This is a genomic window from Gordonia alkaliphila (assembly GCF_039542465.1).
GTDB classification, from domain to species: domain Bacteria; phylum Actinomycetota; class Actinomycetes; order Mycobacteriales; family Mycobacteriaceae; genus Gordonia; species Gordonia alkaliphila.
Map to the genome: position 1 here is coordinate 1 of NZ_BAABIE010000007.1, position 114,367 is coordinate 114,367.

Annotated in this window: 103 protein-coding genes, 1 tRNA gene and 2 pseudogenes (1 of these 106 cut by a window edge); 41 read left to right on the forward strand and 65 right to left on the reverse strand. The window is 70.1% G+C overall.

The features are described from left to right. The first annotated feature begins 508 nt into the window (after positions 1-508). Complete coding sequence (gene mftM / locus ABD989_RS08750; RefSeq protein WP_345313200.1) at positions 509-1,387, forward strand: mycofactocin oligosaccharide methyltransferase MftM; 879 nt, start codon at positions 509-511, stop codon at positions 1,385-1,387. Between the two features lie 70 nt (positions 1,388-1,457). Here the strand turns inward: mftM and ABD989_RS08755 are convergent, their stop codons facing one another. The 7 genes from ABD989_RS08755 to murA form a co-directional block, all read right to left on the reverse strand. Then, on the reverse strand, positions 1,458-2,129 hold the full coding sequence (locus tag ABD989_RS08755; RefSeq protein WP_246995069.1) for a MadR family response regulator transcription factor: 672 nt from the start codon (positions 2,127-2,129) through the stop codon (positions 1,458-1,460). Beyond that, positions 2,126-3,514 carry a MadS family sensor histidine kinase gene (locus ABD989_RS08760; RefSeq protein WP_246995067.1) on the reverse strand — a complete coding sequence of 463 codons (1,389 nt, stop codon included), beginning with the start codon at positions 3,512-3,514 and terminating at the stop codon, positions 2,126-2,128. Before ABD989_RS08760 ends, ABD989_RS08755 begins: the two co-directional genes overlap by 4 nt. Before the next feature lie 2 nt (positions 3,515-3,516). Continuing rightward, positions 3,517-4,695 (reverse strand): iron-containing alcohol dehydrogenase, encoded by a 1,179-nt coding sequence (locus ABD989_RS08765; protein ID WP_345313201.1) that lies wholly within the window; start codon positions 4,693-4,695, stop codon positions 3,517-3,519. Between the two features lie 58 nt (positions 4,696-4,753). After that, positions 4,754-6,286, reverse strand: coding sequence for a MadC family VWA domain-containing protein (gene madC / locus ABD989_RS08770; protein WP_345313202.1), 1,533 nt, complete (start codon positions 6,284-6,286; stop codon positions 4,754-4,756). 1 nt (position 6,287) lies between these two features. After that, positions 6,288-7,325, reverse strand: a complete 1,038-nt coding sequence (locus ABD989_RS08775; protein ID WP_246995061.1) for a MadB family AAA-type ATPase — start codon at positions 7,323-7,325, stop codon at positions 6,288-6,290. 115 nt (positions 7,326-7,440) lie between these two features. After that, complete coding sequence (gene mdo, locus ABD989_RS08780; protein ID WP_246995059.1) at positions 7,441-8,712, reverse strand: NDMA-dependent methanol dehydrogenase; 1,272 nt, start codon at positions 8,710-8,712, stop codon at positions 7,441-7,443. A 165-nt stretch (positions 8,713-8,877) separates the two neighbouring features. Next, complete coding sequence (murA, locus tag ABD989_RS08785; RefSeq protein ID WP_345313203.1) at positions 8,878-10,134, reverse strand: UDP-N-acetylglucosamine 1-carboxyvinyltransferase; 1,257 nt, start codon at positions 10,132-10,134, stop codon at positions 8,878-8,880. Positions 10,135-10,275: 141 nt separating this feature from the next. Here murA and ABD989_RS08790 point away from each other — a divergent pair, with 141 nt between their 5' ends. Further along, positions 10,276-10,866, forward strand: coding sequence for a cob(I)yrinic acid a,c-diamide adenosyltransferase (locus tag ABD989_RS08790; RefSeq protein WP_246995056.1), 591 nt, complete (start codon positions 10,276-10,278; stop codon positions 10,864-10,866). A 15-nt stretch (positions 10,867-10,881) separates the two neighbouring features. On the opposite strand, the gene ABD989_RS08795 is transcribed toward ABD989_RS08790, so the two are convergent. The 16 genes from ABD989_RS08795 to rpmE form a co-directional block, all read right to left on the reverse strand. Further along, positions 10,882-11,331 carry a DUF2550 domain-containing protein gene (locus ABD989_RS08795; protein WP_345313204.1) on the reverse strand — a complete coding sequence of 150 codons (450 nt, stop codon included), beginning with the start codon at positions 11,329-11,331 and terminating at the stop codon, positions 10,882-10,884. An 87-nt stretch (positions 11,332-11,418) separates the two neighbouring features. Continuing rightward, complete coding sequence (gene atpC, locus ABD989_RS08800) at positions 11,419-11,796, reverse strand: ATP synthase F1 subunit epsilon (RefSeq protein ID WP_246995052.1); 378 nt, start codon at positions 11,794-11,796, stop codon at positions 11,419-11,421. 9 nt (positions 11,797-11,805) lie between these two features. Then, positions 11,806-13,251 (reverse strand): F0F1 ATP synthase subunit beta, encoded by a 1,446-nt coding sequence (atpD, locus tag ABD989_RS08805; protein ID WP_246995050.1) that lies wholly within the window; start codon positions 13,249-13,251, stop codon positions 11,806-11,808. 29 nt (positions 13,252-13,280) lie between these two features. Next, positions 13,281-14,243 (reverse strand): F0F1 ATP synthase subunit gamma, encoded by a 963-nt coding sequence (locus ABD989_RS08810; RefSeq protein WP_345313205.1) that lies wholly within the window; start codon positions 14,241-14,243, stop codon positions 13,281-13,283. 2 nt (positions 14,244-14,245) lie between these two features. Continuing rightward, a complete protein-coding gene (gene atpA, locus ABD989_RS08815) occupies positions 14,246-15,880 on the reverse strand; it encodes a F0F1 ATP synthase subunit alpha (RefSeq protein ID WP_345313206.1) in 1,635 nt (544 codons plus the stop codon). 61 nt (positions 15,881-15,941) lie between these two features. After that, entirely contained in the window at positions 15,942-16,757 is an 816-nt protein-coding gene (locus tag ABD989_RS08820) for a F0F1 ATP synthase subunit delta (RefSeq protein ID WP_246995044.1), read from the reverse strand. 102 nt (positions 16,758-16,859) lie between these two features. After that, entirely contained in the window at positions 16,860-17,423 is a 564-nt protein-coding gene (locus tag ABD989_RS08825) for a F0F1 ATP synthase subunit B (protein WP_246995042.1), read from the reverse strand. A gap of 14 nt (positions 17,424-17,437) precedes the next feature. Next, a complete protein-coding gene (locus tag ABD989_RS08830) occupies positions 17,438-17,686 on the reverse strand; it encodes an ATP synthase F0 subunit C (RefSeq protein WP_005937765.1) in 249 nt (82 codons plus the stop codon). 106 nt (positions 17,687-17,792) lie between these two features. After that, positions 17,793-18,611, reverse strand: coding sequence for a F0F1 ATP synthase subunit A (gene atpB / locus ABD989_RS08835; RefSeq protein ID WP_246997005.1), 819 nt, complete (start codon positions 18,609-18,611; stop codon positions 17,793-17,795). A gap of 253 nt (positions 18,612-18,864) precedes the next feature. Next, the gene (locus tag ABD989_RS08840) at positions 18,865-19,371 is read right to left on the reverse strand and encodes a Cg1360 family ATP-synthase-associated protein (protein ID WP_345313207.1); all 507 of its coding nucleotides are present in this window, start codon (positions 19,369-19,371) and stop codon (positions 18,865-18,867) included. Positions 19,372-19,380: 9 nt separating this feature from the next. Next, a complete protein-coding gene (locus ABD989_RS08845) occupies positions 19,381-20,559 on the reverse strand; it encodes a glycosyltransferase family 4 protein (protein WP_425556505.1) in 1,179 nt (392 codons plus the stop codon). 10 nt (positions 20,560-20,569) lie between these two features. Further along, positions 20,570-21,820: a serine hydroxymethyltransferase gene (locus ABD989_RS08850; protein ID WP_246995036.1), complete on the reverse strand. Its 1,251-nt coding sequence runs from the start codon at positions 21,818-21,820 to the stop codon at positions 20,570-20,572. After that, on the reverse strand, positions 21,817-22,476 hold the full coding sequence (locus ABD989_RS08855; protein WP_345313208.1) for an L-threonylcarbamoyladenylate synthase: 660 nt from the start codon (positions 22,474-22,476) through the stop codon (positions 21,817-21,819). Before ABD989_RS08855 ends, ABD989_RS08850 begins: the two co-directional genes overlap by 4 nt. Continuing rightward, positions 22,473-23,348, reverse strand: a complete 876-nt coding sequence (prmC, locus tag ABD989_RS08860; protein WP_246997003.1) for a peptide chain release factor N(5)-glutamine methyltransferase — start codon at positions 23,346-23,348, stop codon at positions 22,473-22,475. The genes ABD989_RS08855 and prmC overlap by 4 nt, the downstream gene beginning before the upstream one ends. 89 nt (positions 23,349-23,437) lie before the next feature. Continuing rightward, complete coding sequence (gene prfA, locus ABD989_RS08865; RefSeq protein ID WP_345313209.1) at positions 23,438-24,511, reverse strand: peptide chain release factor 1; 1,074 nt, start codon at positions 24,509-24,511, stop codon at positions 23,438-23,440. Positions 24,512-24,656: 145 nt separating this feature from the next. Beyond that, positions 24,657-24,869 (reverse strand): 50S ribosomal protein L31, encoded by a 213-nt coding sequence (rpmE, locus tag ABD989_RS08870; RefSeq protein WP_246995030.1) that lies wholly within the window; start codon positions 24,867-24,869, stop codon positions 24,657-24,659. A gap of 202 nt (positions 24,870-25,071) precedes the next feature. On the opposite strand from rpmE, the gene ABD989_RS08875 reads away from it, so the two are divergent. Beyond that, positions 25,072-26,247: a diflavin oxidoreductase gene (locus tag ABD989_RS08875; protein WP_345313210.1), complete on the forward strand. Its 1,176-nt coding sequence runs from the start codon at positions 25,072-25,074 to the stop codon at positions 26,245-26,247. A 28-nt stretch (positions 26,248-26,275) separates the two neighbouring features. On the opposite strand, the gene rho is transcribed toward ABD989_RS08875, so the two are convergent. From rho to ABD989_RS08910, 7 genes are all read right to left on the reverse strand, one after another. Beyond that, positions 26,276-28,201, reverse strand: coding sequence for a transcription termination factor Rho (gene rho, locus ABD989_RS08880; RefSeq protein ID WP_425556506.1), 1,926 nt, complete (start codon positions 28,199-28,201; stop codon positions 26,276-26,278). Between the two features lie 213 nt (positions 28,202-28,414). After that, complete coding sequence (gene thrB, locus ABD989_RS08885; RefSeq protein WP_246995026.1) at positions 28,415-29,371, reverse strand: homoserine kinase; 957 nt, start codon at positions 29,369-29,371, stop codon at positions 28,415-28,417. Between the two features lie 9 nt (positions 29,372-29,380). Continuing rightward, positions 29,381-30,466, reverse strand: a complete 1,086-nt coding sequence (gene thrC / locus ABD989_RS08890; protein ID WP_345313211.1) for a threonine synthase — start codon at positions 30,464-30,466, stop codon at positions 29,381-29,383. Beyond that, the gene (locus tag ABD989_RS08895) at positions 30,459-31,772 is read right to left on the reverse strand and encodes a homoserine dehydrogenase (RefSeq protein WP_345313212.1); all 1,314 of its coding nucleotides are present in this window, start codon (positions 31,770-31,772) and stop codon (positions 30,459-30,461) included. Before ABD989_RS08895 ends, thrC begins: the two co-directional genes overlap by 8 nt. Continuing rightward, entirely contained in the window at positions 31,765-33,186 is a 1,422-nt protein-coding gene (gene lysA, locus ABD989_RS08900; protein ID WP_246995021.1) for a diaminopimelate decarboxylase, read from the reverse strand. Before lysA ends, ABD989_RS08895 begins: the two co-directional genes overlap by 8 nt. 9 nt (positions 33,187-33,195) lie before the next feature. Further along, on the reverse strand, positions 33,196-34,848 hold the full coding sequence (gene argS, locus ABD989_RS08905; protein WP_246995019.1) for an arginine--tRNA ligase: 1,653 nt from the start codon (positions 34,846-34,848) through the stop codon (positions 33,196-33,198). Positions 34,849-34,899: 51 nt separating this feature from the next. Next, the gene (locus tag ABD989_RS08910) at positions 34,900-35,742 is read right to left on the reverse strand and encodes a shikimate 5-dehydrogenase (protein ID WP_345313213.1); all 843 of its coding nucleotides are present in this window, start codon (positions 35,740-35,742) and stop codon (positions 34,900-34,902) included. 38 nt (positions 35,743-35,780) lie between these two features. Between ABD989_RS08910 and ABD989_RS08915 the strand changes: the two genes are divergently transcribed. Genes ABD989_RS08915 through ABD989_RS08925 form a run of 3 tightly spaced genes read left to right on the forward strand, consistent with a single transcriptional unit; the run spans position 35,781 to position 37,493 of the window. After that, a complete protein-coding gene (locus tag ABD989_RS08915) occupies positions 35,781-36,038 on the forward strand; it encodes a hypothetical protein (protein ID WP_246995015.1) in 258 nt (85 codons plus the stop codon). Between the two features lie 4 nt (positions 36,039-36,042). Next, a complete protein-coding gene (locus ABD989_RS08920) occupies positions 36,043-37,068 on the forward strand; it encodes a hypothetical protein (protein WP_345313214.1) in 1,026 nt (341 codons plus the stop codon). A 29-nt stretch (positions 37,069-37,097) separates the two neighbouring features. After that, the gene (locus ABD989_RS08925; protein ID WP_345313215.1) at positions 37,098-37,493 is read left to right on the forward strand and encodes a hypothetical protein; all 396 of its coding nucleotides are present in this window, start codon (positions 37,098-37,100) and stop codon (positions 37,491-37,493) included. A gap of 37 nt (positions 37,494-37,530) precedes the next feature. On the opposite strand, the gene ABD989_RS08930 is transcribed toward ABD989_RS08925, so the two are convergent. After that, complete coding sequence (locus ABD989_RS08930; RefSeq protein WP_345313216.1) at positions 37,531-38,118, reverse strand: hypothetical protein; 588 nt, start codon at positions 38,116-38,118, stop codon at positions 37,531-37,533. Positions 38,119-38,267: 149 nt separating this feature from the next. Beyond that, positions 38,268-39,830 carry an HNH endonuclease signature motif containing protein gene (locus ABD989_RS08935; protein ID WP_345313217.1) on the reverse strand — a complete coding sequence of 521 codons (1,563 nt, stop codon included), beginning with the start codon at positions 39,828-39,830 and terminating at the stop codon, positions 38,268-38,270. A gap of 524 nt (positions 39,831-40,354) precedes the next feature. On the opposite strand from ABD989_RS08935, the gene ABD989_RS08940 reads away from it, so the two are divergent. From ABD989_RS08940 to ABD989_RS08950, 3 genes are read left to right on the forward strand one after another with little or no spacing between them, the layout of a single operon-like run. After that, on the forward strand, positions 40,355-40,771 hold the full coding sequence (locus tag ABD989_RS08940) for an MFS transporter (protein ID WP_345313218.1): 417 nt from the start codon (positions 40,355-40,357) through the stop codon (positions 40,769-40,771). Beyond that, positions 40,768-41,466: a HemK2/MTQ2 family protein methyltransferase gene (locus ABD989_RS08945; protein WP_345313219.1), complete on the forward strand. Its 699-nt coding sequence runs from the start codon at positions 40,768-40,770 to the stop codon at positions 41,464-41,466. Before ABD989_RS08940 ends, ABD989_RS08945 begins: the two co-directional genes overlap by 4 nt. After that, entirely contained in the window at positions 41,466-41,669 is a 204-nt protein-coding gene (locus ABD989_RS08950) for a CDGSH iron-sulfur domain-containing protein (protein WP_345313220.1), read from the forward strand. Before ABD989_RS08945 ends, ABD989_RS08950 begins: the two co-directional genes overlap by 1 nt. A 39-nt stretch (positions 41,670-41,708) precedes the next feature. Here the strand turns inward: ABD989_RS08950 and ABD989_RS08955 are convergent, their stop codons facing one another. After that, positions 41,709-42,749 carry an iron-containing redox enzyme family protein gene (locus tag ABD989_RS08955; RefSeq protein WP_425556507.1) on the reverse strand — a complete coding sequence of 347 codons (1,041 nt, stop codon included), beginning with the start codon at positions 42,747-42,749 and terminating at the stop codon, positions 41,709-41,711. 131 nt (positions 42,750-42,880) lie between these two features. Between ABD989_RS08955 and ABD989_RS08960 the strand changes: the two genes are divergently transcribed. After that, positions 42,881-43,492: a hypothetical protein gene (locus ABD989_RS08960; RefSeq protein WP_345313222.1), complete on the forward strand. Its 612-nt coding sequence runs from the start codon at positions 42,881-42,883 to the stop codon at positions 43,490-43,492. 91 nt (positions 43,493-43,583) lie between these two features. Here ABD989_RS08960 and ABD989_RS08965 read toward each other — a convergent pair whose 3' ends face one another. The 6 genes from ABD989_RS08965 to ABD989_RS08990 form a co-directional block, all read right to left on the reverse strand. Then, entirely contained in the window at positions 43,584-44,363 is a 780-nt protein-coding gene (locus tag ABD989_RS08965; protein ID WP_345313223.1) for a PAS and ANTAR domain-containing protein, read from the reverse strand. A 64-nt stretch (positions 44,364-44,427) separates the two neighbouring features. Next, positions 44,428-45,246 carry a SigB/SigF/SigG family RNA polymerase sigma factor gene (locus ABD989_RS08970; protein ID WP_345313224.1) on the reverse strand — a complete coding sequence of 273 codons (819 nt, stop codon included), beginning with the start codon at positions 45,244-45,246 and terminating at the stop codon, positions 44,428-44,430. Between the two features lie 241 nt (positions 45,247-45,487). After that, on the reverse strand, positions 45,488-46,375 hold the full coding sequence (locus ABD989_RS08975; RefSeq protein ID WP_345313225.1) for an SDR family oxidoreductase: 888 nt from the start codon (positions 46,373-46,375) through the stop codon (positions 45,488-45,490). Positions 46,376-46,503: 128 nt separating this feature from the next. Further along, a tRNA-Arg gene (locus tag ABD989_RS08980) sits at positions 46,504-46,576 on the reverse strand. Between the two features lie 80 nt (positions 46,577-46,656). Continuing rightward, positions 46,657-49,254 (reverse strand): AAA family ATPase, encoded by a 2,598-nt coding sequence (locus tag ABD989_RS08985; RefSeq protein WP_345313226.1) that lies wholly within the window; start codon positions 49,252-49,254, stop codon positions 46,657-46,659. Beyond that, positions 49,251-50,495 carry a metallophosphoesterase family protein gene (locus ABD989_RS08990; RefSeq protein ID WP_345313227.1) on the reverse strand — a complete coding sequence of 415 codons (1,245 nt, stop codon included), beginning with the start codon at positions 50,493-50,495 and terminating at the stop codon, positions 49,251-49,253. Before ABD989_RS08990 ends, ABD989_RS08985 begins: the two co-directional genes overlap by 4 nt. Before the next feature lie 273 nt (positions 50,496-50,768). On the opposite strand from ABD989_RS08990, the gene ABD989_RS08995 reads away from it, so the two are divergent. From ABD989_RS08995 to ABD989_RS09005, 4 genes and pseudogenes are all read left to right on the forward strand, one after another. Continuing rightward, positions 50,769-51,551, forward strand: a complete 783-nt coding sequence (locus tag ABD989_RS08995; RefSeq protein WP_425556508.1) for a hypothetical protein — start codon at positions 50,769-50,771, stop codon at positions 51,549-51,551. 98 nt (positions 51,552-51,649) lie between these two features. Then, positions 51,650-54,997: pseudogene (locus ABD989_RS09000) on the forward strand (ABC transporter ATP-binding protein); the annotation flags it as partial. Between the two features lie 129 nt (positions 54,998-55,126). Further along, a pseudogene (locus ABD989_RS17735) lies at positions 55,127-55,309 on the forward strand (hypothetical protein); the annotation flags it as partial. A gap of 168 nt (positions 55,310-55,477) precedes the next feature. Continuing rightward, on the forward strand, positions 55,478-59,233 hold the full coding sequence (locus ABD989_RS09005) for a multifunctional oxoglutarate decarboxylase/oxoglutarate dehydrogenase thiamine pyrophosphate-binding subunit/dihydrolipoyllysine-residue succinyltransferase subunit (RefSeq protein WP_345313229.1): 3,756 nt from the start codon (positions 55,478-55,480) through the stop codon (positions 59,231-59,233). A 74-nt stretch (positions 59,234-59,307) separates the two neighbouring features. Here the strand turns inward: ABD989_RS09005 and ABD989_RS09010 are convergent, their stop codons facing one another. Further along, positions 59,308-59,940 carry a TetR/AcrR family transcriptional regulator gene (locus ABD989_RS09010; RefSeq protein ID WP_246994993.1) on the reverse strand — a complete coding sequence of 211 codons (633 nt, stop codon included), beginning with the start codon at positions 59,938-59,940 and terminating at the stop codon, positions 59,308-59,310. A gap of 99 nt (positions 59,941-60,039) precedes the next feature. Here ABD989_RS09010 and ABD989_RS09015 point away from each other — a divergent pair, with 99 nt between their 5' ends. Continuing rightward, positions 60,040-61,566 carry a flavin-containing monooxygenase gene (locus tag ABD989_RS09015; protein WP_246994991.1) on the forward strand — a complete coding sequence of 509 codons (1,527 nt, stop codon included), beginning with the start codon at positions 60,040-60,042 and terminating at the stop codon, positions 61,564-61,566. Between the two features lie 31 nt (positions 61,567-61,597). Further along, entirely contained in the window at positions 61,598-62,428 is an 831-nt protein-coding gene (locus tag ABD989_RS09020; protein ID WP_246994989.1) for an SDR family NAD(P)-dependent oxidoreductase, read from the forward strand. A gap of 18 nt (positions 62,429-62,446) precedes the next feature. Here ABD989_RS09020 and ABD989_RS09025 read toward each other — a convergent pair whose 3' ends face one another. Further along, positions 62,447-63,322, reverse strand: coding sequence for a glycine betaine ABC transporter substrate-binding protein (locus tag ABD989_RS09025; RefSeq protein ID WP_345313230.1), 876 nt, complete (start codon positions 63,320-63,322; stop codon positions 62,447-62,449). A 67-nt stretch (positions 63,323-63,389) separates the two neighbouring features. On the opposite strand from ABD989_RS09025, the gene ABD989_RS09030 reads away from it, so the two are divergent. Then, positions 63,390-64,505 carry a magnesium and cobalt transport protein CorA gene (locus ABD989_RS09030; RefSeq protein ID WP_246994986.1) on the forward strand — a complete coding sequence of 372 codons (1,116 nt, stop codon included), beginning with the start codon at positions 63,390-63,392 and terminating at the stop codon, positions 64,503-64,505. Between the two features lie 21 nt (positions 64,506-64,526). Here ABD989_RS09030 and ABD989_RS09035 read toward each other — a convergent pair whose 3' ends face one another. The 6 genes from ABD989_RS09035 to ABD989_RS09060 all read right to left on the reverse strand — a co-directional run bounded on the left by ABD989_RS09035 (position 64,527) and on the right by ABD989_RS09060 (position 70,722). Next, positions 64,527-65,111 carry a suppressor of fused domain protein gene (locus ABD989_RS09035; RefSeq protein WP_345313231.1) on the reverse strand — a complete coding sequence of 195 codons (585 nt, stop codon included), beginning with the start codon at positions 65,109-65,111 and terminating at the stop codon, positions 64,527-64,529. Next, entirely contained in the window at positions 65,108-66,280 is a 1,173-nt protein-coding gene (locus ABD989_RS09040) for an ABC transporter ATP-binding protein (protein WP_345313232.1), read from the reverse strand. Before ABD989_RS09040 ends, ABD989_RS09035 begins: the two co-directional genes overlap by 4 nt. 3 nt (positions 66,281-66,283) lie before the next feature. Then, positions 66,284-67,315: a carbohydrate ABC transporter permease gene (locus ABD989_RS09045; protein WP_345313233.1), complete on the reverse strand. Its 1,032-nt coding sequence runs from the start codon at positions 67,313-67,315 to the stop codon at positions 66,284-66,286. A 3-nt stretch (positions 67,316-67,318) separates the two neighbouring features. After that, positions 67,319-68,557, reverse strand: coding sequence for a carbohydrate ABC transporter permease (locus tag ABD989_RS09050; RefSeq protein WP_345313234.1), 1,239 nt, complete (start codon positions 68,555-68,557; stop codon positions 67,319-67,321). Next, positions 68,554-70,095, reverse strand: a complete 1,542-nt coding sequence (locus tag ABD989_RS09055; RefSeq protein WP_345313235.1) for an extracellular solute-binding protein — start codon at positions 70,093-70,095, stop codon at positions 68,554-68,556. Before ABD989_RS09055 ends, ABD989_RS09050 begins: the two co-directional genes overlap by 4 nt. A gap of 144 nt (positions 70,096-70,239) precedes the next feature. Further along, the gene (locus ABD989_RS09060; RefSeq protein WP_246994975.1) at positions 70,240-70,722 is read right to left on the reverse strand and encodes a YflT domain-containing protein; all 483 of its coding nucleotides are present in this window, start codon (positions 70,720-70,722) and stop codon (positions 70,240-70,242) included. A 62-nt stretch (positions 70,723-70,784) separates the two neighbouring features. Between ABD989_RS09060 and ABD989_RS09065 the strand changes: the two genes are divergently transcribed. The 4 genes from ABD989_RS09065 to ABD989_RS09080 all read left to right on the forward strand — a co-directional run bounded on the left by ABD989_RS09065 (position 70,785) and on the right by ABD989_RS09080 (position 75,006). Next, entirely contained in the window at positions 70,785-72,068 is a 1,284-nt protein-coding gene (locus tag ABD989_RS09065; RefSeq protein ID WP_345313236.1) for a magnesium transporter MgtE N-terminal domain-containing protein, read from the forward strand. Beyond that, positions 72,065-72,592 (forward strand): DUF1003 domain-containing protein, encoded by a 528-nt coding sequence (locus ABD989_RS09070; protein WP_246994971.1) that lies wholly within the window; start codon positions 72,065-72,067, stop codon positions 72,590-72,592. Before ABD989_RS09065 ends, ABD989_RS09070 begins: the two co-directional genes overlap by 4 nt. Positions 72,593-72,716: 124 nt before the next feature. Then, the gene (locus tag ABD989_RS09075) at positions 72,717-73,829 is read left to right on the forward strand and encodes a lytic transglycosylase domain-containing protein (RefSeq protein ID WP_425556509.1); all 1,113 of its coding nucleotides are present in this window, start codon (positions 72,717-72,719) and stop codon (positions 73,827-73,829) included. 34 nt (positions 73,830-73,863) lie between these two features. After that, complete coding sequence (locus ABD989_RS09080) at positions 73,864-75,006, forward strand: Mrp/NBP35 family ATP-binding protein (RefSeq protein WP_246994969.1); 1,143 nt, start codon at positions 73,864-73,866, stop codon at positions 75,004-75,006. 129 nt (positions 75,007-75,135) lie between these two features. Here ABD989_RS09080 and tatB read toward each other — a convergent pair whose 3' ends face one another. The 4 genes from tatB to sigE all read right to left on the reverse strand — a co-directional run bounded on the left by tatB (position 75,136) and on the right by sigE (position 78,309). Further along, positions 75,136-75,615, reverse strand: coding sequence for a Sec-independent protein translocase protein TatB (tatB, locus tag ABD989_RS09085; RefSeq protein ID WP_345313238.1), 480 nt, complete (start codon positions 75,613-75,615; stop codon positions 75,136-75,138). 11 nt (positions 75,616-75,626) lie between these two features. Further along, positions 75,627-77,093, reverse strand: coding sequence for a S1C family serine protease (locus ABD989_RS09090; RefSeq protein WP_246994965.1), 1,467 nt, complete (start codon positions 77,091-77,093; stop codon positions 75,627-75,629). 3 nt (positions 77,094-77,096) lie between these two features. Then, positions 77,097-77,447, reverse strand: a complete 351-nt coding sequence (locus tag ABD989_RS09095; protein WP_345313239.1) for a zf-HC2 domain-containing protein — start codon at positions 77,445-77,447, stop codon at positions 77,097-77,099. Between the two features lie 208 nt (positions 77,448-77,655). Beyond that, the gene (gene sigE, locus ABD989_RS09100) at positions 77,656-78,309 is read right to left on the reverse strand and encodes an RNA polymerase sigma factor SigE (protein WP_281499825.1); all 654 of its coding nucleotides are present in this window, start codon (positions 78,307-78,309) and stop codon (positions 77,656-77,658) included. Positions 78,310-78,494: 185 nt separating this feature from the next. Here sigE and ABD989_RS09105 point away from each other — a divergent pair, with 185 nt between their 5' ends. After that, positions 78,495-79,148, forward strand: coding sequence for an O-methyltransferase (locus ABD989_RS09105; RefSeq protein WP_246994961.1), 654 nt, complete (start codon positions 78,495-78,497; stop codon positions 79,146-79,148). Between the two features lie 9 nt (positions 79,149-79,157). On the opposite strand, the gene manB is transcribed toward ABD989_RS09105, so the two are convergent. Genes manB through rfbD form a run of 3 tightly spaced genes read right to left on the reverse strand, consistent with a single transcriptional unit; the run spans position 79,158 to position 82,053 of the window. Further along, positions 79,158-80,231, reverse strand: coding sequence for a mannose-1-phosphate guanylyltransferase (manB, locus tag ABD989_RS09110; RefSeq protein WP_246994959.1), 1,074 nt, complete (start codon positions 80,229-80,231; stop codon positions 79,158-79,160). Positions 80,232-80,236: 5 nt separating this feature from the next. Then, positions 80,237-81,142, reverse strand: a complete 906-nt coding sequence (locus ABD989_RS09115) for a glycosyltransferase (RefSeq protein WP_345313240.1) — start codon at positions 81,140-81,142, stop codon at positions 80,237-80,239. After that, positions 81,139-82,053 carry a dTDP-4-dehydrorhamnose reductase gene (gene rfbD, locus ABD989_RS09120; RefSeq protein WP_425556510.1) on the reverse strand — a complete coding sequence of 305 codons (915 nt, stop codon included), beginning with the start codon at positions 82,051-82,053 and terminating at the stop codon, positions 81,139-81,141. Before rfbD ends, ABD989_RS09115 begins: the two co-directional genes overlap by 4 nt. 145 nt (positions 82,054-82,198) lie before the next feature. Between rfbD and ABD989_RS09125 the strand changes: the two genes are divergently transcribed. Next, the gene (locus ABD989_RS09125; RefSeq protein ID WP_425556511.1) at positions 82,199-83,926 is read left to right on the forward strand and encodes an LCP family protein; all 1,728 of its coding nucleotides are present in this window, start codon (positions 82,199-82,201) and stop codon (positions 83,924-83,926) included. 1 nt (position 83,927) lies between these two features. Then, positions 83,928-84,635 carry a TIGR03089 family protein gene (locus tag ABD989_RS09130; protein ID WP_345313242.1) on the forward strand — a complete coding sequence of 236 codons (708 nt, stop codon included), beginning with the start codon at positions 83,928-83,930 and terminating at the stop codon, positions 84,633-84,635. 67 nt (positions 84,636-84,702) lie between these two features. On the opposite strand, the gene ABD989_RS09135 is transcribed toward ABD989_RS09130, so the two are convergent. Both ABD989_RS09135 and ABD989_RS09140 read right to left on the reverse strand, forming a co-directional pair. After that, entirely contained in the window at positions 84,703-85,866 is a 1,164-nt protein-coding gene (locus ABD989_RS09135) for an acyl-CoA dehydrogenase (protein WP_246994952.1), read from the reverse strand. A 78-nt stretch (positions 85,867-85,944) separates the two neighbouring features. Continuing rightward, a complete protein-coding gene (locus tag ABD989_RS09140; RefSeq protein ID WP_246994950.1) occupies positions 85,945-86,532 on the reverse strand; it encodes a TetR/AcrR family transcriptional regulator in 588 nt (195 codons plus the stop codon). 57 nt (positions 86,533-86,589) lie between these two features. Between ABD989_RS09140 and ABD989_RS09145 the strand changes: the two genes are divergently transcribed. The 5 genes from ABD989_RS09145 to ABD989_RS09165 are packed head-to-tail and all read left to right on the forward strand — an operon-like array spanning position 86,590 to position 90,199. Next, on the forward strand, positions 86,590-87,222 hold the full coding sequence (locus ABD989_RS09145; protein WP_345313243.1) for a Type 1 glutamine amidotransferase-like domain-containing protein: 633 nt from the start codon (positions 86,590-86,592) through the stop codon (positions 87,220-87,222). 17 nt (positions 87,223-87,239) lie between these two features. Beyond that, entirely contained in the window at positions 87,240-87,620 is a 381-nt protein-coding gene (locus tag ABD989_RS09150) for a nitroreductase family deazaflavin-dependent oxidoreductase (RefSeq protein ID WP_246994946.1), read from the forward strand. Beyond that, positions 87,617-88,438 (forward strand): dienelactone hydrolase family protein, encoded by an 822-nt coding sequence (locus ABD989_RS09155; protein ID WP_345313244.1) that lies wholly within the window; start codon positions 87,617-87,619, stop codon positions 88,436-88,438. Before ABD989_RS09150 ends, ABD989_RS09155 begins: the two co-directional genes overlap by 4 nt. Further along, positions 88,435-89,145 (forward strand): GNAT family N-acetyltransferase, encoded by a 711-nt coding sequence (locus ABD989_RS09160; protein ID WP_345313245.1) that lies wholly within the window; start codon positions 88,435-88,437, stop codon positions 89,143-89,145. The genes ABD989_RS09155 and ABD989_RS09160 overlap by 4 nt, the downstream gene beginning before the upstream one ends. Positions 89,146-89,155: 10 nt before the next feature. Beyond that, positions 89,156-90,199, forward strand: coding sequence for a nitronate monooxygenase (locus ABD989_RS09165; RefSeq protein ID WP_345313246.1), 1,044 nt, complete (start codon positions 89,156-89,158; stop codon positions 90,197-90,199). Positions 90,200-90,215: 16 nt separating this feature from the next. On the opposite strand, the gene ABD989_RS09170 is transcribed toward ABD989_RS09165, so the two are convergent. After that, on the reverse strand, positions 90,216-90,884 hold the full coding sequence (locus ABD989_RS09170) for a FadR/GntR family transcriptional regulator (protein WP_345313247.1): 669 nt from the start codon (positions 90,882-90,884) through the stop codon (positions 90,216-90,218). Between the two features lie 189 nt (positions 90,885-91,073). Here ABD989_RS09170 and ABD989_RS09175 point away from each other — a divergent pair, with 189 nt between their 5' ends. After that, positions 91,074-92,846: a 2-isopropylmalate synthase gene (locus ABD989_RS09175; RefSeq protein ID WP_345313248.1), complete on the forward strand. Its 1,773-nt coding sequence runs from the start codon at positions 91,074-91,076 to the stop codon at positions 92,844-92,846. A 125-nt stretch (positions 92,847-92,971) separates the two neighbouring features. On the opposite strand, the gene ABD989_RS09180 is transcribed toward ABD989_RS09175, so the two are convergent. Genes ABD989_RS09180 through ABD989_RS09190 form a run of 3 tightly spaced genes read right to left on the reverse strand, consistent with a single transcriptional unit; the run spans position 92,972 to position 95,212 of the window. After that, positions 92,972-93,475, reverse strand: coding sequence for a mycothiol transferase (locus ABD989_RS09180; protein ID WP_345313249.1), 504 nt, complete (start codon positions 93,473-93,475; stop codon positions 92,972-92,974). 2 nt (positions 93,476-93,477) lie between these two features. Beyond that, positions 93,478-94,002 (reverse strand): 5-(carboxyamino)imidazole ribonucleotide mutase, encoded by a 525-nt coding sequence (purE, locus tag ABD989_RS09185; RefSeq protein ID WP_246994935.1) that lies wholly within the window; start codon positions 94,000-94,002, stop codon positions 93,478-93,480. Between the two features lies 1 nt (position 94,003). Then, positions 94,004-95,212, reverse strand: coding sequence for a 5-(carboxyamino)imidazole ribonucleotide synthase (locus ABD989_RS09190; RefSeq protein ID WP_345313309.1), 1,209 nt, complete (start codon positions 95,210-95,212; stop codon positions 94,004-94,006). Positions 95,213-95,422: 210 nt separating this feature from the next. Here ABD989_RS09190 and ABD989_RS09195 point away from each other — a divergent pair, with 210 nt between their 5' ends. Beyond that, a complete protein-coding gene (locus ABD989_RS09195) occupies positions 95,423-95,983 on the forward strand; it encodes a GtrA family protein (protein WP_246994931.1) in 561 nt (186 codons plus the stop codon). Here the strand turns inward: ABD989_RS09195 and ABD989_RS09200 are convergent. The 3 genes from ABD989_RS09200 to ABD989_RS09210 are packed head-to-tail and all read right to left on the reverse strand — an operon-like array spanning position 95,955 to position 98,476. Beyond that, entirely contained in the window at positions 95,955-97,247 is a 1,293-nt protein-coding gene (locus tag ABD989_RS09200; RefSeq protein WP_345313250.1) for an ATP-binding protein, read from the reverse strand. The genes ABD989_RS09195 and ABD989_RS09200 overlap by 29 nt on opposite strands. Positions 97,248-97,274: 27 nt before the next feature. Next, a complete protein-coding gene (locus tag ABD989_RS09205; protein WP_345313251.1) occupies positions 97,275-97,961 on the reverse strand; it encodes a response regulator transcription factor in 687 nt (228 codons plus the stop codon). Next, complete coding sequence (locus ABD989_RS09210; protein ID WP_246994925.1) at positions 97,958-98,476, reverse strand: PH domain-containing protein; 519 nt, start codon at positions 98,474-98,476, stop codon at positions 97,958-97,960. Before ABD989_RS09210 ends, ABD989_RS09205 begins: the two co-directional genes overlap by 4 nt. 105 nt (positions 98,477-98,581) lie before the next feature. Here ABD989_RS09210 and ABD989_RS09215 point away from each other — a divergent pair, with 105 nt between their 5' ends. Further along, positions 98,582-99,184 (forward strand): DUF6069 family protein, encoded by a 603-nt coding sequence (locus tag ABD989_RS09215; RefSeq protein WP_246994923.1) that lies wholly within the window; start codon positions 98,582-98,584, stop codon positions 99,182-99,184. A gap of 42 nt (positions 99,185-99,226) precedes the next feature. Here ABD989_RS09215 and ABD989_RS09220 read toward each other — a convergent pair whose 3' ends face one another. After that, on the reverse strand, positions 99,227-100,048 hold the full coding sequence (locus ABD989_RS09220; protein ID WP_345313252.1) for a biotin--[acetyl-CoA-carboxylase] ligase: 822 nt from the start codon (positions 100,046-100,048) through the stop codon (positions 99,227-99,229). A 112-nt stretch (positions 100,049-100,160) separates the two neighbouring features. Between ABD989_RS09220 and ABD989_RS09225 the strand changes: the two genes are divergently transcribed. The 9 genes from ABD989_RS09225 (at position 100,161) to ABD989_RS09265 (ending at position 113,698) form a co-directional block, all read left to right on the forward strand. Next, the gene (locus ABD989_RS09225; RefSeq protein ID WP_345313253.1) at positions 100,161-101,786 is read left to right on the forward strand and encodes an acyl-CoA carboxylase subunit beta; all 1,626 of its coding nucleotides are present in this window, start codon (positions 100,161-100,163) and stop codon (positions 101,784-101,786) included. A 29-nt stretch (positions 101,787-101,815) separates the two neighbouring features. After that, positions 101,816-102,028: an acyl-CoA carboxylase subunit epsilon gene (locus ABD989_RS09230; protein WP_345313254.1), complete on the forward strand. Its 213-nt coding sequence runs from the start codon at positions 101,816-101,818 to the stop codon at positions 102,026-102,028. 1 nt (position 102,029) lies between these two features. Further along, positions 102,030-102,680, forward strand: a complete 651-nt coding sequence (locus ABD989_RS09235; protein WP_246994914.1) for a Maf family protein — start codon at positions 102,030-102,032, stop codon at positions 102,678-102,680. A 116-nt stretch (positions 102,681-102,796) separates the two neighbouring features. Beyond that, positions 102,797-103,687, forward strand: a complete 891-nt coding sequence (locus tag ABD989_RS09240) for a sulfurtransferase (RefSeq protein WP_246994912.1) — start codon at positions 102,797-102,799, stop codon at positions 103,685-103,687. Between the two features lie 10 nt (positions 103,688-103,697). Next, complete coding sequence (locus ABD989_RS09245) at positions 103,698-104,129, forward strand: SufE family protein (RefSeq protein ID WP_246994910.1); 432 nt, start codon at positions 103,698-103,700, stop codon at positions 104,127-104,129. A gap of 27 nt (positions 104,130-104,156) precedes the next feature. Then, the gene (locus tag ABD989_RS09250) at positions 104,157-105,563 is read left to right on the forward strand and encodes a condensation domain-containing protein (protein WP_345313255.1); all 1,407 of its coding nucleotides are present in this window, start codon (positions 104,157-104,159) and stop codon (positions 105,561-105,563) included. Positions 105,564-105,818: 255 nt separating this feature from the next. After that, positions 105,819-107,618, forward strand: coding sequence for an acetyl/propionyl/methylcrotonyl-CoA carboxylase subunit alpha (locus tag ABD989_RS09255; protein ID WP_345313256.1), 1,800 nt, complete (start codon positions 105,819-105,821; stop codon positions 107,616-107,618). A gap of 29 nt (positions 107,619-107,647) precedes the next feature. After that, a complete protein-coding gene (locus ABD989_RS09260; RefSeq protein ID WP_246994904.1) occupies positions 107,648-108,034 on the forward strand; it encodes a hypothetical protein in 387 nt (128 codons plus the stop codon). A gap of 204 nt (positions 108,035-108,238) precedes the next feature. After that, a complete protein-coding gene (locus tag ABD989_RS09265; RefSeq protein ID WP_345313257.1) occupies positions 108,239-113,698 on the forward strand; it encodes an ATP-binding protein in 5,460 nt (1,819 codons plus the stop codon). Positions 113,699-113,789: 91 nt separating this feature from the next. Here ABD989_RS09265 and ABD989_RS09270 read toward each other — a convergent pair whose 3' ends face one another. Continuing rightward, positions 113,790-114,367: the 3' portion of a hypothetical protein gene (locus ABD989_RS09270; RefSeq protein WP_345313258.1), read on the reverse strand. 10 nt of this gene lie beyond the right edge of the window; the window shows 578 of its 588 coding nt (coding positions 11-588); its start codon lies beyond the right edge, outside the window; the stop codon is at positions 113,790-113,792.

Genomic DNA, 114,367 nt, shown 5'->3' on the forward strand with positions numbered 1-114,367 from the left:
GCATCAAAAAACAATCAAAAACAAAAACAAAATTCTTGTCCAAAAAATCCTCGACACCAGCCAAAACATAACTGGCACAAGAAAATTTCTCTTACACACTATCGAGTTCTCAAAAAACACACACCCACCAACACCACACAACAACTTTCGCTGTGCGAACTTCAATGAGCAGAGCCTGTTGTCCGTCTCGCGGGCAACTGTTCCAGACTACATCCGGAACCCGTCCCGGTCAACTCGCTGTGGTCAGCCTCACCAGTAGGCCGGCACCAGACTTTCTGACCGGCAGGATCACTACTGTAAACAAGCTTGATCCTGTTTGTCAACCTGCGATACCGAATTTCTGGAAGAAACTTGGTCGCTGACGACTTGGACTAAGTTACACAGGGCCGAACGGGAACACAACTCGACTGGTCAGGGCGGTTTCGGTGGCATGACCTGTCCTATCGGTCAGTCACCGCGCCTGATCGGACAGTTCCCGACCGCCCTGCCCTGGACTTAGCGTTTGTGCATGAACGGACCGACTCCGACCAGCACCGCGCTCACCGAGGCCGACGTGTCGCCGGTGACGGACTCCGAGCTCGTGCACAGCCGCGACGTGGTGCGGCGGTACGGCGCCGAACGCGACGTCCAGGTGCACACGGGTGCCGACCGCTTCCGTGTCCGCTCCACGCCCGAGTCGCTGCGCCTGCATCACCCACTCACTGCGGACACGATCAGCGACCAGACGGTGGTCGCCGGCCTGTGCGGTCTCGTCGACGAGGGTCTGATCGTCGGACAGGACGAGTTCGAGCAGGTCTTCACCGAGGTGGTGCAGTCGTGCCACGTCGATCCGGCCGCGGCGTGGCGGCACTTCTACCGCAATTCGGTGCGGGAACTGCGCGGTACGGACGGTGCGTTCAGTCCCGTGCACCGACGCGCACGCTCGCTGCTGGTCGGCGACTCCGTGCTCGAGGTGGGTTCCTGCTTCGGACTGCTCGCGTTGCAGTGCGCCCAGGACGGCTTTCGGGTGAGTGCCTGCGACATCTGCCCGGGTGCGCTGGAGCTGCTCGACGCGGCCGCGGCCGACTTCGGGGTTCCGCTGGCGACGTCGCTCGCCGACGCCCGGTCGCTGCCGTATGCCACCGACTCGTCGGACACTGTGACGCTGATCCACCTGTTGGAGCACCTCGACGGCCCCGATGTGACGCGCGCGATCGACGAAGCGGTACGGGTGGCGCGTCGACGCGTAGTGATCGCGGTGCCCTACGAGGAGGTGCCGAACGAGCACTTCGGACACCGGCAGCGGTTGACCGAGGCCGACCTGCACCGATGGGCTGCCGACCGGCCGGACTGCTCGGTCGAGATCTTCGACGACCACGGCGGCTGGCTGGTCCTGGAACCGCGCTGACGGAGTCGCCCGGGATTGAAGCCCCCGGCCAGGAGCCCTCGACGCGAACCGCCTCTCGGGCTCGAGGCCCTCAGATGAGGCCGCGCTTGCTGGCGACGTAGACCGCGTCGGTGCGCTTGGAGACGCCGAGCTTCCGGATCAGGTTCCGGATGTGGAACTTCACCGTCGACTCGGAGATGTAGAGCCGGCGCCCGATCGCCGGGTTCGACAAGCCGTCGGCCATCAGCCGCAGCACTTCGCGTTCGCGGTCGGTGAGTTCGGCGGCCACCTCGCGCTCCCCTGCCATCGCGCGCATCACGCTCAGCGAGCTCCGCGGGTCGAAGGCGCTGCCGCCGTCGGCGAGGGCCCGGATCGCGCGCACGAGTTCGGTAGTGTCGACGTCCTTGACCACGTACCCACGCGCACCGGCGCGGACCGCGCGGACCACCAGGTCGTCGTCGAGGAAGGTGGTCAGCACCAGGATCGACAGGTCCGGGTTCCACCGGTGCAGTTCGGCGATCAGGCGCATGCCCTCGTAGTCGGTGCCCGCGGTGAGTTTCAGATCGACCACCACGACGTCCGGGCGCGCATGCGCCACCTCGGTGAGGGCGCCGTCGTAGGTGCCGGCCTCCCCGACCACGGCGATGCCGTCGTGTCGGTCGAGCAGCGCGCGCAGACCCTCGCGGAGGACGGCGTGATCGTCGACCAACACGGTGCGGATCGTCGGTGCCCCGGCCACAGCCTCGGTTCCGTCTTCGGTCATGCCGATCCCCTTTCCCCGATATCCCTGGCCCCGATCTCACTGACCCCTATCCCGGTGTCCCCGAGCGGGATCTCCACCGCGATGCGGATGCCGCCGGCCCGGGATCGGCGGATACGCAGCGAGCCGCCCAGTTCGCCCGCCCGCGAGGCCATGTTGGCCAGGCCCCGACGACGACCGCCGGCGACGTCCCCGGCCGAGGCCGCACGCAGCAGGCTGCGCAACCGGCCCGGATCCCCGATGCCGTCGTCGTCCACCGCCAGCAGAATCCGATCGTCGGTGTACCCGAGGCTCACCGTGACGTGACCGGCATCCGCGTGCACGGCGGCGTTGAACAGCGATTCGCCCGCGATGCGCAGCACCGCGTGCTGGATCTCGCCGGGCAGTTCCCGCGGCCGGCCGCGCACCGTCACGGTGGCCGCGGTCTGCGCGGGCATGTGCAGCTCGCACAGTCGATCCAGGGCCTCGGCGATGCTGGCCGACGGGTCGCTCGCGTCGTTGAGCGTGTAGATCACGTTGCGGAGCTGACCGACCGCTTCCCGCGAGAGCAGCATCGCCTTGTCCAGGTGGTCGGCCACCTCGGCGTCGACGTGCCCGCGGCACAGCTCGATCTGCAGGCCCGCCGACAGCACCGACTGCCCCACCGAGTCGTGCAGTTCCCGGGCGATCCGGCTGCGCTCGGTGTTCAGCAGCGCGGTGCGCTGGACCGCCGACAACTCGCGCTGGGTGCGCTCGAGTTCGGCGTTGCGGTCGGCGAGCTCGGTGGCGCGTCGCCGCGTCTCGAAGAAGAGTTCGGCGTTCACCATCGCCACCGCCGTCTGGCGCGCGAGGATCTGCAGGACCTGCAGGTCGGCCTGGTCCACCTGCCGCTCGGGCGGCGTCCAGGCCGACAGCCCGCCGACGAGTCGGCCGCGATAGGCGATCGGGACGTGCAGGTGGTGGTCGTCGACGATCGGTGCGGCGAGCACGGCCCGTTCGCCGCGCAGCAGGTCGATCAGTCGGTTGAGCACCTCGACCGGCAGTTCGGTCGGTGCATGCGCGATGCTCACGCCTTCGAAGGCCAGGATGCCCCGCTCCGGGGCGGCGATGAGGTGGCGCGGCGCCGCCTGTTCCAGCTGGCCGTCGGCCAGGGCGAAGACCACCCACTGCGCGGTGAGGTGCTCCCGGACCGTCTCGACCACGTCGACGACGAGGCGTTCGGGCCCCTGATCGGTCTGCGCCAGCGCCCCCGAGATGCCTTCGAGCGCCGCCATCACGCGGTGCAGGCGCGCCTCGCTGCCGCGGTACTGGGCGTAGTGCCCGCCCTTGACGCTGCTCAGCCCGACCAGGCTGGCGAGGTCGTCGCCGGGGGCGGTCTCGTCGCGGGGTGCGGGGCGCGGAATGTTCACGTCTACAGCGCCGCCCGGTAGACGTCCAGGATGCCGACCGCCTCGGGGCGGCGCGGGTTGGTCATCATGCAGGAATCGGCCAACGCGCGCTCGGTGAGCAGCTCCAGGTCACCTGCCCGCACACCGAGCGGACTCAGCGTCGACGGCATCCCCACCCGCTCGGCGAGGCCACCGATCTCGTCGGCCAGTCGGTCGGCCACGGTGCGGTCGCCCCCGGTGTCGGAGAGTCCGACGGCGCCGGCCAGGACCGCGAAGTCGTCGGCGCACACCTCGGCGTTGTACCGGACCACGTGCGGCAGCAGCACCGAGTTGACCGTGCCGTGCGGCGCATCGCAGTAGCCGCCCACCGGGTGGCTCATCGCATGCGCGGCACCGAGGATCGCATTGGTGAAGGCCATGCCGGCCCGCGTCGCCGCCAGCGACATCTCCGAGGCGGCGTCGGCGTCGTCCGGGCTCTGCACGAGGCGTTCCAGATTGGTCCACACCCCGGTGAGCGCATCCACGGCGAGCGCGTCGGTGAGCCGCCCGCGGGCAAGCGAGACAAACGCCTCCACGCAGTGGGTGAGCGCGTCCATCCCGGCCTGCGCGATCACCTCAGGCGGTGCGGTGGACACCAGTTCCGGGTCGATCACCGCCACGTTCGGCACCAGGGTGCGACCGACGATGGTCACCTTGGTGCGTCGCTCGGTGTCGTTGATGATGCAGAACTGCGAGACATCGGCGCCGCTGCCGGCCGTCGACGGGATCGCGACCAGCGGCGGCAGCGACACCGCGGCCTTATCGATCCCCTCATACTCCAGAATGTCGCCGCCGTTGGCGGCCAGCACGGCGACGCCCTTGGCGGTATCGATCACCGAACCGCCGCCGAGCGCCACCAGCCCGTCCGCGCCGTGGTCGGCGTAGGCCTCGCGACCGGCGATCACCTCGCTCGACCGCGGGTTGGGCGTCACATCCAGGTAGGTGGCCGGCTGCAGGCCGCGGCGGCGCAGATCGTCGAGCAGCCGTTCGAGCCACGGCGTCCGGGCAAGATTTCGATCGGCGACGACCAGCGGCCGTTCGACGCCGAGCGCGGCGACCGCGTTCGCGGCCTGCGCCAGCGCCCCGGGACCGAAGAGGATCTCCGGGGTCTGGAACTTGGTCAACCGGTGCAGCCCCTGCCCGCGCGGCGGGATAGACAACATCGACGTGCACCTCCTGTGCGCTGGTCCCCGAGCGATCACCGCCGGGGCCGCCGAAGTCTCATCGCAGCGCGGCCCCGAGTTCGTCGCAGCGCTCCAGGACCTCGGCCCCGTCGCGTGCACTCACCACTGCCGCACATTGTTCCGCGTAATCGCCCAACGCACACCCGGTCTGGGACCAATAGCGTTCCGGTTCCGGTGTCAGCCACGCGACGCGGTAGGCGCGGCGGGCTACTTCGTCGAACAGGTCCGTCCGCGGATCGAAGGCGTTGTGCCGCGCGTCGCCGACCACCAGCACGCTGGTCCGCGAGGTGATCAGGTCGCCGTACTCGTCGAGCAGCTCGTGCCACATCCGCCCGTAGTCGCTGGTCGCCGAGAGATCCAGACCGTCCGCCGCCAGTACGGCCGCCAGCGCGCCGTCGGGCGAGGCGCTGCGCAGGGCCGGTGTCACCCGGACCGGGCGGTCGACGAAGGCGACCACCTCGCACCGGTCCCCGAATTTGTGCAGGGTCTGCGCCAGCCGCAGGATGAAGCCGGTCACCGGGCGGACCGAGATCGAGACGTCGACCAGGACCAGCAGCCGCACCGGACCGGGAGTGGTGCGGCGCCGCCACAGCTCCAGCGGCACCCCGTCGGTGGCGACCGCCGCCCGCATGGTGCGCCGGAAGTCGAGGCGACCGGCGGTGGTGAGCCGGCTGACCCGGCGCGGGGCGCCGCGCATGCGCTGCACCAGTCGATGGCAGGCGCGGTCGATGTCGGCCTGGTCGCGGTGGACGCGGGTGGGCGGATCGTCGACGGTGCTCAGCACCGCGGCACCGGCCAACCGGTCGGTGAGAGCTTCCACGAAGCGGGTGAGCGCCTCCTCGAGTTCGGCGATCGCCGCGGCGTCGAGTCCGGCCGCACCGTCCACGCCGTAGGCGTGCCGGCCGTCGCTCGCGTCCAGGGCACGCAGCAGCGCCGCCGCGTCGGCGAGGTTCAGCGTGGTGCCCTCCACCCGCGTGGCGGCCGCGGTCAGCTCCCCGACCTGGGAGGCGTCCGCGTGCTCTACTTCCACGGTGTAGGTGACGCCGCCGGAGACACTGGAGTTCTCGGTGTCCACCTGGAGTTGCTCGGCGCCGCCGGAGACCGAGAAGTCGTTTTCCTCGCGGTGGGCGCTCTGCGCGTTCCGTTCGCGGGCGTCCGGATCGTCGGCCATCAGGTCGCCGATCTCGACGGTGTGCTCGTCGGCGCCGATCATCCGGCCGCCGCCGCTGAACTCCTCGTCCCAGTCGATGTCGTCGGGCAGGCCCGACAGCAGGCCGCGGACCCGCGGCAACTCGTCGTCCTCCGCGTCGGCGTGGTGGCCGAGGAAGAACAGGGCCAAGGCCTCCTCGAAACCGTCGCGCTCGTAGCCGTACTTCACGGTGACCGCGCGCAACGCGGTGCGCAGCTGCTCCAGATCGGCGCCGCCGACCAGGTCGAGCACCCGGCAGATCTCGATCACCTCGGCGGGGCTGGCCTGCACCGAGAACAGCCGGAGCACCCGGCCGAACTCCACCGCCAACCGCACCAGGAGCCGGTCCGGCCCCGTCTGCACGTCGTGCGCGGCGAGCATGTCAGCTCCGCGCGGAGCTGCGTGCGCGGCCGGCGCCGAAGGCGCGCTCGGTGACGGTGCCGCCGGGGCTGCTCCCGTCCACCCCCACCGCGATCCGGTTCTGCTCGGCGGCGTCGACGGCCAGCACGCGCCGGACGTGGTCCAGATCGGTGCCGAACTTCACCAACAACGACAGCAACGCCGGATCCTGGCCGCCGATGCGCTCGCCGGTCGACGTGTCACCCACGTCGGCCAGGCGCGACGCGGCGCGGGCCGCGTCGATCACCTCGGCGATCGACGGGCTCTTACGCAGCGGCAGCTCGCGCAACCGCCGGGCCAGATCAACGACGTCGGCCACCACCGACTCCTCCACCTCGGGGGCCCGCACCGCGACGATGCGGCGTTCCCGTTCGGCGTCCGGATAGTCCACCTGGAAGTGCAGGCAGCGGCGTTTGAGCGCCGGCGACAGCTCGCGGGTGTCGTTGGAGGTGAGGATCACCCACGGCGCCGAGCGCGCGGTGAAGGTCCCCAGTTCGGGCACGGTGACCTGCCGTTCGGCGAGCACCTCCAGCATCACCGCCTCCATCGCCTCGTCGGTGCGGTCCACTTCGTCGACCAGCAGCACGGTCGGCGTCTCGGCGATGATCGCCGCCATCAGCGGTCGCGGCACCAGGAAGTCTTCGCTGTAGACGCCCACCTCGGTCTGCGCGAGGGCCGCACTGGCCTCGGCGAGCGAGTCGTAGGCGGCGAGCTCCGCGCTGATCCGGTCGCGCAGCATCTGGACGTGCAGCAGCTGACGGGCGTAGTCCCACTCGTAGAGGGCGCGGGAGTCGTCGAGCCCCTCGTAGCACTGCAGGCGGATCAGTGACCGCCCGGAGGCGGCGGCGAGTGCCTTGGCCAGTTCGGTCTTACCGACACCGGCCGGGCCTTCGAGGAGTAGCGGCCGGTCGAGCACCGTGGCCAGGTGCACCACCACCGCGAGGTCGTCGGGAATCAGATAGCCCTGCTCGGCGAGTGCCGCGGACAGTGCTGTGGCGGTGGCGAATTCGGTGTCGGTCATCATGTCCCTCGGTGTGGTGTGTCCTCGGTGATCGGGTCGAACGAAGGGAGCAGACCGCCGACCCCGCGTCGGGGGAGTGCGGGATCGGCGGTCCGCACCTGCGCGGCCAGGTCGGTCAGTAGCTGTCGACCATGGCGTGGCGGACCATCGGAATCATCGACTCGACGGTGCAGGTGCGCGGATTACCGGGCGTGCACCAGTCACCCATCATGTGCTCGGAGATGGCCCGGATCTGGGCCTCCGAGGTGTCGACGCCGTCGCCCTTGCCCGCGTACTTGCCGGTGTTCATCCGGTTCTTCTCGTAGCTGTTGACGTTCAGCTGACCGAAGTTGTCCGGAATACCGAGATCCTTGGAGATGCGGATGGCTTCTTCCACCGCGGCGTCGGCCGCCTGCACCGTGCTCATCCGGGAGGTGTCCACGCCCAGCAGCGCGGCGATGTCGGCGAACCGTTCGTAGCGCGCCGGCAGGTTGTACTCCCACACGCGCGGCAGCGCGATCGCGTTGTTCAGACCGTGGTGGCTGTCGTAGAACGCGCTGAACGCGTGCGAGAGCGAGTGGACCAGGCCCAGACCGCCGGAGTTGAAGGCCTGCGCGGCGATGTACTGCGCGTGCATCATGCCGGTGCGGGCTTCCAGGTTGTGCGGCTCGTAGACGGCGGTGCGCAGGTGGTCGCGGATCAGTTCGATCGCGTACTTGGCATTGCCGAGCGACGGCGCGAAGTCCAGCCGCGAGACGTAGGGCTCACTGCAGTGCGCCAGCACGTCGAACCCGCAGAACGCGGTGAAGTGCTCGGGGCACGAGTAGTAGAGCAGCGGGTCGTCGATCGCGAGATCCACCAGGCAGGTGTCGTCGAAGGCCACCCACTTGTGCGGGTTCTCCATGTCGGAGGTGTCGGTGATGACGTACGCCCACGAGGTCTCCGAGCCGGTGCCGGCCGTGGTGGAGACGGCGATGTGCTTCGGGTTCTCCTTGTTGGTGGCCTTGGAGAAGCCTTCGAATTCGTTGATGTTGCGGCCGTCGTGGGCGATCACCATGCGGGCGCCCTTGGCGGCGTCGTGGCTGGATCCGCCGCCGACGGAGATGATGCCGTCGCACTTCTCCGACTGGTAGCGCGCCGCCGCGTCCATACAGTTGTAGTCCTTGGGGTTGGACTCCACCTCGTCGAAGACGACGACGTCGACGCCCTGCCACTCGATCTTGCCCTTGATCTCGTCGATGATTCCCGAGCCGCGCAGGCCGGTGGTCATCAGCAGCACGCGAGTCATGCCGAGGTCCTTGGCCTCGACGCCGATCATGTCGTGCGCACCGACCCCGAGTTTCGCCTTCGGGAACGGGTGGAACTCCTTGATCGGGAAGTCCCAGATCTGATTCAGCTCGATTGCCATCGGATGTCTCCTTGTCGAACAGTCGTCGGCGGATGTCTTTGTGACATCCCCAGACTGTCGCCCAGGTCACACCCTCGACAAGGGTCCTTGACCGCTTGCGCGGCCGGTCGGTCCCACCGGTCAGTGGCGGCCCTGTCCGACCGGACAGGTGACCGCCCTCAGAAGCTAGTCGCTGATGCGCTCGATGACGCCGCCAAGGCGGCGCAGGTGCTCTTCGAAGTGCGGGTAGCCGCGATCGATGTGCTCGATGTCGTGCACCTCGGTGACGCCGTCGGCCACCAGCCCGGCCAGCACCAGACCGGCGCCGGCCCGGATGTCGCTCGACCAGACGGGCGCGCTGGAGAGCTGCTCCACGCCGCGCACCACCGCGTGGTGACCGTCGGTGCGGGCGTCGGCGCCCAGGCGCACCATCTCCTCGACGAAGCGGAAGCGCGCCTCGAAGACGTTCTCGGTGATCAGCGACAGTCCCTCGGACACCGTCGCCAGACCGATCGCCATCGGCTGCAGGTCCGTCGGGTAGCCCGGGAACGGCAGGGTCGCGGTGTCCACCGCGCGCGGCCGGTCGTCCTGGCGGACCCGGAAGCCGTCCGGCAGTCGATCCACCCGGGCGCCCGCATCCTCGAGCTTCTTGAGCACCAGGGCCAGGTGCGCCGGGTCGATTCCGAGCACCGTCACGTCGCCGCGCGTCATCGCCGCCGCGATGCCCCACGTGCCGGCCACGATGCGGTCGCCGACCACGTGATGCGTGGTGGGGGTCAGCTCGGCCACGCCGGTCACCGTGAGGGTGCCGCTGCCGATGCCCTCCACCCGGGCGCCCATCTGGTTCAGCATGGTGCATAGATCGACGATCTCCGGCTCGCGGGCCGCATTGTCGATGGTGGTGACGCCCTCGGCCAGCACCGCCGCCATCAGAATGTTCTCGGTGGCGCCCACCGACGGGAACTCCAGGCTGATCGCCGCGCCGGTCAGCGCCTCCGCCTCCGCCACCACGCAGCCGTGCTCGATGGTGCTGTGCGCGCCGAGCGCCCGCAGACCCGACTGGTGCATGTCCAGCGGCCGCGAGCCGATCGCGTCGCCGCCGGGCAGCGCCACGACCGCACGCTTACAGCGCGCCATCAGCGGGCCCAGCACGCAGACCGACGCCCGGAACTGCTTCACGGCATCGAAGTCGGCGTGATGGTCGGGCAGCTCCGGGGAATCGACCACCACGGTATCGCCGTCGATCTCCACCTGTGCTCCGAGACCGCGCAGGACCTCCGCCATCAACGGCACATCGGCGATCACCGGCACGTTGGTCAGCACGGTACGCCCGTGCGCGAGCAGTGCCGCGGCCATCAGCTTCAACACACTGTTCTTTGCACCGACCACAACCACCTCGCCGGAAAGGCGGGCTCCCCCGGTCACCAAATAGCGATCACTCACGGCGCTAGCTTAGGGCACCGAGAGCCGAGGCCGCCGATCGACGACGCCGACGCGCCTCTCCCGCCCCGGAAGCACGGGACCGACGCACGCGTGACCGACGCGCGAACACCTCCTCGGGACGGCCTGGCGTACCGTCGACCCATGGCTGTCCACTTGACGAAGATCTATACCCGCACCGGAGACGACGGCACCACCGGTCTCTCGGACTTCTCCCGCGTCCCCAAGAACGACCCGCGCGTCGCCGCCTACGCCGACTGCGACGAGGCGAACGCCGCCATCGGGCTGGCGCTGACCCTGGGCGGAGACGTCCCGGCCGACATCGCCGCGGTGCTCGCCACCGTGCAGAACGACCTGTTCGACGCGGGCGCCGACCTGTCGACGCCGATCGTGGAGAACCCTAAGTATCCCCCGCTGCGCATCGAGCAGGGCTACATCGACGGGCTCGAGGCCTGGTGCGACAGCTTCGGTGCGGAACTGACCCCGCTGGACTCGTTCATCCTGCCCGGCGGCACGCCGCTGTCGGCGCTGCTGCACCAGGCCCGGGTGATCACCCGGCGCGCCGAGCGTGCGGCGTGGACCGCCGTGGAGGCTTTCCCGGACGACACCGGCGTGCTCCCCGCGAAGTACCTGAATCGCCTGTCGGATCTGCTGTTCATCCTCGGCCGCGTGGCGAACGTCCGCGCCGGCACCAGCGATGTGAAGTGGGTTCCGGGCGCGAACCGGAATCGCTGACCGACTCCTACCGAATCAGCGCGCGCCGCGGCGGCGAGACCGTCGCGGCGGGCGCGATTCCAGCCAGGACGAGAACGCCGTGACCAGGATCGGCGACATGGCGATCTCGTAGTCGCCGGAACCGGGACCGGGACCGGTGACGTGCAGTTCGAGCACCACCATGTCCGGGTCCATGATCTCGAGTTCGGTGCCCTCCGGGGCACGTCGACCATGCAGCTCCACGTGCCGCCGCGGCAGGGCCGCCGTCGGCCCGGGCAGCAGCGCCGTCAGCCGGTAGTAGACCAGGGCGAATTCGGTGTAATGCACCGACCCGTGCCGCCACCCGCGATCGCTCTCGGCGGGCAGGGCCCGCAGGATCACCGGGGTGCCGGCGCGCCGCACCTCGCGCACCCGATAGATCAGACCGGCCAGTAACAGCACCGCACCGACGACCAGCGCCAGGACCAACCAACCCCACCACGGCATTCGGTGCACCCTTCAGATAGTGAAAACGTCACCAGCCGCCCCGCCAGGCGGGACGGCTGATGACGTGAATCATGTCAGACTCGGTCGCTAACTCACAGCTTCGACGGCACGAATCCGAGAACGAGCCTGCAGGTACGCTGCCGACCCCTCCTCTGCCGCCTCGAGAGCAGCGCGTTCGGCCGCCAGATCGATCTCGTCCGCGAGCTGTGCGGACTCGGCCAGCACCTTCGCGTCGGTACCGGTCACGTTCAGGAAGCCGCCCTGAGCCGCGATCGCAAGCTTGCTGCCGTCGGCCATGGTGACCACGACGCAGCCACCGGGCGCGAGCTCGGAGAAGAGAGGCGCGTGGCTGGCCAGGATCCCGACCTCGCCGTCGGTGGTCTGCGCCCGCAGGAACGTCGCATCCCCGGAGTACAGCACCTGATCGGGCGAGACGACGTCCACCCGGAAGGTCTTGTCAGCCATGGTTCGCGACTACTTTCCGGCGATCTTCGCGGCAGCGGCCTCGACGTCGTCGAGTCCACCGCAGCTGTTGAACGCCTGCTCGGGCAGGTGATCGAACTCGCCCTTGCACACGCGGTCGAAGGCGTCGATGGTGTCCGCGAGGGGCACAACCGAACCGACCTGGCCGGTGAACTTCTCGGCGACCAGGAAGTTCTGGCCGAGGAACTTCTGGAGACGACGGGCGCGGCCCACCGTGACCTTGTCCTCTTCGGAGAGCTCGTCCATACCGAGGATGGCGATGATGTCCTGCAGTTCCTTGTACTTCTGCAGGATTCGCTTGACCTCGTTGGCGACGCGGAAGTGCTCGTCGCCCACGATCGAGGCCTCGAGGATACGCGAGGTCGAGGTCAGCGGATCCACGGCCGGGTAGATACCCAGCTGCGAGATCGGGCGCGAGAGCTCGGTGGTCGCATCCAGGTGCGCGAAGGTCGTCGCCGGCGCCGGGTCGGTGTAGTCGTCTGCGGGGACGTAGATCGCCTGCAGCGAGGTGATCGAACGGCCCTTGGTCGAGGTGATGCGCTCCTGGAGTTCACCCATCTCGTCGGCCAGCGTCGGCTGGTAACCCACGGCCGAAGGCATACGACCCAGCAGGGTCGAGACCTCGGAACCGGCCTGGGTGAACCGGAAGATGTTGTCGATGAACAGCAGCACGTCCTGGTGCTGCACGTCGCGGAAGTACTCGGCCATGGTCAGGGCCGACAGGGCGACGCGCATACGCGTGCCTGGGGGCTCATCCATCTGACCGAAGACGAGGGCGGTGTCCTGAAGGACGCCCATCTCTTCCATTTCCAGGTGGAGGTCGGTGCCCTCACGGGTACGCTCACCGACGCCGGCGAACACCGAGGTGCCGGAGAACTCGCGAGCGATACGGGTGATCATCTCCTGGATCAGAACGGTCTTGCCGACACCGGCACCACCGAACAGACCGATCTTGCCGCCCTTGACGTACGGGGTCAGCAGGTCGATGACCTTGATACCGGTTTCCAGGATCTCGGTCTTACCCTCGAGCTGGTCGAAGGCCGGGGGCTTGCGGTGGATACCCCACTGCTCGCCGTCGCGACCGGTACCCGGTGCGTCCAGGCAGTCGCCCAGAGCGTTGAAGACGTGACCCTTGACGACGTCGCCGACGGGCACCGAGATCGGCTTGCCGGAGTCGGTGACGGCGGCACCGCGGACGAGTCCGTCGGTGGGCTGCATGGAGACGGTGCGCACCACGTTGTCGCCGAGGTGCTGGGCGACCTCGAGGGTCAGCACCTTGGCCACGGCCGGGAGGGTGACCTCGGCGTGGAGAGCATTAAACAGGGCCGGCACGGCGCCGCGCGGGAACTCGACGTCGACGACCGGGCCGATGACCCGGGCGACGCGACCCGCGGTCGCCGAGGCGGCGGCGGTCGGGTCGGTGACTGCTGCAGTCATGGTTTTTTCTCTTTCCTCGATATGTCTTGTCAGTGCGCGAGCGCTTCGACGCCGCCGACGATCTCGCTGATTTCCTGGGTGATCTGCGCCTGGCGGGCCGCATTGGCCTGACGGCTCAGGTTCTTCTCCAGCTCCGTCGCGTTGTCGGTGGCCGCCTTCATGGCGGTACGACGTGCGGCGCTCTCCGAAGCAGCCGAGTCGAGCAGCGCGGCAAAGATCCGCGCGGCCACGTACTTCGGCAGCAGGGCGTCGAGCAGCCCGTTGGGGTCGTCGCCGCCGAACTCGATGTCGGCCTGCACGCCACCGGCGGCGGGCGACTCGTCGAGCATGTCGCGGCCCAGATTCATCTGTTCCAGCTCGAAGTCGACGTCGATCGGCGCCATGCGGCGCACCACCGGCTGCTGCGACAGCATGGACACGAAGCGCGTGTAGACGATGTGCAACTCGTCGACGCCCTCGATGTCACCGCTGCCGTCCGGCAGGGGCACGTTCTCGCCGCTGCCGGCGAGGAACGAGTCCACCAGGTGCTTCACCGCGGCGGCGCCGTCGGCGAACACGGGCTGCTGCGAGAAACCGGACCAGCTGCCGGCGACCTGGCGGTCACGGAAGGTGTAGTACCCGATGCCCTTGCGGCCCATCACGTACAGCACCGGCGTCTTGCCCTCGGAGCGGAGCAGCGACAGCAGCTCTTCGGTCTCCTTGAGCACGTTCGAGTTGTAGCCGCCGCACTGACCGCTGTCGCTGGTCACGACCAGGACCGCGGCGCGCTTCGGATCGTGCCGTGCGTTGAGCAGCGGAATCTGGTCCAGGTTCGCCCGCGACGCGAGCGACGCGACCACCTCCGTGATCTCCTCGGAGTACGGACGAGCGGCAGCCACTCGCGCCTGCGCCTTGGTGATGCGCGACGTCGCGATCAGCTCCTGCGCCTTCGTGATCTTCTTGGTCGACTCGATCGACCGGATCCGCGAACGCAGTTCCCGAATGGAGGCCATGACTACTTCGTCTTCTTCGTCACTCGGATCGTCTCGGACTCGACGTCTTCAGCGGCCATGGGATCGGCTGCGACCTCGACGACACGCGAGCCGTCCGAGGCGATGAAGCCGGCCTTGAAGTTGTCGGTGGCCGTCGCCAGCGCGGCCTTGTCCTCGGCGGAGAGCTTCTTACCGCCGGCGATGTTGGCGTAGACGCCCTTCGCACTGTGGTGCAGGTCGCCGAGCAGCTCGCTCTCGAAGCGACGGACGTCGGCGACGGGCACCGAGTCCATGAAGCCTTCGCCGCACAGGTACAGCGAGACGATCTGGTCCTCGACGGCGACCGGGCTGTACTGGTCCTGCTTGAGCAGCTCCACCCAGCGGGCGCCGCGCTCGAGCTGAGCCTTCGACGCGGCGTCGAGGTCCGAGGCGAAGGCCGAGAAGGCTTCCAGCTCACGGAACTGAGCCAGTTCCAGACGCAGCGAACCGGAGACGTCCTTCAGACCCTTGGTCTGAGCGGCGCCACCGACTCGGGAGACCGAGATACCGACGTTGATCGCCGGGCGGACGCCCTTGTTGAACAGGTCCGACTCCAGGAAGACCTGGCCGTCGGTGATCGAGATGACGTTGGTCGGAATGAACGCCGAGACGTCGTTGGCCTTGGTCTCGATGATCGGCAGACCGGTCATCGAACCGCCGCCGAGCTCGTCGGACAGCTTCGCGCAACGCTCCAGCAGACGCGAGTGCAGGTAGAAGACGTCACCCGGGTATGCCTCGCGGCCCGGCGGGCGACGCAGCAGCAGCGAGATGGCGCGGTAGGCCTCAGCCTGCTTCGACAGGTCGTCGAACACGATGAGGACGTGCTTGCCCTGGTACATCCAGTGCTGGCCGAGGGCCGAACCGGTGTACGGAGCCAGCCACTTGAAGCCGGCCGAATCGGACGCGGGGGCGGCGACGATGGTGGTGTACTCCATCGCTCCGGCCTCTTCCAGCGCGGTCTTGACGCCGGCGATGGTCGAGCCCTTCTGGCCGACGGCGACGTAGATGCAGCGAACCTGCTTCTCCGGATCGCCGGTCGCCCAGTTGTCCTTCTGGTTCAGGATGGCGTCGATGCAGACCGCGGTCTTGCCGGTCTTACGGTCGCCGATGATCAGCTGGCGCTGGCCGCGACCGATGGCGGTCATGGCGTCGACGGCCTTGATACCGGTGGCGAGGGACTCCTCGACCGGCTGACGTTCGAGCACCGAGGCGGCCTGCAGTTCGAGGACGCGCTCTTCGTCGGACTCGATGGTGCCGAGACCGTCGATCGGCTGGCCCAGCGGGTTGATGACACGTCCGAGGAACTTGTCGCCGACCGGCACCGACAGCACGTTGCCGGTCCGCTTGACTTCCTGGCCCTCTTCGATGTTCTCGTAGTCACCCAGGATGACGGCGCCGACCGCATCCAGGTCGAGGTTCAGCGCGACGCCGCGAATTCCACCGGGGAACTCGAGCAGCTCGTTCGCCATGGCGCCGGGCAGTCCGCTCACGTGAGCGATGCCGTCGCCGGTGTCGGTGACGAGGCCGATCTCTTCACGAGTGGCCTCCCCGCGCACCTCCTCGGTGTAATTTGCGATCGCGCTCCGAATCTCATCGGAGGAGATGGTCAACTCGGCCATATTCCTGCCTGCTCTTCCTGGGCTTGCTTAAAGGGGTGGGGAATCGTTGTTGCTTGGGTGGTCACCGCAGGCTGCGGCGCAGGGCCGCCAGCTTGCCGGCGATACTTCCGTCGATGCGTTCGTCGCCCACGCGGACCACGACGCCACCGAGAAGCTCGGGGTCGATCTCGACGTGCAGGGTGACCGGCGCGCCGTAGATGCCCGAGAGCTTGTCGGCCAGTTCGGTCCGCTGCTGCGCGGACAGTTCGCCGGCGGAGGTGACGTAGGCGACCTTGCGGCCGTTGGCGCCGGCGGCGAGCCCGGAGAGCTCGTCGATGACGTCGCCGGGCGCGTCGGCGCTGGTGGTGACGGCCTGCACGGCGAGACGACGGGTCACGTCGTCGACCTTACCGGCGATCAATCCGTCGAGGAGTCCGGCGCGATCGGCCTGCGACCGCGTGCGGTCGGACAGGGCCTGCTCGAGTTCGGTGTTCTCCTTGACCGTCCGGCCGAGCAGGAACAGCTCTTCCTCGACCGTGTCCAGGCGACCGTCGGCCTTGGCCGAAGCCAGCATGGCCTCGCGACCGAGTTCCTGCAGAGCGGAAGCCAGATCGCTGTCGCTGGACCAGGGGCGCGCGGCGGCCGAAGCCACCGTGGTACGCGTGACCTCGCTGACCTTGCCCTTGAGCACGTCGCGAGCGACGTCGGCGCGGGCGGCGGTCGGCGTGGCCGAGTCGGCCAGAGCAGTACGCAGCGCACGATTGTCGGACACGGTCTGGGCGAACGAGAGCAACTCGTCACCGATGGTGACCGCCTCCGCGCTCGGAACACCGCGCAGGGCGGCTTCCAGCTCGACGCGGGCGCCTTCGAGGGCTTCGCGGCTTGACGCTGCGTACATCTACCTACATTCCTTCTAGTGGCATGGCACGACGGAGACGGTCACAGGTACGGCGAAGATCTCTCCGCCGCCCTGCACCTGACTCCGCCATCATCGGAACTCTTACTTCGCGGCCTGATCGGCGACGTCGTCGAGTTCCGCGAGGAACCGATTGACGGTGCCGGCCTGCTTGGTGCCGTCGGACAGCTCGGACGCGACCAGCTTCTCAGCGAGGTCGACCGACAGTCGGCCCACGTCGCCGCGCAGTTCGGAAACGATCTGCTGACGCTGGGCAGCGAGCTGAGCAGCGCCGTTGGCGATGATCCGGTCGCTTTCCGCGGTGGCCTGGGTCTTCATATCGGCGATGATCTGCGTGCCCTGCTGGCGCGCCTCATCACGGATACCGGCCGCCTCTTCACGGGCGCCGGCGAGCTGCTCGCGGTACGCCGTGAGCGAAGCGTTGGCTTCGGCCTGTGCGGCCTCGGCGCGCTCGATGCCGCCCTCGATGGTCTCGCGACGCTCGTCCAGGACCTTCTGGTAACGCGGGATCACGTACTTCCAGAAGACGAAGAGAACGACGGCGAAGGCGACCAACGACCAGATGATGTCGTACCACGCCGGCAACAGCGGGTTCTGATTGTCCGTGCTCTCCTCCGCGAGGAGATACAGGTCAGTGGTGTTGATCATGTCGGTGTCTCAGATCAGAAGATGAAGCCGACGACGATACCGATCAGCGCCAGTGCCTCGGAGAGTGCGATACCCAGGAACATGGTGGTGCGGATCTGGCCGGCGAGCTCGGGCTGACGGGCGATACCTTCGATGGCCTTGCCGGCCACGATGCCCACGCCGATGCCCGGGCCGATGGCGGCCAGGCCGTAACCGATGGCACCGAAGCCGGAGCCTTCGAAGGTGGTGGTGGTGTCGGCGAGAGTCTGGGCGATGTAGCTCATCTTTTCGATTCCCTTTTCTTTCTTGGTGGCTCCCCGCCCGGGCGGACGAGTGAGTCAGTTCTGGGGGTTTGGAGGAGCCGCTCGGGGTTGACCGGCTCCGGGAGGTTTAGTGCTGGTCCGCGTGCAGCGACTGGTCGATGTAGACCGCGGTCAGCAGCGCGAAGATGTAGGCCTGCAGGCCGATGACCAGCAGCTCGAAGAAGGTGAAGCCGACGCCCGCGAGCAACGCGAAGGGGGCGAAGACGACGTGCCAGGTACCACTGAACAGGAAGTACTGGGTGGCTGCGAAGAACAGCACCAGCATGATGTGACCGGCCAGCATGTTGGCCATGAGTCGAATGGTCAGCGTGAACGGACGCAGGACGAAGGTCGAGATGAACTCGATCGGGATCAGCAGCGGCTGAATGGCCAGCGGGACGCCGGGCAGCACGATCGAGGACTTGATGAAGCCGAAGAAGCCGTACTTGGCGATACCCACCCAGAGGTAGGTGATGTAGGCGACGGCGGCCATCACCAGCGGCATGCCGATGCGCGCGTTCGAGGAGATGTTCAGGAACGGCACGATCGACGAGAGGTTCAGGAAGATCGTGGCGAAGAAGATCGAGGCGATGATGGCCAGGAACTTGCGGCCGTTCTCCTTGCCCAGGATCTCTTCGGCGATGTTGATCCGCACGAAGTCGAGCATGGACTCGGCGACGTTCTGCACACCGCGGGGAATCACCTTGGGGCTGCGCATCGCGAACGCGAAGCCGGCTGCCACCAGCACGGAGATCACGACCCGCATGATGGTGATGCGGTTCAACTCGAACACGGTGCCTTCGAACAGGACCGCGGGCGGGAAGAAGTCGTTCAGGCTCGGCGTGTGGAACTCTTCGGCGGCGAGGAGCAGACCCTGCTCATTGAGCTGGGTCGCAGTGGCCAGGATGACGCTCAGCGTTCTCTCCCGTGTTCGGGACCGAGGAGCCCCGTGGACTCTCGGTTCGATCGGCTATCGGTGCGGGCACAGTGCGGCCGCAGCGCGTTGAGGCGTTGCTTCCGCAGTGGTGGTGCGTGCAGAACTTTATCAAGGCGAACCCGGGTGAAACCAATCCGGCCCCCGCGGCGAGCTCGTTCCTCGGTGCGATCCGCTCCTACTATCAGAGGTAGTAGCAGGTCAGCACCCGGAATTATGGTACTCGTCACTTACCCGTCGGTGGTGAGTCTTCGCCGACCTCGCTGCCGGAGGCTTCCGGCTCGACGTACGGCGAGTTGGTGCTCATCACGCCCCAGACCTCGGAACCGAGCACCGCGACGATGGCGCCGATCAGCATGCTGACCAGGGCGCCCTTGGAATAGAAGTCCATGTTCGCCAGTACCGCCATCACCACCAGCACCACCACCATCTTGAGGAACCACGACCCCATGACCGTGGCCATGGTGATCGACGGCGACATCTTGGCGGTGGCCATGATCGAGATGACGGTCAGCAGAATGAAGCTGCCGCCGACGCCGGCGCCGATGAGGACGCCCCAGACCCCCGGCAGTCCGTCGATCGGCCACCAGATCACCAGCCCGATCAGGGTCAGCGCGAGCAACCCGAGCAGGCCGTAGCGAAGCCCGTTCTTGAGGGGGGCCAGGGAGTCGTAGACGGTCTCGGCTACGTCCTCGTCGGGCGACAGATTCGGATTCTCGGCATTCGTGGACACGCGCCAAGGCTAGCGAGTGGCGAGCCTGCGACTCAACCGAGGAGCGAAGGTGGCGGCCAGCGCGATCAGCAAGCCGACGAAGAAGAAGGGCGCCACGGCCAGCGGGGAGAACAGCGTGCACGCGGCCACCGACAGCGCCAGCACCCCCACCCACAGGTAGATCAGCAGTGCCACGCGACGCGAGGAGTGGCCCAGTTCCAGGAGCTTGTGGTGCAGGTGCATCTTGTCCGGAGTGGCGAAGCTGACACCCGCGCGCGTGCGGCGGATCACCGCCAGCACCATGTCGAGCAGCGGGATGAAGACCACCGCGGCCACCAGGATCAGCGGCGACAGCAGGGTGAACATGTCGGCGGTGCCGTACGCGCTCAGCGCCGGGCGGCCCGACGCGCTGGTCGACGCCGCGGCCAGCATCAGGCCGATCAGCATGGCGCCGGAGTCGCCCATGAAGATGCGTGCCGGGGAGAAATTGTGCGGCAGGAAGCCCAGGCACGCACCGGCCAGCGCGGTGGTGATCAGCGCAGGCGAGTAGTAGTTCACGTCGCCGCCCTGATCGTGCAGCAGACCGAGCGAGAAGATGAGGATCGCGATGGACGCGATCAGCCCGAGACCCGCGGCCAGGCCGTCGAGGCCGTCGACGAAGTTGATGGCGTTGATCGTGGTGACCGTGATGACCACGGTGAGCAGGCCCGCCTGCAGCGGGTCGAGCACCACGGTGCCGATGTCCGCGAACGGCACGTAGACCACGTACCAACTGACCCCCATCACCACGAGCACCCCGGCGGCGGTGATCTGGCCGACGAACTTGGTGAGGGCGTCCAGCCCCCACCGATCGTCGATCACGCCGACCAGCACGATCACCAGGCCGGCGGTGATCACCGCGATCATGTCGGGTGTGTAGGCGAACCCGCGGTTGAGGGCGGGCAACTGCGCCGCGAGCGCGATCGCGCACACCACGCCCAGGTACATGCCCACTCCCCCGAGGCGCGGGGTGGGGATCAAGTGCACGTCGCGTTCACGCGGGACGGCGACCGCCCCGGCACGGACCGCGAAGACGCGGACCAGCGCGGTGATCAGGTACGTGATGCCGGCGGCGGTCAGCCCGACCAGCGCCAGCTCGCGCAGCGGAACGCCGACCCCGCCGACGGAGTCCAACGCGAGCAGCTGCACGCCGCTTCCCGATCCAGTCACGCCAGACAGGCTACTCGGCACGCAGCGCCGCGAGTTCGGCCGCCACGACGTCGTGTCGGGCGCGATCGTCGGTGGGCGCGTCGAGGGCGACGCGCATCAGGTCGGCGAGGGCCGGAATCTGCGCGGCCCGCAGGCCTTCGGCGACCGCGGCCGCCGTGCCGAAGCGGATCGCCGAGCCCTCGGTGACCGGCGCGGCGTCGAACGGGGTCACCGCCTTGTCGACGATGATGCCGCTGGCCGCCAGGCGGGCCGCGGCCTCGCGGCCGGTGAGTCCGAGCGAGCTGACGTCGACGATGCCCAGATGGGTGTCGGTGCCGCCGCCGACCGGGCGCAGCCCGTGCGCGGCGAGCGCGGCCACGAGGTCGCGCGCGGTGCCCGCCACTTCGCCGGCGTAGGCCTGGAACTCCGGGGTGGCCGACTCGGCGAAGGCCACCGCCTTGGCCCCGACGGCGTGCATCGCCGGGGCACCCTGCAGGAACGGGAAGACTGCGCGATCGAGGGCTTGAGCGTGCTCGCCGCGGGCCAGCAGCAGACCACCGCGCGGTCCGCGGATCACCTTGTTGGTCGCGACGGTCACCACATCGGCGTACGGAACCGGGGAGGCCAGCACACCGCCGGCGACGAGACCCGCCAGGTGCGCGGCGTCGACCCACAGGATGCATTCGGCCTCGTCGGCGATGGCGCGCAGTCGCGGCAGATCCCAGAGGCGGGTGTACGAGGTGCCGCCGACCACCAGGATGCGCGGGCGATGGATCATCGCGAGCTCGTGCAGCTTCTCGTAGTCCACCTGCTCGGTGTCGCGGCGCACGCCGTAGTTCACGACGTTGAACCAGCGTCCGGACGAGTTGGCGCGGGAGCCGTGCGTCTGGTGGCCGCCGTGGCGCAGGCTCAACGAGAGCAGCTGATCGCCCGGTTTGGCGAAGGCGGCCAGCACGGCCAGGTTCGCGAGCACCCAGGACAGCGGCTGCACGTTTACGTATTCGGCGTCGAACAGCGCGCGGGCGCGGGCGCGGGCGAGCTCCTCGACCTCGTCGACCACCGCGCAGCCACCGTGGAAGCGGCGGCCCGGGTAGCCCTCGGCGTACTTGTCCGACAGCACCGACGCCATGGCGGCCCGCACAGCGGGGGTCGCCACCGACTCGGCCGCCAGCAACTGCAGGCCGGAGTCGCGGCGCCGCTGTTCGCGGGCGATCAGCTCGGCCATCGCGGGGTCGGCGGCGGCCAGCGCCCGCTGGTGGTCGGTCAGGTCGGCGTCGGTCATTGCGGTCTCCGCAGGTCGGCCGGATCCACGTCGAGCACTTCGGCGATGGCGTCCACGGACACCGCGCCCTCGCGCAGCACCACGGGATCGGCGCCGGTGAGGTCGACGATGGTGGAGGCCACCGCGTGATCGGCGGGACCGCCGTCGAGGTAGACCGCGACCGAGTCGCCGAGCTGCGCCCGGGCGTCGCCCACGGTGGCGGCCGGTGCGCTGCCGGAGACGTTGGCGCTGGAGACCGCCATCGGTCCCACTTCGCGGAGCACCTCGATGGCGACCGGGTGCAGCGGCATCCGCAGCATCACGGTGCCGTCGGTGTCGCCGAGGTCCCAGGCCAGCGACGGCGCCTGCTCCACCACCAGGCTCAGACCGCCCGGCCAGAACGACTGCACCAGTTCCCGGGCCTGCGGGCTGACGCGCTGCACCAGGCCGTCGACGGTGTGCCACGAGCCCACCAGAACCGGCACCGGCATGTCGCGGCCGCGGTGTTTGGCGGCGAGCAGCGCGCTCACGGCTTCGGAGTCGAAGGCATCGCAGCCCAGGCCGTACAGGGTGTCGGTGGGCAGAACCACCAGTCGGCCGGCCCGCGCGGCGCCGACCGCGGCGTGCAGCCCGGCGGCTCGTTCTTGCGGGTCACTGCAGTCGTAGACGGCGCTCACGGTTTCCATCCTTGCACGGTCGCCGGGTCGGCCCGGCGCGCGGTGACATAACGCGGACGTCCGGCCAGATCGCGGTGACCGACGACCTCGGTGAATCGGCCGTCGGCGACGAATACGTCGACCGTTGCGGCCGCGGTGGTGTCGTCGTGCTCGAGCGCCACCACCCCGCCGGGCCGCAGGCCCTCGGCGAGTAACGGAACGAGTTCGACGATCAGGTCCATGCCGGTCTCGCCGGAGAAGACCGCCTCCGCCGGGTCGTGCGCCACCTCCGGGGACACCGGCGCGGCGGCGGGCACGTACGGCGGGTTGCAGACGATCACGTCGACGACGCCGAGCTCGGCCCACACGTCCGGGTCGGTGACGTCGCCGGCCACCACCCGCACCCGGTCGGCCACCGACGACGGTTGCGCCGCCGCATTGCGCCGCAGGTAGTCGAGCGCCGACGGCGACCGTTCCACCGCGACCATCGCCGCGCGCGGCACCGCGGTCGCGACGGCCAGCGCGAGGGCACCGCTGCCCGAGCAGAGGTCGACCACGCGGACCGCCGCCCCGGGCTCGGCGACGTCGGCGCACGCGCGGGCGGCCCACTCGACGAGCAGTTCGGTCTCCGGGCGCGGGACGAACACTCCCGGCCCCACGGCGAGTTCCACGCCGGCGAACGAGGCCTCGGCGGTCAAGTGCTGCAACGGGATTCGCTCCGCGCGGCGGGCGATGAGGGCGTCGTACGCGGCAGCCTGCGCGGCGGTGGGATCGTCGGCCAGGATCAGCCGCCCCGGCTCGATGCCGAGCACGTGGGCCAGCAACCAGCCGGCGTCGGTGGCCGCGGCATCGATGCCCGCGGTGGCCAGCGCCGCCGCGCCCCGGGCGCGCAGCGCCGTCGCAGAAGGGTTCGAGGCAGAAGGGTTCGAGGCAGAAGGGTTCGAGGCAGAAGGGTTGGCGCCCGAACGATCAGACGGCGAGGTCACTGCTCCTCGAGTCGCGCCTGCTTGTCGGCCTCCACCAGCGCGTCGAGCAGGGCTTCCATCTCCCCGGAGAGCACCGCGTCGAGGTTGTTGGCCTTGAAGCCGATGCGGTGATCGGAGATGCGGTTCTCCGGGAAGTTGTAGGTGCGGATGCGTTCGGAGCGGTCCACGGTGCGGATCTGCGCGGCGCGGCCGGCGGCGGCCTCGGCGGCCTTCTCCTCATCCGCGGCGGCCTGCAGCCGGGCGGCGAGCACCTGCATGGCGCGCGCCTTGTTCTGGATCTGGGAGCGCTCGTTCTGACAGGTCACGACGATGCCGGTGGGCAGGTGCGTCAGGCGCACCGCCGAGTCGGTGGTGTTCACGCCCTGTCCGCCCTTGCCGGAGCTGCGGTACACGTCGACGCGCAGGTCGGAGTCGTCGATCGCGATCTCGGCGACCTCGTCGGGCTCGGGGTAGATGAGCACCCCGGCGGCCGAGGTGTGGATGCGACCCTGCGACTCGGTGACCGGCACGCGCTGCACGCGGTGCACGCCGCCCTCGAACTTCAGGCGGGACCAGACGCCGTCGCGGGACGCCTCGCGCGCCTTGATCGAGAGCGTCGCGTCCTTGTAGCCGCCGAGATCGGATTCGGTGACGCCCAGCACGGTGGCCTTCCAGCCGCGGCGCTCGCAGTACTTCAGGTACATCCGGACCAGGTCGGCGGCGAACAGCGCCGACTCCTCTCCCCCGGCCCCGGACTTCACTTCGAGCACCACGTCGTCGCCGTCGTGCGGATCGCGCGGAGCCAGCAGGTCGGTCAGCGCTGCGTCCAGTTCCGCCACCGTGGCCTCCAGCGCCGGCAGCTCCTCCGCGAAGCTCGGATCCGCTTCGGCGAGTTCGTGCGCGGCCGCCAGATCCTCACGGGCCGCGGCCAGCTTGGTGTACGTGGTCATCACCGGGCCCAGCTCGGCGAACCGTTTGCCGACTCGACGCGCGGTGGCGGGATCGTCGTGCAGCGACGGATCCGAGAGCTGCTGCTCCAGTCCCTGGTACTCGGCGAGGATGTCGTCGATCGCGGTGGCCTGCCTGCTCACGTGTACTGCGCTCCTGAACTCGCCGGTGCGGCGACTCGCGGGATGAAACGTCGAAAAGGGGTACCGGGACGACGAACGACACCCGGATGCGAACGACGCCCGGCCGCCGATCGGTGAAGATCGTGAGCCGGGCGTCGCGGGAAAGCTACTTCTGGCGCTTGCCGTACCGCTTCTCGAAGCGAGCGACGCGGCCGCCGGTGTCGAGGATCTTCTGCTTGCCGGTGTAGAACGGGTGGCACTGCGAGCAGACTTCCACGTTGATCCGGCCGTCCTTGGCGGTGCTGCGGGTCTCGAAGGTGTTGCCGCAACCGCAGACGACGGTGGTCGCCTCGTACTGGGGGTGAATGCCTTGCTTCATGGGGGTCCTTAATGTTCGTGGCCGCCGGGTCATCGGGCACAGAGCGCCGATGTGAACCGGAACCGGACTGACCGGTCGATTATTCCACAGGACGGCGGCGGGTGCTAAATCACACCCGTCGGCGTTAACGCCTCGACCGGTTGCCCGCGACTATTCTAGTAGTGCACCCTTACCCGCCGACGACCCCGGGAGACGCCCTCCGATGACCACGCCCAGCGGCAGTTCCGACCGCCCCGCCCGCAAGACTCGCTGGTCACGGCGCAATCCCTACTCGGCGCGGGTGATCGAGAACAACCTGCTGACGGCGCCGGAGAGCGACAAGGAAGTGCGCCACCTGATCCTCGACATCGCCGACGCCGGACTGGAGTACCAGCCGGGCGACGCTGTCTCGGTGCTTCCGCAGAACGCACCCGAGCTCGTGGCGGCGATCATCGCCCGCCTCGGCGTCCCCGCCGACACCGAGATCACCGACCGCAAGGGCAGCCAGAGCCTGACCGCCGCCCTGACCCACGGTTTCGAGATCACGTCGGTCTCCCCGTACCTGCTGGACCACCTCGCGACGACGCTGCACAACGAGGTCGCCACGGCGCTGCTGGCCGGCGACCGCGCCGATCTCGAGGCGTGGACGCGCGGCCGCGACGTGCTGGATCTGCTGGCGCTGGAACCGGAGTGGTCCCCCACCCCGGAGGCGCTGCTGGCCGAACTGCGGCCGTTGACCGCCCGCACCTACTCCATCTCGTCGGCGCCCAGCGTGCACGACGGCACGCTGCACCTGACGCCGGCGACGGTCCGCCACTACGCCACCGACGAGTGGGGCGCCGGCCGCGACCGCGGCGGAGCCGCCTCCACCTACCTCGCCGACCGCGTGCAGCCCGGCGACAGCGTGGGCGTGTACCTGACCCCGAATAAGAACTTCCGCCTGCCCGAACCGGACACCGACATCATCATGATCGGGCCGGGCACCGGGATCGCCCCGTTCCGCGGCTTCCTGCACGAGCGCGCCCAGGACGGCGGCAGCGGACGCAACTGGCTCTTCCACGGCGCGCGCCACCGGGACCAGGACTTCCTGTACCGCGAGGAGATCTCGAGTCTCCACTCCGACGGCGTGCTCGACCGCCTGGACGTCGCCTTCTCCCGCGAGCAGGAGGAGAAGGTCTACGTCCAGCACCTGATGGACGGCCACGGCGCCGACCTCTACCACTGGCTGCGCGACGGCGCGGTGCTCTACGTGTGCGGCGACGCCACCGAGATGGCGCAGAGCGTCGACGACGCACTGGTGGCGATCATCGTCGCGAACGAGGGCCTGCACGAAGAAGCGGCCCGTGCGCGACTGGAGGAACTCCGCGCGCAGGGCCGCTATCTTCGGGACGTGTACTAGTCCTGTACCGGACTAGTCCTGGTCGGTACTAGTCCTGATCGAGGGATCCGGGTGCGGTCTTCTGCACCTGCATGAGGAACTCGACGTTGTTGCGCGTCTTCTTCAGCTGCGACAGCAGCAGGTCGATGGCCTGCTGGCTGTCCAGGCCGCTCAGGAGACGACGCAGCTTGTGCATGATCGAGAACTCCTCGGGCGAGAGCAGCAGCTCGTCCTTACGCGTACCCGACGGGTTCACGTCGACGGCCGGGAAGATGCGCCGCTCGGAGATCTTGCGGTCGAGCTTGAGCTCGGCGTTGCCGGTGCCCTTGAACTCCTCGAAGATCACCGTGTCGCCGGTGGAGCCGGTCTCGACCATCGCGGTGGCGATGATGGTCAGCGACCCGCCGTTCTCGATGTTGCGGGCGGCGCCCAGGAAACGCTTCGGCGGGTACAGCGCCGTCGAATCCACACCGCCGGACAGGATGCGGCCCGACGCCGGGGAGGCGTTGTTGTAGGCGCGACCGAGGCGGGTGATCGAGTCGAGCAGCACCACGACGTCCTTGCCCTGCTCCACCAGGCGCTTGGCGCGCTCGATGGCCAGTTCGGCGACGGTGGTGTGATCGGACGGCGGCCGGTCGAAGGTGGAGGCGATGACCTCGCCCTTCACCGAGCGCTGCATGTCGGTGACCTCTTCGGGCCGCTCGTCCACCAGCACCACCATGAGGTGGCATTCGGGATTGTTGGTGGTGATTGCGTTGGCGATGTCCTGCAGGATGGTGGTCTTACCGGCCTTGGGCGGCGAGACGATCAGCGCGCGCTGCCCCTTGCCGATCGGCATGATCAGGTCGATCACGCGGGTCGACAGACGCTCCGGCGTGGTCTCCAGACGCAGCCGCTCGTTCGGGTACAGCGGGGTGAGCTTGGCGAAGTCCGGGCGCTTGCGGGCCTGGTCCGGCTCGCCGCCGTTGACCGTGTCCAGCCGCACCATCGGGTTGAACTTCTGCCGCTGGTTGCCCTGCTGCTGCTGGTCAGTGCCCTCGCGCGGCACCTTCACCGCACCGGTGATCGCGTCGCCGCGGCGCAGGCCGTAGCGGCGGACCATGTTCATCGACACGTAGACGTCGTTCGGCCCGGGCAGGTAACCGGAGGTCCGGACGAAAGCGTAGTTGTCGAGCACGTCGAGGATGCCGGCGACGGGTGCGACGACGTCGCCCTCGTTCAGCTGCGGCTCACCCTGGTCGCCACCGCGATCGCGGCCGCGACGGTTGCGCTCGCGCACGCGACGGCCGCGGCGACGACCGCCGCCTTCGCCGTCGTCGTCGGAGTGCTGATCCTGGTTGCGCTGCTGGTGCTGCTGCCCGCCCTGGTTCTGCTGGCCCTGATTCTGCTGGCCACGGTTGCGGTTACCCTGCTGCTCGCCCTGGCTCTTGTCGCCGGCGTTCTTGTCACCCGAGTTCCGGTCGCCCTGGTTGCGGTCGCCCTGGTTGCGGTCGTTCCGGTTGCGCCGGTTGCGGCCGCCCTCGGACGACTGTTCGCCCTGGTCGGCGCCGTCGCCCCTGCCGCGACGCTCGCCGGTCGGGGCGTCGCTCTTGGGTGCATCGTTCTTGGGTGCGTCGCTCTTGGGTGCATCGTTCTTGGGTGCGTCGCTCTTGGGTGCATCACTCTGAGGAGCGTCTGCCTGCGGGGCCTCGGCCTTCGGGGCGTCAGCCTTGGGCGCCTCGGTCTTGGGCGCTGCGGTCTTCGGTGCCTCGGTCTTGGGCGCCTCGGCCTTGGGCGGCTCGGCGGCGGGGGCCGCGGCCTTGCGCGCCGCGCCACCGCTCTGGTGGGTGCGGATGGCGTCGATCAGATCGCCCTTGCGCATGCCCGAGGTGCCTTTGATGCCCAGCTCACCGGCCAGACCGCGCAGCTGCGGCAGCAGCATGGAGCTCAGACCACGCGGGGCGGCGGCGGGGGTGCTCAGGTCCGTATCGGTCACGGATATCCTTTCGTTCCCTACGGCAGACGCCGCGGGGCCCACTGGAAGCAGTGGTATGGAGGTTCTCGATGCTCTGCCGCGGCGAGAAGATGCGACCGGTCCCGTACGTCAGCGGTGTGTTTCCGAGAGAAAGGACGGCCGCGCCGGTGACTCGTGAAGAAGCGAGCGCGAAATTCTGCGCGGCGGAACGGCCCCAGTGTAGCACCATCGACGTCAGGGCAGCGTCGACACACCCTCGCCGATCAGCAGCGGCGTCATGACGAACCCGTGCTCGGCGGCCACCGCTGCGTCGTCGGCATCCAGCTCGGCGGTCCCCAGCACCAGCACCGCGGGACCCGCACCGGACACCGTCGCGGCATGACCGCGGGCCCGTAGCGCGGTGACCAACGCATGCGTGTGCGGCAGGGCCGGAGCGCGATAGTCCTGGTGGAGGCGGTCTTCGGTGGCCGCGAACAGCAGATCCGGATCGTCGGTGAGCGCCACCACGGCCAAGGCCGCGCGGCTGACGTTGAAAACCGCGTCGGCGCGCGGCACGTCGTCGGGCAGCAGGCCGCGGGTCACCGTCGTCGACGATTCGAACTCCGGCACGAACGCCGTCGCCACCACCGCGGGATGCGTGTCGACCCGACGCGCGAAGTAGCCGCCGTCCTCGGTCATCCAGGTGACCACGCCGCCGCCGAGCACGCTGGCCGCGGCATTGTCGGGATGGCCTTCGAACTCGCCGGAGAGCTGCACCAGTTCTGCGTCGGTGAGTCCGGGTCGTCGTCCATCCGCCGCGATCAGTGCCGATGCGGCGGCCAGTCCCCCGACCACCGCTGCGGCTGACGACCCGAGGCCCCGCGAATGGGGAATCACATTGACGCACGTCAGGTGCAGTCCGGCCGCCGAGACGCCGGCGAACTCCAGTCCGCGCGCCACGGCCCGGGCCACCAGGTGGCTGCCGTCGCGCGGCACCTGATCGGCCGCCGCACCGGACACGTTCACCACCACGCCGTCGTCGGTGGTCTCCACCGTGACCTCGTCGTAGATGCCCAGGGCCAGACCGAGACAGTCGAAGCCGGGACCCAGGTTGGCCGACGACGCGGGCACGCGCACACGCACGCGCAGACCGGCGGCCAACGCCAGATCGGTGTCCGGTGCGCCGGCCCGGATCGCGGGAGAAGCACTCATCGGCGGCGTCTACCCCACACCGAGGGCGCTGGCGACGGCGACCGGATCCACCGGAATCGCCTGCACCTGCGGCATGTCCTTGAGCGCCGTGTCCGGGTCCTTCAGTCCGTTGCCGGTCACCGTGCACACCACGAGCGAGCCCGGCTTGACCCAGCCTTCGGCGTGCGCGGCCAACAGACCGGCGACGCTGGCGGCCGAAGCCGGCTCCACGAAGACGCCGACCTTGCCCGCGAGCAGACGGTAGGCCTCGAGCAGCTTCTCGTCGGTGGCGGCGCGGAACTGGCCGTTCGACTCCTCCTTGGCGGCGACGGCCTGGTTCCAGCTGGCCGGCGCACCGATGCGGATGGCGGTGGCGATGGTCTCCGGGTCGCTCACCGGATGGCCGAGGACCAGCGGGGCGGCACCGGCGGCCTGCACGCCGAGCATGCGCGGCAGGGAGTCGATGATGCCGTCGGCGTGGTACTCGCGGTAGCCCTTCCAGTACGCGGTGATGTTGCCCGCGTTGCCGACCGGGAGCGCGTGCACGTCGGGGGCGCGGCCCAGGACGTCGACGATCTCGAAGGAAGCGGTCTTCTGGCCCTCGATGCGGGCCGGGTTCACCGAGTTCACCAGTTCGATCTCGTCGAACTCGGAGGTCACCTTGCGGGCCAGCTCCAGGCAGTCGTCGAAGTTACCCTGCACCTGGATCACCTTGGCGCCGTGCATCACGGCCTGCGCGAGCTTGCCCATGGCGATCTTGCCCTCGGGGATCAGCACGGCGCTGGTGATGCCTGCGCGGGTGGCGTACGCGGCGGCCGAGGCCGACGTGTTGCCGGTGGAGGCGCACAGCACGGCGCGCTTGCCGTTGTTGACGGCCGTGGTGACCGCCATCGTCATGCCGCGGTCCTTGAACGAACCGGTCGGGTTGAGGCCCTCCACCTTCAGGTACACCTCGCACCCGGTGAGTTCGCCCAGGTACGGCGCGTGAATCAGCGGGGTGCCGCCCTCGAGGAGGGTCACGATCTCCCAGTCGTCGCCGACCGGCATTCGATCGCGGTAGGCCTCGATGAGGCCGGGCCAGCCGCGGTGCACGGGGTCGTGGGTCTGCTTAGTCATTGGTTCCCTCCAGGCGGAGCACGCTGGACACCTTGATGACGGAGTCCATTTCTTCAAGTGCGGCAACAGTTTCCGACTGTGCGCGGTCGGTGGCGCGATGCGTGACGACGATCAGGCGCGCGTCTTCGCCGGCGCCCTCCTGGCGCACGGCCGAGATGCTGACGCCCTGCTTGGCGAACTCGCCGGCGACCTGCGCCAGCACGCCCGGCCGGTCGGCGACGCGCATCGACACGTAGTAGCGCGTCTGCGCCTCGTCGATCGACGCGATCGGCAGCGAGGCGTAGGTCGATTCCAGCGGTCCGCGGCCGCCGTTGACGCGGTTGCGCGCGGCCATCACCAGATCGCCCATCACGGCGGCGGCGGTCGGCGCGCCACCGGCGCCCTGGCCGTAGAACATCAGGCGGCCGGCGTTCGCCGACTCCACCACCACGGCGTTGAACGCGCCGTTGACGGTGGCCAGCGGGTGCTCGTTCGGGATCAGCGCCGGGTAGACGCGGGCCGAGATCCGCTCGGTGCCGTCGGCGTCGGTCATCCGCTCGCAGATGGCGAGCAGCTTGACGGTGCAGTCGAACTGGGCGGCGGCTTCCAGGTCGGCGGGCTTGATCGCGGTGATGCCCTCGCGGTACACGTCGTCGGCCGTGACCCGGGTGTGGAAGGCGATCGACGCGAGGATCGCGGCCTTCGCGGCGGCGTCGTAGCCCTCCACGTCGGCGGTCGGATCGGCCTCGGCGTAGCCCAGACGTCCGGCCTCGGCGAGCACCTCGTCGTAGTCGGCGCCGGTCTCGGCCATCTCGGACAGGATGAAGTTGGTGGTGCCGTTGACGATGCCGGCCACGCGGTTCACCGAATCACCGGCCAGCGATTGCGTGAGCGGGCGGATCACCGGGATCGCACCGGCCACCGCGGCTTCGAAGTACAGGTCCACCCGGTGCCGGGCGGCAGCCTCGGAGAGTTCCCCGGCGTGCACGGCCATCAGCGCCTTGTTGGCGGTGATCACCGACTTGCCTGCTTCGAGGGCGGCGCGGATCAGCGTGCGGGCCGGCTCGATGCCGCCGACCAGCTCCACGACGATGTCGACGTCGTCGCGGTCCACCAGGGCCGCCGGATCGGTGGTCAGCAGTGCCGGATCGATACCCGGACGCGCCTTGGCCGCGTCGCGCACCGCGACGCCGCGCACCTGCACCGGGGCGCCGACGCGGGAGCGGATGTCGCCGGAACTCTCGGTGAGGATGCGCACCACCTCGGCACCCACGTTGCCCATGCCCAGAACCGCTACGCCGATCGGGCGTGCGCCGCTGTCACTCATTGCCTACCTCCAGGCTCAGGAAGTCCTCGACACTCTCCCGGCGCAGGATCGCGCGCGAGGTGCCCTCGTTCACCGCGACCACGGCCGGTCGCGGCGCCATGTTGTATCGACTCGACATCGAATAGCAATACGCGCCGGTCGCGCCCACCGCGAGCAGATCGCCGGGCGCCAGGTCCTCGGGCAACCAGCAGTCGCGGATCACGATGTCGCCGCTCTCGCAGTGCTTGCCCACCACGCGGCAGACCACGGCGCTGGCCGTCGACTCGCGCGAGGCCAGACGGACGTCGTACTCGGCGTCGTACAGCACGGTGCGGATGTTGTCGCTCATGCCGCCGTCGACGGAGACGTAACGGCGCACGGTCTTGCCGTCGAGGGCCACGTCCTTGATGGTGCCGACGCGGTACAGGGTGATGCCTGCCGGTCCGGCGATGGCGCGGCCCGGTTCGACGGCGATCAGCGGCATCGGCAGCCCCAGGCGCGTGGATTCGCGTTCGACGATGGCGGCCAGCGCGTCGGCGAGGATCTTGACCGGCGGCGGATCGTCGCTCGGGACGTAGGCGATGCCCAGTCCCCCGCCGAGATCCAGCACTCGGATCTGGCTGGTCTTCTCGACGCCGAACTCGGCGACCACCTCGGCCAGCAGCGACAGCACCCGCTGCGCGGCCAGCTCGAAGCCGTCGATCTCGAAGATCTGCGAGCCGATGTGGCTGTGCAGACCCACCAGGCGCAGGTTCTCGGTGGCGAAGACAGCGCGGATCGCGTCCATCGCCACGCCGCCGGCCAGCGCGAAGCCGAACTTCTGGTCCTCGTGCGCGGTGGAGATGAACTCGTGGGTGTGCGCCTCGACGCCGGGCGTCACGCGCACCAGCACCTCGGCCACCACGCCGCGCTCGCCGGCGAGCCGATCGAGGCGCTCGATCTCGATCATCGAATCGAGGATGATGTGGCCGACGCCGGCGGCCAGCGCCGCGTCGAGCTCGGCCTCGCTCTTGTTGTTGCCGTGCAGCGCGATGTGCTCGGCCGGGAAGCCGGCGTGCAGCGCGATGGCCAGTTCGTCGCCGGTGCACACGTCCAGGGACAGCCCCTCGGACTGCACCCACTTGGCGACCTGCACCGAGAGGAAGGCCTTCGACGCGTAGTGCACGCGGCCGTACGGGCCGAATGCGGCCTGCATGTCGGCGCAGCGCGAGCGGAAGTCGGCCTCGTCGTACACGAACAGCGGGGTGCCGTAGTCCTGCGCGAGCTGATCGACGGTCACCCCGGCGATCTCGAGAACGCCGTCGGCGTTGCGAGAAGCGTTGCGCGGGAAGACATTTGCGGGGATCTCGGCCATCGCCTCGGGAGAGCTCGGCCGTTCCGCGAGATGCGGAGCAGCGAGGATCTCGGCGTGCCGGGGGCCTGCGGGGTGTGCCATGGAGTTCCCTTACATCCGTTCCGGAGCGGTGATGCCGACCAGTTCCATACCGTTGGCGAGGACCTGGCGGGTGGCGGCGCAGAGTGCCAGGCGCGCGGAGTGCACGTCGGTGGCCTCCTCGTCGCCCTGCGGCAGCACGCGGCAGTGCGCGTAGAAACGATGGTACGAGCCGGCCAACGACTCCAGGTAACGCGGAATCCGGTGCGGCTCACGCAGTTCCGCCGCGGTGGACACCACTTCGCCGAAGTCGCCGAGGGTGCGGATCAGCTCGCCCTCGGCCGGTTCGACCAGCAGATCCAGGTGCGACTGATCGGCCTGCAGGCCGTGCTCGGCCGCGTTGCGGGCCAGCGCGCACAGCCGGGCGTGGGCGTACTGCACGTAGTACACCGGGTTGTCCGAGGACTGCTTACGCAGCAGATCGATGTCGATGTCGATGTTGACGTCGATCGACGACCGGATCAGCGCGTAGCGGGCGGCGTCGACGCCGACGGCCTCGACGAGGTCGTCGAGGGTGATGACGGTGCCCGCACGCTTGCTCATCCGGACCGGCTTGCCGTCGCGGACCAGGTTCACCATCTGCCCGATGAGGACCTCGACGTGGTCGGCGTCGTAGCCGAGCGCGGCGGCCGCGGCCTTGAGGCGCACCACGTAGCCGTGGTGATCGGCGCCGAGCATGTAGATGAGGTGGTTGAACCCGCGGTCGTGCTTGTCCTTGAGGTAGGCGATGTCGCCGGCGATGTAGGCGGCGTTGCCGTCGCTCTTGAGGACCACGCGGTCCTTGTCGTCGCCGTAATTGGTGGACCGCAGCCACCACGCGCCGTCGTGCTCGTACAGGTTGTCGCTGGCCTTGAGCTCGGCGATCGCCGCCTCCACCAGGCCGCGGTCGAACATCGAGTTCTCGTGCGTGTACACGTCGAAGACGGTGCCGAAGTCACTCAGGGTGGTCTTGATGTGCGTGAACATCAGGTCCACGCCGATCGACCGGAAGGTCTCCAGGCGCTCGCCCTCGGGCAGTTCCAGCACGTTCGGCACCGCGGCGATCACCTGGTCGGCGATCTCGGAGATGTAGTCGCCGGCGTAGCCGTCCTCGGGGGTCGGCGCACCGGAGGCCGCCGCCTCCAGGGACCGAGCGAAGCGGGTGATCTGCTCGCCGTGGTCGTTGAAGTAGTACTCGCGGGTCACCGCGGCGCCGCGCGCGGCCAGCACGCGACCCAGTGCGTCGCCGACGGCCGCCCAGCGGGTGCCGCCGAGGTGGATGGGCCCGGTCGGGTTGGCCGAGACGAACTCCAGGTTCACCACGGCGTCGGAGAGTTCGTCGCCGCGGCCGTAGGCCTCGCCCTGCTCCAGGATGGTGGCGACGGTGACGTTCTGCGCGGCCGCGGCCAGGCGCAGGTTCACGAACCCGGGACCGGCCAGATCGGCGTCGGCGATGCCGTCGGAAGCGCGCAGCTCCTCCACCAGCCAGCCGGCCAGTTCGCGCGGATTCACACCGGCACGCTTGCCCACCTGCAACGCGATGTTGGTGGCGTAATCGCCGTGCTCAGGGTTGCGCGGACGCTCCACCACCACGGTGTCGGGGATCAGCGAAACGTCCAGTTCGCGCGCGGAGAACACTGCCAGCGTCGCAGTGCGGATCAAAGCTGCCAGATCGGTGGGAGTCACGGCTCCCCATCCTATTGTTTTCCCCCCGCTCGGCGACAATCGGATGCCCGATCAGGACCGACGCGAGTACTCCGACGCCTCGGCGACCAGTTCCGGCGACGGCGTGATCCCGGTGTACAGCGCGAACTGGGCGGCCGCCTGGCCGGCGATCACCGCGTCGCCGCTGATCACCGGCTTGCCCGCGGCCCGGAGTGCACGCACCAGCGGAGTGTCCGGCGGCAGAGCGACCACGTCGAAGCCGGCGCGGGCCGCCTCGATCACCGCCGTGGGGAACGGCAGCTGCTCCGCGGCGTCGCCGCTCATGCCCATCGGCGTGGCGTTCACGAGCAGGTCGGGCCGGTCGTCGTCGGCCAGCGCGCTGCGATAGGCGAAGCCGTAGCGGCCGGCCAGGTCGGTACCGGTCTGCGTGTTCCGCGCCACCACCGTCACCTCGCTGAAACCCGCCTCCCGCAACGCGGCGACCACCGCCTTGGCCATGCCACCGCTACCGGCCACCGCGACCGACCACGAACGATCGAAGTCGGTGTCGGCGAGCAGGTCGGCGACCGCCTGGAAATCGGTGTTGTAGGCGTGCAGCACGCCCGCCTCGTTGACGATGGTGTTCACCGAGTCGATGGCGGCGGCCGACGGTTCGGTCACATCCACCAGCTCCAACACCGCTTCCTTGTAAGGCATGGAGACGGCGGCGCCGCGGATCGGGAGCCCGCGGATTCCGGCGACGGCCGCGGCGATGTCGGTGGGCGCGAACGCCTTGTAGACGTAGTTCAGGCCGAGCGCGTTGTACAGGTAGTTGTGGAAGCGGGTGCCGATGTTCGACGGCCGCGCGGCCAGCGAGACGCACAGGACGGTGTCGCGATCCAGAACACGGGCGTGCGACGACTCAGATGAACTCATGCGTCGAGCCTACGATCTGCCGTGGCATGATCGGGCGCATGCGTGTGAGCGGGTTTCTCGTCGTCATGGTGGCCCTCGGGGTGGTGGGCGTGGTGTGGATGATCGCCGACATCGTCAACCTCGGCTGGGGCGGCGTCCCGGGCAGCACCTACGCCTGCGGCGTCCTCGGCGTCCTCCTGATCGGCTTCGCCATGTACCGCGAGTTCGGCGGCCAGCCGTTGATCTCGTCGGTACCCGGCCACGAGAGCCAGGCCCAGCAGTTCGAGGAGCAGCAGCGTCGCGACGGGCTGCGCTGATCCGATGACCTCCCCCACGATCGCCGAGCAGCTGCTCGACGCCCAGGTGCGCTGGACGCTCGCGCGCCTGACCGGCGACGAAGTCCCCGTCCTGGTGACCGCCGTGGTCGACGATGCCCTGGCCACCGCCGCCGCGGTGACGATCGGCGAGCTCGTCGACCCCGCGGAAGTGAAGACCCTGGCCCGGCTGGCCGCCACCCGCGCACCGGCCAGCTCCGCCGCGACCACGCTCGCCGAGACCGCCGCGCAGATCCTGTCCGACGGCCCCGCCGACGAGTACACGCTCCGCGAACTGATCGACCGCGAGAACGTCGAACGCCTCACCGACGAGATGCTGGCGCTGACCCCCACCCTGGCGAAGGCGCTCGACGACCTGACCAGCAGCCCGCTGGTGGCATCACTGGCTTCGCGTTTCGTCGGCCGCATCGTGAACGACGTCCTGGCCGGCAACCGCGCGGTGGCCGAGCGCATCCCCGGGGTCGGTTCCCTGATGAATCTGGGCACTTCGGTGGCGGGCAAGGCGATCGGCAAGACCGGCGAGCAGTTCGAGCAGCTGTTCGGCGACACCGCCGCCAAGGGCGCCGAGTTCGCCATGAGCCGCCTGAACAAGATCATCATCGCCACCCTCGACGACCCGCAGACCCGCACCGCGGTCCTCGAGGTGTTCGACCTGTACGCCGACCGCCCCGCCGGTCACGGCGAGCGCCTGCTGCCGCACGACGACGCCCTGCGCGTGGCCGGCCTGGGCCAGGACCTCGCCATCACCGCCGCCGCGAGCGCCCCGGTGCTGGCGCTGCTGGACGCCTTCGTCGACGGCTTCTTCGCGACCTACGCCGATCATCCGGCGGCGGTGCTGATCGAAGACATCGACCTCACCCGCGACGACCTCGTCGAACGAGCCGTGGCGATGGCACCGCGCCTGCTGGCGGCCGCCGCCGCCAGCGGCGAGCTGGAGAGGGTCGTCACCGAGCACCTCGCGCCGTTCTACGCCTCGCCAGAAGTCGCCGCCATCCTGGGTGCGCAGGTTTAGCGAAACCGCTTTCGGGGTACCCGGGTCACATGGCTGCCAACAACACCCACCCGAATCCGAACGCGCGTGCCCCGGCCGATCCCCCGCGCCCCGATCCCCCGCGCCCCGATCCACCGATGACGCCCGGGCGACGCGACGTCGAGAAGCGCTGGGGCGATCCCGCCGGGTACCGCGGGCCGATGCTCTACGCGGTCCTCGTGGTGGTGATCGCGATGGTCTTCCTGCTGCTGTTCGCGCTGCTCGACGGCATGCTCGCCATGGCGGTGGCGGTACCGGCCACCTTCCTGATCGGCGGCCTGGGCGCCCTCGGTCTGGGCATGTCGACGTATATGCGACGTCGTTCCTGGGTCGGCTGGGAGGGCGCTGCCTGGTTCCTGCTCGTCCTCATGCTCGTCGCGCTGCCACTCCCCGCAATGGCACTCTGACCGGATCCAGCCCCGCGCCGATCGAACCCGACCCGGCTCACGCGGGCGGGTTGATGGTCCGCGCGCTGGCGACGTAGCCGACGATCGGGCTCACGCGCAGTTCCACATGGGCGTCCACCGCCAGGTCCCGGCGGGTTCGCGCGCTGCGGATCGTCCATCGCTGTGGGCCGTCCGGCGTGTGGCAGACCAGTTCGTAGCGGGAACGACGACGGTCGAGCCCGGAGTCGCGGCGCTCGAAGATCGCCTCCTGGACGATGCCCGGCAGGACGTCGCCCATCCGGCGTTCGCGGATGCTCACCACGCGCCCGGTCACTCGACGGCGCAGCACCAGATCGAGGACGCCGATCACCACCTGTGCGGCGCCGAGCAGCACCGGCACCATCGCGACGACGATCAACGCCGTCCCCCAGCCGGTCGGTGCGGTGGGTTCCAATCCCACCGTTGCAGCGTCGGCGTCCGACAGCCGATCGCCGCTGCGCAGCCGCCATCCGATCCAGACGATCGCCGCACCGACGGCCAACTTGATCAGACCCCGCAGCACCAGGCCCCCGGGGGCGCGCCCGCTCCAGGGCCGGAGGGACACCCCCGCTCGATGCGACCATTGCTCGACCGGACCGAACGACATGACTGCTCACCCTGCCTTCGCTGTATCGCGACCATACCGAGGAACTGTCAATATGGGGTGAATGTCCACTTTAACGGCCCACGGTGGATCCGGCTTGGACGCAGCTTCCGCCCAGTGCGCAGGGGGCAACCGCAGACTGACCCTGGCGGTCAGGCTGCGGGGTGGTGCGGGGCGCCGGAGTGACCCTCGTGGCCGTGGTGGTCGGCCGGATCGGCGTGATCGTCGTCGGTGCTGGCGCGGGCCCGGTGCGGCGCGAACTGTTCGGGGTGGAACACGGGGTTGACCTGCCACGCGCCGCCGCGGCCGGCGGGGCGCCACGCGACGCGCCCGGCGCGGGCGCCGCGGTCGAGGATGACCGACTCCCACTGGCCCCACCTGTCGCCGGAGCTGCGATTATGGCGGCCGCAGGCGCCGCCGAGGTGGTCGATGTCGGTGAGTCCGCCACGCGACCAGTCGGGCATGTGGTGCGCCTCGGTCCGCACGAACGGCACCGAGCAGCCCGGCCCGGTGCAGCCGCGGTCGCGCGCGAACAGCGCGAGGCGCTGGGCCAGGCTCGCGAACCGACGGGCGCGCCCCAGGTACAGGCACTGCCCGGTGGCCGCGGAGAACACGGCGAGGTGGGGTACGGCGTCGGCGGCCAGCTTCACCAGATCGGAGATCGGCAGGCGTGCGCCGGTGGCGGTCCACGCGATCCCGGCCTGCCGGGCCAGATCCTCGTCGGTCACCGTCACCACCACCTGCGACGGGATGCGGTCGGGCGCGGGCTGACCGGCCAGCGCGAGCGCCCATTCGCAGAGCGCCTCGAGCGCATCGTGTTGGCGTTGGCCGATGGTGCGGTCGTCCCGGGCCGCGGCGGCAGCCAGTACGGCGGGGTCCAGGCCGGGCTGATCGGCGGCGCCGCGCGGGGATTCCGGGTCGTCGGGGTTGTTCATGCCGGCCGCCGCCCACTGGTGCAGCACCACTTCGAGCTTCGCGCGCAGCGTCGGAGTGAGCAGCGCCCGCACCTTGCTCATCATCTGCCGGTTCTGCGGCTGCAGGTGGAAGCCGCGTTGACGGCGACGTTCGCGGTCGTCGGCGAGCGTCCCGTCGGGGTCGAGCCAGGCGAGGATGCGGTTGCCGACCGCCACCAGCGCACCCGGATCCAGTTCCCGGGCTGCCGCGGCCAGCATCGTTTCGGCTTGCGCCCGATCGTCGGGCGCGATGCGGCTGGGCAGCCGCTCCATCGCCTCGGCGATCACCGACACGTGCTCGGCGCCGATCTCGCCCTCGGCCACCGCTGCGGCGGTATCGGGCAGTGCGGGCTCCAGCTTCTCCCCCGTCATCGCGGTGAAGCGCGCGATGCCGGTGGCGGTGACCTTGCGTCGACGGGCTTCTCCGTCGCCGAGGCGGACCCCGCGGGCGTACAGCGAGTGGACCGACATGAATCCGGCGGTCGAGTCGACGTCGCGGTCGGAGACCTCCAGATACAGCGCGGCGTCGAAGACCTCGCCCCGCCGGCGGGTCTGTTCGCGCAGCTCCAAGACGTCGAGCAGTTCGGATTCCGCGTGGCCGGACAGCGCGCCCGACAGGCTCGCGGTCGCCAGCCACTTCTCCGCTTCGTCGTGAACGGCCAGCAATTGGGCGACGGAGAGTTCGGAGAGGACGCGCCGCAACCCAGCGCCGTCGAACCCGGGGCCATCGAACCCAGCGTCGTTACTCGCGAATCCGTTCACGGCGATCCCTCCTTCCTTTCTTCTCATCAATGTAACGGCCACCTACGACAATTCATCACCCGCATTCGGAGGGGAATTCCACGACACCCACAAACGCCGGCCACCCACCGATAATCGCTCAGAATGTACCGCACCTATCGGACACGATCCGCCTCGCAATAATCTCCGGTAACCCACACCGTTACCCCTAAACATCCAGTTCATAACCCACTGAGGACATTTTCAGAGTATCCCGAACCACCGACATGAAACACTCGCCGACTACGCCGAGGCACCTCATCCGATAACTTGCAATTGCGCACTAATTGCCCAACTAATTATAGGTACCCATACCGACAGTAAAGGTGCCCCGCAGGCAATTCGCCAGCGAGATGTCGGCGACGAAGAATATTCCGTGTTTAAGGCCCTTGCGAGCGGGGTACTCCCCTACTGCTATGCCCTCGTGGACGACGGGAGACCTCTCCTCGAGGAGTCCAGCTCGAGGAGAACTGCTCGAGCACGCCAGAAGGAAGGACGACCTCGGCATGACCACCGCTCCCCGCCCCCGCCATAACGAGCCGACACCGGGCATGGACGCCCGTCGGCGCGCTGAGCCCCGCGCCGGTCGACGTTCCCAGAGTCGCCGCCTGCCCGCCGACGTAGTGCGCCCCGCCAAGACGGCGGGTGCCCTCGGGTTCGTTCTGCTGCTGGCCACGCTGGGCCTGGTCGGTGCGACCATCGCGGCCAGTGTCGCCGACTGGGTGCTGTGGCCGTGGGTGCTGGCCACGGTCGTCGTCGGCGTCGGCGCACTTCTCTGCCTGGCCGTCAGCCGGATGACACTGACCGCGCATGCCGGTAGCGACCGGGCCGAACACGACCCGCTCGTCCCCGAGGTGACCTCTGAGGAGGCCGCCGAGTACGAGCGCCACCATCCGCACCCCGGAACGGACGACCGCCGATGATCACCCCGGAGGTCGCACGCAGTTCCTCGACGCCGATCGAACCGACGCTCGTCTACCAACCGCAGGCGGACACGCAACTGCTGATCGACGCGCTCGACGACTGCAGCCCAGCCGGTCTGCGGGTACTCGACTTGTGCACCGGTTCGGGCGCCGTGGCCGCCGCAGCGGCCACCCGCGGCGCCGCCGAGGTGGTGGCCGTCGACCTGTGCCCCCATGCGGTTCGTGCTGCCGCGGCGCTGGCACCCGAGGGCGTGCGCTGGTCGGCGGTGCGCGCCGACGTGGGGGACTTCGCCGACGCCAACCGCTTCGACCTGGTGACCTGCAATCCCCCGTACGTGCCGGCGCCGGATGCGCCGGACGAATGCCCGTCCGTCGTCGGCCCCGCCCACGCGTGGGACGCCGGGCCAGACGGCCGCGCCGTGCTGGACCGGCTCTGCGCGCGCGCCGAAGAGCTTCTGCGTCCGGGGGGTCGTTTGCTCCTGGTGCAGTCTGCCCTCGCCGCTCCGTACCGGACCCGCGAGTTGCTGGAGGCGCGCGGCTTCCGGACCAGCGTGGTGCGACGTCGGCGGGTGGAGTTCGGCCCCGTTCTGCGCGCGCGGCGGGACTGGTTGGTCACCCAGGGCCTGATGCACGCGCACGAGGCGAGCGAGACCCTGACGGTGCTGCTGGCCGAACATGCACCGGGGCTGCCGTGATGTCGGGGCCCGAGCCGGGTCCGGCCGCCCCGCGGATCCGCCTGATCCGCGGCGGTCCGGTGATCGTCGACGGTCCGATCGACATCGACCACGACGGCGAGACGGTGCACTGCGATCGGTTCCGCGTCGCGCTATGCGCATGCGGCCGGTCCAAGATCAAACCGTTCTGCGACACCAGTCACCGGCGGACCCGACGCCGGTGACTGGCCTCGCCGGAATCGTCACCTCTGCCCCACCCCGGCTCATCGCTGCATGACGAAGGCTCCGTCGTTCCACGCATTCCGGAATGCTGCCTCCAGCCGATCTTCCACCAACAGGAACGCACGAATCCCGGCCACCACGTCGGCTTCGGTCTCGGGTTCGACGGCCAGCAGCCCGGCGACCACCTCGTGCCGCATCACCTGCTCGTGCACGGCGTCGGCCTCCACGTGCTCGCGGTAGAAGCCGATCGCCTCCGGCGGCGCCCCGAGCCTTTCCAGCCCTTCGACAAGGCGCGCGGAGCCCGGCGAGGAGGTGACCTCGGTGGCCGCGAAATGCCCCACCGCGGCACCGATCCGACTGCCGCGCAGTCCCAGCGCGGTCATCAGCGTGACCGGAGCGAGCACCGCCGCCGGTGCGGCAGCGAGGTAGCCGAGATAGCTCGCGTCCAAGCCGGAGGCGGAGAGCAGATTCGCGTACAGCACCTGGTGCACACGTGCGGGACGGCCGCCGCCGTACTCGTCGAATTCAACCGCCACGAACGGGGCCTTCGCCGCGGGTGGCAGCCGCGGAATCACCCACGCATGCGGATCGGCCTCCTTCAGGTGGTACAACGAGCGCGCGGCGAAGTAGTCGGCGAACTGCTCGGGGGTGCCGACGGTCCGCAGATGTTCGGCCGTGCCATCGTCTCCGCTGGAACGCAGAAGCGCGTCGAACTCGTCGTCGACCGAGCCCGCGCCCTGTGCCCCGGACTCGGCATCCACGGCCGCGAGGAAGCGGTCTTCGAGCGCCCGCCGAAAGGCGACGATCTCCGGCTCCCACTCACGGTCGGGCACCCCACCCGTCAGATCGGTCCCGTAATGTAGTTCCTGGCAGAGCAGCAACGCGAGCTGCAGGTCGTCACCCCACGGATCAGCGTGCTCGACGGACTCGCGCCGGTCCGACAGCGGGGCCCGGTCACGCAACGCCGCGAGGATCGACGCCGACAGCAGCCCGCGCGCCGGCGGCAGCTCCGCTCGGCGAAACGCCGCCGGCACCGCCGGATCGAGACCGGGTGGGGATACAGAACTCACAGTCGAGGCCATTTCGTCGATTACCCCGCCACCACAGCTCTCAAACCGGCCGTTGGCCCGGCGTACGTGATTGCCGACGGCCCGCGGTGGGTACCGCTCCAGCGTCGGCAGATACGGCCCCCGGCGAAGAAAGGTTACAGCTGATGTCTCGAACACGCTCGATCGCGGCGCGAGCGGCCGACACTGTCGTCGGCGCGCGGGCGGCCGCCCGACGGGCCCGCGCATTCCACCCCGACGGAGTCCTCTGCCGGGGCACCGCCGTCATCGACGGCAACGGCCTACCGTTGGCCTCGGGGCCGGTGCTGGTGCGCATCTCCAAGGCGCTGGGCGCGCCGCTGGCTCTCCCGGACCTGGTCGGTATCGCGATCCGCTTCCCCACACCGACCACATCGACGGCAGACCCCGGGGTGTGGGATGTGCTGATGGCCGGTCCGGTCCGGGAATGTCGACGGATTCCGCTCCCGTTCCCCGCAACGTCCTGGCGGCACATCGAGGTCTCGACACTCACGTGTCTGACCTACCGGGGAGCACGCTGGACACTGGCCGGTCGCCTGCGTCCCGGTTCGGTGCCGGTCGGTCTTCGTCTGCGGGCACTGGCCGACGGTGTCGCCGCCGGCGAGGGGCGGGTGGAACTGTTCCTGCGCCGAGACGACGGTCCGTTCTCCCGCATCGGCGACGTGCGGCTCGAGCCGCCCGTCGAGGACGCCGAGACGAGTTTCGATCCGGTCGGCAACCGGCCGGCCGACGTCGACTAATGGCCTACCTGGGTCGATCGCCTCCGGGAACACACCTACCGAGCCAGCCGGTCGGCACGCGCCGCACGAACCGGCGGCACGCGGTCAGCGCTCACTCCTGCGCGCTCAACGCGGCCGAGTCGTTCGGTTCGGTGGTGAACGGCGCGAGGACCACGTTATCGAACGCCCGGCGCAGGTCATCGGGGATGGTCAGGCCGGTGCGCGCATCGGCGACGAGGCTTCGGCACACGTCGCGGAGCTTCCTGTTCTCCTCCTGGGACCGCCAACGGAGCACGTCGAACGCCCGGTCGCCGGAGACGCCGTACATCAGCATCAGCATCCCTTTGGCTTGCTCGATCACCGCGCGATTCTCCCGGAACTCGTCGATCTGCCTGTTCACCTCGGCGCGCGCCGGCTCGTCGTCGATCACCGCGAAATCGGCGGCATCGGAATCGAGGGATTCCAGCGGTCCGAGGGGTCCGGGCTCGAGGGCGTCGAGCTCCAGATAGAAGCCGAGGCAACCGACCACCCGACCGGTCCGGTCGGAGGAGGTGCGCCCGACCACCACGACCTCGTGGGTCCGACCGTCCCGGTCGACGATGCGGTGATGGCTGGAGAACGGCGCGCGGCTGCGGCGCATGGCGGCCATCAACTCGTCGAAGGCCAGGCGATCGTCCGGGTGCTTGTGCCGACGTAGCAGTTCGGTGGTCGGCACCGCTTCGTCCGGCCGATAGCCGTGCAGCGCGGCCACCCGGTCCGACCACTCCCAGCGGTCGTCGTCGAACCAGTAACGGAACGTGCCGAGACTGTCAGCGGTCGGTGCCGCCGTGCCCGATCGATCGTCCGACGAGGGATCTCCTGCAGAGGGTGCCAACCCGGTATTGCCGCCCATGCTCCGACAATAACCCGAGCGGACATCCGGTGTGAGCACCCCTCCCCTGCCCGATCCCCACCGATCAGGTCGCCGCGGTCAGTTCCGCACGCAGTCGGCTGAGCGTCTGACGCAGACGGCGCGAGACGTGCATCTGGGAGCAGCCGATCGTCTCCGCGATCTCCCGCTGCGACTTGCAGTCGTAGAAGCGCAGACCCAGGATGCGGCGGTCCCGCGGGGACAGACCGCGGACCACCGGGTCCAGCACCAGGACGTCGTCGACCTCCTCGAAACCGGGGTCGCGCTCGCCGAGGCGTTCGGTGAGCGCGGGGACCTCACCCCCTGCGGTGCCGACGGCGTCCAGCGAGACCGCCGCGCCGCAGGCGCAGTCGTCCATCGCCTTGCGGACCGCCGACGGCGTGGTCTGCAGGCGCTCGGCCAGCGCCTCGTCCGACGGGTCTCCCTGCTGTTCCTGCGCCAGTTCCTCGCGAGCGATCTTCACCTGGTCGTACAGCTCCCGCGATCGCCGGGGGACCCGGATGGTCGGCGCCCGGTCCCGGAAGTGACGCCGCACCTCGCCCATGACGGTGGGCACCGCGAACGACAGCAGGTTGGAACCGGCGCGGGGGTCGAAACGGTCGATGGCCTGGATCAACCCCATACGTGCCACCTGGTGCAGGTCGTCGTAGGGTTCTCCGCGCCCGCTGAAGCGGCGTGCGATGTGTTCGGCGAGTGGCAGACACTCGACGATCGCCTGCTCCCGCAGTCGTGCGCAGTGCCTGTCGCGTCCGCCGCATTCGGCGCGCTCGGTCAACAGTGCCGTCGCATGGGCGTACTGCTCGTTCTCGGTGCTCGCGGTCTGCTCGGAAGCGGCAGTCCGCTCGGTGATGGTGGCAGTGATCATGAGCCGTGACTCCTTCCCGCACCGGGCGCCTCGCCGAAGCACTGGCACCGCCCGCATCGACTCCGTCTCACGCGGGGTGTGCGGGACTGCGGCTGTGGGGGGGTGACGACGGGCGGTCGCGAACAAGCACCGCTGGTTACGTCGTCGGGGAACCGGCTACAGGCTGAACCGGTGCTTTCGCACGCTACCGAGAACCGACCCTCGCGGCAACCGTTTCGGCCGAATCTACACCCAGTGGTACTCACCCGGGCAGGGTCTCCCCGCCGACCGGTGCCAGCACCTGACCGGTGTAGTACGAGGAGTACTGGTCGGAGGCAAGGAACACGTACGACGGCGCGATCTCGTCCGGTTCGGCCGCCCGACCCATCGGCGCCTGCTCCCCGAAGTCCCGTACTTGATCGGCCGGCAGCGTGGCCGGGATCAGCGGAGTCCACACCGGGCCCGGTGCCACGCAATTGACGCGGATCTCCCGGTCCATCAGCGCCTGCGCCAACGAGTACGTGAGGACGTGCACCGCGCCCTTGGTCGCCGCGTAGTCGATGAGCTGCTTGTTGCCGCGCAACCCGTTGATCGAGCCGGTGTTGATCACCGTGCCGCCGGGGGTGAGATAGGGCAACGCGGCGACGGTGGTGTGGAAGAAGCTGTCGACGTTGACGCGGAAGGTGCGATCCCACTGCTCCGCGGTCAGCTCCGAGAGATCGGCGACCGGCGCTTGAAAGGCCACGTTGTTCACCAGGACGTCCAATCCCCCGAATGCGGCCACCGTCCGTTCGACGGCGGCCCGGCACCGCTGCGGGTCGGCCAGATCCCCGCGCACGGCGACGGCGCTGCGACCGGCCTGTTCGATCAATTCGACGGTGTACGCCGCATCGTCGTCCTCGGCCTCGGAGAGGTACGCGATCGCCACGTCGGCCCCCTCTTTGGCGAAGGCGACGGCGACCGCACGCCCGATCCCGGAATCGCCGCCGGTGATCAGTGCCCGTCGGCCGCGGAGCAGATCGCGCCCCTCGTAGTCACTCATGCTGTCGCGCGGTGGCTCGGGCATGTCGGCGGTGCTGCCGGGATAGTCGATGGTGGTGCCCGGGTGCTCCCCCGACGAGGCTGCTGCCGACTTCTCTGGGTTGCTCATGGTCGTGGGTGCCCCGAACACCACGTCGTCAAACGTCTGCCGATGCCTCCGGGGCGCGGCTGGGGCGGGTCGCAGACACAGATATCACTGGTCAGGACCGCGAACGGTCCTGACCAGTGATATCTCGGTGCCCCCCGCAGGATTCGAACCTGCGACCTTCTGCTCCGGAGGCAGACGCTCTATCCCCTGAGCTAGGGGGGCTCATTGGGGCGTGAGCAACATTAGCGCACGGGCGCCGAGCGCCCCAAAACCGGCCCCTGTTCGGTGGGGCGCGGGCCCGGTCAGACCGCCACGACCGTGGCCTCGTCGACGTCGGCGTAGCGTGCGGGCGTGCAGGTCAGCACGATGATCTGCGCGGACCCGGCCGCAGCACCAAGCACCTGTGCCATCGACGCCAACCGCTCCGGATCGGTGTAGCCGAGCGTGTCGTCGAGGATCACCGGCACACCGTCGTTCTCGTCGACGATCAGGGCGCACGCCAGCCGCGCGATCAGGCCGAGCTGTTCGCGCGCTCCCCCGGACAGAGCGTCGACGGGCACCGTGACGCCGTCGAGGGTGCGGGTGGCCACCGTGAAGTCCTCGCGCACCTCGAACCGCACCGAGTCGCCGAAGACGGGTGCGGCGAGCTCCTCCAGGCGCCGCGTGAACGGCGCGACGTACCGCGAGCGGCTCTCGCTGCGGGTGCGCTGCAGCGAGGTGTACAGCAGGCGAGCCCCCTCGGCCCGCTCGGTGATCCGCGCGAGCTCGTTCTCGGCGGCTTTCGCGGTCGCCTCGGCCTGCGCCAGATCGTCGAGGCGGTTCTCGGTACGGCACATCTCCAGCACGGTGCGCAGCTGCGTCCGCTGATCCCGGAGCCGCGCGACGTCGCCGGCGATGCGGTCCAGCCGTTGCTGCGCCTCGGCGGCGGCGTTCTGCAGGCCCGGCAGATCGAGATGTTCGGCGGCGGCACGGGCCTCGTCCACCGCGGCGAGGGCCGCCGCGTGCGCGTCCTGCGCCGAGACCAGGGCGCCGCGCAGGGCTTCGTCGCTGTGCTGCGCACGCTTCTCCAGCAGAGCGGCCCGCTGCTGTCGGGCACCGGCCGCGGCGCGGTCCAGGCCCGCGGTCAGGACCTCGATGCGTGCGGCCGCATTCGAGCCGGTCGCGCGCTCCGCGGTCACCTGTTGTTCGGCGCCGGCGAGTCGACCGTGGAGTTCGGTCACCGCCGCCTGGACATCCGGCACCGGACGCATTCGGAGTGCGGGCGCTTCCTCCGGCAGTCCCGCGACGAGCCGATCGCGCTCGGCGGCCAGCGCCGCCTCGGTGGAGCCGGCCAGCACGCGTGCCCGCGCGGCCTCGGTCTCGCGCAATCCGCGCTGCGCCGCCGCACGGTCGTGCGCGCGGGCGGCGATCTCGTCCAGCCGCTCCACGCCGCACTCCACCACCAGCGCGGCGGCCTGCGCGCGCAGGTCGGCCAACCGCTCGGCCAGGAGCTGCGTGTCGGCGGCACCGCGCACCACCACGCGCACGCCCGGCGCCTGGACCACCGTCTCGCCGACGGCGCTGAACTCGGCGGTGCCGGTCACCGGTCGGCCGTCCACCAGCACGTCGGCCTCGCCCGTCGGCGTCACCTCGACGGTCGCGGCGACGGCTTCCACGCGCGCCGCCGCGGCGACGATCTCGCGATCGAGTCGAGTCGCCGCCGTCACGTGTGTGTCGGTCACCGGGTTGCCGGCGATCGCGTCGACGAACCGGGTGCGCTGCCCGGCCAGGTCGGCCGCCTCGGTGAGCGCGGCCTCGATGGCGGCGATGCGCGCCCGATCGGTCCCGGCTCGTTCCGCGCGCTGCGCGGCGACGAGCTCGGCCTGCGCGGCGGTCAGTTCGGTGCGGAGCGCGGCCGCCTGCGCGTCCGCGGCCTGCGCCCGCGTCTCGGCGGCGTCCGCGGCCTCGCGCAGGTCGTCCAGCACCGCCTGATCGGCGGTCTGCTGGCGTTCGTGTTCGGCCAGCCGCTCCTCGGCGGCAGCGCGATCGTGGACGTCGCGTTCGGCCACCTTCACGGCGATGGCCTGCCGCTGGGCCCGCTCGAGCGCCTGGTCGACGACGGCCGCGACCTTCTCGGCCTCGGCCACCCGCTGGCTGCGATTCGCCGCCTCCACCGTGGCGTGTACTTCGTCGTCGGTGGCCTGCCGGAAGGCTCGTTCGACCTCCGGAAGCTGCGCCGTCGCCTGCTCCGCATTGCGCAGCAGCGCGAGCCGCTCGTCGACGTCGGCGCGCGCCGCCGCAGCGGCCGTGCGGGCCGCCGCCAGTTCGGCGGCGGGCTTCCCGGACTTCTCGGTGTAGTAGCGCCGGTACTCCTTGCCGACCGCGGCGATCAGCGCACCGGAGTCGCCGTCCTCGTCGGTGTCGTCGTCCGGGGTGGGTCCGGCGGCCCGGTCCAGGGCCTTCGCCAGCGCCGAGGAGTCGGTCAACTGCCCCAGATCGGGTGCGCCCGACTGCATCAGGCGCAGCGCCTTGTACAGCGAGTCGTCCATCGACTGCCCCAGGATCTGCTCCACCCGCTCGTGGGCTTCGCGGCCGGTCAGTTGCTCGCGCCGCGGCTCGGTGATGGTCAGCGCGGTCTCGGCGCGCTTGTTGAACCGCTTGAAGTACTCGAAACGCCACGCGCCGCAACTGATCTCGGCGAGCACCTCGGAGCCGACGTCGCGCCCGGCGGGCTGCACCGCCTTCACCGCTGCGCTCTTACTGCTCGCCTGCGTCTGCAGGAGCAGGTCGAGTGCCTCGATCATCGACGACTTGCCCGCCTCGTTGGCGCCCTCCACCACGGTGACACCCGAGGCGGCGAACTCCACCTCGCGCTCGGCGATCCCGCGAAAATCCTTGAGTCGCAGTCGATGCAGTCTCATGCCGAGACCCCCGAACCGGCCAGCCGGAACAGCAACGACAGTGCGCTGCGCGCGGCCGCCGCTTCCGCGGCGTCGTCGGAGCCGGCCGCCGCCACCAGTTCGTCGGCGGTCTGCGCGGCGTACCCGCTGAGACCGAGCCCGGCGACGTCGGACGGATCGGCGACCACGGTCAGGTCATGCTGGCGCTCCCAAATCCACAGCGCGGCAAGGCGTTCGCCGAACTCGGCGAAGAGCTCGTCGAAGGCCGCCGCGTCGGCCACGCCGAGGGTGCCGACCAGGGCCAGCTTGGCCACCGTGCGCGACTTGTCCGGCAGCGCCGTCAGCTCCTCGCGCAGGGCGGCGAGGTCAGCGGCGCCGTTGACGTCGCGGCGGATCGTGGTGAACCGCCACTGCCCCACCTGGTGCGGCGCCACGCTGACCGCCGACTCCTGCCCGCGCCGCAACGTGACCGCGAGGACCTGTCCCGAGTCGTGTTCGACGTGATCGAAGTCGGTCACCTCCGGCGCACCCGAGTACCAGATCCGACCCGAGTCGCCGATGGACGTGACCGAATGGCGGTCGCCGAGCGCCACGTAGTCGACGAGGCCGGTGTCGACGGCGGCCTGCAGCGTGCCGACCGCGACCGTGGCCGGGTCGGCGGCCGGACTGAACTGGTCCACGCCGCCGTGCCCCACCACGATGCGTAGGTCGTCGGCGGGCGCGAGGCGTCCCAGCTGGTCGGCGATCAGGTCGCTCTCCGGACGCTTGCTGGTCCACGGCGCCGCCACCAGGCTCACGCCGTCGCGCACCCGCACCACGCCGGCGTGGTCGAGCACGTGCACGTTCGCCGGGCAGGCGCGCACGAACGTCTCGCTGCGGTAGATCGACGTGGAGTCGAGCGGATCGTGATTGCCGGGCAGCAGGTACACCGGGACCGGGTAGTCGCCGAGCGCATCCAGGGTGCGCCGGATGACCCGGGAACTGGCCTTCGGATCGTCGAAGACGTCACCGCAGACCACGACGAACTCCGCGCCCACGGTCTGTGCCAGCGCGCCGATCGCGACGACCGCATCCGCGCGGGCCGCGTCGTAGGTGTGCTGCGCCTGACCGCCGAGGAAGTGGCGACCCATCCCGAGCTGCCAGTCGGCGGTGTGCAGGAAGGTGACTTCCCGCTCGGCACCGGGCTCCCCGGCCGGCGCAGCGGCAGCCGCGGCCGGCGGGTGGTCGTCGAAATCGGGCAAGTCGAACAGCGAGGCGGTCATCGTCGGCCCCCTTTCCTTCTCGATCGGCTCGTCGTGACGATCGTATGAGCGAGTACCGACAATCCCGGTCAGGCCGGGCCGGGCCGATCGCTGCCGGACCACCCGCGTCGGCATCCACGCCTACTCTGGACGCAAGAATCGTCGACCGGCGTGACGCACGCCACGTCGGCGATCGGGAATCATCGGCGGCGACCGCGATGTTGGAATGCTGTTGCGCACTCGCCGCAGCCGACGACCTCGTCATCGGGGTCACGCGACAGTAGGGAGCCGAACATGTTGCGCAAGAAGAAGAACGAGGTCGCGGTGCATCCGGGCGCCGACGTCACGCAGACCGCCGGCCCGACGCCGACGCCCGCCGTCGGCAGCGACTCCCGCACCGTCGGCATGGTCGCCAAGATCCTGGAGAAGGCGCACCGCCTGCAGGAACCCGCGGTCACCAAGTACGTCGCGCGGATGCGCGCCAAGCACCCCGACGACTCCCCCGAGCAGCTGATCGCGCGCTTGGAACGGCAGTACCTCAACGCCGTCACCGTCTCCGGCGGCGCGGTGGGCGCGGCCGCGTCCATCCCGGGCGTCGGCACCATCACCGCGATCTCGGCGCTCTCGGCCGACACCGCGCTGTTCATCGAAGCGTCGGCGCTGCTGGCCCTGGCCACCGCGGAGGTGTACGGCATCTCCCCGCACGAGGTGGAGCGCCGCCGCGCCCTGGTGCTGTCGGTGGCCCTCGGCGAGGAGGGCATCGCCGCCCTCGGCAAGGTGGCCGGCACCCGCGGCACCGATGCGATCGCCCGCCTGTCCGGCGGCGGCATGTCGTCGAGCCACCTGGCCTCGCTCAACCGCATGCTGACCAGCAAGCTCATCAAGAAGTTCGCGGTGCGGCGCGCACCCATCCTGGCCGGGAAGCTGATCCCGGGCGGCATCGGTGCGGCCGTGGGCGGAGCGGGCAACCGCGCGCTGGGCACCCTGGTCCTCCGCAATGCGCGCACGGCCTTCGGTCCGCCCCCGCGCTTCTGGGACATCGACGGTCAGGTGGTGCAGGCGGACGTGCGCCGTTGACGGGCTGGCTCGCGCAGCTGGGTGCGCGCTGCTGGCGGCATCGCGGGCTGGTGCTGGTCACCGCGGCGGTGACCCTCGGCGCCGTCGCCGCCGACCTCGTGACGCCGCTGCTGGCGCGATCGGCGATCGACCACGCCACCGGCGCCGCCGTCGGCGGGGTCGCTCTATCGGGGCTGGTCATCGCCCTGGTGGTGGCCGCGGTGATCCGCTACGCCTGCCAGTTCGGGCGACGCTACGCGGCGGGCAGACTCTCGATCGTGGTCCAGGACGGCCTGCGCCGCTCCATGCTCGACACGCTGCTCCACCTCGACGGCCGCTCGCACGAGCAGATCCGCACCGGACAGGTGGTCTCGCGGTCGATCTCCGACCTCCAGGTGGTGCAGAGCCTGCTCGCGATGGGGCCGATGGCCCTCGGCGGCGCGGTCCAGGTGGTGCTGGCCCTCGGCATCATGGCCTGGCTGTCCCCGCTGCTGACGGTGATCACCCTGGCGATCATCCCGCTGGTCGCCCTCGTCGCCTATCGCGGCCGACGCCGCCTGTTCGCCGCCAACTGGTCGGCGCAGCAGGCCGCCGCCGAACTGGCCGGGCACGTCGAGGAGACGGTCACCGGCGTGCGCGTGGTCAAGGGCTTCGGCCAGGAACGACGCGCCACCGACGAACTCGCCGACCACGGACGCACGCTGTACCGCCTGCGCCTGCGCGCCGCCCGCCTCTCCGCCCGCTTCACACCCACGATGGCGGCCATCCCGCAGCTCGGCATGGTGGCGGTGATCGTGGTCGGCGGCTGGCTCACCTACACGGGTTCGATCACCGCGGGCACCTTCCTCGCCTTCTCCACCTACCTGGCGACGATGACCGGGCTGGCCCGCATCCTGACGAACCTGGTGATCGCCGCCCAGATGGCCGCCGCCTCGGCCACCCGCGTCTTCGAGGTGGTCGACCATCCGCGCGACCCGGCACTCACCAACGGCGCCACCCTGCCCGACGGCCCGCTCGGCGTCGCCCTCACCGGCGTCGGCTTCGCGCACGGCGAGCGCACCATCCTGTCCGACGTGGATCTGGTCGCGGCACCCGGCGAATGCATCGCCGTGATCGGCGGCCCCGGATCCGGCAAGTCGACGTTGGCCGCGCTGCTCGACGGCAGTTATCGCCCGGACCGCGGCACCGTGGCCCTCGTCGAGGAGTCCGGGCAGGCCCACGACCTCGCCGACCTCGCCCCGGACGCATTGCACTCGGCCCTGTCGGTGGCCTTCGACGAACCCTTCCTCTACTCGGACACCATCGCCGCCAACGTGGCCCTCGGTCCCGATCCGGCGCCCGACCCGCACGCGCCGGAACTGCGGGCCGCCACCGATCAGGCCGCCGCCACCGCCTTCATCGACGCCCTCCCGGACGGCTTCGCCACGCGCGTGGGCGAACGCGGTCTCACCCTGTCCGGCGGCCAGCGCCAGCGCATCGCCCTGGCCCGTGCCTTCTACGCGGCACCGCGCGTACTGGTGCTCGACGACGCCACGTCCGCGGTGGACGCCGTGACCGAGGCGCAGATCCTCGGCCACCTGCGCGAGCGCGGCACCACGATGGTGGTCTTCGCGCACCGCCGCTCCACGCTGTCCATCGCCGACCGGGTCCTCGTGCTCGACGACGGGCGCATCGCCGAGTCCGGCACCGTCGACGAACTCGAAGCGCGCAGCCCGCGCTTCCGTGCCCTCATGTCGCTGCCCGGCACCGCCGAGCAGGACGCACAGGCCGTCGCCGCGGTGGCGCGGCAGCAGGCGATCGGCGTCGATCAGCTCTGGCGACCGGACGCACCGGCGGCCGCGGAACCGGCCCGCGCCGCCGCGACCCCGGCCGCGCGCCCCGGCCCGGGCCGCGGCGGCGGAGGCGGCGGCAACATGTCCAGCGCCCTCGGCGCCATCGCCGCCACCCCGGAACTGCTCGCGGCGGTCGACTCACTGCCGCCGGCCACCGAGGATCCCCGCGTCGACGTGGCGGAGCAGCGCCGAGAACGCCGCGACTTCTCCCTGCGCCAGATCCTGCGCCCGGTCCGCGGTCTGCTGGCCCTGGTCCTGGCCGCGGTGGCCCTGGACACCCTCATCGGCCTGGGCTTCCCGTCGCTGGCCCGCATGGTGCTCGACGCCGGGACCTCGGGCCGCGCCGACCTCCTCTGGACCGCCCTCGGGATCGGCCTGGCACTGGTCGCCGCGGGCGCCCTCGTGGCCGCGATCAACACGCTGCTCTCCGCCCGCGCCGGCGAACGCGTCCTGTACGGCCTGCGCATCCGCAGCTACGCCCACCTGCAGCGACTGGGCCTGGACTACTACGAACGCGAACTGTCCGGCCGCATCATGACCCGGATGACCACCGACGTCGACGCCCTGTCCGGGTTCATCCAGACCGGGCTCACCTCGGCCGCAGTCGCGGTGCTCACCCTGTTCGGCGTGTTCGGCGCGCTGCTGCTCACCGACTGGCAGCTCGGCCTGCTGGTGCTGCCGCTGTTCCCGATCCTGGCCGTGGCCACCGTGTGGTTCCGGCGCGTCTCCGGGCGCGCCTACACCCGCACCCGCGAACTGATCTCGGCGGTCAACGCCGACTTCCAGGAGAACATCGCCGGTCTGGGCACCACCCGCGCCTACCGGCACACCGCGGTGGCCCGCGCGCAGTTCGACGAACTGTGCAGCCGCTGGGTCACCGCCCGGATGACGTCCCAGCGCGCCGTCGCGACGTACTTCCCGTTCATCATGTTCTGCGCCGACCTCGCCGCCGCCGGCGCCATCGGCTTCGGCGCCGCGCAGATCGCCGCGGGCCGACTCTCCGCGGGCACGCTGGTGGCCTTCGTCCTCTATCTCGCCATGCTCTTCGGTCCGGTCCAGCAACTGACCAGCGTCTTCGACGCCTACCAGCAGGCCGCCGTGGGCCTGCGGCGGATCCGGGACCTGCTGGCCACCCCCAGTTCGCTCGTCGAAGCCGGCGACGCGCACGTGCCGGTGCCGCCCGGCCGCGCCGACGTCCGCCTCGAGCAGGTCGGTTTCGCCTATGCCGGCGCCGAGTCCGACGCCCTGGGCCGGATCGATCTGCACCTGCCGCCCGGTACCTCGCTGGCCCTGGTCGGTCCGACCGGCGCCGGCAAGTCCACCATCGTCAAACTGCTCGCCCGCTTCTACGACCCGGTCCGCGGCGCCGTCACCTACAACGGGGCCGACCTCCGCAGTCTCGACCTGCACCGGTACCGCGCCCGGCTGGGCGTGGTGCCGCAGGAACCGCACCTGTTCGCCGGCACCGTCGCCGAGAACATCGCCTACGGCAGGCCGAACGCCGACCGCACCGCCATCGCCGAGGCCGCACGTCGCGTCGGGGCCGCGCAGATGATCGCCGACCTGCCCGGCGGCATGAACTTCGCGATCTCCGAACGCGGGCGCAGCCTGTCCTCGGGCCAGCGCCAACTGATCGCGCTCGCGCGGGCCGAACTCGTCGAGCCGGAACTGATCCTGCTCGACGAGGCCACCGCCACCCTCGATCAGGCCACCGAGGCGCAGGTGCTGGCGGCAGGCTCGGCCCTCGCCCGGCGACGCACCAGCGTGATCGTCGCCCACCGGTTGGCCACTGCCGCCCGCGCCGATCGCATCGCCGTGGTGGAGGCCGGCGCGATCGTCGAATTCGGCTCCCACGCCGAGCTGCTGACAGCCGATGGCCCATATGCCCGACTCTGGGCCGCGGGCGTCGCCCCCGAGGAGGCCCCTGTGGCCACTGCCACCGGGTGATTCTGACCACTTACCGCAACGATTGCGCCGTCGACAGAGAAGAACAGGTCGAGGACCGCGTGTGAACGCGTAACATCGAGAGTCGGTCGGACCCGCCCGTTACCACGCTCCCGGGGCCGACCGACATGCAGACCCAGACCGGATATACCTAAGAGGCGAGACGACGCTGTGAGTAGTTCCCCATCCGAGACCGACTACGGACAAAACGAGTGGCTGGTCGAGGAGATGTACCAGCGATTCCAGACCGACCCGAGCTCGGTCGATCCGAGTTGGCACGACCTGCTGAAAAACTACAAGCCCACCGACCTCAACGGCGCACCCCCGGCCGCCCCCACCACCCCGGCTACTCCGGCTGCTCCGGCCGCCGCCGCAGCGCCGATCACCGCGCCCGCGTCGGCCAAGCCGCTGCTGACGCTGGATGCCGAGCCCGAGCGCATCGCTCCCCGTAACGTCGCCCCGGCACGCGAAGCCGCCGCCACCAAGGCCGCCTCCGGCGTCAGCCGCACCGCGTCGTCGGCCAAGCCGTCGAGCGAGCCGGCCGCCGACGAGACCAAGGTGATCCGCGGTCCCGGCGCCGCCATCGTGCGCAACATGTCCGCCTCCCTCACGGTGCCGACCGCCACCAGCGTCCGGGCCATCCCGGTGAAGCTGATGATCGACAACCGCGTCGTCATCAACAACCACCTCGCCCGCACCCGCGGCGGCAAGGTCAGCTTCACCCACATCCTCGGCTACGCCATCGTGCAGGCCCTCAAGTCGTTCCCCGCGATGAACCGCCACTTCGCGGAGATCGACGGCAAGCCCAACGTCGTCACCCCCGCCCACACCAACCTCGGTCTCGCCATCGACCTGGTGGGCAAGGACGGCAACCGCACGCTCGTCGTCGCCGCCATCAAGCGCTGCGAGACCATGAGCTTCGGCGAATTCTGGGACGCCTACGAGGACATCGTCCGCCGCGCCCGTCAGGGCAAGCTCGGCGCCGACGACTTCGCCGGCGTCACCATCTCGCTGACCAACCCGGGCACCATCGGCACCGTCCATTCGGTGCCGCGCCTGATGCCCGGCCAGGGCACCATCGTCGGCGCGGGCGCCATGGAGTACCCCGCCGAGTTCCAGGGCTCCAGCGACGAGCAGCTCGCCGACATGGGCGTCGGCAAGCTGATGACGCTGACCTCCACCTACGATCACCGCATCATCCAGGGCGCCGAGTCCGGCGACTTCCTGCGCGTGATCCACAACATGCTGCTCGACGACGCGTTCTGGGACGAGCTCTTCGTGGCGCTGCAGATCCCGTACGAGCCGGTCCGCTGGCGTCGGGACATGCCCGAGGGCCGGGTGGACAAGAACACCCGCGTGCTCGAGCTGATCGCCGCCTACCGCAGCCGCGGCCACCTGATGGCCGACACCGACCCGCTGATGATGGACAAGGAGGCCCGGATCGCCCATCCGGACCTGGACGTCCTCAGCTACGGCCTGACCCTGTGGGACCTCGACCGGACGTTCAACGTCGGCGGCTTCCACGGCCAGGACACGATGAAGCTGCGCGACGTGCTGTCGATCCTGCGCGACGCCTACTGCCGCCACATCGGCGTGGAGTACACCCACATCCTCGATCCCGAGCAGCAGCAGTGGCTGCAGGAACGCGTCGAGGTGAAGCACACCAAGCCGCCGGTGGCCGAGCAGAAGTACATCCTGTCCAAGCTCAACGCCGCCGAGGCCTTCGAGACCTTCCTGCAGACCAAGTACGTCGGCCAGAAGCGCTTCTCGCTGGAAGGCGCCGAGTCGGTCATCCCGATGATGGACGCGGTGATCGACCGCAGCGCCGAGCACAGCCTGCAAGAGGTCATCATCGGCATGCCGCACCGCGGCCGCCTCAACGTGCTGGCCAACATCGTCGGCAAGCCCTACTCGAAGATCTTCACCGAGTTCGAGGGCAACCTGGGCACCGCGCAGCTGCACGGCTCGGGCGACGTGAAGTACCACCTCGGCGCCGAGGGCAAGTACTACCAGATGTTCGGCGACAACGAGATCAACGTCTCGCTGACCGCCAACCCCAGCCACCTCGAGGCCGTCGACCCGGTACTGGAGGGCATCGTCCGCGCCAAGCAGGACATGCTCCCCGAGGATCAGCAGTTCGACATCCTGCCGCTCATGCTGCACGGCGACGCCGCGTTCGCCGGCCAGGGCGTGGTGGCCGAGACGCTGAACCTGTCCATGCTGAACGGCTACCGCACCGGCGGCACCGTCCACATCGTGGTCAACAACCAGGTCGGCTTCACCACCGCACCCGAGTACTCGCGCTCCACCGAGTACTGCACCGACATCGCCAAGATGATCAGCGCGCCGGTCCTGCACGTCAACGGCGACGACCCGGAGGCCTGCGTGTGGGCCGCGCAGCTCGCCGTCGACTACCGCGAGCGGTTCAACCGCGACGTGGTGATCGACCTCGTCTGTTACCGCCGCCGCGGCCACAACGAGGGCGACGATCCCTCGATGACCCAGCCGGCCATGTACGACGTGATCGACAACCTGCGCAGCGTCCGTAAGAGCTACACCGAATCGCTCATCGGCCGTGGTGACATCTCCACCAAGGAGGCCGAGGACGCCCTGCGCGACTACCAGGGCCAGCTCGAGCGGGTCTTCGTGGAGGTCAAGGAACTCGACCGCTTCCGCCCGGAGCCGTCGCCGCCGATCACCGAGGACCAGCAGCTGCCGGTCAAGCTGGTGACCGCGGTGCCGCAGGCCGCGCTGACCAAGATCGGCGAAGCCTTCGTCAACGTGCCCGAGGGCTTCACCCCGCACCCGCGCGTCAAGCCGGTCCTGGAGCGTCGCCAAGAGATGTCGACCCAGGGCGGCGTGGACTGGGCCTTCGCCGAGCTCCTCGCGCTGGGCACCCTTGTCGAAGAGGGTCAGACCGTGCGCCTGTCCGGTCAGGACTCGCGTCGCGGCACCTTCACCCAGCGCCACTCGGTGCTGATCGACCGGGAGAACGGCTCGGAGTACACCCCGCTGAACACCCTGGCGCCGAACGGCCCGGGTCGCTTCATGGTGTACGACTCGCCGCTGTCGGAGTTCGCCGTCCTCGGCTTCGAGTACGGCTACGCGATCGGCAACCCGGACGCACTGGTGCTCTGGGAGGCGCAGTTCGGCGACTTCGTCAACGGCGCGCAGTCGATCATCGACGAGTTCATCAGCTCGGGCGAGGCCAAGTGGGGCCAGCGCAGCGACGTCGTGCTGCTCCTGCCGCACGGCCATGAGGGTCAGGGACCGGACCACACCTCCGGCCGTATCGAGCGCTTCCTGCAGCTGTGCGCCGAGGGTTCGATGACCGTCGCGCTGCCGTCGACCCCGGCGAGCTACTTCCACCTGCTGCGTCGTCACGTGCACGACGGCATCAGCCGCCCGCTGGTGGTCTTCACCCCGAAGTCCATGCTGCGCAACAAGGCCGCCGTCTCGCCGATCGAGGAGTTCACCGAGGGCAAGTTCCTGTCGGTGCGCGACGATCCGCACTTCGCCGACGACATCAACGGCGTCTCCGGCGGCGGTGACCGGTCCACGGTCAAGCGCGTGCTGCTGGTCTCGGGCAAGCTCTACTACGAGCTCGCCGCCAAGCAGGCCAAGGAGAAGCGCGAGGACATCGCGATCGTCCGCCTGGAGCAGCTGTACCCGGTGCCCCACCGTCGTCTGGCACGCACGCTGGAGCAGTACCCGAACGCCACCGACTTCGTGTGGGTGCAGGAAGAGCCGGCCAACCAGGGTCCGTGGCCGTTCCTGGGTCTGTGGCTGCCCGACCTGCTGCCGGAGATGCTGTCCGGGCTGCGTCGTATCTCGCGTCGCGCGATGGCTGCGCCGTCGTCCGGTTCGGCCAAGGTGCACGCCGTCGAGCAGGCCGAGATCATCGACTCGGCGTTCTCGATGGACTGATCCCTATCTGAGCGAGTGCCGCTCCACGTCTTCGGACGTGGGGCGGCATTCGTGCATCCGGGGCCCGGACGAGCTCAGTCGGCGACGAGCGAGGCCGCGCCGGCCAGCGCGGGCAGCGAACCCACCAGGACACCGAGCACCTGCTCGCGCGTGAGCTTCGGGTCGGTGATCCAGCGGATCATCACGTCCTCGACGAACGCGGTCCAGCCGCGCACCGCCATCTCCACCGCCCCGGTCACCTCGATGCCCAGGACCGGCGCATGGTGCAGGATGCGGCGGGTCATCTCCGAACGGGTGGACTCGGCGACATTGCGCATCGCCGGATCGGTGCTCAGTGAACCGCGGAGCACCGCGATGAACTGATCGCCGTTCTCGGCCACGTAGTCGATATACGCCGTCATCGACGCGGTCAGCATGACGAGCGGATCGTCGACGTCCTCCGGCGGCAGGGTGCGCGCCTGCATCTCCTCCGCCCACTCCTGCACCAGTGCCAGGTGGAAGTCCTGCTTGGACTCGAAGTAGTGGAAGATCAGTGCCCGCGACACCCCGGCGCGCTCAGCGACCGCTTCGATGGTCACGGTCTCCAGCGGCTGCTCGGTGGCCAGCTCTTCGCCCAGGTCCAGCAGTTGACGACGACGTTGCTGCGGACTCATGCGGGTCCGACGCGGCGCGGCAGACCCGCCGGTCGCGGTGTCGGTGGTCGTCATGCCCTCACCCTAAGCCACTATTGACACCCGCTCAACAACTATTGACCAACATTCAACAACCTATTGACGGGCCGTCAACACGTCCTTATGGTGAGAACCATGACAACACACGATGTAGAGATCGCGATCGTCGGGGCCGGCTTCTCCGGGCTCGGCGCAGCCGTCAAACTCGCCGAGAACGGGTTCGACGACTACCTGATCCTCGATCGCGGCGCCGACTTCGGCGGCACCTGGCGCGACAACACCTACCCGGGCGCCGCGTGCGACGTCCCCTCGCACCTGTACTCGTTCTCGTTCGCGCTCAACCCCGAGTGGAGCCGGTCGTACTCGCATCAGCCGGAGATCCACCGCTACATCAACGGTGTCGCCGCCCAGCACGGCGTCGCCGAGAAGACGTGGTTCGGCACCGAGGTCCGCCGCGCGGCGTGGGACGAAGAGTCGCTCAGCTGGATCATCGACATCGAGCGCGACGGCGACGTCGATCAGGTCCGCGCCAAGCACATGATCGGCGCGGTGGGCCCGCTGTGCGAGCCGAACCTGCCCGACATCGACGGCATCGACGGCTTCGAAGGCACCCTGGTCCATTCGGCCCGCTGGGACCACGACTACGACTTCACCGGTAAGCGCGTCGCCGTGATCGGCACCGGCGCCTCGGCCATTCAGATCGTGCCGCAGCTCGGCAAGATCGTCGGGCACCTCGACGTGTACCAGCGCACCGCACCGTGGATCATCCCGCGCAACGAGCGCCCGTACCTGCCGGTGGAGAACTGGGCCTTCAAGCACGTCCCCGGACTGCAGGCACTGATCCGCGGCACCATCTACACCGCGAACGAGACCGTCGCCGCCGGCATGACCTACGCCCCCAAGGCCCTCAAGCCGGTGGAGGCGCTCTGCAAGGCCAACATCTTCCGCGGCATCCGCGACCCGAAGCTGCGCGAGGCCGTCACGCCGACGTTCGCCGTCGGCTGCAAGCGCATCCTCAAGTCCAACGAGTGGTACCCCACCCTGGATCGGCCGAACGTCGACCTGGTGACCTCCGGCATCGCATCGATCACCGCCGATGCGATCGTCACCGCCGACGGCGTGGAGCACCCGGTGGACGCCATCGTCGTCGCGACCGGCTTCCACGTCACCGACTCCCCCGTCTTCGACACCATCGTCGGCACGGGCGGCCGCAGTCTGGCGCAGGTGTGGGACGAGACCGGCATGCAGGGCTACAAGGGCACCTTCGTCCACGGCTTCCCGAACCTGGCGCTGCTGGTGGGCCCGTCGACCGGCCTCGGCCACACCTCGATGGTCTACATGATCGAGTCGCAGCTGAACTACCTCGTCGACTACCTGCGCAAGACCCGCGCGGCGGGCATCGTCCGCACCGACGTCAGCGCGGCGGCACAGGACCGTTTCAACGAGAAGCTGCAGCGCACGCTGAAGACCTCGGTGTGGGTCACCGGCGGTTGCGAATCCTGGTATCAGGACCACAACGGCAACATCACCGCCCTGTGGCCGGGCTTCACCTTCGCGTTCCGCAACGCGACGCGTCGCTTCGACATCGCCGCCTACGACGTGACCGTGGGCGCCCAGGCCCCCGCCGACCGCCCGGCCGACGCCGTCCCGGTCACCGCCTGACTCCCCTACCTCCCGACGAAAGAGAAGACACATGAAGGATTTCCGCAACAAGGTCGTCGTGATCACCGGCGCCGGCTCGGGCATGGGCCGCGAACTGGCCGTCAAACTCGCTCGCCGCGGCGCGAAGGTCGCCATCTCCGATGTCGACCCGGACGGTCTGGCCACCACCGAGCGCCTGGTGACCGAGGCCGGCGGCGAAGTCCATGCGCAGCTGCTCAACGTCGCCGAACGGGAGGCCTTCCTCACCTACGCCGACACCGTCGTCGAGCACTTCGGGACCGTGAACGCCATCTTCAACAACGCCGGCATCGCGCACCACGGCGAAGTGGAGACCATGGAGTTCAAGGACATCGAACGCATCATGGACGTCGACTACTGGGGCGTGGTGAACGGCACCAAGGCGTTCCTGCCGGCCATCATCGCCTCCGGCGACGGCGCCATCGTCAACGTGTCCTCGCTGTTCGGCCTGCTGTCCGAGCCCGGACAGGCCGCGTACAACTCGGCGAAGTTCGCGGTCCGCGGCTTCACCGAGGCGCTGCGCCAGGAGATGCTGATCTCCGACCACCAGGTCGCGGTGACCTGCGTGCACCCCGGCGGCATCAAGACCGCCATCGCGCGCAACGCCACCACCTCCGGGGACCACGACGCGGCCGCGACGGCGGCGTTCTTCGACAAGTACCTGGCCAACACCTCGGCGTCCAAGGCCGCCGACATCATCCTGCGCGCGGTGGAGAAGGAGAACGCGCGCGTGCTGGTCGGCGCCGATGCGAAGCTGCTCGACCTCGGTGTGCGCCTGGTGGGCTCGTACTACCAGGGCATCTCGGCGAAGATCACCCAGTGGGGCATGTCCCGCCTGTCCTGAACCTGCAGGACCGCACGATCAGGACACGGCGCCGGTGGCCAGCCAGGCGGCGGCCACCGCGCCGGGGTCCTCACCGCGTTCCACCCGTGCACCGAGTTCGGCGAGCACGTCCGTGGTCAGCTCCCCCGCGATGCGGCTGAGCTGCTTGAGCGCGGACTTGTCCAGCGCCGCACTGCGGTACACCGGCACCAGATCCTGGGCGCGCGGAGCACCGTCGGACGCCAGGATGCGAAGGTCGCCCAGCTCCCCCGCGCTCGCCGTGGCCAACGCGGGCAGCACGCCGAGCGCCTCGCCGCCGGTGACGCGGGCGATCACCGCGCGCGCATCCGGCACCCGCTCCACCGCACCGGGGCGGCAGACGTCGAAGGCCGCGAGCACCGCAGCGTCCTGACCGTCGAGCACCACCAGCGGCAGTCCGGCCGGCAGCCGACCGCAGTCGGCGAGCGTCGGCACGTCGTAGCGGTCGCGCAGACCGGCCGACAGCAACAGCTGCGGGCGATCGCTGACCCCGGTCGGGTCGCCGATCGCCACGCCCTGCGGCAGCGCGCGCGCCACCTCGGTCAGCAGTTCCTCCCCGCTGAGCGCTTCGGGGCGGGTGGAGAGCTGGGTCAGCAGGTCACCGGTGAAGGCCGGAAACAGATCCACCCCGCCGGTGCTGATCGCCGCCATCAGCGCGGTGTCGGTGCCCACCGGCGCATCCGCCGTCGTCGTCGGCGTGCCGGCACGGCTCAACCCCACCGCGTACACCGCGGCGGCCGCCCGCATCGTCGACGACGATCCGGAGCCGACCAGCAGCGGCGCGTCCGCCTCACTGTCGTCGCCGCACGCGGTGAGAACGGTGAGTCCGGCCAGCAGCACGAGGAGCGCGGTCAGGGCCCGCTTGGTGTTCGTCATCGCAGCCCACGGTAGTCCACCCGCGCGGCACCCACCCGCGGCACACGGCGCTCGGTACGATCGCGACGTGTCCACGCAATCTCGAGGTTCCACGGGACCGCGCCGTACTCGGGCGCCGCGCACGTCGGTGCCGCCCGATCGCGCCGTCGTCGACTGCGCCGTCTATCGGGGCGGCCGCCGCGAACCCGGCTACCGCGACTTCGCGTCGGCGTACGCGCATGTGCGCGCCACCGGCTCGGGTTTCGTCTGGCTCGGCCTGCACGCGCCGGGCGAGGCGCAGATGGACGAGGTGGGCCGGATCTTCGGCCTGCACCCGCTGGCCGTCGAAGACGTGGTCGAGGCCCATCAGCGGCCCAAACTCGAGCTGTACGACGGGCTCATCTTCCTGGTGCTGCGCTCCATGTCGTACGTGGCGCACGACAGCATCGACCGGGCCAACGACATCGTCGACGGCGGCGAGATCATGGTGCTGGCCGGCCGCGACTTCGTGATCACCGTCCGCCACGGCGAACACACGCAGCTCGCCGGGGTGCGCGCCCGGATGGAGGCGCGCCCGCAGACCCTGGCCCTCGGCCCCGCCGCGGTGGTGCACGCCGTCGCCGACCACGTGGTCGACACCTACCTCGAGGTGGTCGCCGAGATGGCACCCGACGTCGACGAGGTGGAGGAACGCGTCTTCGCGGTCGCCACCACCGATCTCGACATCGACGTGGTCTACCTGTTCAAACGCGAGGTGATGGAACTGCATCGCGCGGTCGCTCCCCTGGCCGAACCGCTCGCCTGGCTGTCCGGGCAGGGCGGCCCCGGCAGCGCGCACCCGCCCGGCCTGCGCGGCGCGCACACCGGATCGTTCGACGAGAAGGAGGTGCACCGGCACTTCCGCGACGTCCGCGACCACCTGACGACCGTCATCGAGCGCATCGGCGAATACGACGACCGGCTCACCTCGCTGCTGCACGCGGCCGCCACCAAGGTCGGCATCCAGCAGAACACCGACATGCGCAAGATCTCGTCGTGGGCCGCCATCGCGGCGGTGCCGACCATGGTCGCCGGTCTGTACGGCATGAACTTCGAGTTCATGCCGGAGCTGTCCTGGCGCTGGTCGTATCCGGTGCTGCTGGCGATCCTGTTCACCGCCTGCGTGCTGCTCTGGCGCCTGCTGCACCGCAACCGCTGGCTGTAGCGCCGGCGCTCGGGTCCGGACTCAGGCTGGTGTGACGCCGCCGCGGGTCGGGTCGGTCACGTCCACGTCGCCCTCGGCCCACGCCTCCCGCAGCGCGTCGGCGCCCTTGAGCCGCACCCAGGCTGCCTCGTTCGCGGTGATCGGCACGGCGCGCAGGAAGCGGACCGGCTCGGCCGGTTCCGGCAGCGGCAAGTCCGCCAGCTCCGGTTCGGCCGTCAGCAGGAACGCCGAGCAGATCGCCCCGCCCCAGAGCGGCTCCTGCAGATCGATCAGCGAGTCCTCGGCCAGGATCAGCCCCTCCACCGACGGCGCGGCCGCCACCGTCGCCAGCGACCGATGCAGCCCCGGCAGGGCCGCGCTCGGCCGCATCCGGACGATCAGCTCGGCCCGCGGACCGCGCTGCGGATCCGGCGCGAGGTCCGACGGATCGTGCATCGGGTGCCGCGCGCAGCCGACGGTGGCGATGACCACCTCGCCGCGCTCGACGTCGGCGAAGCGCAGCACGTCGATCGCCTCGACGCCCAGGAAAGTCACCGAAGCGCGCTGCGGATCGGGTCCGAGCCCGGCGGTCAGGTGCGCGGTGACGAGTTCGACGATGGAGCTCACAGGCGCAGCGAGAGACCCGAACCGGTGTCGAAGACGTGCAGGTTCGCCGGATCCAGGGCGAGCTGCAGCGTCCCGCGACGCGGCACGGTGGTGGTCGGCTGCAGGCGGGCCACCTTCTGCCCGCCGCTGGTGGTCGAACCCAGGTCCTCGGCGAGCTGATTGAGCAGGTCGGCGCTCTGGCCGGTGTCCCCGAGGGTGAAGTAGTAGTACTTGTCCGAGCCCATCGACTCCACGATGTCCACGGTCGCGTCGAAGGCGACCATGCCGTCACCCTGCCCCGGCTCCAGGAGCGTGGCGTCCACCAGGTGCTCGGGCCGCACGCCGAGGAGCACCTCGCCGGAACTGCCGACCTGCTGCGCGTTGGCCACCACCTGCTCGTAGTCGGGCAGCTGGATCGGACCGATGACGGTGTCGACGTACCCGTGCGACAGTTTGCCCGGGATGAAGTTCATCGCGGGCGAGCCGATGAAGCCGGCCACGAACAGGTTGCGCGGGCGGTCGTACAGTTCCTGCGGGGCGCCCACCTGCTGCACCAGACCGGACTTCATCACCACGACGCGGTCGCCGAGGGTCATCGCCTCGGTCTGGTCGTGGGTCACGTACACGGTGGTGACACCCAGCCGGGCCTGCAGTTCGGCGATCTCGGTCCGCATCTGCACGCGCAGCTTGGCGTCGAGGTTCGACAGCGGCTCGTCCATCAGGAAGGCCTTCGGGTGACGCACGATGGCGCGCCCCATCGCGACACGCTGCCGCTGGCCGCCGGACAGGTTCGCCGGCTTACGGTCGAGGAACTCCTCCAGATCCAGGATGCGGGCGGCCTCGGCCACCTTCTCGGCGATCTGCGCCTTCGGCAGCTTCTGAAGGGTCAGCGGGAAGGCGATGTTCTCGCGCACCGTCATGTGCGGGTACAGCGCGTAGCTCTGGAAGACCATGGCGATGTCGCGGTCCTTCGGTGCGATGTCGTTCACCACGGTGCCGCCGATCGACAGCGTGCCCGAGGAGATGTCCTCGAGGCCGGCGATCATGTTGAGCGTCGTCGACTTGCCGCAGCCCGACGGGCCGACCAGGATGACGAACTCGCCGTCGGCGATGTGCAGGTTCACGTCCTGCACCGCCGTCGAGCCGTCCGGGTACTGCTTGGAGAGGTTCTCCAGAACGATGTCGGCCATGGGTTATCCCTTCACCGCGCCGGAGGTCAGACCGGCCACGATACGACGTTGGAAGAAGAGCACGAAGATGATGATCGGAATGGTGATCACGACGGCGGCTGCGGAAATGGAGCCGGTGGGCTCCTCGAACTGGCTGGAGCCGGTGAAGTTCGCGATGGCCACCGGCGCCGTCTGGGCGCGGTCGGTGGAAGTCAGCGACAGGGCCAGCAGCAGGTCGTTCCAGGCGAAGATGAACACCAGGATCGCGGCGGTGACCACGCCGGGCGCGGCCAGCGGCACGATGACCCGGCGGAAGGCCTGCGCCGAGGTGGCGCCGTCCATCATGGCGGCCTTCTCCAGATCCCACGGGATCTCCCGGAAGAACGCCGACAGCGTGTAGATCGCCAGCGGCAGCGCGAACGCCACGTACGGGATCACCAGGCCGGTCCAGGTATCGAACAGGCCGAGGCTGCGCTCGATGTTGAACAGCGGGGTCACCAGCGAGATCTGCGGGAACATGGCGATCAGCAGGGCGACGCCCACCAGCAGCTTCTTGCCGCGGAACTCCAGTCGGGCGATGGCGTAGGCGGCCATGGTGCCCAGCAACACCGCGATGGCGGTGGTGATCAGGCCGACGCCGATCGAGTTCAGCAACGGCTTGCCGAAGCTGCCGCCGTCGGTCAGCGGGATGATCACGCCCCAGATGACGCCGGCCGCCAGGCCGATCGACACCAGGATCGCGCCGATCCGCAGACCGAGTTCCAGCGACGCGTTGTGCTCGGCCACCGCGCGCTTGCGCTGCCACAGCAGCACGCCCAGCAGGGCGGCCCCAATGGCCAGGCCGAGCAGCGCCCACAGCAACTCGGCGAGGACGCCGTCGGCGAACAGCTCCTTGTAGTTGTCCATGGTCCACTGCCGCGGGATGAAGTTGCCGTCGAGCACCGTGCTCGGCGGCTTGAACGACAGACTGATGATCCACCACAGCGGAACCACGGCGTACAAGATTACGATCACATTGGCGACGGTCCAGCCGACGCGGCGATTGAGATGATTCACCGGTTACCGCCCCTCGTTGTCCGAGCCGGGCGCCGCGGCGCCGAAGATCTTGATGAAGATGAAGGCGATGATCGCCACGCACAGGAAGATCAGAATGCTGATCGCCGAACCGACGCCCAGGTTGAACGCCTTGAACAGGTTGTTGTAGCCGAGCATCGACACCGATCCGGTCCCGTGGTTGCCCTTGGTCAGGATGTAGATGTTGTCGAAGATCCGGAAGGCGTCGAGCGTACGGAACAGCAGCGCCACCAGGATGGCCGGCTTCATCAGCGGAATGATGATCTTCCGCAATCGGGTCCAGGCACCTGCGCCGTCGACCTGCGCGGCCTTGAGCAGGTCGTCGGGCACCAGGGCCAGACCCGCGAGCAGCAGCAGCGCCATGAACGGGGTGGTCTTCCAGACCTCCGCCAGAATGATGATGAACAGCGACGACCACTGGTTGGTCAGCGGATCGGTGCCGTCGGGCAGCAGGTTGGCCAGGTAGCCGGTGCCCGGGGTCCAGGCGTAGTACCAGGAGAAGGCCGCCGCGACGGTCACGATGCCGTACGGGATCAGCACGACGGTGCGGATGGTGCCCTTGCCGAAGATGGTCCGGTGCATCACCAGGGCGATCATCATGCCGAGCACCAGCTCGATCGCCACCGAGATCACCGTGATGAACAGGGTGACCCACAGCGACTGCCACCAGTAGCCGTCGGAGAGCACCGTGGCGTAGTTGGAGAGGCCGATGAACTCGTTCTCGTCCGGCGCGGTCAGCGTCGCCTTGTTCAGCGACAGCCACACCGCGTACAGGATCGGATAGCCGGTGACCAGCAGCATCACGATCGCGGCGGGCGCCACCAGCCAGTAGGCCAGCTTGCGTTCGTTGGACGTGCGTTCGCTGGCGACCTTGCGGGTGCGCGGTGTGCGCACCGAGGTCGACGACGCGGGCGGCGACTCGTCGAGCAGGTCGACGATCGACCCGGCGGACGAGGCCGCCGGAACCGGCACGGCGGCGGGTGCGGCCGCGGGGACCGGCTCCGCGACCGGCTGCGTCCGGGGCGCCGGCGGCGTCGGCAGCGGCGGGAGCGGGCCCGACCGCACCGGTGGGATCGGATCCGGGGGCAGAATCACCGCCTCCGGGGGCACCCAGATGTCGGAGTGGACCGGCGCCGCCGGCTCCCGCGATTCCCGGGGCTGCTGGGGTTCTGAGGGCTGCGCACCCTCGGTGTTCTCGGAGGCGTTGTCGTCACCGGTGGTCATGGGATGATCCCTTCCCCGTCGATCGCCTTCTGGACCTGCTCGGCCAGCGTGTCCACCATGGTCTCCGGATCCCACGCGCCGACCGGGCTGAGCGTGGCGGTGACCAGCGTGGAGACCGCCTGGTACTGCGGGGTGGCCGGTCGCGGAGCGACGTGCTCGGACTCGAGCTGGCGGCGGATGTCGTCGCCCATCGGGTAGGCCACCTGGAAGTCGGGCTCTTCATAGAGCGCGGTGACCGTCGGCGGCAGCGCACCCTCGAGCGCGTACACGCGCTGCGCGTCCCGGCTGGTGAGGCACGCGGCGAGATCGGCGGCGAGGTCCTGCTGCTGCGAGGTGCTCGCCACCGCGATGTTCAGACCACCGAGGGTCGATTTGGCCGGTAGCGCGTCGCTCACACCCGGGTAGGGCGCGAAGTCGAAGCTCTTGCGCAGGATCCGGTTGATCGGCACCAGTTCCTTGGCGGTCGGCGGATTCTCGGTGTCGGCGAGCTGATCGGCGTACGGCGTCAGCGCCTGCAGGAAGTCGATGGCGCCGGCAGAACCGTTGTCGCGCGCCGACTTGAAGACGAACGGCCAGTTGATCTCGTAGAGCGCCTGTCCCTTCTCCATGCCGTCGCGGGCGGTGCCCTCGTTGGAGTTGGTGATCGACGGATCGGCGCCCGGGTAGGTCGCGACCGCCTTGAGGATCTGCAACGCCTTCAGCGTCGCCGCGCGATGCTCGGGCGTGTCATTCAGGGTCTGCTTGCTCGGGTCGTCCGGATCGAGGATGTTCCCGCCGGCGCTCTGCAGCACCGAGTTGAACCACACCATCAGGCCCTCGTACTGGCCGCCCTGCACCAGGATCTGCGTGGGACCCTGCTTGTTCTTCTCATAGACGGCGGTGGCGTCGGCGATCATCTGGTCCCAGGTGGCGGCGGCCTTCGCCTTCCGCCCCAGGTACTCCGTCAACACGTCCGGCCGGAACCAGAGCAGCTGCGTGTTGGTCCAGATCGGCAGCGCGTACAGGCGCGCGGCCTCGTCGTCGGGCCGCTTCCACATCGCGGTCTCCACCGGACCGGCGAGATTGGTCTGCTCCACCCCGGCTGCGTGCGCATCGGGCACCGGCACCAGCCATCCGGCGTTGGCGAACTCGGCCGTCCAGACCACGTCCATCGCCATCACGTCGAGGCTCTTGTCGTTGCCGGCCAGACGACGAGCCAGCTGCAGGCGCTGCCCGTCGGCGTCCTTGGGCAGCACGGTCACCTTGGCTTCGTAGGCGCCGCCCGAGTTCTTGGTGCACAGCGCGGCCTGCGTGGTGATCTCACCCGCACCGTCGGCCGGGGCGTACACGTTCAGCACACCGGCGGTGTATCCGCCGCCGCAGGCGACCAGTGCCGGCGCCACCGCGGCCGCGGCGACCGCGGCCACCGCCAACCGGGTGCGCAGCGGTCGACGACGTCGTCGACCGGTCACCGGTTCGGATACCGATTCCTCGGGCCCGGACCGCTCGGGCCCGGACCGCTCGGGCCCCGACTGTATGGGCCCCGACTGCATGGGCATCGACTCTCGTGGGACCATCTCGCCGACCCGCCTCCTCGCCATTTCGCAGTGACCACAGCGAACCTGAGGGACGCCTGTGAATCCTGATGTGAGGTCAGGTTAACGCAACCAGTGACTCATCACACAGGAAGGTCCCCGGCGCGGCTAGATTGCGAGCTTGGCGAGCATGTCGCGGGCCTGCTCGGCGCTGCCCGGATCGCACAGGACGTCGTACCGGCCGGCCACCAACTGCATGGTCGACGAGAAGTCGCGCTGCCCGCGGGTCGCGGCGTACGGAATGGCGCCGCTGATCACGCCGAAGACCATGCCCGCGACCACACAGAACACGATCGGAATCCAGAAGTCCTGGCCGGTGACGAAGATACTGATGATGAGGCCCACGAAGAGGCCGAACCACGCGCCCGAGACCAGTCCGCCGCCGAGCACCTTGCTCCAGGTCAACCGGCCCAGCACCCGCTCCACCTGCATCAGGTCGACGCCGACGATGGTCAGCTTCTCGACGTGAAACTCGTTGTCGGCGAGATGGTCCACCGCCCGCTGCGCCCGCTCGTAGGTGTCGTACGACCCGACCGGCCAGCCCGTCGGCTTGGTGGGCAGGCCCGGGGTTGGGCGCATGGGCTGGGTCATAGATCTCCCCTGTCGGGTCCGGCGGCAAACAATTCCACGGCTGTACTTCTAGTCTGGTGACCATGATGCCAACGCTCAAGGTCTTCGTCGCCAGATTAGTCGGTCTGGTCGTCTTGGGCCCGGACGGCGAGTCGATCGGCCGTGTCCGCGACGTCGTGGTCTCGATGTATCTGCCGGGGCAGCGCCCCCGCGCACTCGGCCTGGCCGTCGAACTGGCCGCGAGCCGACGTCGCATCTTCGTTCCGATGGGCCGGGTGACCAACATCGACGCCGATGCCGTCACCCTGACCACCGGGCGCGTCAACATGCGCAAGCTGGCGCTGCGCCCCAACGAAGCCCTCGCGGTGGGCCAGATCATGGAGAGCCGGGTACGGACCGACGATCCCGACCATCCGGGGCTGGCCGACGCCGACCTTTCGGTCGTCGACCTGGAGATCGAACGCACCCGCGCCCTGGACTGGGTGATCGGCCGGGTGGCGCTGCGCACCATGCGCAAGGGGCCGCTCCGGCGGCGCGGCGAGACGATCGTGGTGACCTGGAATCACGTGCACGGCCTGACGCTGCTGAACCTGAACCGCCCGGGCCACGGCGTCGAACTGGCCCTGACCCAGTTCGAGGGCATGCGTCCGGCCGACGTCGCCAACGCGCTGCGCGAGCTGCCCGAGCCCCGCCGGATCGAATTGGCGCGGGCGCTCGACGACGAACGACTGGCCGACATCCTGCAGGAGATGTCCACCGACGAGCAGACCTCCATGCTCGCCAGCATGAAGCCGTCCCGCGCCGCCGACGTGCTGGAGGCGATGGACCCCGACGACGTCGCCGACCTGATGGGCGAACTGCCCGCCGCCGAGGCCGAGGCCCTGCTGTCCCAAATGGATCCGGAGGACTCCGAACCGGTCCGTCGCCTGTTGCGCCACTCCCCCGACACCGCGGGCGGCGTGATGACCCCCGAGCCGATCATCGTCTCGGCCGGCACCACCGTCTCCGAGGCCCTCGCCCGCGTGGCCAACCCCGACGTCGGCTCGGCCACCGCGACGATGGTGCTGGTGGTCCGCCCGCCCACCAGCACGCCCACCGGCAAGTTCCTCGGCGCCGTCCACACCCAGGCGCTGCTGCGCGAGCCGCCCGCCAACCTGGTGGCCGGCATCCTCGACGACGACGTGCCCCGCCTCAGCCCGGACGATCCGTTGGAAGAGGTGACCCGCTTCTTCGCGACCTACAACCTGGCCCTGGCCCCCGTGGTCGACGAGACCGCGCACCTGCTGGGCGCGGTGGCCGTCGACGACCTCCTCGACGCCGTGCTCCCCCGCGGTTGGCGCGACCAGGAGCCGGAGGCCGCCCGGTGAACCAACGTCGCCTCGACACCCCCAGCGACGGCCGACGGCGCTTCTCGGCGAACATCGACGCCGATGTGATCGGCGTCTACGCCGAACGGGTGGCCCGCTTCCTCGGCACCGGCTCCTACCTGGCCATCCAGACGGTCGTCGTGATCGTCTGGATCTTCCTGAACATCGGCGTCTTCACGTTCGGCTGGGATCCGTACCCGTTCATCCTGCTCAACCTCGCGTTCTCCACGCAGGCCGCCTACGCCGCCCCGCTGATCCTGCTGGCCCAGAACCGTCAGGAGAACCGCGACAAGGTCTCGCTCGACGAGGACCGTCGTCGTGCCGCCCAGACCAAGGCCGACACCGAGTTCCTGGCCCGCGAACTGGCCGCCGTCCGCCTGGCCGTCGGCGAGACCGTGACCCGCGACTATCTGCGCCGCGAACTGGACGACCTGCTCGACGACCTCGTCGAACGACTCGCCGCCGCGCAGGCCCCGGCGGCCGACAGCGAGGAACCGGCGCGCGGCGGGCCGGATCACCGATAACCCCGATCGCACGGAATCCGGGCAGGGTATGGTGACTCACGTCTCGTCCACCCGGGGGAACAACTGACGGAATCGGGCGCCAGACGTACTCGGCCAGAAGTCTCGACTGGAGTAAGTAGAAACAATGGGGATGAGTTTCCACCGCTCGCACGGCATGCCGTGGCGCGGCGTCGCGGTCACCACCGGCATCGCCGCCGTCGGTGCCGCCCTGATGGTCGGCACCTCCGCGAGCAGCACCCTCGACGCCCAGCCGCCGGTCACCGCGCCCGGCGTCACCCTGACCGCCGACGAGCAACAGTCCGTCGCCGTCGCGCAGTCGGTGCCCGCCGCCACCCCCGTCCTGTACGGTTTCACCCCGCCTGCGGCCGCCTCGACCGCCGCGCCCCAGTTCCGTATCGCCGCCGATCTGCCCAACGGCCCGCTCGGCATCCCCGGTGTGGTGCTGCAGGCCTACAAGCTGGCCGCCACCCGCGTCGCCGCCGAGAGTCCGCAGTGCAAGCTGCCCTGGTATCTGCTGGCCGGCATCGGCCGCATCGAGTCCGGGCACGCCGGCGGCGGCAACGTCAACGAGTACGGCAACACCCGCACCCCGATCCGCGGGCCGGTGCTCGACGGTTCACTGGCCGGCAACGAGGTCATCACCGACACCGACGGCGGCCGCTGGGACGGCGACGGCAAGCACGATCGCGCCATGGGCCCCATGCAGTTCATTCCGAGCACCTGGGCCTCCTGGGGCTCGGATGCCAACGGCGACGGCAAGGCCGACCCGGACAACATCTTCGACGCCACCTTCTCGGCCGGCCGCTACCTCTGCGCGGGCGTCACCGACATCATGGCCGAGCCCACCCGCGTCGGCGCCGTGCTGCGCTACAACCGCTCGGTGGCCTACGCCAACAACGTCCTCGGCTGGGCCGGCGCCTACGCCACCGGCGTGGTCCCGACCGGCGGCATCCCGGAGATGAGCCACTCCGCGCCGGACGACAAGGACAAGAAGAAGTCCGACAAGAAGGACGACAAGGACAAGAAGGCCCAGGACAAGCCGGACAGTGACAAGCCCGGGGACAAGCCGGACAAGAGCACCACGCCCAAGCCGAAGCCGACCACGCCGCCGCAGAACTGCCTCGGCGCGATCTGCCTGCCGCCGGGCATCGGGCCCGCCCCCGCTCCGCAGCAGAAGCCCGCACCTGCCAAGCCCAAGGCCACCAGTCCCGCACCGAAGCCTGCCAACGGCCGCTGAACACCCCGTTCGCGGGCCGACTAGGGTGGTCGGTGTGAGCACCGCAGGCACCCCCACCGAATCCGCTGTCCGTTCGGCGTTGAGCAAGGTGGCCGATCCCGAGATCGGCAAACCGATCACCGATCTGAACATGGTCAAGTCCGTCGCCGTCGCCGACGACGGCAGCGTCGACGTCGGCATCTACCTCACCACCTCGGGCTGTCCGATGAAGGGCAAGATCAGCGACAGCGTCCGCGACGCCGTCTCCGACGTGCCCGGCGTGGGCGAGGTCCGCGTGGAACTCGACGTGATGAACGACGAGCAGCGCACCGCCCTGCGCAAGCAGCTGCGCGGCGACCGCGCCGAGCCGGAGATCCCGTTCGCCAAGCCCGGCAACCTGACCCGCGTGTACGCCATCGCCTCCGGCAAGGGCGGCGTCGGCAAATCCAGCGTCACGGTGAACCTCGCGGCGGCGCTCGCCGACCGCGGCCTGTCGGTGGGCGTGCTGGATGCCGACATCTACGGCCACAGCGTCCCCCGCATGCTGGGCAGCGATGCCAAGCCCACGCAGGTGGAGTCGATGATCATGCCGCCGATCAGCCACGGCGTGAAGTTCATCTCCATCGGCCAGTTCACCGACGGCAACACCCCGGTCACCTGGCGCGGACCGATGCTGCACCGCGCGCTGCAGCAGTTCCTGGCCGACGTCTACTGGGGCGACCTGGACGTGCTGCTCCTGGACCTGCCGCCGGGCACCGGCGACGTCGCGATCTCCATCGCGCAGCTCATCCCGGGCGCCGAGATCCTGGTGGTCACCACCCCGCAGCAGGCCGCCGCCGAGGTGGCCGAGCGGGCCGGTGCGATCGCCCTGCAGACCCGCCAGAAGATCCTCGGCGTGGTGGAGAACATGTCGTGGCTCCAGCTGCCCGACGGCACCCGCATGGAGCCCTTCGGCTCCGGCGGCGGCGCGACCGTCGCCGAGCGCCTCACGCGCGCGGTGGGCGCCCCGGTGGAGCTGCTCGGTCAGGTCCCGCTGGAGCAGCAGCTCCGCGAGGGCGGCGACAGCGGGGTCCCCGTGGTGCTCTCGGCGCCGGACTCCCCCTCCGGTGCGGCGCTGCGCGCCGTCGCCGACAAGCTCGCCGTCCGCCGCCGCGGTCTGGCCGGTATGAGCCTGGGCATCGACACCGTCCGCCACTGAGCTATTCGGCGGCCCGCCGCCGCCGCTTCTCGCGAGAGCATTCCGCTCCCGCGGGCCTCCACGAGGCCCGCGGGAGCGGAGTCGTCTCTCGGGACCGGAATGCTCTCGCGGGAACGCGCTGGCTGCGAGCTAGGTGGCGTCCCAGTCGGTGACGTCGTGGGCGCGGGCGGCGCGCGGCGGCGGCGGGGTGTCGGCGTTGAGCCGCGCCGGATCCACCTGGGTGACCGGCGGGACGGGCGTCGTCTCGCCGGTGGGCGCGACCGGGTGCGGATTGGCCGGGGCCGGGCCGGACAGGCTCAGCGAGTCGCGGACCGAACCCTCCAGGGAGTCGATCGACGACGAGTCGCCGTCGAACAGATGCTTGGTGACGATCGCCTTGGGCGTCATCTGGCGCAGTTCGTTGAGCTGCTGCAGGGGTTCGCGGATGGAGTCGAAGTCGGTGCCCATCTGGTCCTGCAGGTCCTTCGACGCGCCGGTGGCGTAGTCGCGCGCCTTCCGCACCGACTGCATCACCCAGGTGATGGCGCCGGGCAGGCGTTCGGGGCCCAGGATCACCAGGGCCGCGACGATGAGGATCAGGACCTCGCCCCATCCGATACTGCTGAACATCGTTGTCGCCTCTAGTCGCCGCGCGGCGTGATGGTGCCGGTGAAGGTCCGCCCGTCTCGCCAGTAGGTGTACTTCACCTCTTCACCGATGGTCGACGTTCGCACGGCGACGGTCAACTCGTCGGCACCCTCGATGGGCTTGCCGTCGAACTCGGTGATGACGTCGTTCTCCTTGATCCCGGCGCTCGCCGCGGGGCTGCCGGCCGCCACGTCCTTGACGCGCGCGCCGAAGACCTGGTCGTTGCGGACCGTCGACGCGGTGACGCCGATCTGCGGGTGCCGCATCGAGCCGTCCTTGATCAACGCCTCGGTGATCGGGATCACTTCGTTGATGGGGATCGCGAAGCCCAGCCCGATCGAGCCGCCGCCGGCCGCGGCGATCGCGGTGTTGATGCCGATCACGCGTCCCTGACCGTCGACCAGCGGGCCGCCGGAGTTGCCGGGGTTGATGGCGGCGTCGGTCTGGATCGCGTTGATCACCGCGTCGGTGTCCGACGAGGCGTCCGGGCGCAGCGGCACGGGACGGTCGACGGCGCTCACGATGCCGGTGGTCACGGTCCGGTCCAGGCCCAGCGGCGCACCGAAGGCGATCACCGGCTGCCCGATCTCGAGCTTGGCCGAGTCGCCGAGCTTGGCGACGGTGAGGTTCTCCACGTTGTCGACCTTGAGGACGGCGACGTCGGTCTTCACGTCCCGGCCGACGATGCGCGCCGGGACGCGGGAGTGGTCGGAGAAGACCACTTCAAGCTTGGCGCTCTTGTCGTTGGCGGCGAGCGAGATCACGTGGTTGTTGGTGACGATGTAGCCGAGCTTGTCGACAACGAAGCCGGAGCCGGAGCCGCCGCTGCCCGCGGTGCGGACCTCGATCATCACGACCGAGGGCGCCACGGCCTTGGCGACCTTCGCGATGTCGGTGGAGGCCACCGCGGAGTCGTCCACGTCGAGGCTCACCGAGTTGGAGTTCAGCGGCGGGACCGCCTCGGCGGTCCACCGGCCGATCAGACCGCCGGCCACGCCGACCAGGAGGGCCACGATGGCGAGGGAGGCCAGCGCCCACCAGTGCACGCGCCGACCGAAGAGCAGGTCGGTGACGCCGAGTTTGGGGCCGGCCGGGCGCTCGGTGGTCGACGACGCTTCCGCGAGCGCGGGACCTTCCAGGTGCGCACCGCTGGCCGGATCGCGCCACGGATCGTCGGGCTCGGTCTCGGCGACCTCGCTGCCGTAGGTCGCGTAGGGGTCGCGCTGCAGGGCGCTGGACGCGCCCGCGGGACGACTGAAGGCTTCGGCCAGCACCGGGTCGGGCGGCGCGAGCTCGGGTTGCGGGCGGCGGCTGGGCGCGGTGGAGAACGAGCCCGCCACACCGTCGGGTCGACCGAAGACCGCGGCGGTCTGCGGGGAGACCGCGGGGTGCTCGCGGCGCGCGGGAGCGGGCTGCGGGTCGGCCTCATCGCGGGTCGCCCAGTCGGGAGTAGTGCTCACGTGTCAGCGGCTCCGTCGGCGCACGTCGCGCACATCGATCTCGCGGGTGGGGATCTGGCTCAGCTGGCCGATCAGGCTCGACGGCGCATGGACCTCGCCGCAGCCGCGCAGCAGGGACCGCGCGTCGGTCTGGGCGGACACCTCGGCGGCGCAACCCGGGCACAGACGCAGGTGTTCCTCGGCGCGGCCGCGGGCGGTACCGCGCAGCACCCCGTCGACGTAGGCGACGACCGCGTCGGCGGCGAGGTGATCGGTGGAGCCGAAGGCGCGACCGGCGCGATACTCCGGATTCGGGGCGAAGGTCGCACCCGCCGACGTCCAGCGCCGTGTCCGGGAGGTTCGGTCGTCTGCCACGGGCGGCACCTCTTTCACACCAGCAGGACTCCCACCACGGTCGCGGCGGAGATGCATCCAGCCTAACCGAACGTCCCCGCCGAGGGGTTCAGCCGCCGACGGATCCAGCCCCAAGCGATCAGGCCCACAAGGACTACGCCCCCAGGGATCAAACACCGAGGGATCAAACACCGAGGGATCAAACCCCGAGGGATCAAACACCGAGGGATCAAACACCGTGGCCGACGGCCACCGAACGACTGTCGGTGTGCCCGCGCGCCGCGAGGAATTCGCGGATCCCCTGCCGGCCGCGATGGATACGACTGCGGACGGTGCCCATCTTGACGCCCATGGTCGCCGCGATCTCCTCGTACGAGAGGCCTTCGATGTCGCACAGGACGACGGCGGCGCGGAACTCCGGCGCCAGCGCGTCGAGCGCCTGCTGCAGGTCCGGGTCCAGGCTGGCGTCGGCGTAGGCCTGCTGCGGATCGGGCGTGTCGGCGCTGATCCGCTCGTAGCCGGTCTCCAGGGCCTCCATGCGGATCTTCGCGCGGCGGCGCACCATGTCCAGGAACAGGTTCGTGGTGATGCGGTGCAGCCAGCCCTCGAAGGTGCCGGCCTGGTACTTGTTCAGCGAACGGAAGACGCGGATGAACGTCTCCTGCGTGAGGTCCTCGGCGTCGTGCTGGTTGCCGCTGAGCCGGAAAGCGAGGCGGTACACCCGGTCGGCGTGTTCGGCGACCAGGTCCTCCCACGTCGGCATCAGCGTGCGGTCGCCGCTCGCGTCGAACCCTGCGGTTCCCGCGAAGGAAGCGTGTGCCTCACTGCGTTGTGATGCCTTCACCGTGTTGATCGAGTCCTTTCGTGACTGTGAGCGGTCCAACACCGCTGGTGCGGCCGGTATTCCCGAACCGACAGAGCACAGCCTGTCGTACTCCGGTGTGCGATCGCTGTTACCGGCCTGAGTGTTCGCTGAGGAAGCGTCCGGGCGGGAGTCGGCGTGCGATGCGGCCCACGTCCGGCGCGCCACTCGCGCAGGTCGGTCGAGGTCGTGGCACCCTACTGGACATGACTGAACTGGGCACGACTGACAAGTCCGCCGCCGCGCTGGCCGCCTACGCCGAATCCGCCATCATCGAAGACGATGCACTGCGGTCGGCGCGGGCCCGCGCCCAGGAACTGGGGGCGACGGCCGTCTCCCCCGCCACCGGTGCCCTGCTGTCGTTGTTCACCCGGATCGCGAACGCCCAGCACGTGGTGGAGATCGGCACCGGGGTGGGCGTGAGCGGGCTGTGGCTGCTGGCCGGCATGCCACCGACCGGCATCCTGACGACCATCGATCCCGAACCCGAACATCACCGGGCCGCGCGCCAGGCGTTCGCCGATGCCGGCATCGCGCCGGGACGCACACGGCTCATCACCGGCGCGCCGACGGACGTGCTGACCCGGCTGGCCGACGAGACCTACGACGTGGTGTTCATCGACGGTCCGCTGCTGAGCTACCCCGCCTACGTGACCGAGGCCGTGCGGATCCTGCGGCCGGGCGGCGTGCTCGTGGTGAACAACGCGTCCGCGGGCGGCACCATCGCCGACCCGTCGTCCGACGATCCGCGCACCTTCACCGCGCGCGAGGCCGCCCAGCTGATCGCCGACGACGACCGGCTGCTGCCGGCCGTCGTACCGGTGGGCACGGGTCTGCTGGCGGCCGCGAAGGCGCGCTGACCGCCGCGGTCAGACGTCGGTGGAGAAGCGGATACCGCTCTCCGGCAGCTGTACTCCCGGCCACACCCGGGCGCCGCGGAGCAGTTCGCAGCGCGCGCCGATGACGGCGTGGTCGCCGATCACGGTGTCGCGGACCAGGGCGCCGGCACCCACGCGGGCGCCGAAGCCCACGATGCTGCGCTCGACCACCGCGCCGTCCTCCACGACGGCCTCGTCGAAGATCACCGCGCCGTCGAGCCGGGCGCCGGAACCGATCTTCGCGTTCGCGCCGATCACCGTGCCGCCGATCAGGACCGCGTCGGGCGCGACCTGCGCACCGTCCTTGACCAGTGCTTCGCCGCCCGCGCCGCGGAGAGCGGGCGACGGCGCGATGCCGCGCACGAGGTCGGCCGAGCCGCGGACGAAGTCCTCCGGGGTGCCCATGTCGCGCCAGTAGGCGTCGTCGACGTAGGCGTGCACGTGACGGCCGGCGGCCAGCAGTCGCGGGAACACCTCGCGCTCCACCGAGACCGGACGTCCGGCCGGGATCTCGGCGATCACCTCGCGCCGGAACACGTACGTGCCGGCGTTGATCTGGTTGGTGGGCGGATCCTGCGTCTTCTCCAGGAACGCGGTGACCCGGCCGTCGCCGTCGGTCGGCACGCAACCGAAGGCCCGCGGATCGCCGACGCGGACCAGGTGCAGGGTGACCTCCGCATCGGAGCTGCGGTGGGTGTCGAGGACCTCGCGGATGTCGGTGCCGCCGAGGACGTCGCCGTTGAACACGAGCACCGTGTCGGCGGTGAGCTCGTCGAAGACGTTTCGGATGCCGCCGCCGGTGCCGAGGGCCTCGGTCTCGGTGACGTAGGTGAGCTTCACGCCGAGGTCGGCGCCGTCGCCGTAGTAATCGGAGAAGACCTCCGCCTGGTACGACGTGCCGAGCACGATGTCGGTGACGCCCGCATCCCGGATCCGGGAGATCAGGTGCGTGAGGAACGGCACGCCGGCGGTCGGCAGCATCGGCTTCGGGGCCGACAGGGTGAGCGGCCGCAGGCGCGTGCCCTTGCCGCCCACCAGGATCACGGCCTGAACGTCAGTAGCCACGAGGGTCACCTTTCTTCTTCGGTAGACGCGGAGTCGGCGGCCTGCGCGCGCAGCGCGGCGGCGATCTCGAGTTTGGCGCGCACGGCCAGTCCGGCGCGCAGGCCCCAGCGCACCGGCGCCCACGCGGGGCCCGGGTGCCGATCGGCCTGGAAGCGGTAGGCGCTGTCGTGGTGCGCGGCGATCATGCGTTCGGGATGCCGGGACACCGAATGGCTCTTGGCGTGCATCGCCACCGCGGACGGTACGAAGACGTTCAGCCAGCCCGCCGTGCTCAGGCGGTCGCCGAGGTCCACGTCCTCCATGAACATGAAGTAGCGGGAGTCGAAGCCGTCGATGCTGTCGAACGCGGCACGACGCACCAGCAGGCACGAGCCACTCAGCCAGCCCACCGGCCGCTCGACGAGTGCGGCGTCCTCATTGCGGTAGCGCACCGTCCACGGATTGTTCTTCCACACCTTGCCGAGCAGGGCGTGACCGGTGCCGGAGACCAGATCGGGCACGCGGCGGGCCGACGGGTAGACGGTGCCGTCGGGTTCGGTGATCAGCGGGCCGAGGGCGCCGGCGCGCGGCCAGCGGCGCGCCGCGGCGAGCAGCTCGTCGAGCGAGCCGGGTGACCATTCGATGTCCGGGTTGGCGATGACGATGAACTCGACGTCCGGGTCCAGCGCGGCGACGCCGCGGTTCATGCCGCCGCCGTAGCCGAGGTTGCCGCCGGTGTGCACCAGCGTCACCGCGGGATCGTCGGCCGCGGCCGCCTCCGGTGCGCCGTCGTCGGAGCCGTTGTCGGCGATGATCACCTGCACCGGCGCGGTAGTCGCGGTCTTCAGGGTGCGCAGGAAATTGTGCAGATACTCGCCGGAGGAGTACGTCACGGTCACTACGCCGACCGGCGGGACGGGCTGGGAAGTCACCGCAACAGCCTAGCGTCGGGCGCGAGCGCCGCCGACAGCGCGCCGCGCCAGTGCGGCAGCGGGGTCAGTCCGGCGGCCGCCCAGGAGCGCCCGGAGAGCACCGAGAACGCCGGGCGCGGCGCGGGGCGCGGAAAATCAGCCGTGGTGCACGGGTGCACCCGCGCCGGGTCGGCGCCGATCTCGGCGAACACCGCGCACGCCAGGTCGTACCACGTGGCCTCGCCGCCGCCCGCGGCGTGCAGCACGGCGCCCGCGGTGCGGTCGTCGGCCTCGCCCACCTGCCCCACCAGTTCCCACAGTCCGTCGGCCAGGTCACCGACATGGGTGGGCGAGCCGCGCTGATCGTCGACCACGGACAGTTCCGGGCGGGCGGCCTCGAGGCGACGCATGGTGCCGACGAAGTCCGGGGAGTCGAGGCCGCCGGTGTACACCCACGCGGTGCGCACCACGGTGGTCGACGGATCGGCGGCGCGGGCCGCGCGCTCCCCCGCCAGTTTGCTGGCCCCGTACACCGTCGCCGGGGTCGCGGCCGGATCCAGATCGCCGGGCTCCAGCGGCGCGCTCTGCCCGGGCGGCGGTGCGAAGACGTAGTCGGTGGACACGTGCACCAGCCGAGCGCCGGCCGCGGCCGTGGCGGCGGCGAGGTGACCCGGCCCGTCGGCGTTGACCGCATACGCTCCCGCCGCGTCCTCCTGCGCGCCGTCGACATCGGTGTAGGCGGCGGCGTTGACCACCGTCTCCCCGGGCCGCAGCTCGGCCAATGCCGACCGCACCTGCGCGGCGTCGGTCACGTCCAGGTCGGTCGAGGTGTAGCGGACCAGGTCGACGTCGGCCGGCGTGCGCGCGGCGAAGGCCGCCCCCAGTTGGCCGGCCGCACCGACGAGATGAATGCGGGTGGACATGGGTGCCATGGTGCCGCACCGCACCGCCGATCCCGCCCTCGCGCCACGCGTGCGTGTCCGACACCACCGGCGTTGCGCACCGCGTCCAGCCGTCGCGAACCAGTAGGGTGAAACCACACTTGTCACATCTGCAACACCGAGGGGACGCACGAGGGTGGAACCACGCCGCGAAGGTCGAGACCGACGCGCCGGCGGCCGGGCATCGTCCGGCGGCGGCGAGCCGGAACGTCGCGGACGCCGCACGCCTCCGATGCGGGCCGCCGAGGAGGCCGCCCGCGGCTCGGGCAAGGCCACTCCGGTCTCCACGCGGGCCCGCTCGACACGCCAGCGCACCTCCTCGGAGGAGATCCACACCCGGCCGCGTCGTGCCGCGGCCACCACCAAGACCGGACCGCGCAAGCCTGGGCCGCCGCGACCCCGCCGCACCATCCACGAGCTGCTGCCCTTCGGCCGCGGCCTGGTCGCGTTGCTGACCGTGGTGGTCCTCGTCGTCACCGGATACGGCTGGAGCCGGATCTCCAGCCTCAACTCGTCGGTGACGTTGGTCGGCGGCCTCGGACTCGGCGGCGGCGCCGACGGCGCGATGGACATCCTGCTGGTCGGCACCGACTCCCGCCTCGACGCCAAGGGCAACCCGCTCAGCGACGAGGAGCTCAAGTGGCTGCGGGTCGGCGACGAGATCACCACCTCCACGGACACGATCCTGCTGATCCGCATCCCCAACGACGGCACCACCGCGACCGCCGTCTCCATCCCCCGCGACTCCTACGTCGAGGTCCCCGGCATCGGCATGAGCAAGATCAACGCGGCCTACGGCTCCACCCGCGAGACGGTGCGTCGTACCGCCGTCGAGTCGGGGACCGACGAGAAGACCGCCGAGAACGAGGGCATCAAAGCCGGCCGCAAGGCGCTGATCGATTCGGTCGCGAACCTCACCGGCGTCACCGTCGACCACTACGCGGAGGTGGGTCTGCTCGGCTTCGCGCTGCTCACCGACGCCGTCGGCGGCGTCGAGGTCTGCCTCAAGCAGGCGGTCCGCGAGCCGCTGTCCGGCGCCCGCTTCCGAGCCGGACGACAGACCCTCAACGGCCCCAAGGCGCTCAGCTTCGTGCGCCAGCGTCACGATCTGCCGCGCGGCGACCTCGACCGCATCACCCGCCAGCAGGTGTACATGGCCTCCCTCGCGCAGCGCATCCTGTCGACCCAGACCCTCACCAACCCGGCCAAGTTGGGCGAGCTCGAGACCGCCGTGGCGCGGTCGGTGGCGATCGACGACGGCTGGGACATCCTGAACCTCGCGAACTCGCTCAAGGACCTCAGCGGCGGCGACGTCAAATTCACCACCATCCCGGTGATCACCGATCACGGGTGGAGCGACGACGGCACGCAGAGCGTCGTCGAGGTGGATCCCGCACAGGTCAAGACGTTCGTCGATCGTCAGCTCGGCACCGCCGCCCAGGGCGAGTCCGGCGGCCGCGCGGGGATCACCGTGGACGTGGTGAACGCCGGCACCGTCGACGGTCTGGCCGCCAACGTCGCCGGGCTGCTGACCGCCAAGGGCTACAAGGAGGGCGAGGCGTCGAGCAAGCCGATGAACGAGTTCGACTCGATCATCTTCGCGAACTCCACCGACAACGACGGCGCCCGCCAGCTCGCCCGGGATCTCGGCGGAAACATCGAGATCCGCGAGGACTCCTCGCTGCCCGACGACCGCGTCCGCGCGGTGCTCACCAACACCTACACCGGTCTCGGCGCCATCTGGAACACCGGCCCGCAGGGCGACAACGCCGCCGACGGCAACTCGCCGGCCGCGCCGGGATCCACCGCCAAGGCTCCGACGGCGATCAAGGCCGACACCGACGGCCCGGTCTGCGTGAACTGACATGGCCGATCCGACGCTCACCGGTGCCCTGCTGGCCGCCGTCGACGACCGCGCACGCCCCCTGCTGACCTACTACGGGGCGGCCCAGCGCATCGGCCTGTCCGGTGCGACCCTGGAGAACTGGGCGGCCAAGATCGCGAACTATCTGCGCGACGAAGCCGGCCTGTTCCCCGGCGACGCCGTGGGCGTGGCGGCGCCCGAGCACTGGCAGACCGCGGCCGTGCTGCTCGGCAGCTGGTGGGCGGGTCTGCGTGTGGACATCGGCGACGACGCCGCCACCGAGGCGCGCGTGGTCTTCACCGACCTCGCCGGCGTCGACGCCTACCCGGACGCCGAGGAGACGGTGGTGCTGCCGCTGGATCCGTTCGCCGGACGCACCGCCGATCTGCCGCCGTTCGCCGCCGACTTCGGCGACACCGTGCGTCCGCACGGCGACCACTTCTCCCCCGGCGGCGTCGGCGGCGAAGCGATGCTCGGCCGCAGCGTCGACCAGACGCTCGCCGCCGCCCGCGCGTCCGCCGCCGCGGACGGGATCGCCGCCGGGGCACGGGTGCTGTCGACACGACCGTGGCGCACCGCCGACGACGTCCTCGCCCACCTGGTGGCCCCGATGGCAGTCGGTGCGGCGCTGGTCTACGCCGATCCGGCCGCGGACCTGGATCTGGCCGCGATCGCCGACACCGAGCACACCGACCTCACCCTGACGTGAAAAGCGGACCGCCGCCACCGATGGTGGCCGCGATCCGCTTCCCGGGTCTGCCCGATCGGGCGGGGTGTCAGCGCAGCAGAGCGCGCGCCATCACCATCCGCTGGATCTGGTTGGTGCCCTCGTAGATCTGAGTGATCTTGGCGTCGCGCATCATGCGCTCCACCGGGAAGTCGGTGGTGTAGCCGGCACCGCCGAACAACTGCACGGCGTCGGTGGTGACCTCCATCGCGACGTCCGAGGCCAGACACTTGGAGGCGGCGCTGATGAAGCCCAGCTTGCCGGTACCGCGCTCGGCGCGCGCCGCGGCGCTGTAGACCATGAGGCGAGCGGCTTCGACCTTCATCGCCATGTCGGCGATCATGAACTCGACACCCTGGAACTGGCTGATGGTCTTGCCGAACTGCTTGCGCTCCTTGACGTAGGCGATGGCCTGGTCGAGGGCGCCCTGCGCCACACCGACGGCCTGCGCGCCGATGGTCGGGCGGGTGTGGTCGAGGGTGGCCAACGCGGTCTTGAAGCCGGTGCCCTCCTCGCCGATGATGCGGTCGGCCGGGATGGTGCAGTTCTCGAAGTACAGCTCAGCGGTGGGGCTGCCCTTGATGCCGAGCTTGTGCTCCAGCGGGCCCACCGTGAAGCCTTCGTCGTCCTTGTGGACCATGAACGCCGAGATGCCGTTGGCACCCTTCTCCGGGTCGGTCACCGCCATCACGGTGTACCAGCTCGACTGGCCGCCGTTGGTGATCCAGCACTTGGAGCCGTTGATGATCCACGAATCGCCTTCGCGGCGGGCGCGGGTCTTCATGGCGGCGGCGTCGGAACCGGCCTCGCGCTCGGACAGCGCGTAGGAGGCCATCGCCTCACCGGAGGCGATCGACGGCAGCACCTGCGCCTTGAGCTCCTCGGAACCGGCCAGGATCAGACCCATGGTGCCGAGCTTGTTGACGGCGGGGATCAGCGACGCGGAGACGTCGACGCGGGCGACCTCTTCGATCACGATGCAGGCGGCGACGGAGTCCGCGCCCTGGCCGTCGAACTGCTCCGGCACGTGGATGGCGTTGAAGCCGTTGTCCACGAGAGCCTTGCGGGCCTCCTCGGGGAAGCGGGCGTTCTCGTCGACCTCCTTGGCGTAGGGGGCGATCTCCTTCTCCGCGAGGGCACGGATCGCCTCGCGCAGCGCCTGATGCTCCTCGGGAAGCTGGAACAGATCGAAATCAGGGTTGCCGAATGCCATTGTCTACACTCCTCCTGGCACTAAGTGCCACAGCCGGTTCGGTTCAAGTGCACCACGACGGCGGGGGTGAGTCAACACTCAGCGTTCGGCGAGCGTCTCCCAGAGTCGTCGCAGCTCGGCGTTCAGCACCGCGGCCGTGGCGTCCGCATCGCCGCGGCTGACCTGGCGGAGCAGATAGTTGTGCACCGCGGTGACCGCGGCCGCGTAGGCGACGACCCGAGCCGGCGGCGCATCCGGCCGCGTGCGGCGCAGGTGCTCCTCGAAGAGCCGTTGGTAGCGCAGTGCGGTCACCAGTTCCCGGTCGCGCAGGTTCGCGACCTGCGACACCACCGCGTAGCGGCGGGCGGCCAGATCGCGGTTGTCGGCGAAATGGGCGAACACCGTCTCCGCGCCCTCGCACACCACCCACCACGGATCGTCGTCGTCGACGGCCGAGGCCAGGTGCTCGGCGACCTGATCGAGCAGGGACTCGTGGTCGGCGAAGATCAGGTCCTCCTTGGACCCGAACTGCCGGAAGAGGGTGCGGCGGGACGTTCCCGCGGCCGCGGCGATGTCATCGACGGTGGTCGCCTCGTACCCGCGCTCGGCGAACAGCCGCAGGGACTCGGATGCCACATGCAACCGGAACTCGGATGCGTCGATCGACGCCTGCTCGGTGGTGACCATGCGCCCCAGTATTCACCGCGCCCGGCGGCGGCGTCTCCCCGGCACTACGCTGCCGGTATGCGACTGCTACTGCTCTCGTGGGGCATCGGCGCCCTGACCGACTTCCTCGACGACGCCGCCCCCGGCCCGCGCTCGGCCGTCCGCCTCGGCTACCTCAACGACGCGGCGCTGCCCTACGGAGACGCGGTGTTCACCGCCATCGAGACCGCGCGCCTCGCCGAACTGGGGTACCGCCCCGAGGTGGTGACCGCCCGCGACTACACCTCGCCGGAGGCCTTCGCGGCGCGCCTGGACGCACTGGACGCGCTGTACGTCTGCGGCGGCGAGACCTACGTGCTGCTCCATCATCTGCGCCGGCACGGCCTGGACGTCGTGCTGGCCGACAAGGTCCGCGCCGGACTCCCGTACATCGGCCTCAGCGCCGGATCGGTGCTCGCCGGCGCCAGCACCGAACCCGTCTCGCTGATGGACGACGTCGCCGCCGCGCCCGGACTCACCGACCTGCGCGGCCTGGGGCTGCTCGAGGCGTCGGTGGTGCCGCACTCGGACGGCCAGATCCCCCAGTATCCGGCGGAGATCATCGCCGAGATCGACGCGCGCTACTCCCCGCGCATGCCGCTGATCATGCTGCCCGACGACCAGGCACTGCTGGTGACCGACGCCGACGTCACGCCGATCCCGTCCCGGTAGCGGTAGCGTTCGAGGGCATGAGAGTCCCCCAGGTCGTCGCCCGCATCAACAAGTACGTCACCAATCCGATCCAAGGCATCTGGGCGCCCCGGGTCGCGCCGTGGGCGGTGGTCGAGCACGTCGGCCGCACGTCCGGCAAGGCCTACTCCAACCCGGTGCTGTGCTGGGTGGACCACGGCCGCGTGTCGATTCCGCTGACCTACGGCACCCAGTCGGACTGGGTCCGCAACGTGCTCGCCGCGGGCGAGTTCACCCTGGTGCGCGAGGGCGAGCGCGTGCACGTCGCGGGCGCGCGCATCCTGCCGCCCGACTCCCCCGACATCGTCGGCCTGGCCCGCTACGTCGGCCGCCCGTTCGAGGGCGTGCTGTTCGGCCGCATCGTCGAGCAGCCGTCGTGACCGACCTGCTCGACGACTTCGCCCGCGCCGACTTCACCCACGACGGCACCACGCACCGCTACTACCGGCTCGGCGCCGGCCCCGCGGTGCTCGTGCTGGCCGAGATCCCGGGCATCACGCCGAAGGTGATCACGTTCGCGCGACGGGTCGCCGCCGGCGGCCTCACCGTGTACGTGCCGTCGTTGTTCGGCACCGACGGCGCCGACCCGATGCCCGACGGCGCCACCGACCTGGCGCGGGTGGGCGCGGTCTTCACCCGGGCCTTCAGCAGGGTATGTGTCTCCCGCGAGTTCACCCTCTTCGCGACCGGTCGGTCCTCGCCGGTCGTGACCTGGCTGCGGGCGCTGGCCGCCCGCGCGCACGACGAGTGCGGCGGTCCGGGCGTCGGCGCGGTCGGCATGTGCGTCACCGGAGGCTTCGCCCTGGCGATGGCCGTCGACGACCGCATGCTGGCACCCGTCCTGTCCCAGCCGTCGCTGCCGCTGGCCCTGACCCCGGGCCGCGCCCGCACCATCGACATCAGCCGCGCCGACCTGAACACCGTCAAGGCGCGCTGCGCCAAGGGCCTGCAGGTCCTCGGCGCCCGCTTCGAGGGCGACCGGCTGGTGCCGGGCAGCCGCTTCGAGTTCCTGCGCGAGGAGTTGGGCGACGCGTTCGTGGGCGTCGAACTGCCCGACGACGCCGCGAACCCCGCCTCCCGGATACCGCCGCATTCGGTGCTGACCGAGCACCTGATCGACGAGCCCGGGCAGCCCACCCGCGACACCCTCGACCAGGTGATCGACTTCCTCGCCACCCGGCTCGAGGCGTCCGCGTGAGCCTCGACGAGGCCGTTCTCGACGATCCGTTCGGGAACGCGCTGCGCGGGCGGCAGCGGTCCTTCGCCCGCACCCACGGCACCGCGATCGCCTATCGGCCGGACGTCTCGGTCTTCTTCGCCCATCCCGAGCCGCTGACCGACGCCGTCTACGCCGACCTCGCGACCCTGGCCGGACCGGGTCAGACGCTCGGGCTGCGCGATCGCCACGTGCCACTGCCGGACGGGTGGACGGTGGCCGGCACCTTCGGCATGGTTCAGTACACCGGCGTCGACGTGCCCGGCGTTCCCGACGACGAACTCGTGGTGCTCGGTCCGGCCGACGTCGCCGAGATGACCGCACTGGTGGAACTGACCAACCCCGGCCCGTTCCTGCCGCGCACCATCGAGCTGGGCCGCTACCTCGGCTACCGCGACCCGGCGACCGGCCGCCTGCTCGCCATGGGCGGCGAGCGCGCCAGACCCGACGGCTGGACCGAGATCAGTGCGGTCTGCACGCACCCCGACGCCCGCGGCCGCGGTCTGGCCCGCCGCCTCGTCGCGGCGGTGGCAGCCGGGATCCGCGACCGCGGCGACGAGGTCTTCCTGCACACCACCGAGGACAATCCCGCTCGCCGCCTCTACGAGTCGATGGGCTTTGTCCACCGCAACACCGTCACCCTGGAGATCGTGCGCGTGCCCCGCCGACCCGGGGTCCCGCGACAGTGAGGAGCCGTCCATGTTTGATCTTTCTGCGTTCGATCTTTCTGCGTTCGATCCGTCCACGCTCGCCGTGCCGATCGTCGGGGCGCCCATGGCGGGCGGTCCGTCCACCCCGGCGCTGACCGCCGCGATCAGCGCGGCGGGCGGCTTCGGCATCCTGGCGGGCGCCTACCTGTCGCCGGACGCGCTGCGCGCCGAGATCGCCGCGGTGCGTGCCGCCACCGACGCGCCGTTCGGGGTGAATCTCTTCGTCCCCGAGGAGCTCGTGTTCGATGCCGCCGCGTTCGACGAGTACCGCGCCCGCCTGCTGCCGTTGGCCGGGATGTTCGGCGCCGAGCTGCCGACCGCCCCCGCCTATACCGACGACGCGTTCGCGGCCAAGGTCGACGTCCTGCTCGACGAGCGGGTCGCCGCCGTGTCGTTCACTTTCGGCGCTCCCGCACCGAAGGTCTACGCCGCGTTCGCCGACCGCGACATCGCCACCGTCACCACGGTGACCACCCTTGACGAGGCCCGCATCGCGGTCGCCTCCGGCAGTACCGCGCTGTGCGCGCAGGGCATCGAAGCCGGCGGGCACCGGTCCACGTTCGAGATCCTCGCCGACGACAGCGAGATCGGCGTCGGCGACCTGATCGTGGCCGTCGCCGGTCTCGGCGTACCGGTGATCGGTGCGGGCGGGGTCGGCGGGGTCGACGACGTCCGCGCGATCCTGGCGGCCGGGGCGGTCGCCGCGCAGGTCGGCACCCTGTTCCTGCCGACCCCGGAGGCCGGCACGCGGGCCGCGCACCGGGCGGCGCTGGCCGACCCGCGCTTCACCGCCACTGCCACCACCCGCGCCTACTCCGGCCGGCTGGCCCGGGCGCTGGTCAACGACTTCGTCCGCGACTTCACCGACGTCGCACCCCCGGTCTACCCGCAGGTCAACACCCTGACCGGGCCGCTGCGCCGGGCCGCGGCCGACGATCCGCAGGTGATCAACCTCTGGGCGGGCACCGGCTGGCGCGGCGCCCGGCCGGCGTCGGCCGCCGAGGTCGTCGCACATCTGAACCCGAACAACTAGTGCTCCGCCGACGCGGTCAGCCGAGCATCTCTTCGAGCGCGCGGAGGTGGGCACGGGTCAGCCCGGCGGCGGCGTCGACGTCCCGTGCAGCGATCGCCTCGTAGATGCGTTCGTGGACGCCCTGATCGACGTCATCTCCGTGGCGACTGCGGAGGCGGAGCATGTCGGTCATGGCGCGACGACTGCGGGGCGCGAAGCTGTCGAAGATCTCCAGCAGGATCGGGCTGTGTGCGGCGACCATGATGCCGCGGTGGAACGCCATGTCGGTCGCCACGTGCATGTCGATGTCGGAGCGGTGCTGTTCCCGCTCGTCCAATGCTTCGCGAAGAGCCGTCAATTCCGCAGACGAGTGGCGCTCGGCGGCAAGCGCGGCCGCTTCGACCTCGATCGCGGTCCGCGCTTCGATGACCGCGACGATGTCGGCACGCTGAACCACCACATCCCACCGTGCTGGGACATCCGTCGCGGTCACGAACACCCCCGCCCCCTGCCGGGTCGCGAGGAGGCCGCGGCCCGCGAGGATACGAATGGCCTCCCGCGCCGTTGAGCGTCCGACGCCGAGCTGCGGAGCGAGCGTCGTCTCCCCCGGCAGCTTCCCCCCGATGTCCCATTCCCCGTCGCGAATGCGGACGGCAAGGAGTTCGGCGGCCTGCTCAGCGAGGGATTCGCGCCGCACCATCGTCATGTGCGTATTCTCCCACAACCATTCACTCCTCTACTTGTCTGAGGAGTTGTGGTAGCTTCGGTCTGTGCTCATCTCATGGTTCCTTCTCCTTCGCTGCCACGGCGGGGCCTAGCCAGACCGGCTTCCCGACGTGGAGCCGCAACGTGCGCCGGTCGATCGACTCTGCAGGATTCAGACAGGAAACAGACCATGACCAGCAGCCTTTACCCGACCCTCGTCACCCCCGTGGGCCCGCTCCCGGACAACGCGCTGACGTGGAATCGGCAACGGCACTCGCAGATGCCTTCGCACCGCTACCGGGACGTCTATGCGCGGGTCCCGGTGCCGATCACTTCCCGCGACTGGCCTGCCAACCGGCTGAGGACCGCACCGTTGTGGGTGCCGGTGGACCTGCGTGATGGGAACCAAGCGCTGGCTGAGCCGATGGATCCGGCCCGTAAACAGCAGTTCTTCGAACTGATGGTCGCGATGGGCTACAAGGAGATCGAGGTCGGCTACCCGTCGGCTTCGCAGACCGACTACGACTTCGTCCGCCTCATCGCCGAGACCGACATCGCCCCCGATGACGTCACCATCGTGGTCTTCACCCCGGCGCGGCGGGAGCTGATCGAGCGCACCGTGGAGTCCATCCGCGACATCCGGAATCCCGTCGTGATCCACATGTACACCGCCACCGCCCCGACCTGGCGCGACCTCGTCCTCGGCCAGCGGCGCGACGGAGTGAAAGAGCTGATCATTGCGGGCGGTCGCGACGTACTGGAGTTCGCCGGACACCTGCCGAACGTCCGGTTCGAGTTCTCACCCGAGGTGTTCAACCTGACCGAGCCCGACTACGCCCTCGAGGTGTGCGACGCGATGACAACCCTGTGGGACGCCACCACCGCTCGGCCGGTGATCCTGAACCTTCCGGCGACGGTGGAGGTCGCGACGCCGAATGTGTATGCGGACCAGATCGAGTACATGCATAAGAACCTCGCCCGCCGAGACGCCGTGATCCTCTCCGTGCACCCCCACAACGATCGCGGCACCGGCATCGCCTGCGCCGAGCTGGCCGTCCTCGCCGGCGCACAACGCGTTGAGGGGTGCATCTTCGGTAACGGGGAACGCACCGGGAACGTCGACCTCGCCACCCTCGCCCTGAACCTCCACGCACAGGGGATCGACCCGATGATCGACTTCTCCGACATCGACGAAATCCGCCGCACCGTCGAGCACTGCAACCGTATCGAGATCCATCCCCGACACCCCTACGTCGGAGACCTCGTGCACACCGCGTTCTCCGGCACCCACCAGGACGCCATCAAGAAGGGCTTCACCGAACACCGCACCCGTTCCGCCGCAGAAGACCGGCCCGAGTCGGAGCTCGAGTGGCGGGTGCCGTATCTGCCCATCGACCCCGCCGACATCGGGCGCAGTTACGACGCCGTGATCCGCGTGAACTCACAATCGGGCAAGGGCGGCATCGCGTACCTGTTGGAAGCCGAGTACGGCATCGAACTCCCGCGCCGCCTGCAGATCGACTTCGCACGCCACGTCCAGGAGCACACCGACAATACTGGCAGCGAAGTCGCTGCCGGACAGCTCTGGGACATCTTCCGCACCACGTACCTCGCTGCTCCGGTTGAGGCACCGGTCGAACTCGTCGGCTTCGATACGAACGGCCACCACACCACCGTCACCCTCGGCGTCGGCGGTGTCGACAGCACCACGGCCCACGACGGCATCGGGCCCATCGAGGCACTCACTACAGCGCTCACGCAGAACGGATTCCCGGTCGAGATCCTGAGTCTCCATCAGACCAGTACCGGTGCCGGCAACGACAGTGAGGCCATCACCCTCGTCGAATACCGCCACGGCCTGCGTACCGCATGGGTCGCAGGTAAGGATCGGTCTGTCCTTACCGCCTCGCTGACCGCCATCATGAAGGCAGCGACGATGGAGACCGAGTCGCTCCGGCGATGATCCGCAGAAGACGCTGAACTTCGCCTACCCGCACGCAGTGACCTGGGAAGCCGGTGACCACGTGGTCGTGTGCGTGGACGCGAACCGGGCCACCGGCACCTTGCAGTGGTGACCGGCCCCCCCGGTCACCTCGCGCCAGCGGCCTCTCCTCCCGCGACGAGGTCGGCGCAGATCTGCAGGTGACCGGTGTGCTGGGTGAGTTCGCGAAGCAGATGCAGGATCACGAACTCTCCGGTCGCGGCCGCGGCGTCGGCGCGGGTGGAGCCGATGGCCGAGCGGTCGGCGATCCCGTCGGCCAAAGCGCGGTGAACGTACCGCGGCAGCCGCTCGCGCATCCGGTCCACCAGGACGCGGGCCTGCACGACGGTGCCGGTCGCGGCGAACTCTCCGGCCCGGTCGCGCGGGATCTTCTCCCCGGCCACCAGGTTGCCGCCCCAATCGGCGATCACGCCGTCCAGGTGCGTCACCAGCGCGAACACCGAATTCATGCCCGGCACCTCCGCGACGACGGCGTTGACGGTGCGATCGTCGCACCGGTCCAGCACGGCCGCGATGGTGTCGAAGGTTTCACCCGCCACCACCGCGTAGGCGGCCTCCAGCGCCGCGTCGCGCTCGGACGCGCCCGGCATGCTCAGTCTTCGAGGATCGAACGACGCAGCTTCTCGTCCTTCTCCAGGACGATGGCCTGCAGGTCGGCCTGGAACTCGGCCATCCCGGCGCGCAGTCGCGCGTCGGTGGCGCCCAGGATGCGGACCGCCAGCAGACCGGCGTTGCGGCCGCCGCCGATGGACACGGTCGCGACCGGCACACCGGAGGGCATCTGCACGATCGACAGGAGCGAATCCATGCCGTCCAGGTACTTCAGCGGCACCGGCACGCCGATCACCGGCAGCGGGGTGGCCGCGGCCACCATGCCGGGCAGGTGCGCGGCGCCGCCGGCGCCCGCGATGATCACCTGTACGCCGCGGTCGGCGGCGGTCTGCGCGTAGTCGAGCATGCGGCCCGGGGTGCGGTGCGCCGACATCACGCCGACCTCGAAGGGCACGCCGAATTCGGCGAGGGCCTCGGCGGCCGGCTTGAGCACCGGCCAGTCCGAGTCGCTGCCCATGATCAGTCCGACGCGCGGGGCCGGGGGGCCTGCCGGGGTTTCAGCCATGTCAGTTCTCTCCTTCGTGGGGATCCCAGCCGTCGGTCCAGACGCCGTGGCTCATCCAGTGTGCGGCACGCTCGGCGCGCTCGCGGACATCGTCGAGGCTCTGGCCCGGTCGGCCGACGATGTTGAGGTGGCCCACCTTGCGGTCGGGCCGCTCGTCCTTGCCGTACAGGTGCACCTTGGCCTCGGGCATCCGTGCCATCAGGTGGTGCAGGCGCTCGTCCATCGACATCGCCGGCGCCTGCTCGGCGCCGAGGATGTTCGCCATCACCACGACGTCGGACGTGGCGGCGGTGGCCCCGAGCGGGTAGTCGAGGACCGCGCGCAGGTGCTGCTCGAACTGCGACGTGACGGCGCCGTCCATGGTCCAGTGGCCGCTGTTGTGCGGGCGCATCGCCAGCTCGTTGACGACGAGGTCGCCGTCGACGGTCTCGAACAGCTCCATCGCCATGTTGCCGACCACGCCGAGTTCGTCGGCCAGCGCCAGCGCCATCTGCTGGGCGCGCTGGGCGGTCTCGGGGTCCAATCCGGGCGCAGGCGCCAGCACGACGGCGCACTGGCCCTTGCGCTGGATGGTCTCCACCACCGGCCAGGCCGCGCCCTGGCCGTGCGGGGACCGGGCGATCATGGCCGAGAGCTCGCGCGCCATCGGCACCTTCTGCTCGGCCATCAGCACGGTGTCGCCGCCCGCAGCGGCGTCGAAGGCCGCCAACGCGGCGGCCTCGTCGCCGTCGATCAGCCAGACGCCGCGGCCGTCGTACCCGCCGCGCACCGCCTTCAGCACGATCTGCCAGTCCTGGGCGGCGCCGAACTCGATCAGCGCGGCGCGGGCCGCGGCGACGTCACCGGACAGGTCGACGAACGCGGGCACCGGCAGCCCCAGCTTCGCGAGCCGCTCACGCATGAGCATCTTGTCCTGCGCGTACTGCAGGGCCGCGGACGGCGGCCGGACCACCACGCCGCGCGCCTCCAGCGCCCGCAGATGGTCCAAGGGCACGCCCTCGTGATCGAAAGTCAGCGCCACCGCGCCCTCGGCCGCGCGCAACAGGTCGTCGAGGTCGTCGTGCGATCCGAGGACCACGTCCGGGCTCACCGCCGCGGCCGGCTCGCTCGCCGACCCGGCGAGCACGCGCAGGCACTGGCCCAGCGCGATCGCGGACTGGTGGGTCATGCGGGCCAGCTGTCCGCCGCCGATCATGGTGACCGTCGGCAGACCGCCCCCGGAGGATGCAGCACGGGGGGAAGCAGCGCGGGAGGAAGGAGAAGGCGTACTCACGGTGCCAATCCTGGCACGATCGGCGCCCGATCGGCACAACGAGGCCCCGGGCACCGGACGGATTCGGCCCGGTACCCGGGACCGAATGGCTCACAAACCGGGCCGACGATTCCGGCCCGCACCGCGGGAGCCCTACAATGACTCTTTGTGCCATCCATCGACGGGCTTGCCTCCCTGCTGCCCGACCCCCTGCATCGCTTGGCACTGCGATACTCCGAGTTCATCAAGTTCGCCATCGTGGGCGGCACCACCTTCGTGGTGGACATGGCCATCTACTACGGCCTGATCTTCACCGTCCTCGAAGAGAAGCCGGTGGTCGCGAAGATCATCTCCGGCGTGATCGCCACCATTCTGAGCTACATCCTCAACGCCGAATGGGCGTTCAAGAACCGCGGCGGACGCGCCCGACACCACGAGGCCCTGCTGTTCTTCGCGATCAGCGGCATCGGCGTGGTGCTGGCCGCCGCACCGCTGTGGCTGGGCAACAACGTCTTCGACATGCGCCACAACCTCGGCGCCGTGGAGTTGGCGGTGGTCGACTTCGTGCTCGCCTTCATCCTGGGCAATCTGCTGCAGATGGCCTTCCGTTTCTGGGCGCTGCGCCGCTTCGCGTTCCCCGAGCAGCAGCTGCCCGGCGGCCAGGGCGGTTCCACCGACCTCGATCCCACGCCCGAAGAACTCACCGATGAGGAACTGGGCCACGCCTGAATTCGGGCGACACCAGGCCCCCGCCGGGCCCGCCCGAGCCGCTCGGCCCGGTCGGCAGCACGATCGTGAACACCGCTGGCCGTCGTGCCGCCAAGTCCAGTCGGCCGCCGTCGGCCTCGACGAGCGCCCGCGCCAGCGACAGTCCGACGCCGCTGCTGGATCCACCGGAGAAGCCGCGCCGGAAGACCTCCGGCGCCAACTCGTCGGGCACGCCCACCCCCTCGTCGGACACCGCGATACGCACCACCTCCGCGGGCTCCAACTCCTCCACGCGCAGGGTGACGGTGCCGTCGCCGTGGCGGAGCGAATTGTCGAGCAACGCGCTGAGAGCCTCGCGCAGACGACCCGGCCCGCCGTGCACCGGCGACGGCGTGCCGTCGACCTCGACGGCGATCCGTCGGCCCTCCGCGCTGAACATCGCGTCGTGGTCGCCCGCCAGGGCGAAAAGCAGCTCGGGCACGTCCACCAGCGCGCGCTCGCCGCCCGTCGAGCGTGAGGCGGCGACGAACTCGTCGAGCTCAGCGGTCAGCTTCTCCACCAGGGCCACCGTCTCGGCGGCCTCGCTGACCACCTCCGGATCCGGGTGCAGGGTCAGCTCGTCCAGATGCAGGTGAATCGCGGTGAGACGGCTGCGCAGCTGGTGGGAGGCATCGCCGATCACCTGCCCCTCCTGTTCCAGGCGACGCACCACCGCGGTGTTCGCTTCCGACAGCGCGGTGGTCACGCGGTCCAGTTCGTCGATCCCGTAGTACGGCCAGGGCGAACTCAGGTCGCCGCGCGCCATCGCCGAGGCGCGGGTGGCCACCTGTTCCAGCGGTTGCGTCATCCGTCGCACCGTGACGACGGCGACCAGAACGCCCACGGCGAGCGTCGCGAGGATCACCACCACCACCACCGCCACCGCGATCCATTGCCGCGACCGCACGTCGTTGCGCGGGATGGACAGCGTCAACACGTAGCCCGGTCCCAGATTCACCGATTCGGACAGCTCGTGCTCGGCGGCCGGTTGGCCCACCTGCTCCACCCCGGAGGGGCCGAGCAGCACCAGCGTGCCGTTGCCGGGCACCAACAGACGGAAGTCGTCCAGGTCCAGCGCCTCCGGTCCGCTCAACCGACCCGCGGTCTCCTCGGTCAGCACGTACTCGGAGATCCTCTTGAGCCGGTCGGCCAGGTCCTCGTGGGCGGCCAACGAGATCCCGGTCCACGTCAGCGTGGTCAGCGGCACGCCGAGTAGCACCGCCAGCGCCAGCATGGTGGCGATCATGGCCCGAAGCAGACGACGACGCATGAGCTACGGGTCGAATCGGAAGCCGACGCCGCGCACCGTCGCGATGTGCTTGCGTCGGCCCGGCTGGTCGTCGCCGAGCTTTCTGCGCACCCACGAGATGTGCATGTCGAGCGTCTTGGACGACCGCAGGTCCGTCGAACCCCAGACCTCGGTCATGATCTCGTCGCGGGTCCGGACCTGCCCGGGCGTCTCCATCAGACAGCGCAGCAGGTCGAATTCGCGGTTGGCGAGCGTCAGTTCGCGGCCGTCCATCACCACCCGCCGCGCCCGCGCGTCGAGCTGGAGGTCACCACTGTCGAGGACCACATCGTCGGCGCCAGCGCTGCGCCGCAGCAGCGCCCGCACCCGAGCCAGCAGTTCGGCCAGTCGGAAGGGTTTGCCGACGTAGTCGTCGGCGCCCGCGTCCAGGCCCACCACGAAGTCCACTTCGTCGGTGCGCGCGGTCAGCATCAACACGGCCAACTGCGGTCGTTCGACGCGGATTCGTCGGCACACCTCCAGCCCGTCCATGCCCGGCAGCCCGAGATCCAGGATCACCAGCGCGTACGCGCCGGACACGGCGGCGGCCAGCGCGGCCGGGCCGGACTCGACCACCGTGCAGTCGTTGCCCTCGCGTTTGAGGGCACGGGCCAGCGGCTGCGCGATCGCCGGATCGTCCTCGGCGAGCAGTATCGCGCGGCCGCCGGTCACCGTCGCCCCCAGTCGTCGTCGGGATCGTCGAGCAGTTGCTCGTAGAGCAGGGCGTGCACCGCTTCGACGCGCGGAATGTCGGCGAAGGTCAGCGGATCCTCGGAGGCCGACTGGATCTGCAGCGAGCCGGTGCGCAGCAGACGATCGATCAGGCCGTGCTCGAACTCGACGGTGTTGATCCGGCTGATCGGAATGTCGATGCCCGAGCGGGTCAGGATGCCGGTCCGGTAGATCACCCGCCGATCGGTCACCACGAAATGGGTGAAGCGCCAGGTCAGCAGGGGGCGGATCAGCCACCAGACGGTGCACAGCCCCCACACCACCGCGATCGCCACCGTCCCCCAGGTCTGTGTCGCCTCGGAGTCCTGCGAACCCCACAGCAGGCCCAGACCCAGCCCGCACACGGCGGTGATCAACCAGAACAGCAGAATCGGGGGCACCAACGACTTCCAGTGCGGATGCCGGTGCACCACCACGACCTCGTCGGGGGCCAGATTGTCCCGCGGGTATGCCATAGGCCACAGCGTAGTCGGCGGCCGACGCAGCGCCGCCGTTACACTTGAGCCAGGAGTCCGCGCCGCCCGCGAGCGGCACCACCGCAGACCACAGGCAGGGACCAGATGACCTACTCCGATCCGCGTGACCCCCGCAGGCAGTCGCCGTCGACCCGCGCGTACAGCGCCGACCCGGGCGGATACCCGAACTATCCGCCCACCCAGTCCGGCCAGACCCAGTCCGGCTACACCCAGTCGGGCTACCCCCAGTCGAGTCAGCCCGCGCCGCAGCGCCCGAGCCGCCGCCCCGACGTCGATCCCCTGCTGTTCGCCGGCGGCGTCTTCATGACCGGTGTGGTGACCGGTCTGGCCGCGTGGCTGGTCGCCTGGATCATCGGACTCATCGCCCGCGCGGTGACCGCGACCGGCCAGTTTGGCGCCTGGAATCCCTTGGAGCCGGGCGGCGAGTACTGGTTCGCACTCGCCGGCTTCATCACCGCCCTCGTCGGCGGCGCCCTCTGGTACCTGCTGCAGCTGGTCACCCCGACGCCGGACAGCTTCTACCGCTGGATCGTCGGATTGCTGATCATCGCGGCGTTCGTGGTCCCGCTGGCCGCCGACGGCGACATCTGGCGCGGCCTCGCGACCGGCGTGCTGCACGTGTGCATCGGCCTGCCGGTGCTGTCCCTGATCCCGACGATGGGCAACCGCAGCAAACAGCGTCACTGAGTCCGGGGCGCGAACGCCCCGGACCGGACCTGTCCCGCCCGGTCAGGTGAGGCGCAGGTGCGTCACGTCGCCGGCCGAGGCCGCCACGCGGCCGTTCTCCCCCTTCTCCCCGTCCACCCCGTCCACCACGATGCGCCCTTCGTCGTCGACGTCGACGGCGGTCCCGATCACCTCGGTGTCGCCGGGCAGGATCAGGCGCACCCGCTTGCCCAACGTCGCGGAGGCGCGGCGGTACCGCTCGGCCAGCGCGGGCAGCTCGGCGGGCCACCGATCCAGCAGTCCGGACAGGGCCCGCAGGTACGCGGCGGCCAGCGCGGTGGGATCCACCGCGCCGCCCGTGAGCTCCCGCAGGCAGGCGGCGGTCTCCAGCCGCGGCTGCGCCTGCGTCAGATCCAGATTGAGCCCGGTGCCGATCACGGCCACCCCGCCACCGCTCGGCGACGGCACGAATTCGCACAGGATGCCAGAGAGCTTTCGTCCGTCGGCGGGCACCAGGACGTCGTTGGGCCATTTGAGGTCCACCGCGACGCCGGTCACCTCGACGACCGCCTCGCGCACGGCCAGCCCGGTCAGCAACGACAGCCACCCCACCGCGGGCGTCTGCTCGGCCTCCACCCGCAGCGCCGCGGACACCGCCAGCTGTCCGGGCGGGGTCTGCCACACCCGCGCGTACCGGCCGCGGCCCGCGGTCTGCTCACCGGCGATCAGCACCGCGCCGTCCACCGCGGCGTCCCCCTCGCCGGCCCGGGCCACGAGGTCGGCGTTGGTCGAACCGGTCGCGGCGACCACCGCGACCTCCCGCCAACGGGTATCGGTCAACGCGGCGGCGAGGGCGACGGGGTCGGGCAGCACGGGAGAGTTCACGACGTCGAGCCTAATCTCGCGGGTGCGCGCACCGGATGCGACGCCCATTTCTACTGGCCAGTACCTGTGGCGGTTCACACTCGCGGCCCGACTCTCGTTAGCATGAGATCCCATGACCACTGCTCGCCGCGACGACGACGCCGCTCCCGACATCCACACCACGGCCGGCAAGCTGGCCGATCTCCGCAATCGGCTGGCCGACGCCGAGCATCCCGCCGGCGAGGCCGCCGTCGAGAAGGTGCATGCCAAGGGCAAGATGACCGCCCGCGAACGCATCATCAACCTGCTCGACGAGGGCTCCTTCGTGGAACTCGACGCACTGGCCCGCCACCGCGCCACCAACTTCGGTCTGGCCGACAAGCGCCCGGTCGGCGACGGCGTCGTCGTCGGCTACGGCACCGTCGACGGCCGCGAGGTCTGCGTCTTCAGCCAGGACGTCACCGTCTTCGGCGGCAGCCTCGGCGAGGTCTACGGCGAGAAGATCGTGAAGGTCATGGATCTCGCGGTGAAGACCGGTCGCCCGCTGATCGGCATCAACGAGGGCGCGGGCGCCCGCATCCAGGAGGGCGTGGTCTCGCTCGGTCTGTACGGTGAGATCTTCCACCGCAACGTCCGCGCGTCCGGTGTGATCCCGCAGATCTCGCTGATCATGGGCCCCGCCGCTGGCGGCCACGTCTACTCCCCCGCGCTCACCGACTTCACGGTGATGGTGGACAAGACCAGCCAGATGTTCGTGACCGGCCCCGACGTGATCAAGACGGTCACCGGCGAGGACGTCACCATGGAGGATCTGGGCGGCGCCCACACCCACATGACCCGCTCGGGCGTGGCCCACTACGTCGCCGACGACGAGATGGACGCCCTGGAGTACGTCAAGGAACTGCTCAGCTACCTGCCGAGCAACAACCGCGCCGAGGCCCCGCGCCTGCCTGCGCCGGACCGCGTCGGCTCCATCGAGGACAACCTTACCGAGGAAGACCTCGAGCTGGACACGCTGATCCCGGACTCCCCGAACCAGCCGTACGACATGCACGAGGTGATCCGCCGTCTGCTCGACGACGACGAGTTCCTCGAGGTGCAGGCCGAGCGCGCGATGAACATCATCGTCGGCTTCGGTCGCGTCGACGGCCGCAGCGTCGGCATCGTCGCCAACCAGCCGACCCAGTTCGCCGGCTGCCTGGACATCGACGCCTCGGAGAAGGCCGCCCGCTTCGTGCGGACCTGCGACGCCTTCAACGTCCCGATCATCACCCTGGTCGACGTCCCGGGCTTCCTGCCGGGCACCGACCAGGAGTACAACGGCATCATTCGCCGCGGCGCCAAGCTGCTGTACGCGTACGGCGAGGCCACCGTCGGCAAGATCACCATCATCACCCGCAAGGCCTACGGCGGCGCATACGACGTGATGGGCTCCAAGCACATGGGCGCCGACGTGAACCTGGCGTGGCCGACCGCGCAGATCGCGGTGATGGGCGCCTCGGGCGCGGTGGGCTTCGTCTACCGCGGCCAGCTCAAGGAGGCCGAGGCCAACGGCACCGACGTCGACGCGCTGCGCCTGGAACTCCAGCAGGAGTACGAGGACACCCTGGTGAACCCGTACGTGGCCGCCGAACGCGGTTACGTCGACGCGGTGATCCCGCCCAGCCACACCCGCGGCCAGATCGCGAACGCGCTGCGCCTGCTGGAGCGCAAGTACGTGCAGTTGCCGCCCAAGAAGCACGGGAACATCCCCCTGTGAGCGCAGCGAGCGAGAAGGGTGTCGAAGACGTGACTACAGAGACGAAGCCGACCGAGCCGTTCCTGTCCGTCGTGAAGGGCGACCCGAGCGACGAGGAACTGGCCGCGCTGGTCGTCGTGCTGTCGGCGGCCGCCGGTTCGTCGGCTCCGGCTGGCCCGGCGATCAACGATCAGTGGGGCGCCCCCACCGATCTGCACCGGCCCTCGTGGGGAATGCCGACCAGCTACCTGCACGGTTTCTGAGATGACGCGGGTCCTGCTGGGGTCCGCCTCGCCGGCCCGGCGGCGCGTCCTGCTCGACGCCGGGTTGGCACCGCTGGTGCTGGTGGCCGACCTCGACGAGGACGCCCTCGTCGAGGGCCTGCGGGCCGACGGTGCGACGCCGACCGAGATCGTCACGGAGTTGGCGCGGGCCAAGGCGGCGGCGCTGCTGCCACGCATCCTCGGTTCGGCCGACGGCGAGATCGCCGAGGTGGCCGCCGACGGTGTGGTGTTGACCTGCGACTCCATGCTGCTGATCGACGGCGAGTTGGCGGGCAAACCCCTGACCGCCGAGGTCGCCGTCGAGCGGTGGCGTCGGATGCGCGGGACGACCGGACACCTGCTGACCGGCCACGCCGTCACCCGCCTGCGCGGCGGCGCGGTGGTCGCCGAGGCCGCCGCGACCAGGGCCACCGAGATCACCTTCTCGAACGTCTCGGACCGCACCATCGAGCGCTACGTGGCCACCGGCGAACCGCTGCAGGTGGCCGGCGCGTTCACGCTCGACGGCCGCGGCGGATGGCTGCTCGACGGTATCGACGGAGATCCGTCGTCGGTCATCGGCATCAGTCTGCCGCTGACGCGCGATCTGCTCACCGAGGTGGGCATCGACGTCACCGATCTGTGGGCGTAGGCGCGCGGCGCGCCGCAGGCGACCGCCACCGAATGCGTCGCCGCCCGGCGGTCGTATGCTTGAGCGCGAGAGCAATCCGCATGCGGCGGATTGGCAGCGCCGATCAGGAGTAGAACGTGACAGTGGAATTCGATCCGAACCCGTCGTTCGGCGCCTTCGCCCATCCGGAGCGCCTGGTCAGCACCGAGTGGCTGTCCGCGCACCTGGGTGCCCCCGGACTCAAGATCATCGAGTCCGACGAGGACGTGCTGCTCTACGACATCGGACACATTCCGACGGCGCAGAAGGTGGACTGGCACCTGCACCTGAACAACCCGGTGACCCGCGATTACATCGACGGCGAGGCCTTCGCCGAGCTGATGCGCAGCAAGGGCATCGAGCGCACCGACACCATCGTGGTCTACGGCGACAAGAACAACTGGTGGGCCGCGTACGCGATGTGGGTCTTCACCCTGTTCGGCCACGAGGACGTGCGCCTGCTCGACGGCGGCCGCACCGCGTGGATGGACGAGCAGCGCGAGACCTCCTTCGACGTGCCCGAATACCCGCGCAGCGACTACCCGGTGATCGAGCGCGACGACACCGTGATCCGCGCCTTCGCCGACGAGGTCCGCGCCGCGCTCGGCAGCGAGCCGCTGATCGACGTCCGCTCCCCGGAGGAGTACACCGGCGAGCGCACCCACATGCCGGACTACCCGGAGGAGGGCGCGCTGCGCGGCGGCCACATCCCCACCGCGGTGTCCATCCCGTGGGCGCGTGCCGCCGCCCCGGACGGCCGCTTCCGCAGCCGCCCCGAGCTCGACGAGATCTACGCCGACTTCGATCCGGCGACGCCGACCATCGCCTACTGCCGCATCGGGGAGCGCTCGAGCCACACCTGGTTCGTGCTGACCTACCTGCTGGGTTTCGAGGCGGTCCGCAACTACGACGGTTCGTGGACCGAGTGGGGCAACGCGGTGCGCGCACCCATCGTCATGGGCGCCGAGCCCGGTTCGCTCGAGGGCTAGCGCACCGCCGATGAGCCTCACCCCCGCCCTCGCCGAGATCGTCGACGACTTCGGCGACCTCGGCCAGCCGGATCGCATCACGCTGCTGCTGGAATTCGCCAACGATCTGCCGGACCTGCCCGAGCATCTGCACGCCGAGTCCATGGAGCCGGTGCCGGAATGCCAGTCGCCGATCTTCCTGTCGGTGGACGCGTCCGATCCGGCGGCGGTGCGGCTGTACTTCAGCGCGCCGCGTGAGGCGCCGACCACCCGCGGCTTCGCGTCGATCCTGCACGCCGGGCTCGACGGTGCCTCGGCGGCGGAGATCGCCGCCGTGCCGGTGGACTTCGCCAACGCGCTGCACCTGGGCTCGGTGATCTCGCCGCTGCGCCTGCGCGGAATGACCGGCATGCTGGTGCGCATCCAGCGCCAGGTCGCCGAGCAGACCGCGGCGCCCTCCTAACCGGCCGCCCGAAGCCGTTCCGCCGCAATGGAATTCACGCAGTTTCTGGACGCGAAGGTGCGTCCCGGCGGGCTCGCCGAATGGATCCCGGCCGTCCCCGGCGGGCTCGGCAGCTGGCACCGGGATCCGCGCGGCACGTCGCACAATCACGAGCAGCATCTGCGCGCGGCCCACGACTATCGGCTGCGCACGCAGCGCGAGGGCGGGCGGGAGGCCTGGCTCGGCCTGGCGGTGGAGTTCGACGAGCAGATCTCCCTCGCGGCGATCCGGACCGCCATCCTCGGGTGGATCAACCGGCACGAGGTACTGCGCACCCACGTGACCCTGGTCGGCGAGGACACCGCGCGGTACACCACCGACCCCGGCACCGTGCACCTGCGGATGACGCGCATCGGCTGGTATCAGCGGGCCGAGCTCCTGATGGAGCAGATCGGCGGCTCCTTCGACCGGGCCACCACCCCGCTGCACTGGCCGGCCTACCGGTTCGCGACCGTCGCCCGCGCCCACAGTTTCACGCTGCTCTTCGCCGCCGACCACTCGCTGGTCGACGGCTACTCGCTGATCAACGCCCAATACGAGCTGCGGGAGCTGTACGCCGCGGCGGTGGCCCGGCGCGCGCCGCACCTGCCACCGACGGGCAGCTACATCGACTTCTCCGGCGCCGAGCGCACCGAGGCCGATGCCGCCGACGATCGGCACACCGCGGTCGCCGCGTGGCAGGAGTTCCTGGGCGGCCGACCCGAGCTGCCCCCGTTCGCGGTGGTGCCCGCGGCCGACGGACTCCCGAGCGACCCCCATGATCCGAGCACCCCGGCGCAGCGCTCCCGCACGCAGCGCCTGCTCGACGACGACGCCGCCGAAGCCCTCGCCCGCCGGTGCACCGACCTCGGCGGCTCCCTGGTCGGCGGCATCCTGGCCGCCGCCGCGCAGGTCTACCGCGCGCACAGCGGCGTCGACCGGTTCGCCACCCTGATGCCGCGGCACACGCGCAACCATGCGCGGTTCCACGGCGCCCTCGGCTGGTTCGTCGCGCTCGCTCCGGTCACCATCGACGTCTCCGACGATCCGGACTTCCCCACCGCGCTCGAGCGGATCATGGTGTCCCTCGATCACGCCAAGGAGGGCGCGGCGCTGCCGCTGCTGCGTCTGGCGGAGATTCTCGGCTTCACGCCCGAGCCCAAGTTCGTCGTCTCGTTCATGGACACGCGCGCGGTCCCGGGGGCCGCGGCAGCCGACGAGGGCGCCGCCCAGGCGCTGCGCTCGCACGCCTACGCCGACGACGAGTTCTACCTCTGGGTCAACCGCACGCCGGGCGGTCTGCGCATGCACGCGCGCTTCCCGGCACCGGCCGCCTACCCCGGCCTGGACGCGATTCTGCAGGGTTTTGTCGACGACTTCGCCGACCTACTCGCGAGTATCGCGCGCGACGGGTAAATATCGACGGGTGTCCTGTGCGGCCCGCCGAGACCACTCTTGCCGGGTTGGTATGAGGACGGCCGACCGCGACGCCTAGAGTGAGGGACGTCGTGGCGATCGTCCGCCCGCGCCCAGCGCACTGCGACGACGCACAGCAGTACCCATAACGAGTTCGCCACAACGAGCTTCCCACACAGAGAATCAGTTGTTCTCCGGACAACGGCCCGTCACCGCGGGCCCGCCGGCCGGGGTGCACCGCAGCCAGGAGAGCCAGTGCCCAACACCGAGATCCCCCAGAAGACCATCAAGAAGGTACTCATCGCCAACCGCGGTGAGATCGCGGTCCGTGTGATCCGTGCGGCACGAGATGCGGGCATCGCCAGCGTCGCCGTCTACGCCGAGCCCGACGCCGGCGCAATGTTCGTCGAGCTGGCCGACGAGGCCTTCGCACTCGGCGGCCAGACCTCGGCCGAGTCGTACCTCGTCTTCGACAAGATCCTCGACGCCGCCGCGCGCTCGGGCGCCGACGCCATCCACCCCGGCTACGGCTTCCTGTCCGAGAACGGCGACTTCGCCCAGGCCGTGATCGAGGCCGGTCTCACCTGGATCGGCCCGCCGCCCGCCGCGATCCGGGCCCTCGGTGACAAGGTCACCGCGCGCCACATCGCCGAGCGCGCCGACGCCCCGATGGCCGCGGGCACCAAGGACCCAGTGTCCGGCGCCGACGAGGTCGTCGCGTTCGCCAAGGCCCACGGCGTCCCGGTCGCCATCAAGGCGGCCTTCGGCGGCGGCGGTCGCGGCATGAAGGTGGCCCACACCGTCGAGGAGATCCCCGAGCTGTTCGACTCGGCCACCCGCGAGGCCGTGGCCGCTTTCGGCCGCGGCGAGTGCTTCGTGGAGCAGTACCTGGACAAGGCCCGCCACGTCGAAGCGCAGGTCATCGCCGACCAGCACGGCAACGTCATCGTCGCCGGCACCCGCGACTGCTCGCTGCAGCGCCGTTTCCAGAAGCTCGTCGAGGAGGCCCCCGCGCCGTTCCTGACCGACGCGCAGCGCACCATGATCCACGAGTCGGCCAAGGCCATCTGCCGCGAGGCCGGCTACTACGGCGCGGGCACCGTGGAGTACCTGGTGCAGGGCGACACCGTCTCCTTCCTCGAGGTCAACACCCGCCTGCAGGTGGAGCACCCGGTCACCGAGGAGACCGCGGGCATCGACCTGGTGCGCCAGCAGTTCCTGATCGCCGAGGGCCGCGAGCTGGAGCTCACCGAGGACCCCGCCCCGCGCGGCCACTCCTTCGAGTTCCGCATCAACGGCGAGGACGCCGGCCGCGGCTTCCTCCCCGCCCCCGGCCCCGTCGCCGTGTACCGCGAGCCCTCGGGCCCGGGCGTGCGCGTGGACTCCGGCGTCCGTCAGGGCGACGTGATCGGCGGCCAGTTCGACTCCATGCTCGCCAAGCTGATCGTCACCGGCGCCACCCGCCAGGAGGCGCTGGAGCGTTCGGCCCGCGCCCTCGCGGAGTTCGAGGTCGACGGCCTCGCGACCGTCATCCCGTTCCACCGCCACATCGTCGAGAACCCCGCCTTCGTCGGCGACGGCGAATCGTTCGAGGTCTACACCAAGTGGATCGAGACCGACTGGGAGAACCCGATCGAGGCCTACAGCGGCCTGGGCGCCGCCACCGATGACGAGGAGGCCCTGCCGCGGCAGGCAGTGGTCGTCGAGGTCGGCGGACGGCGCGTCGAGGTGTCCCTGCCGGGCGACCTGAACCTGTCCGGCGGCGGCAACGGCAACGGCGGCGCCCTGCGTCGCAAGCCGAAGTCGCGCACCCGCACCAAGGGCGGCGGCAAGGCCGTCTCCGGTGACGCCGTGGCCGCACCGATGCAGGGCACCGTCGTCAAGGTGGCCGTCGCCGAGGGCGACACCGTCGCCAAGGGCGATCTGGTCGTGATCCTGGAAGCCATGAAGATGGAGAACCCGGTGACCGCGCACAAGGACGGCGTCGTGACCGGCCTGGCCGTCGACGCCGGTGCCGCCGTCACGCAGGGCACCGTCCTGCTGGAAATCAAGTAGTCCGCGGCGCAGGCCGCGAACGCTGCCGAGTGACTGCCGTCGAGATCAATGCGGGTGCGTGGTATCTGCGCGCCCTGCGGCACGACGACCGTCTCTCCGATGTCCCGGCGTTGACCGACCTGGGTCTGACCGACCCGGCCGGTTACGTCGCCGGGACGGCAGACAACGACGACGACGCTCTCGTCCGCGCTGCGGACGAGAGCGTTCGTTGCGTCTGGGCCGTCGCCGAGCCGACGACCGGCGAACTGGTCGCGCTCGTCGGCGTGTCCGGCGTCCCCGAAGGGCCCGCCGCGGTGCGCGGCCTCGCCCGCGCCGACTTCGCTACGGCCCTCGGCGATGTGCTCCCCGTGGTGCGGCGGTACGCCGAGCAGGCCCTCGGACTGCGTCCGGGCGAATTGATCGCCGAACCCCCATAACACCCCTACCGATCGGTTGACTGCCCGGTAAGTGTGTCCTTGGTCGCTTCCCGGGCGGTTACGTGAGAGTAGGTACTACCCCCGCGGCCCCCGGCGGCTTACCGTGAAAGAACCGGATCGAGACAAGACCGATCCTTTCGCGTGCGCATCGTCGTGCCGAGACCCCCGCCAGCAGCCCTGGCACCCCCGAACAGAGAAGGGCGCATGTTCCGTCGTATTGCGATCGTCAACCGTGGAGAGGCCGCGATGCGGCTCATCAACGCCGTCCGCGACCTGAATGCCGAGACCGGACAATCAGTCCAGACCATCGCTCTACACACCGACGTCGATGCCGGCGCCACCTTTGTGCGCGAGGCCGACCTCACCTACGACCTGGGTCCGGCCGCGGCCCGGCCGTACATCAACCTCGAGGTCCTCGAGCGGGCCCTGACCGAGACCGGCGCCGACGCCGCGTGGGTCGGCTGGGGATTCGTCGCCGAGGATCCGGCGTTCGCCGAACTCTGCACCAAGCTGGGCGTCACCTTCGTCGGTCCGTCCGCGGAGGCCATGCGCCAGCTCGGTGACAAGATCGGCGCCAAACTGATCGCCGAAGAGGTCGGCGTGCCGGTGGCTCCGTGGAGCCGCGGCCCGGTCGAGACGCAGGAGGAGGCCGTCGCGGCCGCCGAGCGGATCGGCTACCCGCTGATGCTCAAGGCCACCGCCGGCGGCGGCGGTCGCGGCATCCGCATGGTCGCCGACGACTCGGCGCTGATCGACGCCTACCAGCGCACCCGCGACGAAGCCGAGCGCGCCTTCGGCAGCGGCGTCGTCTTCCTCGAACGTCTCGTCACCGGCGCCCGCCACGTCGAGGTCCAGGTGATCTCCGACGGCGAGACCGCGTGGGCCCTCGGCGTGCGCGACTGCTCGGTGCAGCGCCGCAACCAGAAGGTCATCGAGGAATCGGCCTCCCCGGTCCTCGGCCCCGATCAGGTCGCCGAGGTCAAGGCCGCCGCCGAACGCCTCGCGGTACGCGTCGGCTACCGCGGTGCGGCCACCGTCGAGTTCCTGTATCACCCGGGCGAGAAGCTCTTCGCCTTCCTCGAGGTCAACACCCGCCTGCAGGTGGAGCACCCGATCACCGAGGTCACCAACGACTTCGACCTGGTCCGCGCCCAGCTGCACGTCGCCGCCGGCGGCCGCCTGGACGGTGAACGCCCCGTCGAGCGCGGGCACGCCGTCGAGGCCCGCCTGAACGCCGAGGATCCCGACCGCGACTTCGCGCCGTCGCCCGGCTACATCGCCCGCCTGGAACTCCCGAGCGGCCCCGGCGTCCGCGTGGACACCGGCGTCAGCGAAGGCGACACCATCCCCGCCGACTTCGACTCGATGATCGCCAAGATCATCGCCTACGGCAGCACCCGCGATCAGGCGCTGGCCCGCCTGCGCCGCGCCATGTCCCGCACCCGCGTGGTGATCGAGGGCGGCGCCACCAACAGCAGCTTCATCATCGACCTGCTCGATCAGCCCGAGGTGATCGACGGCAGCGCCGACACCGGCTGGATCGACCGCGTCCGCGAGCAGGGCCGCCTGGTCTCGCACCGGCACTCGTCCATCGCGCTGGCCGCCGCCGCCATCGACGCCTACGAGGAGGAGGAGCGGGCCGAGCTCAACCGCCTGCTCGCCACCGCCCGCGGCGGTCGCCCGCAGGTGATGCACGAGAGCGGTCGCCCCGTCGACTTCAAGCTGCGCGGCGTCGCGTACCGCGTCAGCGTCGCCCGCGTCGGCGCACAGCGCTTCAGCGTCGCCATCGAGGCCGGCGCGCAGACGCAGACCGCCGACGTCGAGGTGGAACGCTACGACGAGCACACCGGCCGGATCACCGTCAACGGCGAGCGCTTCCGCGTGCTCACCGACACGCACGGCCCGGTCCACCTGGTGGACGTCGACGGCGTGACCCACCGGGTCAGCCGGGACGAGGGCGGCGTGGTCCGCTCCCCCGCTCCCGCGCTGGTCATCGCCACCCCACTGGAGGTGGGCGCCGAGGTGGCGGCCGGTGATCCGGTCCTGGTCCTGGAGTCGATGAAGATGGAGACGGTGCTGCGCGCACCGTTCGCCGCCCGCTTGAAGGAGTGCGTGGTCTCGGTCGGCGCCCAGGTGGAGACCGGTGCGCCGCTGCTGCGCCTGGAGCCGATCGCCGACGGCGAGGACGACGCCGCCGACAGCACCGACGACGCCGTGCTCGATCTGCCCGACACGCCGACCGACGTGTCCGACACCGACCGCGCCGCCGCCGAACGCGAGATGCTGCGCGCCCTGATGCTCGGCTTCGACATCGAGCCCAGCGAGGGCGCGCGCATGACCGACTACCTGGCGCTGCGCCAGGCCGAGATCGACGCCGACGAGCGCCCGCTGGGCGCCGAGCTCGAGCTGGTCGGCGTCTTCGCCGACCTCGCCGAGCTGGCCCGTCGTCGTCCGTCCGACGACGACGTCCACGACCGCGTGCACAGCGCCCGCGAGCACCTGCACACCTACCTGCAGAGCCTGGACGTGGAGTTGTCGGCGGTGCCCGAGCAGTTCCGCACCAAGCTGGCCGCCGCGCTGGCCCACTACGGCGTCACCGACCTGGAACGCACCGACGAGCTGGAGAGCGCCGTCTTCCGGATCTTCCTGGCGCTGCAGCGCCTGGACGACGTGGTGCCGGGCATGGCGACCCTGCTGCGCCGCTGGATGAAGGAGCCGCCGCCCCCGGCCGAGCTGCGCGAGGACACCGGCCACGCGCTGGAGCACCTCGTCGCCGCCACCCAGCTGCGCTTCCCAGTGATCTCCGACCTGGCCCGCGGTGTCCTGTACGCCTGGTACGGCCAGCCGCGTCTGCGCCGTAAGCGCGAACGCGTCTACGCCGCCATCGACAGCGACCTGAACTATCTCGACGAGCACCCGAAGGCGTCCGATCGCGCCGAGCGCATCGCCGAGATGGTCAAGAGCACCGAGCCGCTGGTCCGCGTCCTCAGCCGTCGCCTGGTCGACGACTCGCTGGACAACTCGGCGATGCTCGAGGTGCTGACCCGCCGCTACTACGGCAACAAGGGCCTGTCCGCGGTCGCCACTCACCGTGCCAGCGGCTGCACCTTCGTGCTGGCCCAGCGCGGCGGCTCGCTGCTGGTCTCCGCCGCCACCAGCTTCGACAAGCTCGACACCGCACTCTGCGGGCTGGCCGAGCTGGTCGACGGCGCCGCGTCGATCGACGCCGACGTCTACGTGCGCTGGGACGACCAGCCCGAGGACCTCGACGAGATGGCCGCCGCCCTGCACGAGGTGGTCAGCGCACGCCTGCTGCCCAACCAGGTGCACCGCGTCACGGTCACCGTGGCCGGACTCGGCGACGAAGCCATGCACCATCACGTCACCTTCCGGCCGACGGCCACCGGCATGTCCGAGGACCGGCTGATCCGCGGGCTGCATCCGTACATCGCCCGGCGCATGCAGATGGAGCGCCTGCGCAAGTTCGACGTGACCCGCCTGCGCTCGTCGGACGACGAAGAGGTGTACCTCTACCGCGCGGTGGCCAAGGCCAACCCGGGCGACGACCGCCTGATCGCCTTCGCCCAGGTCCGCGACCTGATCGCGGTGTCCGAACAGGACGGCAGCATCCTGACGCTGCCGACCGCCGAGCGCACCTTCGAGGCGTGCGTCGACTCCATCCGCCGCGCGCAGGCGCGTCGTCCGTCGTCGAAGCGGTTCAACACCAACCGCATCGTCATGTACATCTGGCCGCCGCTGGACGTGAGCCGCGAGCAGGTGGCCCGCGTGGTGAGCCACACCCTGGGCACCGCCGCCTCTACCGACGGCGCCGGGCTCGAGGAGATCGAGCTCATCGCCCGCCACCGCGACCAGGACACCGGCGAGCTGTCCAAGGTGTCGGTGCGCGTCACCCTCGACGCCGCAGGCGAAACCCAGATCACCGTCGACGAGCCCGTCGAGACCCCGATCGAGCCGGTCGACGAGTACCGCCAGAAGGTGCTGCGCGCCGCCCGCCGCAACACCGTGTACCCGTACGAGCTGACCGACCTGCTCGGCACGTTCACCGAGTACGACCTGAACGACGCCGATGAGCTGGTCCCGGTGGACCGCCCCAAGGGCCGCAACACCGCGGCCGTGGTGGTCGGCACCGTCAGCACCCCCACCGAGAAGTACCCCGAGGGTGTCGAGCGCGTCGTGATGCTGGGCGACCCGACCAAGTCGCTGGGTGCACTCACCGAGCCCGAGTGCCGCCGCTACATCGCGGCCCTCGACCTCGCCGAAGAGCGGACGCTGCCCGTCGAGTGGTACGCCGTCTCGTCCGGTGCCGCCGTGAAGATGGACTCGGGCACCGAGAACCTCGACTGGGTGGCCGCGGCCCTCAAGCGGATCGTCGAGTTCACCCAGGACGGCGGCGAGATCAACATCGTCGTGTCCGGTATCAACGTCGGCGGCCAGGCCTACTGGAACGCCGAGGCCACCATGCTGATGCACACCAAGGGCATCCTGGTGATGACCCCGGACTCGTCGATGGTGCTCACCGGCAAGCAGGCCCTGGACTTCTCCGGCGGCGTCTCCGCCGAGGACAACTTCGGTATCGGCGGCTACGACCGCGTGATGGGCCCGAACGGCGAGGCGCAGTACTGGGCGCCGAACCTGACGGCGGCCATCGGCGTGATGATGAGCCACTACGACCACACCTACGTGGTGCCCGGCGAAGCCGGTCCGCGCCAGGCGGTCACCACCGACCCGGCGGACCGCGACGTCTCGGACTTCCCGCACGAGCTGGAAGGCAGCGAGTTCGCCACGGTCGGCGAGATCTTCTCCGCCGAGGCCAACCCGGACCGCAAGAAGCCGTTCGACATCCGCTCGGTGATGCGCGCCGTCGTCGACCAGGATCTGCCCGCGCTGGAGCGCTGGGCCGACATGGCCGACGCCGACACCGTCGTCGTGGAGGACACCCACCTGGGCGGCCACCCGATCACGCTGATCGGCATCGAGTCGACGCCAGTGGCCCGCCGCGGCTTCCTGCCGACCGACGGCCCGGACACCTTCAGCGCCGGCACGCTGTTCCCGCAGTCGTCGAAGAAGGCGGCCCGCGCGATCAACGCGGCCAGCGGCAACCGTCCGGTCGTGGTGCTGGCCAACCTGTCCGGCTTCGACGGCTCCCCCGAGTCGCTGCGCAAGCTGCAGCTGGAGTACGGCGCCGAGATCGGCCGGGCCATCATCAACTTCGAGGGCCCGATCGTCTTCTGCGTGATCTCCCGCTACCACGGCGGCGCGTTCGTGGTCTTCTCCAAGGCCCTGAACCCGAACATGACCGTGCTGGCCATCGAGGGCTCGTTCGCCTCGGTGCTCGGCGGCGCCCCGGCCGCGGCCGTGGTCTTCGCCGGCGAGGTCCGCACGCGCACCGAGAACGATCCGCGCGTGCAAGCCCTGCACACGCGCCTGGAGCACGCCTCGGACACCGATCACGCCGATGTGACCGCCGAACTCGAGGAGGCCCGTACCTCGGTGCGCGCCGAGAAGCTCGCCGAGGTGGCCGCCGAATTCGACGCGGTGCACAGCATCGAGCGGGCCGTGCAGGTGGGCTCGGCCGACGCGATCGTCCGCGCCGCCGACCTCCGCCCGAGCCTGATCAACGCGATCGCCGCGAAACAGAGCTGATCAGCAGCAGTTCACCGGCATACAGAGCACCGCCGTGGTCACTATGACCACGGCGGTGCTCTCTATGTCAGTGCAGCAGGTCAGTGTAGCGCTACACGCCGGGCGCGTCCGGGCCGGCGAGGTCCGAGCAGTCGACGGTGGTCACTTCGCCGGCGTGGTCGCCGAGGAAGCCGATCGCGCCCCCGGACGCCGCGAGCAGCCCGGCCGCATCGTCGAGCAGGTCGGCGCCCACGTACACCGGCTGCGCCCAGTGCCCGTGCCGCACCCCGCGCACCACCGCGTCGCGGCGTCGCCCGGCCGCGGCCAGCACCCGCGCCACCCCGACCCCGCCGACGTCGGCGCTGTCGACGGTCTGCAGCAGCACCCCGGCGATCGGGTCGAGCCCGCGGGCGTAGGTCAGGGCGGCGTGCACCGTCGCGTCGAGGCCGTCGTACCAGGACGGCAGGTAGAAGGTGGTGGAGGTGTCCCGCGGCGCCGCGATCACCCGGCTGCCGAGCGCCACGTACAGCTTGTCGCAGCCACCGGCACCGAACCCGGCCAGCAGCACTTCGAGCCGCTCGAGCTGCGGCACATCCGCCTCAGTCGGGGCCTCCCGCTCATCGCCCCGGGCCACCAGCACGATCCCGACGACCGGCGCGGGCCGGTCGCGGGATCCGAGATCATCCTGCA

Excerpts from the sequence above, each read along its gene's own strand:
- mftM (WP_345313200.1), top strand. The coding sequence starts at position 509 with ATGAACGGACCGACTCCGACCAGCACCGCGCTCACCGAGGCCGACGTG.
- ABD989_RS08755 (WP_246995069.1), bottom strand. The coding sequence starts at position 2,129 with ATGACCGAAGACGGAACCGAGGCTGTGGCCGGGGCACCGACGATCCGC.
- ABD989_RS08765 (WP_345313201.1), bottom strand. The coding sequence starts at position 4,695 with ATGTTGTCTATCCCGCCGCGCGGGCAGGGGCTGCACCGGTTGACCAAG.
- madC (WP_345313202.1), bottom strand. The coding sequence starts at position 6,286 with ATGCTCGCCGCGCACGACGTGCAGACGGGGCCGGACCGGCTCCTGGTG.
- ABD989_RS08775 (WP_246995061.1), bottom strand. The coding sequence starts at position 7,325 with ATGACCGACACCGAATTCGCCACCGCCACAGCACTGTCCGCGGCACTC.
- mdo (WP_246995059.1), bottom strand. The coding sequence starts at position 8,712 with ATGGCAATCGAGCTGAATCAGATCTGGGACTTCCCGATCAAGGAGTTC.
- ABD989_RS08790 (WP_246995056.1), top strand. The coding sequence starts at position 10,276 with ATGGCTGTCCACTTGACGAAGATCTATACCCGCACCGGAGACGACGGC.
- ABD989_RS08795 (WP_345313204.1), bottom strand. The coding sequence starts at position 11,331 with ATGCCGTGGTGGGGTTGGTTGGTCCTGGCGCTGGTCGTCGGTGCGGTG.
- atpC (WP_246995052.1), bottom strand. The coding sequence starts at position 11,796 with ATGGCTGACAAGACCTTCCGGGTGGACGTCGTCTCGCCCGATCAGGTG.
- atpD (WP_246995050.1), bottom strand. The coding sequence starts at position 13,251 with ATGACTGCAGCAGTCACCGACCCGACCGCCGCCGCCTCGGCGACCGCG.
- ABD989_RS08810 (WP_345313205.1), bottom strand. The coding sequence starts at position 14,243 with ATGGCCTCCATTCGGGAACTGCGTTCGCGGATCCGGTCGATCGAGTCG.
- atpA (WP_345313206.1), bottom strand. The coding sequence starts at position 15,880 with ATGGCCGAGTTGACCATCTCCTCCGATGAGATTCGGAGCGCGATCGCA.
- ABD989_RS08820 (WP_246995044.1), bottom strand. The coding sequence starts at position 16,757 with ATGTACGCAGCGTCAAGCCGCGAAGCCCTCGAAGGCGCCCGCGTCGAG.
- ABD989_RS08825 (WP_246995042.1), bottom strand. The coding sequence starts at position 17,423 with ATGATCAACACCACTGACCTGTATCTCCTCGCGGAGGAGAGCACGGAC.
- ABD989_RS08830 (WP_005937765.1), bottom strand. The coding sequence starts at position 17,686 with ATGAGCTACATCGCCCAGACTCTCGCCGACACCACCACCACCTTCGAA.
- ABD989_RS08850 (WP_246995036.1), bottom strand. The coding sequence starts at position 21,820 with ATGACCGACGCCGACCTGACCGACCACCAGCGGGCGCTGGCCGCCGCC.
- rpmE (WP_246995030.1), bottom strand. The coding sequence starts at position 24,869 with ATGAAGCAAGGCATTCACCCCCAGTACGAGGCGACCACCGTCGTCTGC.
- ABD989_RS08875 (WP_345313210.1), top strand. The coding sequence starts at position 25,072 with ATGACCACGCCCAGCGGCAGTTCCGACCGCCCCGCCCGCAAGACTCGC.
- thrB (WP_246995026.1), bottom strand. The coding sequence starts at position 29,371 with ATGAGTGCTTCTCCCGCGATCCGGGCCGGCGCACCGGACACCGATCTG.
- thrC (WP_345313211.1), bottom strand. The coding sequence starts at position 30,466 with ATGACTAAGCAGACCCACGACCCCGTGCACCGCGGCTGGCCCGGCCTC.
- ABD989_RS08895 (WP_345313212.1), bottom strand. The coding sequence starts at position 31,772 with ATGAGTGACAGCGGCGCACGCCCGATCGGCGTAGCGGTTCTGGGCATG.
- lysA (WP_246995021.1), bottom strand. The coding sequence starts at position 33,186 with ATGGCACACCCCGCAGGCCCCCGGCACGCCGAGATCCTCGCTGCTCCG.
- ABD989_RS08910 (WP_345313213.1), bottom strand. The coding sequence starts at position 35,742 with ATGAGTTCATCTGAGTCGTCGCACGCCCGTGTTCTGGATCGCGACACC.
- ABD989_RS08915 (WP_246995015.1), top strand. The coding sequence starts at position 35,781 with ATGCGTGTGAGCGGGTTTCTCGTCGTCATGGTGGCCCTCGGGGTGGTG.
- ABD989_RS08920 (WP_345313214.1), top strand. The coding sequence starts at position 36,043 with ATGACCTCCCCCACGATCGCCGAGCAGCTGCTCGACGCCCAGGTGCGC.
- ABD989_RS08925 (WP_345313215.1), top strand. The coding sequence starts at position 37,098 with ATGGCTGCCAACAACACCCACCCGAATCCGAACGCGCGTGCCCCGGCC.
- ABD989_RS08930 (WP_345313216.1), bottom strand. The coding sequence starts at position 38,118 with ATGTCGTTCGGTCCGGTCGAGCAATGGTCGCATCGAGCGGGGGTGTCC.
- ABD989_RS08940 (WP_345313218.1), top strand. The coding sequence starts at position 40,355 with ATGACCACCGCTCCCCGCCCCCGCCATAACGAGCCGACACCGGGCATG.
- ABD989_RS08945 (WP_345313219.1), top strand. The coding sequence starts at position 40,768 with ATGATCACCCCGGAGGTCGCACGCAGTTCCTCGACGCCGATCGAACCG.
- ABD989_RS08950 (WP_345313220.1), top strand. The coding sequence starts at position 41,466 with ATGTCGGGGCCCGAGCCGGGTCCGGCCGCCCCGCGGATCCGCCTGATC.
- ABD989_RS08955 (WP_425556507.1), bottom strand. The coding sequence starts at position 42,749 with ATGGCCTCGACTGTGAGTTCTGTATCCCCACCCGGTCTCGATCCGGCG.
- ABD989_RS08960 (WP_345313222.1), top strand. The coding sequence starts at position 42,881 with ATGTCTCGAACACGCTCGATCGCGGCGCGAGCGGCCGACACTGTCGTC.
- ABD989_RS08965 (WP_345313223.1), bottom strand. The coding sequence starts at position 44,363 with ATGGGCGGCAATACCGGGTTGGCACCCTCTGCAGGAGATCCCTCGTCG.
- ABD989_RS08970 (WP_345313224.1), bottom strand. The coding sequence starts at position 45,246 with ATGATCACTGCCACCATCACCGAGCGGACTGCCGCTTCCGAGCAGACC.
- ABD989_RS08975 (WP_345313225.1), bottom strand. The coding sequence starts at position 46,375 with ATGAGCAACCCAGAGAAGTCGGCAGCAGCCTCGTCGGGGGAGCACCCG.
- ABD989_RS08985 (WP_345313226.1), bottom strand. The coding sequence starts at position 49,254 with ATGAGACTGCATCGACTGCGACTCAAGGATTTTCGCGGGATCGCCGAG.
- ABD989_RS08990 (WP_345313227.1), bottom strand. The coding sequence starts at position 50,495 with ATGACCGCCTCGCTGTTCGACTTGCCCGATTTCGACGACCACCCGCCG.
- ABD989_RS08995 (WP_425556508.1), top strand. The coding sequence starts at position 50,769 with ATGTTGCGCAAGAAGAAGAACGAGGTCGCGGTGCATCCGGGCGCCGAC.
- ABD989_RS09010 (WP_246994993.1), bottom strand. The coding sequence starts at position 59,940 with ATGACGACCACCGACACCGCGACCGGCGGGTCTGCCGCGCCGCGTCGG.
- ABD989_RS09015 (WP_246994991.1), top strand. The coding sequence starts at position 60,040 with ATGACAACACACGATGTAGAGATCGCGATCGTCGGGGCCGGCTTCTCC.
- ABD989_RS09020 (WP_246994989.1), top strand. The coding sequence starts at position 61,598 with ATGAAGGATTTCCGCAACAAGGTCGTCGTGATCACCGGCGCCGGCTCG.
- ABD989_RS09025 (WP_345313230.1), bottom strand. The coding sequence starts at position 63,322 with ATGACGAACACCAAGCGGGCCCTGACCGCGCTCCTCGTGCTGCTGGCC.
- ABD989_RS09040 (WP_345313232.1), bottom strand. The coding sequence starts at position 66,280 with ATGGCCGACATCGTTCTGGAGAACCTCTCCAAGCAGTACCCGGACGGC.
- ABD989_RS09050 (WP_345313234.1), bottom strand. The coding sequence starts at position 68,557 with ATGACCACCGGTGACGACAACGCCTCCGAGAACACCGAGGGTGCGCAG.
- ABD989_RS09055 (WP_345313235.1), bottom strand. The coding sequence starts at position 70,095 with ATGCCCATGCAGTCGGGGCCCATACAGTCGGGGCCCGAGCGGTCCGGG.
- ABD989_RS09060 (WP_246994975.1), bottom strand. The coding sequence starts at position 70,722 with ATGACCCAGCCCATGCGCCCAACCCCGGGCCTGCCCACCAAGCCGACG.
- ABD989_RS09065 (WP_345313236.1), top strand. The coding sequence starts at position 70,785 with ATGATGCCAACGCTCAAGGTCTTCGTCGCCAGATTAGTCGGTCTGGTC.
- ABD989_RS09075 (WP_425556509.1), top strand. The coding sequence starts at position 72,717 with ATGGGGATGAGTTTCCACCGCTCGCACGGCATGCCGTGGCGCGGCGTC.
- tatB (WP_345313238.1), bottom strand. The coding sequence starts at position 75,615 with ATGTTCAGCAGTATCGGATGGGGCGAGGTCCTGATCCTCATCGTCGCG.
- ABD989_RS09105 (WP_246994961.1), top strand. The coding sequence starts at position 78,495 with ATGACTGAACTGGGCACGACTGACAAGTCCGCCGCCGCGCTGGCCGCC.
- rfbD (WP_425556510.1), bottom strand. The coding sequence starts at position 82,053 with ATGGCACCCATGTCCACCCGCATTCATCTCGTCGGTGCGGCCGGCCAA.
- ABD989_RS09130 (WP_345313242.1), top strand. The coding sequence starts at position 83,928 with ATGGCCGATCCGACGCTCACCGGTGCCCTGCTGGCCGCCGTCGACGAC.
- ABD989_RS09135 (WP_246994952.1), bottom strand. The coding sequence starts at position 85,866 with ATGGCATTCGGCAACCCTGATTTCGATCTGTTCCAGCTTCCCGAGGAG.
- ABD989_RS09140 (WP_246994950.1), bottom strand. The coding sequence starts at position 86,532 with ATGGTCACCACCGAGCAGGCGTCGATCGACGCATCCGAGTTCCGGTTG.
- ABD989_RS09145 (WP_345313243.1), top strand. The coding sequence starts at position 86,590 with ATGCGACTGCTACTGCTCTCGTGGGGCATCGGCGCCCTGACCGACTTC.
- ABD989_RS09150 (WP_246994946.1), top strand. The coding sequence starts at position 87,240 with ATGAGAGTCCCCCAGGTCGTCGCCCGCATCAACAAGTACGTCACCAAT.
- ABD989_RS09165 (WP_345313246.1), top strand. The coding sequence starts at position 89,156 with ATGTTTGATCTTTCTGCGTTCGATCTTTCTGCGTTCGATCCGTCCACG.
- ABD989_RS09170 (WP_345313247.1), bottom strand. The coding sequence starts at position 90,884 with ATGACGATGGTGCGGCGCGAATCCCTCGCTGAGCAGGCCGCCGAACTC.
- ABD989_RS09175 (WP_345313248.1), top strand. The coding sequence starts at position 91,074 with ATGACCAGCAGCCTTTACCCGACCCTCGTCACCCCCGTGGGCCCGCTC.
- ABD989_RS09180 (WP_345313249.1), bottom strand. The coding sequence starts at position 93,475 with ATGCCGGGCGCGTCCGAGCGCGACGCGGCGCTGGAGGCCGCCTACGCG.
- purE (WP_246994935.1), bottom strand. The coding sequence starts at position 94,002 with ATGGCTGAAACCCCGGCAGGCCCCCCGGCCCCGCGCGTCGGACTGATC.
- ABD989_RS09200 (WP_345313250.1), bottom strand. The coding sequence starts at position 97,247 with ATGATCGCCACCATGCTGGCGCTGGCGGTGCTACTCGGCGTGCCGCTG.
- ABD989_RS09210 (WP_246994925.1), bottom strand. The coding sequence starts at position 98,476 with ATGGCATACCCGCGGGACAATCTGGCCCCCGACGAGGTCGTGGTGGTG.
- ABD989_RS09215 (WP_246994923.1), top strand. The coding sequence starts at position 98,582 with ATGACCTACTCCGATCCGCGTGACCCCCGCAGGCAGTCGCCGTCGACC.
- ABD989_RS09225 (WP_345313253.1), top strand. The coding sequence starts at position 100,161 with ATGACCACTGCTCGCCGCGACGACGACGCCGCTCCCGACATCCACACC.
- ABD989_RS09235 (WP_246994914.1), top strand. The coding sequence starts at position 102,030 with ATGACGCGGGTCCTGCTGGGGTCCGCCTCGCCGGCCCGGCGGCGCGTC.
- ABD989_RS09245 (WP_246994910.1), top strand. The coding sequence starts at position 103,698 with ATGAGCCTCACCCCCGCCCTCGCCGAGATCGTCGACGACTTCGGCGAC.
- ABD989_RS09250 (WP_345313255.1), top strand. The coding sequence starts at position 104,157 with ATGGAATTCACGCAGTTTCTGGACGCGAAGGTGCGTCCCGGCGGGCTC.
- ABD989_RS09265 (WP_345313257.1), top strand. The coding sequence starts at position 108,239 with ATGTTCCGTCGTATTGCGATCGTCAACCGTGGAGAGGCCGCGATGCGG.